This window comes from Neobacillus sp. K501 (genome assembly GCF_053749995.1).
In genome coordinates this window covers 172112-285976 of record NZ_JBSLYA010000002.1, presented here as the reverse complement: position 1 = coordinate 285976, position 113865 = coordinate 172112, and the positions used below count along the sequence as shown (strand labels likewise).

124 protein-coding genes and 1 riboswitch (1 of these 125 running past the window's edge) are annotated in these 113865 nt (G+C 39.3%); of the genes, 100 read left to right on the top strand and 24 right to left on the bottom strand.

Going from position 1 to position 113865, the window contains the following annotated elements; translation table 11 throughout:
* The 16 genes from ACWM35_RS05950 to ACWM35_RS05875 all read left to right on the top strand — a co-directional run.
* Positions 1-617, top strand: the 3' portion of a protein-coding gene (locus tag ACWM35_RS05950) for a PstS family phosphate ABC transporter substrate-binding protein (RefSeq protein WP_454816411.1). It extends 346 nt beyond the left edge of the window; the window shows 617 of its 963 coding nt (coding positions 347-963); its start codon lies off the left edge, out of view; its stop codon occupies positions 615-617.
* A 77-nt stretch (positions 618-694) separates the two neighbouring features.
* Positions 695-1642 carry a phosphate ABC transporter permease subunit PstC gene (pstC, locus tag ACWM35_RS05945; protein ID WP_454816410.1) on the top strand — a complete coding sequence of 316 codons (948 nt, stop codon included), beginning with the start codon at positions 695-697 and terminating at the stop codon, positions 1640-1642.
* Positions 1643-2521, top strand: a complete 879-nt coding sequence (gene pstA / locus ACWM35_RS05940; RefSeq protein WP_454816408.1) for a phosphate ABC transporter permease PstA — start codon at positions 1643-1645, stop codon at positions 2519-2521.
* A gap of 27 nt (positions 2522-2548) precedes the next feature.
* Positions 2549-3349, top strand: a complete 801-nt coding sequence (gene pstB / locus ACWM35_RS05935; RefSeq protein ID WP_454816406.1) for a phosphate ABC transporter ATP-binding protein PstB — start codon at positions 2549-2551, stop codon at positions 3347-3349.
* 13 nt (positions 3350-3362) lie between these two features.
* Positions 3363-4022 carry a phosphate signaling complex protein PhoU gene (phoU, locus tag ACWM35_RS05930; protein WP_454816404.1) on the top strand — a complete coding sequence of 220 codons (660 nt, stop codon included), beginning with the start codon at positions 3363-3365 and terminating at the stop codon, positions 4020-4022.
* Positions 4023-4231: 209 nt separating this feature from the next.
* A complete protein-coding gene (locus tag ACWM35_RS05925; RefSeq protein ID WP_454816402.1) occupies positions 4232-4759 on the top strand; it encodes a DUF4912 domain-containing protein in 528 nt (175 codons plus the stop codon).
* Positions 4752-5987, top strand: coding sequence for a glycosyltransferase family 4 protein (locus ACWM35_RS05920; RefSeq protein ID WP_454816401.1), 1236 nt, complete (start codon positions 4752-4754; stop codon positions 5985-5987). Before ACWM35_RS05925 ends, ACWM35_RS05920 begins: the two co-directional genes overlap by 8 nt.
* A 107-nt stretch (positions 5988-6094) precedes the next feature.
* Positions 6095-6244, top strand: coding sequence for a 50S ribosomal protein L33 (rpmG, locus tag ACWM35_RS05915; RefSeq protein ID WP_015594975.1), 150 nt, complete (start codon positions 6095-6097; stop codon positions 6242-6244).
* A 53-nt stretch (positions 6245-6297) separates the two neighbouring features.
* Entirely contained in the window at positions 6298-6864 is a 567-nt protein-coding gene (locus ACWM35_RS05910; protein ID WP_454816399.1) for a 5-formyltetrahydrofolate cyclo-ligase, read from the top strand.
* Positions 6861-7652: a DUF92 domain-containing protein gene (locus ACWM35_RS05905; protein WP_454816397.1), complete on the top strand. Its 792-nt coding sequence runs from the start codon at positions 6861-6863 to the stop codon at positions 7650-7652. The genes ACWM35_RS05910 and ACWM35_RS05905 overlap by 4 nt, the downstream gene beginning before the upstream one ends.
* Before the next feature lie 163 nt (positions 7653-7815).
* Positions 7816-8766: an L-lactate dehydrogenase gene (locus ACWM35_RS05900; protein WP_454817095.1), complete on the top strand. Its 951-nt coding sequence runs from the start codon at positions 7816-7818 to the stop codon at positions 8764-8766.
* A gap of 101 nt (positions 8767-8867) precedes the next feature.
* Positions 8868-9074 (top strand): hypothetical protein, encoded by a 207-nt coding sequence (locus ACWM35_RS05895; protein ID WP_454816395.1) that lies wholly within the window; start codon positions 8868-8870, stop codon positions 9072-9074.
* A gap of 88 nt (positions 9075-9162) precedes the next feature.
* Positions 9163-10722 carry a rhomboid family intramembrane serine protease gene (locus tag ACWM35_RS05890; RefSeq protein ID WP_454816393.1) on the top strand — a complete coding sequence of 520 codons (1560 nt, stop codon included), beginning with the start codon at positions 9163-9165 and terminating at the stop codon, positions 10720-10722.
* 100 nt (positions 10723-10822) lie between these two features.
* On the top strand, positions 10823-11023 hold the full coding sequence (locus ACWM35_RS05885) for a YqgQ family protein (RefSeq protein ID WP_454816391.1): 201 nt from the start codon (positions 10823-10825) through the stop codon (positions 11021-11023).
* Between the two features lie 17 nt (positions 11024-11040).
* The gene (locus ACWM35_RS05880; RefSeq protein ID WP_454816389.1) at positions 11041-12015 is read left to right on the top strand and encodes an ROK family glucokinase; all 975 of its coding nucleotides are present in this window, start codon (positions 11041-11043) and stop codon (positions 12013-12015) included.
* A 251-nt stretch (positions 12016-12266) separates the two neighbouring features.
* Positions 12267-13403 carry a YqgU-like beta propeller domain-containing protein gene (locus ACWM35_RS05875; protein ID WP_454816387.1) on the top strand — a complete coding sequence of 379 codons (1137 nt, stop codon included), beginning with the start codon at positions 12267-12269 and terminating at the stop codon, positions 13401-13403.
* Positions 13404-13467: 64 nt separating this feature from the next.
* Here ACWM35_RS05875 and ACWM35_RS05870 read toward each other — a convergent pair whose 3' ends face one another.
* Complete coding sequence (locus tag ACWM35_RS05870) at positions 13468-13644, bottom strand: DUF2759 domain-containing protein (protein ID WP_454816385.1); 177 nt, start codon at positions 13642-13644, stop codon at positions 13468-13470.
* A 193-nt stretch (positions 13645-13837) separates the two neighbouring features.
* Here ACWM35_RS05870 and ACWM35_RS05865 point away from each other — a divergent pair, with 193 nt between their 5' ends.
* Both ACWM35_RS05865 and ACWM35_RS05860 read left to right on the top strand, forming a co-directional pair.
* Entirely contained in the window at positions 13838-14473 is a 636-nt protein-coding gene (locus ACWM35_RS05865; RefSeq protein ID WP_454816383.1) for an MBL fold metallo-hydrolase, read from the top strand.
* A 184-nt stretch (positions 14474-14657) separates the two neighbouring features.
* The gene (locus ACWM35_RS05860) at positions 14658-15752 is read left to right on the top strand and encodes a class I SAM-dependent methyltransferase (protein WP_454816381.1); all 1095 of its coding nucleotides are present in this window, start codon (positions 14658-14660) and stop codon (positions 15750-15752) included.
* A gap of 48 nt (positions 15753-15800) precedes the next feature.
* On the opposite strand, the gene ACWM35_RS05855 is transcribed toward ACWM35_RS05860, so the two are convergent.
* Positions 15801-16046 carry a DUF2626 domain-containing protein gene (locus ACWM35_RS05855; protein ID WP_454816379.1) on the bottom strand — a complete coding sequence of 82 codons (246 nt, stop codon included), beginning with the start codon at positions 16044-16046 and terminating at the stop codon, positions 15801-15803.
* Positions 16047-16129: 83 nt separating this feature from the next.
* A complete protein-coding gene (locus ACWM35_RS05850; RefSeq protein ID WP_454816377.1) occupies positions 16130-16825 on the bottom strand; it encodes a helix-turn-helix transcriptional regulator in 696 nt (231 codons plus the stop codon).
* A gap of 227 nt (positions 16826-17052) precedes the next feature.
* Here ACWM35_RS05850 and comGA point away from each other — a divergent pair, with 227 nt between their 5' ends.
* The 8 genes from comGA to ACWM35_RS05810 are packed head-to-tail and all read left to right on the top strand — an operon-like array spanning position 17053 to position 21280.
* Positions 17053-18126 carry a competence type IV pilus ATPase ComGA gene (comGA, locus tag ACWM35_RS05845; protein WP_454816375.1) on the top strand — a complete coding sequence of 358 codons (1074 nt, stop codon included), beginning with the start codon at positions 17053-17055 and terminating at the stop codon, positions 18124-18126.
* Entirely contained in the window at positions 18113-19144 is a 1032-nt protein-coding gene (gene comGB, locus ACWM35_RS05840; protein ID WP_454816374.1) for a competence type IV pilus assembly protein ComGB, read from the top strand. Before comGA ends, comGB begins: the two co-directional genes overlap by 14 nt.
* Before the next feature lie 18 nt (positions 19145-19162).
* On the top strand, positions 19163-19480 hold the full coding sequence (gene comGC / locus ACWM35_RS05835; protein ID WP_454816372.1) for a competence type IV pilus major pilin ComGC: 318 nt from the start codon (positions 19163-19165) through the stop codon (positions 19478-19480).
* Positions 19477-19917 carry a competence type IV pilus minor pilin ComGD gene (comGD, locus tag ACWM35_RS05830; RefSeq protein ID WP_454816370.1) on the top strand — a complete coding sequence of 147 codons (441 nt, stop codon included), beginning with the start codon at positions 19477-19479 and terminating at the stop codon, positions 19915-19917. The genes comGC and comGD overlap by 4 nt, the downstream gene beginning before the upstream one ends.
* The gene (locus ACWM35_RS05825; RefSeq protein ID WP_454816368.1) at positions 19901-20233 is read left to right on the top strand and encodes a hypothetical protein; all 333 of its coding nucleotides are present in this window, start codon (positions 19901-19903) and stop codon (positions 20231-20233) included. Before comGD ends, ACWM35_RS05825 begins: the two co-directional genes overlap by 17 nt.
* Positions 20178-20654, top strand: coding sequence for a competence type IV pilus minor pilin ComGF (comGF, locus tag ACWM35_RS05820; RefSeq protein WP_454816366.1), 477 nt, complete (start codon positions 20178-20180; stop codon positions 20652-20654). Before ACWM35_RS05825 ends, comGF begins: the two co-directional genes overlap by 56 nt.
* Positions 20651-21034, top strand: coding sequence for a competence type IV pilus minor pilin ComGG (gene comGG, locus ACWM35_RS05815; RefSeq protein ID WP_454816364.1), 384 nt, complete (start codon positions 20651-20653; stop codon positions 21032-21034). Before comGF ends, comGG begins: the two co-directional genes overlap by 4 nt.
* A gap of 60 nt (positions 21035-21094) precedes the next feature.
* On the top strand, positions 21095-21280 hold the full coding sequence (locus ACWM35_RS05810) for a YqzE family protein (RefSeq protein ID WP_454816362.1): 186 nt from the start codon (positions 21095-21097) through the stop codon (positions 21278-21280).
* A gap of 189 nt (positions 21281-21469) precedes the next feature.
* Here ACWM35_RS05810 and ACWM35_RS05805 read toward each other — a convergent pair whose 3' ends face one another.
* Both ACWM35_RS05805 and ACWM35_RS05800 read right to left on the bottom strand, forming a co-directional pair.
* Positions 21470-22261 (bottom strand): YqhG family protein, encoded by a 792-nt coding sequence (locus ACWM35_RS05805; protein WP_454816360.1) that lies wholly within the window; start codon positions 22259-22261, stop codon positions 21470-21472.
* Positions 22239-23927, bottom strand: a complete 1689-nt coding sequence (locus ACWM35_RS05800) for a DEAD/DEAH box helicase (RefSeq protein WP_454816358.1) — start codon at positions 23925-23927, stop codon at positions 22239-22241. The genes ACWM35_RS05805 and ACWM35_RS05800 overlap by 23 nt, the downstream gene beginning before the upstream one ends.
* Before the next feature lie 154 nt (positions 23928-24081).
* A riboswitch (glycine riboswitch) is annotated at positions 24082-24169 on the top strand.
* A gap of 153 nt (positions 24170-24322) precedes the next feature.
* Between ACWM35_RS05800 and gcvT the strand changes: the two genes are divergently transcribed.
* Genes gcvT through gcvPB form a run of 3 tightly spaced genes read left to right on the top strand, consistent with a single transcriptional unit; the run spans position 24323 to position 28244 of the window.
* Complete coding sequence (gcvT, locus tag ACWM35_RS05795; RefSeq protein ID WP_454816356.1) at positions 24323-25423, top strand: glycine cleavage system aminomethyltransferase GcvT; 1101 nt, start codon at positions 24323-24325, stop codon at positions 25421-25423.
* A 21-nt stretch (positions 25424-25444) separates the two neighbouring features.
* A complete protein-coding gene (gene gcvPA, locus ACWM35_RS05790) occupies positions 25445-26791 on the top strand; it encodes an aminomethyl-transferring glycine dehydrogenase subunit GcvPA (protein WP_454816354.1) in 1347 nt (448 codons plus the stop codon).
* Positions 26784-28244 carry an aminomethyl-transferring glycine dehydrogenase subunit GcvPB gene (gcvPB, locus tag ACWM35_RS05785; protein WP_454816353.1) on the top strand — a complete coding sequence of 487 codons (1461 nt, stop codon included), beginning with the start codon at positions 26784-26786 and terminating at the stop codon, positions 28242-28244. The genes gcvPA and gcvPB overlap by 8 nt, the downstream gene beginning before the upstream one ends.
* A 108-nt stretch (positions 28245-28352) precedes the next feature.
* Here the strand turns inward: gcvPB and ACWM35_RS05780 are convergent, their stop codons facing one another.
* The gene (locus ACWM35_RS05780; protein ID WP_454816351.1) at positions 28353-28736 is read right to left on the bottom strand and encodes a rhodanese-like domain-containing protein; all 384 of its coding nucleotides are present in this window, start codon (positions 28734-28736) and stop codon (positions 28353-28355) included.
* Positions 28737-28932: 196 nt separating this feature from the next.
* Between ACWM35_RS05780 and ACWM35_RS05775 the strand changes: the two genes are divergently transcribed.
* Positions 28933-29769 carry a lipoate--protein ligase family protein gene (locus ACWM35_RS05775; RefSeq protein ID WP_454816349.1) on the top strand — a complete coding sequence of 279 codons (837 nt, stop codon included), beginning with the start codon at positions 28933-28935 and terminating at the stop codon, positions 29767-29769.
* Positions 29770-29809: 40 nt separating this feature from the next.
* On the opposite strand, the gene ACWM35_RS05770 is transcribed toward ACWM35_RS05775, so the two are convergent.
* Positions 29810-30289 (bottom strand): SRPBCC family protein, encoded by a 480-nt coding sequence (locus tag ACWM35_RS05770; RefSeq protein WP_454816347.1) that lies wholly within the window; start codon positions 30287-30289, stop codon positions 29810-29812.
* A 362-nt stretch (positions 30290-30651) separates the two neighbouring features.
* On the opposite strand from ACWM35_RS05770, the gene ACWM35_RS05765 reads away from it, so the two are divergent.
* From ACWM35_RS05765 to ACWM35_RS05750, 4 genes are all read left to right on the top strand, one after another.
* Positions 30652-33210 (top strand): vitamin B12-dependent ribonucleotide reductase, encoded by a 2559-nt coding sequence (locus ACWM35_RS05765; protein WP_454816345.1) that lies wholly within the window; start codon positions 30652-30654, stop codon positions 33208-33210.
* 656 nt (positions 33211-33866) lie between these two features.
* Positions 33867-35051 (top strand): chromate transporter, encoded by a 1185-nt coding sequence (locus tag ACWM35_RS05760; protein WP_454816343.1) that lies wholly within the window; start codon positions 33867-33869, stop codon positions 35049-35051.
* A 164-nt stretch (positions 35052-35215) separates the two neighbouring features.
* Positions 35216-35422 (top strand): copper chaperone CopZ, encoded by a 207-nt coding sequence (gene copZ / locus ACWM35_RS05755; protein ID WP_454816341.1) that lies wholly within the window; start codon positions 35216-35218, stop codon positions 35420-35422.
* A gap of 130 nt (positions 35423-35552) precedes the next feature.
* A complete protein-coding gene (locus tag ACWM35_RS05750; protein WP_454816339.1) occupies positions 35553-36437 on the top strand; it encodes a patatin-like phospholipase family protein in 885 nt (294 codons plus the stop codon).
* 87 nt (positions 36438-36524) lie between these two features.
* Here ACWM35_RS05750 and ACWM35_RS05745 read toward each other — a convergent pair whose 3' ends face one another.
* Together ACWM35_RS05745 and ACWM35_RS05740 are read right to left on the bottom strand one after the other, a co-directional pair.
* Entirely contained in the window at positions 36525-36914 is a 390-nt protein-coding gene (locus tag ACWM35_RS05745; RefSeq protein ID WP_454816338.1) for an SA1362 family protein, read from the bottom strand.
* 57 nt (positions 36915-36971) lie between these two features.
* On the bottom strand, positions 36972-37916 hold the full coding sequence (locus tag ACWM35_RS05740; RefSeq protein WP_454816336.1) for a DUF1385 domain-containing protein: 945 nt from the start codon (positions 37914-37916) through the stop codon (positions 36972-36974).
* Positions 37917-38139: 223 nt separating this feature from the next.
* On the opposite strand from ACWM35_RS05740, the gene ACWM35_RS05735 reads away from it, so the two are divergent.
* From ACWM35_RS05735 to efp, 3 genes are all read left to right on the top strand, one after another.
* Complete coding sequence (locus ACWM35_RS05735) at positions 38140-38637, top strand: YqhR family membrane protein (protein WP_454816334.1); 498 nt, start codon at positions 38140-38142, stop codon at positions 38635-38637.
* Positions 38638-38745: 108 nt separating this feature from the next.
* A complete protein-coding gene (locus ACWM35_RS05730) occupies positions 38746-39810 on the top strand; it encodes a M24 family metallopeptidase (RefSeq protein WP_454816332.1) in 1065 nt (354 codons plus the stop codon).
* A gap of 17 nt (positions 39811-39827) precedes the next feature.
* Positions 39828-40385 carry an elongation factor P gene (gene efp, locus ACWM35_RS05725; protein WP_454816330.1) on the top strand — a complete coding sequence of 186 codons (558 nt, stop codon included), beginning with the start codon at positions 39828-39830 and terminating at the stop codon, positions 40383-40385.
* Positions 40386-40431: 46 nt separating this feature from the next.
* Here the strand turns inward: efp and ACWM35_RS05720 are convergent, their stop codons facing one another.
* Positions 40432-41088: an SIMPL domain-containing protein gene (locus ACWM35_RS05720; protein ID WP_454816328.1), complete on the bottom strand. Its 657-nt coding sequence runs from the start codon at positions 41086-41088 to the stop codon at positions 40432-40434.
* Positions 41089-41276: 188 nt separating this feature from the next.
* Here ACWM35_RS05720 and spoIIIAA point away from each other — a divergent pair, with 188 nt between their 5' ends.
* The 22 genes from spoIIIAA (at position 41277) to spo0A (ending at position 60610) form a co-directional block, all read left to right on the top strand.
* Positions 41277-42200, top strand: a complete 924-nt coding sequence (gene spoIIIAA, locus ACWM35_RS05715; RefSeq protein ID WP_454816326.1) for a stage III sporulation protein AA — start codon at positions 41277-41279, stop codon at positions 42198-42200.
* Positions 42201-42716 carry a stage III sporulation protein SpoIIIAB gene (spoIIIAB, locus tag ACWM35_RS05710; protein WP_454816324.1) on the top strand — a complete coding sequence of 172 codons (516 nt, stop codon included), beginning with the start codon at positions 42201-42203 and terminating at the stop codon, positions 42714-42716.
* Positions 42717-42727: 11 nt separating this feature from the next.
* Complete coding sequence (gene spoIIIAC / locus ACWM35_RS05705; RefSeq protein ID WP_007084610.1) at positions 42728-42931, top strand: stage III sporulation protein AC; 204 nt, start codon at positions 42728-42730, stop codon at positions 42929-42931.
* A 16-nt stretch (positions 42932-42947) separates the two neighbouring features.
* Entirely contained in the window at positions 42948-43337 is a 390-nt protein-coding gene (spoIIIAD, locus tag ACWM35_RS05700) for a stage III sporulation protein AD (RefSeq protein WP_454817093.1), read from the top strand.
* 11 nt (positions 43338-43348) lie between these two features.
* On the top strand, positions 43349-44548 hold the full coding sequence (spoIIIAE, locus tag ACWM35_RS05695) for a stage III sporulation protein AE (protein ID WP_454816322.1): 1200 nt from the start codon (positions 43349-43351) through the stop codon (positions 44546-44548).
* Positions 44549-44559: 11 nt separating this feature from the next.
* A complete protein-coding gene (spoIIIAF, locus tag ACWM35_RS05690; RefSeq protein WP_454816320.1) occupies positions 44560-45180 on the top strand; it encodes a stage III sporulation protein AF in 621 nt (206 codons plus the stop codon).
* A 1-nt stretch (position 45181) separates the two neighbouring features.
* Positions 45182-45832, top strand: a complete 651-nt coding sequence (gene spoIIIAG, locus ACWM35_RS05685; protein WP_454816318.1) for a stage III sporulation protein AG — start codon at positions 45182-45184, stop codon at positions 45830-45832.
* A 14-nt stretch (positions 45833-45846) separates the two neighbouring features.
* Positions 45847-46401, top strand: coding sequence for a SpoIIIAH-like family protein (locus ACWM35_RS05680; protein ID WP_454816316.1), 555 nt, complete (start codon positions 45847-45849; stop codon positions 46399-46401).
* Between the two features lie 215 nt (positions 46402-46616).
* Entirely contained in the window at positions 46617-47129 is a 513-nt protein-coding gene (gene accB / locus ACWM35_RS05675; RefSeq protein ID WP_454816314.1) for an acetyl-CoA carboxylase biotin carboxyl carrier protein, read from the top strand.
* Positions 47130-47143: 14 nt separating this feature from the next.
* Complete coding sequence (accC, locus tag ACWM35_RS05670; RefSeq protein ID WP_454816312.1) at positions 47144-48499, top strand: acetyl-CoA carboxylase biotin carboxylase subunit; 1356 nt, start codon at positions 47144-47146, stop codon at positions 48497-48499.
* Between the two features lie 19 nt (positions 48500-48518).
* Positions 48519-48926 (top strand): Asp23/Gls24 family envelope stress response protein, encoded by a 408-nt coding sequence (locus tag ACWM35_RS05665; RefSeq protein WP_454816311.1) that lies wholly within the window; start codon positions 48519-48521, stop codon positions 48924-48926.
* Between the two features lie 165 nt (positions 48927-49091).
* Positions 49092-49472, top strand: coding sequence for a transcription antitermination factor NusB (gene nusB / locus ACWM35_RS05660; protein ID WP_454816309.1), 381 nt, complete (start codon positions 49092-49094; stop codon positions 49470-49472).
* 30 nt (positions 49473-49502) lie between these two features.
* Positions 49503-50357, top strand: coding sequence for a bifunctional methylenetetrahydrofolate dehydrogenase/methenyltetrahydrofolate cyclohydrolase FolD (gene folD / locus ACWM35_RS05655; protein WP_454816307.1), 855 nt, complete (start codon positions 49503-49505; stop codon positions 50355-50357).
* Positions 50358-50369: 12 nt separating this feature from the next.
* A complete protein-coding gene (gene xseA / locus ACWM35_RS05650) occupies positions 50370-51722 on the top strand; it encodes an exodeoxyribonuclease VII large subunit (protein ID WP_454816305.1) in 1353 nt (450 codons plus the stop codon).
* Positions 51719-51949 (top strand): exodeoxyribonuclease VII small subunit, encoded by a 231-nt coding sequence (locus ACWM35_RS05645; protein WP_454816303.1) that lies wholly within the window; start codon positions 51719-51721, stop codon positions 51947-51949. Before xseA ends, ACWM35_RS05645 begins: the two co-directional genes overlap by 4 nt.
* Positions 51950-51952: 3 nt before the next feature.
* Positions 51953-52846, top strand: a complete 894-nt coding sequence (locus ACWM35_RS05640) for a polyprenyl synthetase family protein (protein WP_454816301.1) — start codon at positions 51953-51955, stop codon at positions 52844-52846.
* A 168-nt stretch (positions 52847-53014) separates the two neighbouring features.
* Positions 53015-54907: a 1-deoxy-D-xylulose-5-phosphate synthase gene (dxs, locus tag ACWM35_RS05635; RefSeq protein WP_454816299.1), complete on the top strand. Its 1893-nt coding sequence runs from the start codon at positions 53015-53017 to the stop codon at positions 54905-54907.
* 3 nt (positions 54908-54910) lie between these two features.
* Positions 54911-55750, top strand: coding sequence for a TlyA family RNA methyltransferase (locus ACWM35_RS05630; protein ID WP_454816297.1), 840 nt, complete (start codon positions 54911-54913; stop codon positions 55748-55750).
* 178 nt (positions 55751-55928) lie between these two features.
* Positions 55929-56378, top strand: coding sequence for a transcriptional regulator AhrC/ArgR (gene ahrC / locus ACWM35_RS05625; protein ID WP_454816295.1), 450 nt, complete (start codon positions 55929-55931; stop codon positions 56376-56378).
* Positions 56379-56393: 15 nt separating this feature from the next.
* Positions 56394-58094: a DNA repair protein RecN gene (gene recN / locus ACWM35_RS05620; RefSeq protein ID WP_454816293.1), complete on the top strand. Its 1701-nt coding sequence runs from the start codon at positions 56394-56396 to the stop codon at positions 58092-58094.
* A gap of 99 nt (positions 58095-58193) precedes the next feature.
* Positions 58194-59492: a SpoIVB peptidase gene (gene spoIVB / locus ACWM35_RS05615; RefSeq protein ID WP_454816291.1), complete on the top strand. Its 1299-nt coding sequence runs from the start codon at positions 58194-58196 to the stop codon at positions 59490-59492.
* 326 nt (positions 59493-59818) lie between these two features.
* Positions 59819-60610, top strand: a complete 792-nt coding sequence (gene spo0A / locus ACWM35_RS05610; protein WP_454816289.1) for a sporulation transcription factor Spo0A — start codon at positions 59819-59821, stop codon at positions 60608-60610.
* A 54-nt stretch (positions 60611-60664) separates the two neighbouring features.
* Here the strand turns inward: spo0A and ACWM35_RS05605 are convergent, their stop codons facing one another.
* Entirely contained in the window at positions 60665-60802 is a 138-nt protein-coding gene (locus tag ACWM35_RS05605; RefSeq protein ID WP_454816287.1) for a YycC family protein, read from the bottom strand.
* Between the two features lie 39 nt (positions 60803-60841).
* Between ACWM35_RS05605 and ACWM35_RS05600 the strand changes: the two genes are divergently transcribed.
* Positions 60842-61570, top strand: coding sequence for a glycerophosphodiester phosphodiesterase (locus tag ACWM35_RS05600; RefSeq protein ID WP_454816285.1), 729 nt, complete (start codon positions 60842-60844; stop codon positions 61568-61570).
* A gap of 16 nt (positions 61571-61586) precedes the next feature.
* Here ACWM35_RS05600 and ACWM35_RS05595 read toward each other — a convergent pair whose 3' ends face one another.
* Positions 61587-61820: a DUF2627 domain-containing protein gene (locus ACWM35_RS05595; protein ID WP_454816283.1), complete on the bottom strand. Its 234-nt coding sequence runs from the start codon at positions 61818-61820 to the stop codon at positions 61587-61589.
* Between the two features lie 194 nt (positions 61821-62014).
* Here ACWM35_RS05595 and ACWM35_RS05590 point away from each other — a divergent pair, with 194 nt between their 5' ends.
* From ACWM35_RS05590 to ACWM35_RS05515, 16 genes are all read left to right on the top strand, one after another.
* Complete coding sequence (locus ACWM35_RS05590; RefSeq protein WP_454816281.1) at positions 62015-64087, top strand: sigma 54-interacting transcriptional regulator; 2073 nt, start codon at positions 62015-62017, stop codon at positions 64085-64087.
* A gap of 134 nt (positions 64088-64221) precedes the next feature.
* Complete coding sequence (gene yqiS, locus ACWM35_RS05585) at positions 64222-65127, top strand: phosphate butyryltransferase (protein WP_454816279.1); 906 nt, start codon at positions 64222-64224, stop codon at positions 65125-65127.
* A 28-nt stretch (positions 65128-65155) separates the two neighbouring features.
* Positions 65156-66250 carry a branched-chain amino acid dehydrogenase gene (gene bcd / locus ACWM35_RS05580; protein WP_454816277.1) on the top strand — a complete coding sequence of 365 codons (1095 nt, stop codon included), beginning with the start codon at positions 65156-65158 and terminating at the stop codon, positions 66248-66250.
* 77 nt (positions 66251-66327) lie between these two features.
* Positions 66328-67446 carry a butyrate kinase gene (buk, locus tag ACWM35_RS05575; RefSeq protein WP_454816275.1) on the top strand — a complete coding sequence of 373 codons (1119 nt, stop codon included), beginning with the start codon at positions 66328-66330 and terminating at the stop codon, positions 67444-67446.
* Positions 67447-67466: 20 nt separating this feature from the next.
* Positions 67467-68888, top strand: a complete 1422-nt coding sequence (lpdA, locus tag ACWM35_RS05570) for a dihydrolipoyl dehydrogenase (RefSeq protein ID WP_454816273.1) — start codon at positions 67467-67469, stop codon at positions 68886-68888.
* Between the two features lie 163 nt (positions 68889-69051).
* On the top strand, positions 69052-70047 hold the full coding sequence (locus ACWM35_RS05565; protein ID WP_454816272.1) for a thiamine pyrophosphate-dependent dehydrogenase E1 component subunit alpha: 996 nt from the start codon (positions 69052-69054) through the stop codon (positions 70045-70047).
* A 14-nt stretch (positions 70048-70061) separates the two neighbouring features.
* Positions 70062-71045: an alpha-ketoacid dehydrogenase subunit beta gene (locus ACWM35_RS05560; RefSeq protein WP_454816270.1), complete on the top strand. Its 984-nt coding sequence runs from the start codon at positions 70062-70064 to the stop codon at positions 71043-71045.
* A 27-nt stretch (positions 71046-71072) separates the two neighbouring features.
* A complete protein-coding gene (locus ACWM35_RS05555; RefSeq protein ID WP_454816268.1) occupies positions 71073-72368 on the top strand; it encodes a dihydrolipoamide acetyltransferase family protein in 1296 nt (431 codons plus the stop codon).
* A gap of 127 nt (positions 72369-72495) precedes the next feature.
* Positions 72496-74388: a methylmalonyl-CoA mutase subunit beta gene (locus tag ACWM35_RS05550; protein ID WP_454816266.1), complete on the top strand. Its 1893-nt coding sequence runs from the start codon at positions 72496-72498 to the stop codon at positions 74386-74388.
* A 37-nt stretch (positions 74389-74425) separates the two neighbouring features.
* A complete protein-coding gene (gene scpA / locus ACWM35_RS05545) occupies positions 74426-76567 on the top strand; it encodes a methylmalonyl-CoA mutase (protein ID WP_454817092.1) in 2142 nt (713 codons plus the stop codon).
* A complete protein-coding gene (gene meaB, locus ACWM35_RS05540) occupies positions 76568-77686 on the top strand; it encodes a methylmalonyl Co-A mutase-associated GTPase MeaB (protein WP_454816264.1) in 1119 nt (372 codons plus the stop codon).
* A gap of 109 nt (positions 77687-77795) precedes the next feature.
* Positions 77796-78233: a BrxA/BrxB family bacilliredoxin gene (locus ACWM35_RS05535; RefSeq protein WP_454816262.1), complete on the top strand. Its 438-nt coding sequence runs from the start codon at positions 77796-77798 to the stop codon at positions 78231-78233.
* A gap of 840 nt (positions 78234-79073) precedes the next feature.
* On the top strand, positions 79074-79850 hold the full coding sequence (locus tag ACWM35_RS05530) for a transporter substrate-binding domain-containing protein (RefSeq protein ID WP_454816260.1): 777 nt from the start codon (positions 79074-79076) through the stop codon (positions 79848-79850).
* A gap of 79 nt (positions 79851-79929) precedes the next feature.
* Positions 79930-80589: an amino acid ABC transporter permease gene (locus ACWM35_RS05525; protein WP_454816258.1), complete on the top strand. Its 660-nt coding sequence runs from the start codon at positions 79930-79932 to the stop codon at positions 80587-80589.
* Positions 80582-81304 carry an amino acid ABC transporter ATP-binding protein gene (locus ACWM35_RS05520; protein ID WP_454816256.1) on the top strand — a complete coding sequence of 241 codons (723 nt, stop codon included), beginning with the start codon at positions 80582-80584 and terminating at the stop codon, positions 81302-81304. The genes ACWM35_RS05525 and ACWM35_RS05520 overlap by 8 nt, the downstream gene beginning before the upstream one ends.
* Positions 81305-81360: 56 nt before the next feature.
* A complete protein-coding gene (locus tag ACWM35_RS05515) occupies positions 81361-82344 on the top strand; it encodes an aromatic acid exporter family protein (protein WP_454816254.1) in 984 nt (327 codons plus the stop codon).
* Between the two features lie 59 nt (positions 82345-82403).
* Here the strand turns inward: ACWM35_RS05515 and prli42 are convergent, their stop codons facing one another.
* Complete coding sequence (prli42, locus tag ACWM35_RS05510) at positions 82404-82502, bottom strand: stressosome-associated protein Prli42 (RefSeq protein ID WP_454816253.1); 99 nt, start codon at positions 82500-82502, stop codon at positions 82404-82406.
* Positions 82503-82662: 160 nt separating this feature from the next.
* On the opposite strand from prli42, the gene mce reads away from it, so the two are divergent.
* From mce to ACWM35_RS05490, 4 genes are all read left to right on the top strand, one after another.
* Entirely contained in the window at positions 82663-83076 is a 414-nt protein-coding gene (mce, locus tag ACWM35_RS05505) for a methylmalonyl-CoA epimerase (protein ID WP_454816251.1), read from the top strand.
* The gene (locus ACWM35_RS05500; protein ID WP_454816249.1) at positions 83077-84627 is read left to right on the top strand and encodes an acyl-CoA carboxylase subunit beta; all 1551 of its coding nucleotides are present in this window, start codon (positions 83077-83079) and stop codon (positions 84625-84627) included.
* 116 nt (positions 84628-84743) lie between these two features.
* Complete coding sequence (locus ACWM35_RS05495; protein WP_454816248.1) at positions 84744-85865, top strand: tripeptidase T; 1122 nt, start codon at positions 84744-84746, stop codon at positions 85863-85865.
* Positions 85866-85941: 76 nt separating this feature from the next.
* Positions 85942-87216 (top strand): DNA polymerase IV, encoded by a 1275-nt coding sequence (locus ACWM35_RS05490; protein WP_454816246.1) that lies wholly within the window; start codon positions 85942-85944, stop codon positions 87214-87216.
* A gap of 48 nt (positions 87217-87264) precedes the next feature.
* On the opposite strand, the gene zwf is transcribed toward ACWM35_RS05490, so the two are convergent.
* Positions 87265-88734 (bottom strand): glucose-6-phosphate dehydrogenase, encoded by a 1470-nt coding sequence (gene zwf, locus ACWM35_RS05485; RefSeq protein ID WP_454817090.1) that lies wholly within the window; start codon positions 88732-88734, stop codon positions 87265-87267.
* 205 nt (positions 88735-88939) lie between these two features.
* On the opposite strand from zwf, the gene rnz reads away from it, so the two are divergent.
* Positions 88940-89863, top strand: a complete 924-nt coding sequence (gene rnz, locus ACWM35_RS05480; RefSeq protein ID WP_454816244.1) for a ribonuclease Z — start codon at positions 88940-88942, stop codon at positions 89861-89863.
* A 68-nt stretch (positions 89864-89931) separates the two neighbouring features.
* Here the strand turns inward: rnz and namA are convergent, their stop codons facing one another.
* The 3 genes from namA to proC all read right to left on the bottom strand — a co-directional run bounded on the left by namA (position 89932) and on the right by proC (position 93065).
* Positions 89932-90951: an NADPH dehydrogenase NamA gene (namA, locus tag ACWM35_RS05475; protein ID WP_454816242.1), complete on the bottom strand. Its 1020-nt coding sequence runs from the start codon at positions 90949-90951 to the stop codon at positions 89932-89934.
* A gap of 79 nt (positions 90952-91030) precedes the next feature.
* A complete protein-coding gene (locus ACWM35_RS05470) occupies positions 91031-92170 on the bottom strand; it encodes a glycosyltransferase (RefSeq protein WP_454816240.1) in 1140 nt (379 codons plus the stop codon).
* A 49-nt stretch (positions 92171-92219) separates the two neighbouring features.
* Positions 92220-93065, bottom strand: a complete 846-nt coding sequence (gene proC, locus ACWM35_RS05465; protein ID WP_454816238.1) for a pyrroline-5-carboxylate reductase — start codon at positions 93063-93065, stop codon at positions 92220-92222.
* A 465-nt stretch (positions 93066-93530) separates the two neighbouring features.
* On the opposite strand from proC, the gene ACWM35_RS05460 reads away from it, so the two are divergent.
* Both ACWM35_RS05460 and ACWM35_RS05455 read left to right on the top strand, forming a co-directional pair.
* Positions 93531-94490, top strand: coding sequence for an MBL fold metallo-hydrolase (locus ACWM35_RS05460; RefSeq protein ID WP_454816236.1), 960 nt, complete (start codon positions 93531-93533; stop codon positions 94488-94490).
* A 9-nt stretch (positions 94491-94499) separates the two neighbouring features.
* A complete protein-coding gene (locus tag ACWM35_RS05455; RefSeq protein ID WP_454816234.1) occupies positions 94500-95297 on the top strand; it encodes an SDR family NAD(P)-dependent oxidoreductase in 798 nt (265 codons plus the stop codon).
* 63 nt (positions 95298-95360) lie between these two features.
* Here the strand turns inward: ACWM35_RS05455 and ACWM35_RS05450 are convergent, their stop codons facing one another.
* Positions 95361-95555: a YqzH family protein gene (locus ACWM35_RS05450; protein ID WP_454816232.1), complete on the bottom strand. Its 195-nt coding sequence runs from the start codon at positions 95553-95555 to the stop codon at positions 95361-95363.
* A 167-nt stretch (positions 95556-95722) separates the two neighbouring features.
* Between ACWM35_RS05450 and ACWM35_RS05445 the strand changes: the two genes are divergently transcribed.
* A complete protein-coding gene (locus ACWM35_RS05445; protein WP_454816231.1) occupies positions 95723-96982 on the top strand; it encodes a Y-family DNA polymerase in 1260 nt (419 codons plus the stop codon).
* Between the two features lie 79 nt (positions 96983-97061).
* The gene (locus ACWM35_RS05440) at positions 97062-97397 is read left to right on the top strand and encodes a YolD-like family protein (RefSeq protein WP_454816229.1); all 336 of its coding nucleotides are present in this window, start codon (positions 97062-97064) and stop codon (positions 97395-97397) included.
* Positions 97398-97441: 44 nt separating this feature from the next.
* Here ACWM35_RS05440 and ACWM35_RS05435 read toward each other — a convergent pair whose 3' ends face one another.
* The gene (locus ACWM35_RS05435; protein ID WP_454816227.1) at positions 97442-97642 is read right to left on the bottom strand and encodes a CDGSH iron-sulfur domain-containing protein; all 201 of its coding nucleotides are present in this window, start codon (positions 97640-97642) and stop codon (positions 97442-97444) included.
* Positions 97643-97743: 101 nt separating this feature from the next.
* Between ACWM35_RS05435 and ACWM35_RS05430 the strand changes: the two genes are divergently transcribed.
* Positions 97744-98070 (top strand): iron-sulfur cluster biosynthesis family protein, encoded by a 327-nt coding sequence (locus ACWM35_RS05430; protein WP_454816226.1) that lies wholly within the window; start codon positions 97744-97746, stop codon positions 98068-98070.
* A gap of 37 nt (positions 98071-98107) precedes the next feature.
* Here ACWM35_RS05430 and ACWM35_RS05425 read toward each other — a convergent pair whose 3' ends face one another.
* The 3 genes from ACWM35_RS05425 to ACWM35_RS05415 all read right to left on the bottom strand — a co-directional run bounded on the left by ACWM35_RS05425 (position 98108) and on the right by ACWM35_RS05415 (position 100268).
* Complete coding sequence (locus ACWM35_RS05425; protein ID WP_454816224.1) at positions 98108-99019, bottom strand: alpha/beta hydrolase; 912 nt, start codon at positions 99017-99019, stop codon at positions 98108-98110.
* A gap of 138 nt (positions 99020-99157) precedes the next feature.
* Complete coding sequence (locus ACWM35_RS05420; protein WP_192649748.1) at positions 99158-99298, bottom strand: hypothetical protein; 141 nt, start codon at positions 99296-99298, stop codon at positions 99158-99160.
* A 73-nt stretch (positions 99299-99371) separates the two neighbouring features.
* Complete coding sequence (locus tag ACWM35_RS05415; RefSeq protein ID WP_454816222.1) at positions 99372-100268, bottom strand: hydroxymethylglutaryl-CoA lyase; 897 nt, start codon at positions 100266-100268, stop codon at positions 99372-99374.
* Between the two features lie 146 nt (positions 100269-100414).
* Between ACWM35_RS05415 and ACWM35_RS05410 the strand changes: the two genes are divergently transcribed.
* Both ACWM35_RS05410 and ACWM35_RS05405 read left to right on the top strand, forming a co-directional pair.
* A complete protein-coding gene (locus ACWM35_RS05410; protein WP_454816220.1) occupies positions 100415-101602 on the top strand; it encodes an acetyl-CoA C-acetyltransferase in 1188 nt (395 codons plus the stop codon).
* An 83-nt stretch (positions 101603-101685) separates the two neighbouring features.
* Entirely contained in the window at positions 101686-101940 is a 255-nt protein-coding gene (locus ACWM35_RS05405; RefSeq protein WP_454816218.1) for a YqkE family protein, read from the top strand.
* Between the two features lie 22 nt (positions 101941-101962).
* Here ACWM35_RS05405 and ACWM35_RS05400 read toward each other — a convergent pair whose 3' ends face one another.
* Both ACWM35_RS05400 and mciZ read right to left on the bottom strand, forming a co-directional pair.
* Positions 101963-102874 carry an aldo/keto reductase gene (locus tag ACWM35_RS05400; RefSeq protein ID WP_454816216.1) on the bottom strand — a complete coding sequence of 304 codons (912 nt, stop codon included), beginning with the start codon at positions 102872-102874 and terminating at the stop codon, positions 101963-101965.
* A gap of 65 nt (positions 102875-102939) precedes the next feature.
* Positions 102940-103071: a Z-ring formation inhibitor MciZ gene (gene mciZ / locus ACWM35_RS05395; RefSeq protein WP_454816214.1), complete on the bottom strand. Its 132-nt coding sequence runs from the start codon at positions 103069-103071 to the stop codon at positions 102940-102942.
* 87 nt (positions 103072-103158) lie between these two features.
* On the opposite strand from mciZ, the gene ACWM35_RS05390 reads away from it, so the two are divergent.
* The 12 genes from ACWM35_RS05390 to spoIIAB all read left to right on the top strand — a co-directional run bounded on the left by ACWM35_RS05390 (position 103159) and on the right by spoIIAB (position 113865).
* On the top strand, positions 103159-103713 hold the full coding sequence (locus ACWM35_RS05390) for an NUDIX hydrolase (RefSeq protein ID WP_454816212.1): 555 nt from the start codon (positions 103159-103161) through the stop codon (positions 103711-103713).
* Complete coding sequence (locus ACWM35_RS05385) at positions 103710-104873, top strand: endonuclease Q family protein (protein ID WP_454816210.1); 1164 nt, start codon at positions 103710-103712, stop codon at positions 104871-104873. Before ACWM35_RS05390 ends, ACWM35_RS05385 begins: the two co-directional genes overlap by 4 nt.
* A 410-nt stretch (positions 104874-105283) precedes the next feature.
* Positions 105284-105928 carry a stage II sporulation protein M gene (spoIIM, locus tag ACWM35_RS05380; protein ID WP_454816209.1) on the top strand — a complete coding sequence of 215 codons (645 nt, stop codon included), beginning with the start codon at positions 105284-105286 and terminating at the stop codon, positions 105926-105928.
* 111 nt (positions 105929-106039) lie between these two features.
* Positions 106040-106504: a ferric iron uptake transcriptional regulator gene (gene fur / locus ACWM35_RS05375; RefSeq protein ID WP_454816207.1), complete on the top strand. Its 465-nt coding sequence runs from the start codon at positions 106040-106042 to the stop codon at positions 106502-106504.
* 133 nt (positions 106505-106637) lie between these two features.
* Positions 106638-106865 (top strand): YqzK family protein, encoded by a 228-nt coding sequence (locus ACWM35_RS05370; protein WP_454816205.1) that lies wholly within the window; start codon positions 106638-106640, stop codon positions 106863-106865.
* Positions 106866-106872: 7 nt separating this feature from the next.
* Complete coding sequence (gene xerD, locus ACWM35_RS05365) at positions 106873-107766, top strand: site-specific tyrosine recombinase XerD (RefSeq protein WP_454816203.1); 894 nt, start codon at positions 106873-106875, stop codon at positions 107764-107766.
* A gap of 505 nt (positions 107767-108271) precedes the next feature.
* Positions 108272-109456 carry a phosphopentomutase gene (gene deoB, locus ACWM35_RS05360; RefSeq protein ID WP_454816201.1) on the top strand — a complete coding sequence of 395 codons (1185 nt, stop codon included), beginning with the start codon at positions 108272-108274 and terminating at the stop codon, positions 109454-109456.
* A gap of 17 nt (positions 109457-109473) precedes the next feature.
* Positions 109474-110292, top strand: coding sequence for a purine-nucleoside phosphorylase (locus tag ACWM35_RS05355; protein WP_454816199.1), 819 nt, complete (start codon positions 109474-109476; stop codon positions 110290-110292).
* 23 nt (positions 110293-110315) lie between these two features.
* Positions 110316-111620, top strand: a complete 1305-nt coding sequence (locus tag ACWM35_RS05350; protein ID WP_454816197.1) for a pyrimidine-nucleoside phosphorylase — start codon at positions 110316-110318, stop codon at positions 111618-111620.
* A 122-nt stretch (positions 111621-111742) separates the two neighbouring features.
* Positions 111743-112912 carry a D-alanyl-D-alanine carboxypeptidase family protein gene (locus ACWM35_RS05345; RefSeq protein ID WP_454816195.1) on the top strand — a complete coding sequence of 390 codons (1170 nt, stop codon included), beginning with the start codon at positions 111743-111745 and terminating at the stop codon, positions 112910-112912.
* A gap of 159 nt (positions 112913-113071) precedes the next feature.
* Positions 113072-113422 carry an anti-sigma F factor antagonist gene (gene spoIIAA, locus ACWM35_RS05340; RefSeq protein WP_454816193.1) on the top strand — a complete coding sequence of 117 codons (351 nt, stop codon included), beginning with the start codon at positions 113072-113074 and terminating at the stop codon, positions 113420-113422.
* Between the two features lie 2 nt (positions 113423-113424).
* Positions 113425-113865, top strand: coding sequence for an anti-sigma F factor (spoIIAB, locus tag ACWM35_RS05335; RefSeq protein WP_454816191.1), 441 nt, complete (start codon positions 113425-113427; stop codon positions 113863-113865).

Genomic DNA, 113865 nt, shown 5'->3' with positions numbered 1-113865 from the left:
ATTATACTGAAATTCAATTAGCTTATGATGGTCTTTCAGTTGTTGTAAATAAAGATAATGATTGGGTTAAAGAGTTAACGATCGAGCAACTAAAGAAAATCTTTATCGAAGACGGTACAGTGAAAAAATGGTCTGATGTTAATCCGGACTGGCCTGAAGAAGAAATCAAAATCTATTCTCCTGGAACAGATTCCGGAACTTTCGATTATTTTGATGAAGTAATTCTTGAAGAACAACCGATTGTTGAAAAAGCTACACTATCTGAAGATGACAACACATTAGTTCAAGGTGTAAAAGGTGACAAGTATGCAATTGGTTATTTCGGCTATGCTTACTATGCTGAAAATAAAGATTCTTTAAAAGTTGTTGCCATTGATGGGGGAAATGGCCCTGTTGAGCCAAACAATGAAACCATTGAATCTGGTGAATATGCTCCACTTTCTCGTCCATTGTTTACGTATGTGAAAAACGCTGCTGTAAAAGATCAAGAAGAAGTTTATGATTTTGTAAAATTCGTTTTGGAAAATGCTGCAGTATTATCAGAAGATGTTGGTTATGTTAAATTGCCTGAAGAAGAATACACTAAACAACTTGATACACTTGAAACTCTTAAGTAAGTTTTAGAATCAATTCAATATGAGAAGCACAAAAATGTGCTTCTCATATTGTCATGTGGATGAAAGGGGTCATTAATATGGCTACACAAAATACGAATTCCTTCTCCGTACAAAAAATGATAGAGGAGAAGAAAAAAAAGAACAGTGCGGGAGGAATAGTTGAAAAGGTTATGCCCTATATTTTGTTCCTTACAGCAGCTGTATCTGTACTGACAACTATTGGTATCGTTCTTACTCTTATTTTTGAAACCTTCCTATTTTTTGATGCAGTTTCTATTAAGGAATTCTTTACAGCTAAAAAATGGTATCCATTTTCTGAAACGGAGGGTTCTTTTGGTATTCTTCCATTGGTTTCGGGAACGTTAAAGGTAACTCTGATTGCTGCAGTGGTAGCTGTTCCAATCGGATTAACTTCAGCCATATATTTGAGTGAATATGCATCAGATCGATCTCGCAGAATTATTAAACCGATATTAGAAGTGCTTGCAGGTATTCCAACTATTGTATATGGTTTTTTTGCACTAACCTTTGTAACTCCTTTATTACGTGAATTCATCCCATCTCTAGAAATCTTTAATGCATTAAGTCCTGGGATTGTTATTGGAATCATGATTACGCCAATGATTGCCTCACTATCAGAAGATGCGATGTCATCAGTACCGAATTCTATGCGTGAAGGGGCACTTGCACTTGGATCAACAAAATTTGAAGTGGCTCTAAAGGTTGTATTGCCGGCTGCGATTTCCGGAATTATTGCTTCAATCGTTCTAGCGATCTCTCGGGCAATTGGAGAAACAATGATAGTAGCGGTCGCCGGAGGCTCAACTCCAAACCTGGATTGGAATGTGACAAGCTCCATTCAAACAATGACTGCCTATATTGTTCAAGTATCTCAAGGGGATGCAGGTTATGGTACAACCATTTACTATAGCATTTATGCCGTGGGAATGACGCTTTTTGTATTTACACTCGTGATGAACCTTCTTGCACAATACATCACGCGTCGCTTTAGGGAGGAATACTAAATGAAGTTAATTAATCATGATACTGTTATAAAGAGAATGAAATCTAGATTAGTTTCAAATAAGATTTCCAGATCAATCTTTTTTGTAGCAACAATGTTTGGTCTTCTAATATTAGGGGTGCTATTATATCGGATATTCACTCAAGGATTTGGCTATTTAGATTTACAATTTTTACAAAGTCTTCCATCAAGGAAGCCTGAACAAGCAGGGGTCTATGCTGCATTGATTGGGACGATTTGGCTGATGGCGGTCGTTGCCCCGGTTTCATTATTTCTTGGAGTGGGAACCGCCATTTATCTTGAAGAATATGCAAAAGAAAACGGTGTTACTAACTTTATTAAAGTGAATATTTCAAATCTTGCCGGTGTACCATCCATCGTATTCGGTTTGCTTGGTTTAACAGTTTTTGTCCGAGCATTGGCATTAGGTACCAGTGTGCTGGCTGCAGGTCTTACAATGAGCTTGCTAGTTTTGCCAGTTATTATTGTTGCATCACAGGAAGCTATTCGTGCTGTACCAAAACAATTGAGGGAGGCTTCTTTTGGATTAGGTGCAACAAAATGGCAAACAATCGTACGGGTAGTACTGCCAGCAGCAATACCTGGTATCCTAACAGGCGGGATTTTGGCCCTCTCCCGAGCGATTGGGGAGACTGCTCCACTTGTCGTTCTTGGACTACCTTTATTCCTGGCATTTTTGCCAAGGTCGTTATTTGATATGATGACGGTATTACCAATGCAAATATACAACTGGACTGGCCGTCCGCAAGAAGAGTTTCATGCAATAGCAGCAGCAGGTATTATTGTTTTACTTGCAATGTTAGTTATCATGAACTCAATCGCAGTATTAATTAGAAATAAATTCCAGAAGAGATATTAATTTAGTTGAATTTAGGGAGGCAAGAGTATGAGCACAACATCAGCAACTGCAGAAGTAGCCAATCCAAACGGGAAGCAATTGGTTTATCAGACAAGCCAATTAGATTTATGGTACGGAGACAATCATGCCCTTAAAAAAATAAATCTTGATATTATGGAAAACGAAGTAACGGCCATTATCGGTCCTTCAGGCTGTGGGAAATCTACTTATATCAAGACGCTCAATCGAATGATTGAATTAGTTCCAGGAGTAAGAACATCTGGTGAAATATTGTACAGAAATAGAAATATTCTCGATAAGTCTTATCAAGTGGAGGAATTAAGAACGAAAGTAGGGATGGTGTTTCAAAAGCCGAATCCATTCCCAAAATCTATTTATGAAAATGTAGCGTATGGTCCAAAGATTCATGGAATTCGTGACAAAAAAATCTTAGATCAAATTGTTGAGAAAAGCTTAAGAGGGGCTGCGATTTGGGATGAAGTAAAAGACCGACTTAATCAAAATGCTTATGGACTATCCGGTGGGCAACAACAGCGTCTATGCATTGCTCGTTGTCTAGCGATAGAGCCTGATGTTATTTTGATGGATGAACCGACATCTGCTTTAGATCCTATTTCAACCTTAAAAGTAGAAGAGCTTGTGCAAGAATTAAAAAAGAATTTTAGTATTATCATTGTTACTCATAACATGCAGCAGGCTGCACGTATATCGAATAAAACTGCTTTCTTTTTAAATGGGGAAGTGATAGAATTTTCGGAAACAAATAAAATTTTCTCCACACCAAAAGATAAAAGGACAGAAGATTATATTACAGGAAGATTCGGATAACGAGGTGGATTAGATGAGTACAAGATCAAAATTTGATAATAATTTAGCGCAATTAAAAGAAATGCTCCTTGAAATGGAAGCTAAAGCGGAAAAAGCAGTTAGGAACTCACTTAGTGCTCTAATTAATCAGGATCTTGAATTAGCTAATGAGGTAATAAACGGTGACAATGCGATTGATGAATACGAACATGAAATCATTGATAAAGCCTTACTATTAATTGCAAGAGAATCTCCTGTTGCCAAGGATCTTAGGACCATTAATGTAGCGATAAAGGTTGCTTCTGAAGTTGAGCGGATGGCAGATATGGCCGTTAATATTGCTAAAGCTGCCCAGCACATTGGGAAGGAAAAGCATTTTAAAGAAATTGTAGATATCCCAAAAATGATGGAAATAGCTCTTGAAATGGTGTCCATGGCTGTCAAAGCCTATATTAATGAAGATGTTATGCTTGCACAAAAGTGTGCAGAAAAAGATGATGAAGTGGATAAAATGTTTGGCAGATTAGTCAGTGAGCTGATTGATATGGTTCCGAATAACCCTAGTTCGACGAATCAAATCATTCAACTATCATTTGTTTGCCGATTTGTTGAAAGAATTGCAGATCACTCGACAAATATTTCTGAGAATGTTATTTATTTAGTAACAGGAAAACGCTACAATTTAAATGCCTAAAAAAAATATAAAGATGAGACTCCCAATCGTGGGATCTCATCTTTTTGTTTTAGGCGCTTCCGCTTTTCTTTTTTGTCGAAAGACAATCAGAATTTGACAAAATGCGTTTATTGAACAGTTTTTCAGCTGATGATACCATTAAAGGTATCGATTATGAATATTTCAGTTAATTTTGCCTATATTACTTGTTTGTAGATCGGAGGAAAACAATGATTGATGAATTTATTAATCAGAGAGAAGAATTAACACCAGCAACCCCGTTAAAGGGTGAACTTCAAGCAAAGCTAACCTCCCCGGACAGGATTCTTTTATTTTGGGAGGTATCTGAGATTCCTAAGAAATTACTTAAATTGCACTTTAATCTATTGATGGACGAGCTTGTTCAAGTCATTCGTATATATGATGTTACCGATTTGAATTTTACTGGGGAAAATGCGCATCATTTCTATGAAATTGCTGTTCCTTATCATAATGGCTATTGGTTTGTAAAAGGATTAACAGCAAATCGCTGCTATGTTGCGGAAATGGGAGTTAAATGGAAAGGAAATGACTTTTTCCCGATCTATCGTTCCAATGCTGTTCAGACTCCTTCTATATCCATTTTTAATGGTAAAGAGGTGTATCATCATTTAGCTCATTTTAAACAAATTGAAAATCGTTCCCCAAAATGGATTGATCATGTAAGCACTTATAGTTATTACGATGATGCAAAACATTTGGAGCAAAAAAATGGGTAGTAAACTAGAAGGAGTGGTGAATAGCAAATCTAGTCATTGCTCTGGCAGAAGGCTGAAAATTCTTATGCTTTGCTGGGAATACCCGCCCAATGTTGTAGGCGGACTATCAAGACATGTATTTGGTCTCTCTGTTCAATTGGCGGAAATGGGGCACGAAATCCATGTCCTCACTGCTGGTAATGGCAGTATTCCTAGTTTTGAAATAATAAAGGGCGTAAAAGTCCACCGTGTTCTACCATTAAACTATGATGATGATTTTCTAACATGGATTGCCGGCCTAAATTTAGCGTTTGCCTTTAAGGTGGAAAAACTCGCAGAGGAAGTAACATTTGATATCATTCATGCTCACGATTGGCTGGTGGGGTCATCTGCGATTATTTTAAAAGAATTTTTGGGAATACCTTTACTGACAACGATTCATGCTACAGAGCGTGGCAGACATAATGGAATTCATACAGAGATACAGAGGTTTATTGATGACAAAGAAAAGCGGTTAATTGCCGAATCTGATCATTTGATCGTCTGCAGTGATTTTATGAGGGAACAGCTGCTGAGAGTCTTTCAGGTAACGGCTGAAAAAATCGCCGTTATTGCAAACGGTATTGAGCAAATAGACTCTACCGTTGAGCCGGAAGAATTATTTCCCAACCTTAAGAATAAAAAGTACGTATTTTCTGTAGGAAGAATGGTCAAGGAAAAAGGATTTGAAACGCTTATTGAGGCAGCAAAAATAGTGAAAGAAACAGAAATCGACATTTCCTTCATCATTGCTGGTAAAGGGCCAATGCTAGAAAGATATCGAAAGATCGTAACGGACGAGGAGTTAGATCACTACATAGCTTTCATTGGATATGTAACTGAATTAGAACGGAATTCATTATTAGCAAGTTGTGAAATGGCTGTTTTTCCAAGTCTTTACGAGCCATTTGGAATTGTAGCTCTTGAGGCAATGATACTCGGTCGCCCAACGATTGTTTCTAATATAGGGGGATTAAAGGGAATTGTTAATCATTTACAGACAGGTTTATTAATGATTCCAGGGGATGCTAACAGTTTATTAGATAATATTCAATGGCTGCTCCAAAATCCAGAGAACGGGATGGAGCTTGGAAAGAAGGCGCGGCAAATTGTTATCAGCCTGTACGGATGGAAACGAATTGCCTTAGAAACAGTCCATATTATCGAAGATACATTAATAAATAAAAAAGCAATGGCGAATGAAGAATAAAAGGACATTAATGACTTTAAAAAACACACTAGCATTTCCTTTTGAAAAATGATATTATAGAAAAGTCGTATGAACGAACTAGCTTAATCGTTTGGAGGGAAATTGACATGCGTGTAAATATTACGTTAGCTTGCACTGAGTGTGGAGATCGTAACTATATTTCAACAAAAAATAAACGTAACAACCCAGATCGTCTTGAGCTTAAAAAATATTGCCCAAGAGAAAAGCGTACAACAGCACATCGTGAAACAAAATAAGCAGTAGGGCTTCCTGCTGCTTTTTTTGTTGTCTAAAGTTGGAGGAATTCTATATGAATGAAAAAAATATTATTCGACAACGAATGAAGGAAACACTTTCAAAGCTTTCTAAACCTAACTATGAAGATTTTTCCTATAAAATTGCCCTAAGGTTATTTGAAGAAGAAAATTGGAAACAAGCAAACGTTGTCGGGATAACGATTTCGCACCCACCTGAAGTTGATACCTACCAAATTATTCGGAAAGCCTGGGAATTAGGCAAGCAGGTTGTCGTACCAAAATGTGATCCGAAAGAAAAGAAATTAAGCTTTCGATTGTTAACGGAATTCTCTCAATTAGAATCTGTGTATTATGGACTATTAGAACCGATTGAAGAGCAGACGAAGGAAGTGCTGCCAGAGAATATCGATTTGTTAATCGTTCCTGGATTAGCCTTTACCAGCGAAGGATTTCGGCTCGGTTTTGGTGGCGGCTATTATGATCGCTATTTACCTGATTTTCTAGGCGAAACGTTATCCCTTTGCTTTCACAGCCAAGTTATTTCACAATTTCCAATTGAAAAGCATGATATACCAGTTTCAAAAATTATAACAAACAATGAGGTAATAAAAACAAGATGACCGAAACGCTGATCGTTTTCATTATTATCCTTTTAACAGCTATTACCGGCTATTTACTAAAATCACTAAGCATCTCTGGAGCGATTGCAGCATTTTTGACAGGACTGACTGTTTATAGTGGATTTGGTATCAATGGTCTGATATTATTAGGTGTTTTCTTTGCTTCATCCAGCTTATGGTCAAAATATAAAAGTTCAGCCAAAAAAGAATTGGATGAAAAATTAGCAAAAGGAGCTAGAAGAGACTGGCGTCAAGTAGCTGCTAATGGCGGGACAGCAGCAATTTTTAGTATATTTAATGATTTTCATTATGATGTTATTTGGGTAATCGGATTTACAGTAAGCATGGCGAGCTCTAACTCGGATACCTGGGCATCAGAAATTGGTTCCGTTAGCAAGAGAAAACCTATTTACATACGGACGTTCAAAAGAGTAGATAGAGGAACTTCTGGTGCAATCAGTTTATTAGGTACGGCAGCATCACTCTTTGGTTCCTTACTGATTGCACTGGTCAGTGTAATACTTTTTAATTTGAACGCGGCTCATTTATTCATAATTTTTCTATTTGGATTTATGGGGAATGTCATTGATACGTTGTTTGGGGCATACTATCAACAAGCATATATTTGTAAAATATGTGGAATTGAAACGGAGAAGAAGAGCCATTGCCAAGAATCAACAATGAGAATAAAAGGTTTATCATTCGTCGATAATGATATGGTTAATTTTTTATCTGGTTTGATTGCTGCGGTGTTGGCGATGGCGGTTATTTTCTTGTTTCGGATATGATTCTAACAGGGGCATGCTATTATTAGATACTGTAACAAAATAGCTATAAAGACAACGGTTTCACTTGGATATTAATAATGAAATGAGTTTGTGAAATAGTGTACAATCTAAATGTAGAACAATAATTATTAATGGTAATTACCGTAATTCCCAAGGAGGAGATATCATGGTAAAAGTAAATAGAGTTGCATTAGTTGGAACAGGTGCTGTTGGTTCAAGTTACGCATTCGCTTTATTAAATCAAGGAATTACAGAAGAGCTTGTTTTAATAGATCTAAATGAAGCAAAAGCCGAAGGGGATGCAATGGATCTTAATCATGGCCTTCCATTTGCACCTTCAAGAACAAAAATTTGGTATGGTACATATGCAGATTGCGACCAGGCCGATCTTGTCGTCATTACAGCAGGTGCAAATCAAAAACCAGGAGAAACGAGACTTGATCTTGTTGAGAAAAACACGAAGATATTTAAGGGTATCGTCGAACAGATAATGGCAAGTGGCTTTGATGGGATTTTTCTGGTGGCAACTAATCCGGTAGATATTTTAACTTACGCAGTATGGAAATTTTCTGGTCTTCCAAAAGAGAGGGTTATTGGCTCAGGTACTATTTTAGATACCGCACGCTTCCGCTTCTTACTTGGGGAATATTTTGACGTAGATACTCGTAACGTTCACGCTTATATTATCGGTGAGCATGGGGATACTGAGCTCCCGGTTTGGAGCCATGCTGATATCGCTGGGACAAGAATTTCTGAGTGGACTAAAAGACATGAAAGTAATCAAGCAGATCTTGATAAAATCTTTGTTAACGTTCGTGATGCGGCTTATCATATTATTGAAAGAAAAGGTGCCACCTATTATGGTATTGCCATGGGGCTAGTCCGCTTAACGAAATCAATATTACGAAATGAAAATTCAGTACTAACGGTCTCAACCTTACTAGATGGAGAATACGGTCAAAGCGATGTATATATCGGTGTTCCTGCAGTAGTAAATCGCAGTGGCGTTAGGGAGGTTGTTGAATTAGAGTTAAATGAGGAAGAAAAGGAAAAATTCACAAACTCAGTTAATGTATTGAAGAAAACAATGGAACCTGTATTAAAAAAGTATTAATATGATTATCCTGAAAGGACGAAAAGAAGATTGAATTTCGTCCTTTTTGTTTGGATAAAATTCGGCTTTAAACGCACTATAAGAAAAGGAGGGATTAACAAATGTCTCGAATGTTGACTTCAATATTAATGATAGGTTCGATTGGTTATTTTGCATTTCGATATAGATATCGACTGATAAATATTGTGCTTAAGTCTGGCTGGCTCCGTAGATTTGCTGTTGGGTCGATTATGAGTTATCCAGGTGTAAGAAATAAAATGATGCAGACTGTTTTTGGCAGACCTGCGACTGGACCATCTGAATGGTAAACTCAGATGGTTCTTTTACTTTATAGCTTGAGAATATCGTCTATAATAATATAGAGAACTTGATCCCTTGTAGAATGGAGAGGAGAATTTGACCTTTAGAGAGGATTTTATTTTTTGGCGCGTAGCTGAATATTTTATAGCAGACCAAGGTTACCGAATCATACAATTATTTGAAAATCAAAAAGAACTATGGCTTGAAAAGCTTGAGAATAAAAGGGTCCCGATCGTTCGCTTAGTAAGGAAGGATTTAGACTGGAGTAGTTCGATGCAACGAGATATTGAGTTCTCTGCTGCTAATGGGGAACGAATCCGTAAGCAGGTTAACCGAGGTGAATTAAATCTTTATAATGTGTTTGTTAGCCAATTTCCACCAGTTGACGAATATGAATATCGTCTTGCAAAGCCCTTTACCTTTCCGGAAGGAAATAAAACATCAGTCCATTCCATTTTATTGACAAGTGCAGATTATGAGGTGGGATTGAAGCATCTTTCTGAGGTAATAGAAAGTGAAATTCGCTTTCCGATTGAAGAGGAGTATTCAGAACTAGCAGTCCAAGCACAAAAGAAGGCAGCCTTGGAGTATGCGGTAAATAAGGTGAAAACGGAAAAAGCTATTTTCTCAAATGGAAGACCTATTTTTACATATATCTTCATGGTTATTCAGGTAGCGCTTTTTTTGTGGTTAGAGTTAAAAGGCGGCAGCACCGATACAGGTACGTTAATCAAATATGGGGCAAAATATAATTACTATATTTATGAAGGAGAATGGTGGCGTTTCGTAACTCCCATCTTTCTTCACATCGGTTTTTTACATTTAGTCATGAATACTTTGTCATTGTATTATTTAGGAACGGCTGTTGAAAGAATGTACGGTAATTTCCGCTTTGTATTTATTTACTTATTTGCTGGAGTAACAGGGTTCATTGCTAGTTTTCTAACTAGCTCAGTAGTTTCAGCAGGAGCGAGTGGAGCCATTTTTGGCTGCTTTGGTGCCTTGCTGTATTTTGGGGTCATATATCCTAAATTGTTTTCTCGAACGATGGGGGCTAATTTAATTGGTATTCTTGTCATCAATATTATCATCGGTTTTTCAGTCTCTAGTATCGATAATGCTGGGCATTTAGGCGGCTTAGCTGGTGGTTTCCTCGCAGCTGGCAGTGTGCATTTTCCGAAAAGGAAAAAGCTGTTGTTACAATTCCTATTTTCCTTTACGGCAATTGCTGTTATTTGGGGATCTTTAGCCTATGGTTACAGTGATGAGGTCAAGGCAGAAGATGAAAGTATTTATATGCTCGCACAACAGTTACTACAACAAGAAAACTATGAACAAGCCTATGAGATATTAAAGAAATTTGAAGAGAATACAAAAAATCCCACTGCTCCATTTTATTTTTCCTTATCCTTTGTCGAAATTAAATTGGGAGTTCTTACAGATGGAAAGGAGCATTTGCAAAAAGCCATCGAATTGGAGCCGGAATTTCCTGAAGCACATTACAATTTAGCGTTAATCTTCTATGAGGAAGGTGACTTAGAGCAGGCTAGGATTCATGCAGAGAAAGCTTCCAAGTTAAAACCAGAGCAGCAGGAATATTCAAAATTGCTTAAAGAGCTTAATCGCATCATCCCTCCCTATAGTGGAGCAGAATAGGGGAAAGCAGTTTATAAGATTCGCTTGAGAGCACTAATGGCATAGGTTATACTTTTAGTATATAGTTTCTCAAAATGGATGTTAGAGGGTTTAAGTGGATATGAAGACAATTTATGAAATCCAGCAATATTTAAAGCAATTTGGAACGATTATTTATATTGGTGATCGTGTAGCTGATCTGGAGCTAATGGAGTCTGAAGTAAATGAATTATATCGATCTCAGTTAATGGATCCAAAAGATTACGCAACTGCCAAATTGATTTTAAGACATGAAATACAATTTTTAAAAGAAAAACAATAATAGAAATAGGTGATACGATGTCTGAACAATGGATTGTTGGGGTAGACCTTGGTGGGACGACTACTAAAATAGCATTTCTTACTATGGGTGGGGAAATTTTGCATAAGTGGGAAATCCCAACTGATAACTCGGAAAAAGGAAAAAATATCACTACGAATATTGCCAATGCGATAGATGTAAAATTAGCCGAACTTGGTGAAAAAAAAGCTAAACTTATCGGTATTGGGATGGGAGCACCTGGACCTGTGGATTATGAGGCTGGTGTTATCCTAAATGTAGTGAATCTTGGCTGGGAGGATAACTTTCCTTTACAGGATCGACTCCAAGAAGTGACCTCTTTACCTGTGGCGATTGAAAATGATGCCAATAGTGCTGCTTTAGGTGAAATGTGGAAAGGTGCAGGCAAAGGGGCAAAGGATATTGTTTGTGTAACACTTGGAACAGGTGTTGGTGGCGGTGTAATTGTGGCGGAAAAAATTGTCCAAGGTGTTAATGGGGCTAGTGGAGAGATTGGTCATATTACCGTTATTCCTTCTGGTGGTGCACCATGTAATTGTGGAAAAACAGGTTGTCTTGAAACGGTAGCTTCGGCAACTGGGATTGTCCGATTAGCAATGAATGAGCTTACGAAGATGGATGTCGATGGTGAATTAGCAGAGATTTACGCTAAAAATGGTAGTGTAACTGCAAAAGAAGTCTTTGATACGGCACGTAATGGAGATCACTTAGCGAAAAAAGTATTAGCAGAGGTATCCTTCCATTTAGGTTTTGTTCTTGCAAATATTGGGAATACATTAAATCCAGAAAAAATTGTTTTAGGCGGCGGTGTTTCAAGAGCAGGTGATATTTTACTGGATGCGGTGAAAGAAAACTTTTCAAAGTTTGCCTTTTCTGCAGTTCGCGAATCCACTCAGATATCCATAGCAACCCTTGGAAATGACGCAGGAGTAATCGGGGCGGCCCGATTAATTAAAGATAAGCTAAATCAATAACTTATTAGTAGAGAAAGCCTGAACTACAGGTTTTTTTCTTTTGTCGCGTTATTTCAAAAATAGTTCTATCTCCTACTTGTAAATTGAAATGAATCACATTAAAATAAACTATTGTTAGATTCTGTTTTATAGAAAAAAAGTCGTGCTTATGCGGCTTTTTTCTTATTTATTTAAATCTATCTGAAAATATTGAAACATTTTTGTAAAGATATCGTACTAATTAATACAAGATAAAATGGAGGGGGCTGAAAATGCTTCAAAAGGAAAAAAGAAAGCGGTTATTCATTCATTTTCTAGTATTGATATTGCTCATTTCAGCCTCTTTATTAAGTGCCTGTACGAGTCAACAAAATGCTAAACCTAAGGCAAATGAGGTCAATGAAAAACAGAATAACAAGCCATCGCCAACAAAGGATTGGAAACTTCCAATCGCTATACCAGAAGGTGAATTTTATAAAGTTGGCGGCTGGGTATCCGACCATCAACTGCTATATATTACAAATGCTGAGCAAACATCTACTATCTATCTTTATGATTTGCTAACGGGTAAAAGCAAAAAAATCTATAAAAGTGAAGTTCCGATTGTTACAACGCAAGTAAGTCCCCAAGAGAAATATATATTAGTGCATACTTCACCTTCTACTTATGAAGGAAGGGTAACGATTATCTCCTCTGAAGGATCAGAGCTCCTCGAGCATTCTTTCGCGTCCTATGAATTATCATTTGAATGGAATCCCTATAATGAATCAGAGGTTCTAGTCTCTTCGTTTAATAATGATTGGACCTACCAAATGGAATTGATCGATATCGAGAAACGGACAACTACGGAGCTTTCCTTATCTCAGCCATTTATTAAATGGTTAAATGAGGAAGAAATCGCCTATTTGCAGTGGGATGATAATCAACCGGCCTTAACTGCACCGTTATTGGTACAAAATTTGAAAACAAATGAAGTTAAAACACTTTTTCCCGAGGTTCTACAATTTTCAGCTAATCAAGAAAGTTTAATGACCATCACCGTTCCAAACCAAGATCAAGGTGAATTAATCTATTCATTTCTAAATCAAGAGTTAAAACCATTGTTTTCATTTTCAGTCCCTCATTTAACTATGTTTTCTGGATGGCTGGTTCCTTTTTTTGACATGAATGAAAATGGGAAGTTTATCAGCCTTGAACCAGTTAAAAGTGCAGAAGCAGATACTTATTCTGATGGGTTTCAACTAGCTGTTTACGACACCGAAAAGGGAAGTCAGCAAATGATTATGAATGGTTTGATGAATGAGCCGGTTCTATTAGCTCCATCAGGCAATGCAACCCTTTATGGAAATAAATTTGAGAAAATTATCGATTTTAGCTCAAAAAAAATATACGACCTCGTAAAAGAATGACGGTGATTAGTCATTCTTTTTAATTAAAAAAAGACTGCCTTTTGGCAGTCTTTCAATTCTCTTCTTAGTGTGTTCCAGTCGGGAATCCGCTTTCGATTAATGTCATAACTGCAAACCAACCGAATACTGCCAAAGTTGCTACAGCAAAAAATGCACCTAAGAAATTTTTATTTTTTAGGGCAGTGAATGCACCATAAGCAGCAAGTAATGCTACCAAAGCAAAAATAATAACTACTCCCATGAATAAAGCCCCCTTTATTAGATATTAACCTGGCTATAGCCCATTAATTCTTTGATAGTTATGTAAGAATATTATATACATTCGACTCTTATTTTATATTCTTTTCATTCATTTGTCGAGGGCTAAAAAAGTTAGCAATACAGCGCTTATAGTGTAAAATGTAGTTAATGTAAAAAGAATGGAGGAAATAAGGATGAAATGGTCACAAATTCCCCTTGGTGTTTTACAAACCAATTGTTATATTGTTGAAAATCCTGATAAAACCTGTTTAATCTTTGATCCCGGAAGTGAAGGGAAAAAGCTCATAAAATGGTTAACGAAAAGAGAATTAAAGCCGATCGCAATCATGTTAACACATGCACATTTTGACCATATTGGGGCGGTCGATGTGGTTAGAGACCTTTATCAAATTCCGGTTTATATCCACGAGGAAGAAGAGGACTGGCTAGCTGATCCAGGATTGAATGGCTCTAAGTATTTTATGATGCAAGAATTAATTAAAGCAAAAAATGCAGATTATATAATCAAACAAGAGGAGACAATGAAGATAGGCAATTTTGAATTCTCTGTGTTTGAAACTCCGGGACATTCGCCTGGAAGTGTGTCTTATTATTTCGAGCAGGGTGGATTTGTTGTATCGGGTGATGCGCTATTTAAAAGCAGTATCGGACGAACAGATCTTCCTGGTGGTAACCATAAACAACTGATTAAAAGTATTCATGAAAAGCTTTTATTCTTACCAGAAAAAACAGAAGTATTATCTGGTCATGGTCCTATTACTACGATTGGTGAAGAGATGGATGGAAATCCGTTTTTACATGGGTTTTGAACTCAAAAGCGGAAGCCTATTGTTGTAGTCAAAAACAATAGAAAAGCCCTTCTCAATAGAGAAGGGCTTTTCTGGGGGATGTTTTATTCATATAAATGGGAGGGGATATAGTTAAGCTACTAATCTTACAATATAATAAAGTTATTACTATGTCAACAGTGTTAACTTGCATAAAGGAGTCATTATGATTAACTATTTAAAGAGTCTTATTTCCCAATCACCGACTAACTTAATTTCTTATGCTGAATACATAAATGCTGTGCTCTATCATCCTGAACTAGGATATTACATGAAAAGGAAACAGAAAATTGGCAAGCAAGGTGACTTTATTACCACGAGTAATATTTCAGATGTTTATGGGAGAATCATTGCTAAATGGTTCTCTGCTATTTGTCTGAAAAACGATTTGGAACCTGTATTTTGCGAAATAGGAGCCGGTAACGGCCGCTTTGCCCAGGCTTTTTTGCAGGAATGGCATAACTCCATTAATGCTCCTTTAAAATATCTAATTGTTGAAAGCAGCCCCTATCATCAAGAATTACAAAAGGGATTACTAGCAGAGTATTCCTCAGTCGTTGTCCAAGTAGAAAGACTTGATGAGCTCGCATGCTTTGAAGGAATGGTCTTTTCGAATGAATTATTTGACGCTCTTCCCGTTCATGTCATTGAAAAAAATAATGGTCAATTATATGAAGTGATGGTTGGTATCAAAAATGAACAATTATATGAGGATAAGGTTCAATTAACCAATCCAGCCATTCTTTCCTTTTTACAAGAGAATAGCTTTCATTTAAGTGAGGGGCAGCGAATAGAAGTACCCCTTTTGATGGAGAATCTGCTAAGCGCAATGTCCAATGTACTAAAACATGGTTTAGTGGTAACGGCTGACTATGGTTATACAAAGGAAGAGTGGAGGCATCCTTCAAGGAAAATGGGAAGCTTAAGAGGATATTATCAGCATAAAATGATCGAAAATGTACTAGAACATCCTGGGGAAATGGACATTACCACTCACATCCATTTTGATTGGCTGATTCAAAAAGGTGAAGAGATAGGCTTGAAGGATCTTACAAAGCTAAGGCAAGATGAGTTTTTATTAAAAGCTGGAATTTTAAAGGAATTAGAAAATCATTTTGATCCGAACCCATTTTCAGAAGTTAGTAAACGCAATCGGGCTATTCGCAGTTTGATCATGCCATCCGGATTAAGTCCCTATTTTCATATCGTTATTCAACAAAAAGGGCATAATTGGAATGAGACTAATATTTTTGAAACATAAAAAACACCGGAGTTTATTTTCCGGTGTTTTTTATGTTTGGGCAGACGATCAATGTCCGCCGCCGCCAAGCGGCATCATGAAAGTTGTCCAATACGTGAAGCCTGCAAAGAACACAGTTAAATATGCTCCGAAAACATACATATACATACGTTCGGATAGTTTAAGATAACTTAATAAAACAAAGAATCCAGTTTGGGCTAAGAATAGCATTGCTGTCTTATCCATATCACCTAAATAGAACATTACGGTAAAAATACCCGTCCAGAAACCCATAACTCTGAACATGCGATCCATATGTATCCCTCCTTTTACCCCGCGGTACCATCAATACAATATTATAAAGTAAAAGGCGGTGTAATGTAAATAATGGTTTCGCTTTAGTTAGTAATAAGTGCTTGATAAGTGCAAGTTTCGCAGCCTGAGAACATGTTTTCTTTTTCGATAAGCTCTACGGAGTCAAATAGTGCTTCAAACATGCCTTTTAAGAATTCTTGGTGCATACCGCAAACTGTTTCGTGCTCCTCTGCCACTTCTTTAAATGGACAGTTGAAAATACGAAAATAAATTTTTGTTTGATCTCCGCTTGCTTCGAATTCTGGATAAAAGCCTGCAAGAGTTGCAGCACTTTTTAATATATTTAGCTTTTGATCAAATTCTAATACATCACCATAAGATTTTTTGGCCATTTCTTGTTCAATCAATTCCATGCCAAATCGTTTCCCTGTTAAATAAAGAGCCTGTTTCCCAGGTTCTCCTAAACTAAGCATTGTTTGTATCGCAACTTTGGATAAAAGCATATAATCGCGGAATGGGAAATGCAATTGGATGACATCATCGGATAAGCGATAAAGTCTGCTAGGTCTGCCGCCTTTTCCCGTCTTTTTTGTTTCAGAAATTAACATATTAACATCTTCAAGCTTTGATAAGTGCAATCGTGCTACGTTTGGGTGGATATTGAAATTTTCTGCCACTTCTTGTACCGTAACTTCTTGGTGACGCTTCGTAATGTATTGATAGATATAATAACGTGTTGGATCAGACAATACATTTGTTATCTTTAATGTTTGTTCCATCTCTGTTCACCTCGGCCCCCCATAATTTAACCCAATTATAATATAGCCATATAAACATGGGAATGAGGTTAACAATATTAACACTATATGTTTAGAAAATGTTCACAAATAGGAAGTTATTGCTCTTTTTTTGTAGAAAAAAATAAATTTTTATTAAAAATAAAAAAGGAAAAACCAGAAATGTGTCGAAATACAACCAAGACAAAATAAAAAGGTGGTGTTTATTATTGGTAAGTGACATTGAAATATTAGCGAATCGGATTATTACCGATGCTGCCAGGAACCAAGCAACAGATATTCATATCGTTCCTAGAAAGAAAGACACGCTTATCCAAATTCGCTTAACGAACAAACTCATTCCCCGATTATCCCTTCCTAAAGATGAATGTGACAGATTAATATCCCATTTTAAATTTACTGCCAATATGGATATCGGAGAACGACGACGCCCTCAAAGTGGTGCGATTTTTTGTGAAGTTAACGGGCTATTAATGGGCCTAAGACTTTCGACTCTTCCCTCAAACAATCGTGAAAGTCTGGTAATTCGACTTTTGCCGCAACAAGAACAGATTCCTTTTCACCAACTTTCATTATTCCCTGGAATGACAAGAAAACTTTTAGCACTTTTGAAGCACGCTCATGGTTTAATCATATTTACCGGTCCAACTGGATCAGGCAAAACCACTACCTTATACTCCCTGTTGAATGAAACAGCACATCTTTTTCACCGTAACGTCATTACTCTCGAAGACCCCATCGAAAAAAACTACGATTCTGTTTTACAAGTACAAGTGAATGAAAAAGCGGGCGTGACGTATGCTGCTGGCTTAAAGGCCATTCTCCGTCACGATCCAGATATCATTATGGTCGGGGAAATTCGTGATGCCGAAACAGCTAAGATTGCCGTTCGAGCAGCTTTGACAGGTCATTTAGTGCTCTCGACAATGCATACTAGGGACGCGAAGGGTGCGGTATATCGTCTTCATGAATTCGGTGTTAACTGGTTAGAGGTCGAACAAACGTTAATTGCCGTGACAGCACAGAGGTTGGTGGAGCTGACATGCCCTTATTGCCAAGGGGAGTGCTCTCCGTTTTGCTATTCTTATGGGAGATGGAAACGGGCCAGTGTTTTTGAGTTATTATCAGGGAGGAACTTAAACACTGCCATGAAGGCAGCGAAGGGTGAGAAGGTAATTTCTAAATATCGGACAATCAAAGAGGTTATTAACAAGGGAATTGCCCTCGGCTACATTCAAGAGTCTGAGTACGAGCGCTTGGTATATGATCATGAAGCGCCATAAATGGAATGTGAACGAACAAGCGAATTTATTAAAAAGAACAGGTGAATTACTTGATCGAGGTTACCCAATTGCCGGAGCGATTGAATCGATTTCATTACAATTACCTATAAACCAAAAGGAGGAGCTAAAACAATGTTTAATCGATTTAAAAAAGGGTCAAGCCTTTCATGATGTGTTAAGCCATCTTGGGTTTCACCAGGATTTAATTGGTTACGTTTATTTCGCTGAACAACATGGGAGTTTTGCAGAAGCACTGCTAGAGGGGAGTGAACTAATATTAGTAAAAGACAATGACCGGAAGAAGCTGATAAAACTACTTCAGTATCCTATGCTGCTTATCATGATCACGGGCTTTTTATTTGTTTTTGTTCAAAAATCATTACTGCCTAAATTTACAAGTTTGTTTCTTTCCATGAGTCTCGAAGCCAATTTTTTTATGAAACTTCTTTATACCTTGGATAAATATTTTCCCTTAGTTATGGGTCTAATGCTATTTCTCCTGGGTGCTTGCGGATTCTATTATTATTATTATTTTCGAAAGCTCCCAGCCATACAGCAAAGAATCTATCTTGTCCGAATCCCCATCGCAGGAAGAATTTTGAAGTTGCTATTTACCCACTATTTCTCCATTCAGTTGAGTTTCCTGTTATCTGGCGGTATCTCCGTCTTCGAGGCACTGCACATATTTGAGAAAAACAAAAAACAACCTTTTTATTGCCAACTCGGGAAGGAAATCAAGATTAAGCTATTAACAGGTGAGGGGCTTGGGACCATTGTGGCCAGTTTTCCTTTTTTTGAGAGTGAATTTTCAACCATCATTAAGCACGGTCAAGATAATGGGAAATTAGAACAAGAACTTCGGTTCTATGGTCAGCACTGTATTGTGAGGATGGAAGAATTAATTGAAAAATGCTTTAAATTAATCCAACCAATTCTTTATCTAATCATCGGGTTTCTTGTTGTTTCCATGTACTTAGCCATTCTATTACCGATGTTCCATCTCCTCGATGGAATTTAATAACTGGAGGTCTTACTTATGAAAAATGAAAAAGGATTTACCCTAGTAGAAATGATGATCGTCATGCTGGTTATTTCTGTTTTACTAATTGTAACTATTCCAAATGTGGCCAAACATAATGAAAATATTAACGAAAAAGGCTGTCAAGCGTTTGTAAAAATGGTCGAAGCTCAAGTCCAATCCTATGAAATAAAGCATAACAAGGTTCCTACTTTGGCTGAATTAAAGGCGGGTGGATACTTATCTGGTGAAGGCTGCCCAGACGGAAAAACGGTAGTCCAGATCGATGCAAACGGTAACGTAACAACGGCAGCCAAACCATTAACCTCACAATGATCAACAATCAAAAGGGATTTACCTTAATAGAGTCCTTGGTTGTTCTCTCCATTTTTATCATTATTTCCTCGATTACGGTAGTCTCTATTAAACCGCAATATTATATGGCAGACGATGAGACCTTCATTTCTCAGTTAAAAGCAGATTTAAATTACGCACAACAATTTGCCATTTCCCACCAAAAAGAAGTGAAAGTCAATTTTATCCCTAATCGATTTCGGTATATCATCTATGAAAATAATAATTCCCCAAATATCATTGAGAGACAATATTCGCCAAATATTCATGTGAGTCCGGGTTCTATCCCGTTATATTTTAAATATCTTCCCAATGGAAATGTCGATCAATTTGGTTCTCTTTATTTCAAATCAACAGAAAAATCTTATCGATTAACCATTTTGATTGGAAAGGGACGGTTCTATGTTGCTGAAGAATGATGGATTCTTTTTGCTTGAGTTGCTTTTATCATTGTCGGTATGGATTATGATCGGACTGTTTTTTGTTCCGCTATTAATGGATTTAAAAAATCAATCTCAGGAGCTTGAAATATATAAAAAAGCAAATCAGTTATTATACGAAGAACTTCATGCCACATTATCTGATGACCATTTAGAAGCAAGATACTCGGTTATTGAGAAAGGTAGAGAGTATCAAATCGAGTGGCGTGATGGTGGAGGGGAAAAGGAGGTGTGTGTAAGTGTTGTGGAAGTTTCCTCTCAACAAAAAACAGAAATTTGTGCTAATCCAGAATGAACAAGCTTTTACTCTTCTTGAGGTCTTATTTGCCTTTTTGATCTTCACTACCATCATTTTCTTCCTCACTCCTGTCCTTCAAGTGTTATTAAACCATAGCGATTCACAGGAAAGGCTGCAAGAAATGGAGTGGCAGGTATTTTGCAGTCAAATTAAAAAGGAAATCCGAATGAGCTCTAATGTTGAAGTATTATCAGGGAAATTAGTACTAACCAACCAAAATGAAAAGGTTTATTATGAGAAGTATACTCAAAATTTACGAAGAAGAGTGAATTCTACCGGACATGAAATTGCCTTGCAAAATGTATCGAGCGTCAATTTTATTAGGGAAAATCATGCTGTGAAAATTGTTGTAACGGATATTTGGGGAAATGAATACTCAACACGGATCCATTCTTTTATCCAGTGGGCAGCTTTATGAAAAAGAATGAACGTGGCTTTGCTTACCCATTAACATTGGTTGTACTATTATTATTCCTTTTGATTTTCTCCTATCGAGTTGAACAGCTTTTGTCAGAGAGAAAGCTTGCTGATGTAACGAAAACGATATTACAGGAGGAGTATTATTTTCATTCCTCTATTAGGAAAATAGAAAAAATCTACGAAATGGATGAGACGATACCGATAAAAGGAACTTTTTCTTATTCAAACGGAAATATGGAATATCAAGCCGAGGCCCCAATCGGTTCGAGCCAAACGGTTCATTTCACGCTAAAGATGAAAACAGGAGAAACACTGATTTGCCGCGGTTATTTTGATAAGAAAGCAAAGAGGTTAATGAAATGGATAGAATTAAAATAGCTAATATCCTCGTTTGATTTAGTAAAACATGGTTATACTTCTAATGAAGGTGGTGTCTCCATGAAAACAAATGATTATGTGAAATATATGACTCAAACTTTAGTAAAGTATGCCGACCAGCCAAAAGATGAACGAAGAAGGCTTCGCGAAGAAAAAAAGCTTGCAAAGGCCTCATTCTGGTACCGCTGGTTCGGGATTCTCCCATATATTTTTTATATTGAAGTGAAAAAGCGAAGAAAAATGTAAAGAAGCAGACCCGTCTGCTTCTCTTTTTATAGGATAAGAAAGTATAAAATTCGACTAAGAGAATTGTCTAGCTCCAGCGCCTAGGGGCTCGGGTCATAAGCCAATCCGTCAAGAAGGTTAAAGAACAACCTTCTCGCCGGCTCGTCTTATGCCTGTCGCCCCTGGTCAAGGCGCTTCCGCTTTTCTTATTCATATAGCTTTTTCCGTTAAATAAAATAATCCGCCAGTGATAAACGAAATGTTAATTTTAGGTTCATATTGTTCCTTTAATGCTTGTTTTTCTGTTTCATAGCTTTCGTTTTCTTCTTCGACATCTTCATAAAAGTGATCGAGGAGACGTAAGTCCTGTTCCCATCGCTGTTTAGCTTCCTCTGCCCATGTATGATCATCCTCATCAATCACACTCTTAAGATAGTTCTCGATTCTCGCCATCCCGCTTTTTGGCTTTACTAGCGGAGATAATGTAAAGGAATAATCCGGGATTTTTGGAGTTAATGTCATCTGCTGTAACCGTTCATGAAAATCCTCAACCATTTTGCCATTAATTAGTTGTAAACCAATTGATTTATAAATATCCCGTTTCCGGTCGCATTGATAAGAAATTTTCACATTCATACAAAGCCAAGGCATCAAGGGTGTTTGTTGGTTTACATTACGGTGATTCTCATATAAGCGAATGTACTTTGCCAGTTTTTTCGTAGATTCAAAAATTTGGTGCAGACGAGGTGAGCCAAAATAAATCGTTTCACCTTTAAGATTTTCCGGTGCAATCTCAGGATTTGTAATCAGGGTGAGTCTCATTGGGTTCGGAACGCCTCCCGTTTTTTCTAAGTAATGCCAGTAAAATGGGCGGTTCATTAATTCCTTATCGAGCTCAATCGTTAATTGCACAATAATATATCCCTTGGCATTTTCAACAATCTCACATTCATTTGCTTGGAAATAGCGAATAAGAAAATTATGAATTTCCTGCTGCTGCATGTGACTCCTCCTTCTGCATATCCTTTGCCATATCAATCATAGAGGTTAAATTCTCCATTTTAATCCGCATTTCACCCTCTGAGCATGACTGCCCAAAAATATCGATTAAATGGTCTTCAATATTTCCGAAATCCAGCTTTGTTAAAATATCGTCCAATTCACCAATGACTTTTTCAAATAGATCAATTTTTTCATATAACAGTTTTAAAATATGCTCTTCGACGGTATTTTTAATCGCAAAATTATAGATCATAACATCCTTTTCTTGGCCAAGCCGATGAATTCTTCCAATCCTCTGTTCAAGCCGCATTGGATTCCAAGGTAAATCGAAATTGATAATATGATTACAGAATTGCAGGTTGATCCCTTCACCGCCTGCTTCAGTAGCAATTAACACTTGTGCATGCTTCTGAAAGAGCTCTCGCATCCAATCCTTTTTGCCGCGCTTAAAGCCGCCGCGAAAGGGAACAGAAGAAATACCGTGTTGTTTTAAATACCATTGCAGATACATTTGGGTTGCCCGGTATTCGGTGAAAATTATGACTTTATCATTAATTTGTTGGATCAATTCCAGCGCTTTTTCTGCTTTAGAATTTGTTTGGACTGCTTCAACCTTACTAATTAATTTTTGAATTTGGTCTTGGAATGCCTGTGTTGGATTTTCCTTCTTTTGCAGCATGTTTTTGAGTGTATAGAACACAGACTCTCGGCTGCTGCAAGCCTCCCGCTGTAAAGTCATCACGGAAAAAGCACTTGTTTGGACCCAATCACCTTCGCTTTTTAATGAGGTAATTGCTTCGTATAATTCTTTTTCCTGAGGAGTGAATTCGATTGGAATGGTTTCAACTTGTCGTTTTGTCCATTCTATTCCTGTATCAGCACGGCGGTTTCTGATCATGACCTTATTCACTAACTCTTTTAAATGCTCATCATCATTTAATGACCGGGCGTCACGCTTGTATTTTTCATAAAAAGCGGTCTCACTGCCTAAATGCCCCGGCTTTAAAAGGGAAACAAGATTGAATATCTCTTCTACCCGATTCTGAATGGGGGTAGCTGTCAGCAATAAACAAAATTTCTTTTTCAAGTTTTGAACAAATTCATAGTTTTTTGTTTTGTTATTCTTTAATTTATGTGCCTCATCAATAATGATTAAGTCATAGTCCTGTTTATAAATTATATCCCGATGTGGATTCCGTTTCGCAGTATCAATGGATGAGACAACAACATCACATTGTTCCCATACATAGCTTTTTCTTTGCGTAATCGCTGGTATAAAAAACTTGCTATTAAGCTCCATTGCCCACTGAGTGACTAACGAAGCAGGGACAAGAATTAATACCTTTTTTACGAGACCACGAATCATGTATTCTTTTAAAATTAAACCTGCTTCAATCGTTTTTCCGAGCCCAACTTCATCAGCAAGAATTGCTTTGCCGTTCATATTTTCAATTACTTGTTTGGCCGTTTCGAGTTGATGTGGAAGGGGAGTCAGATGTGGCAGGTGATTAGGTGCCTGTAAACCCTCAAATTCAGGGATGATAAGGTGCTTTTCAACCCCAACGGCCAATTTAAACAGTTCCCAATTTCCCCATGGGCCATCATTTTCAATCCGATGCAAAAAATCATCCTGCCAGGAGGAATCAAATTCTATTTGGACTGTCATCATTTCAGCTCCTTTTGTGTAATTATATATTGCTCAATATGATGTTTTAGTGGTAGGATGATAATAGCTTTTGAAAGTTAAAAATATTGTAATAAAATAATTTTTTTAAGATGTATATTTTAGTATGACCCGATTGGAAATTTTTATAATGCGAATGACGACAAGGGGAGAGACTACTTTTGTAGCGCCGAAGGAGCAAGCATCCGTGTGAATCTCTCAGGCAAAAGAACTCTTGTTTGACGCAGCTCTGGAGAGTGCTGGACATATGTCTCCAGCCACCAAAGGGGAAAGCCTAGTTAGGTAAACTTTCAGGTGCAAGGACAGAGACCTTCTTTATTCTTTAAGGGGAGGTTTCTGTCTTTTTTTTGCTTCATACATACTAAAGGGGGATTATCATGACTGAACTTAAACGCACTCCGCTATTTGAAGTTTATAAGGAATATGGCGGGAAAACGATTGATTTTGGGGGCTGGGAATTGCCAGTTCAATTTTCAAGTATTAAGGAAGAGCATGAAGCAGTCCGTACGAAAGCCGGATTATTTGATGTATCTCATATGGGAGAAATTGAAGTAAAAGGCACCGATAGCTTAAACTATTTACAAAAAATGATGACAAATGACATTTCAAAAATCAAAAATGGTGGAGCACAGTATACGGCCATGTGCTATGAAAATGGCGGAACAGTTGATGATCTGCTTGTATACAAAATTGAAGACAACCATTACCTATTAGTGGTAAATGCTTCAAATATTGAAAAAGATTATAAGTGGCTCGAAGATCATGTCGAAGGAGATGTTTCTCTCGATAATCTATCTGAAACAATGGCTCAATTGGCATTACAGGGACCACTGGCAGAAAAAGTATTACAAAAATTAGCAGGGAACGATGACTTAAGTCAAATAGGTTTCTTCAAATTCCAACAAGAAGTGGAATTAATCGGAAAGAAAGCACTCGTATCAAGAACAGGTTATACGGGTGAAGATGGTTTCGAAATTTATTGTGCTTCTGAAGATGTGGTTGACCTATGGAAAGCTATTTTAAATGCAGGCGAAGAAGATGTCATTCCTTGCGGCTTAGGATCAAGGGACACGCTTCGCTTCGAGGCTACATTAGCCCTTTACGGTCAAGAATTATCACCTGAAATTTCTCCACTTGAAGCTGGAATTGGTTTTGCTGTTAAGTTGAATAAAGATGCAGAGTTTATTGGGAAAGAAGTATTAAAGCAGCAAAAAGAAAATGGTGCAGAGCGTAAATTAGTAGGAATAGAAATGATTGACCGAGGAATTCCACGCTACGGTTACCCAGTATTTAGAGGCGAAGAGCTTATTGGTGAGGTGACAACAGGAACACAGTCACCAACTTTGAAAAAGAACATTGGGCTTGTATTGATTAAAGTGGAGCATACAGGACTTGATACAGAAGTCGAAGTTGAAATCCGCGGTAAACGTTTGAAGGCAAAAGTAGTACCAACACCTTTTTATAAACGAAATAAGTAGAAGACGAAGGGAGTCAGGTTCATGAAACATCGTTATTTACCAATGACTGCAGAAGATAAACGAGCTATGCTCGAGACGATTGGTGTTTCCTCCGTTGATGATCTATTCAGCGATATCCCAGAGAAAGTAAGATTTAAGGGTGAATACAACATAAAGCCTGCAAAATCTGAAACGGCACTAATGAAAGAATTATTTAAAATGGCTAGTAAAAATGCTGATTTAAAAACAAATGTCAGCTTTTTAGGCGCAGGGGTATATGACCATTACATGCCTGTCATTGTTGACCATGTTATTTCACGTTCTGAATTCTATACAGCTTATACACCGTATCAGCCAGAGATTTCTCAAGGTGAACTCCAAGCTATTTTTGAATTCCAAACGATGATTTGTGAATTAACGGGTATGGATGTAGCCAACTCTTCCATGTACGACGGAGGAACGGCTCTTGCTGAAGCAGCAATGCTGAGTGCAGGACATACCAAAAGGAAGAAAATTATTGTCTCAAGTGCTGTACACCCAGAGTCTCGTGATGTCCTAAAGACATATGCGAAGGGTCAATACCTTGAAGTTATTGAGGTGCCTGTGAACGAAGGGATTACGGATGTCGAGGCATTAAAAGGCCTCATTAATGATGAAGTTGCCGCCGTTATCGTTCAATATCCAAACTTTTTTGGGCGAATTGAGCCATTAAAAGAGCTTGAAGAAATCATTCACGCCAATAAGTCATTATTTGTTGTGTCTAGTAATCCACTCTCACTTGGGGTTTTAACACCACCTGGAAAATTCGGTGCAGATATTGTGATTGGGGATGCTCAGCCATTTGGAATTGCAACAGCATTTGGCGGACCGCACTGTGGATTTTTTGCGGTAACGACGAAATTAATGCGGAAGGTTCCAGGCCGATTAGTGGGGCAAACCGCTGATGATCAGGGACGTCGTGGTTTTGTATTAACACTTCAAGCGCGTGAGCAGCATATTCGCCGTGATAAAGCGACATCCAATATTTGTTCAAACCAAGCACTTAATGCCCTTGCTGCATCGGTAGCGATGACGGCTCTTGGTAAAAAAGGTGTTAAGGAAATGGCTGCGGCTAATCTTCAAAAGGCGCACTATGCTAAAACAGCATTTAAGCAAGCTGGTTTTGAAATCGTTTATGACGGTCATTCATTCAATGAGTTTGTTGTTAAATTAAATAAACCGGTAAAAGAAATGAATCAATCATTATTGGAAAAAGGAATCATCGGTGGATATGATCTTGGTCGTGATTATTCTGAGCTTTCCAATCACATGTTGATTTGTGTTACTGAACAAAGATCGAAGGACGAAATCGATACATTAGTGAAAGAATTGGGGGATTTACATGCATAATCAAGACCAGGCACTCATTTTTGAACTAAGTACACCAGGTCGAATCGGATACAGCCTCCCAGAAATGGATATTCCTGAAGTAGACCTCAGCAGCCTTCTTCCTGATGAATATGTACGTGTAGAGGAACCCGAGTTGCCGGAGGTTTCTGAGCTTGACATTATGCGTCATTATACGGCCCTTTCTAGGAGAAATCACGGTGTTGATTCTGGTTTTTATCCATTAGGCTCTTGTACGATGAAATACAATCCGAAAATTAATGAAAATGTGGCTCGTTTTAACGGCTTTGCTCATTTGCATCCATTACAGGATGAAAGCTCTGTCCAAGGTGCACTTGAATTGTTGTATGATTTGCAGGAGCATTTAATTGAGATTACTGGTATGGATGAAGTTACCCTGCAGCCAGCAGCTGGTGCTCATGGTGAATGGACAGGTTTGATGATGATTCGTGCCTACCATGAAGCAAATGGTGATATAAAGCGTACGAAGGTTATTGTTCCTGATAGTGCACACGGAACAAATCCAGCTTCTGCTACGGTTGCTGGTCTGGAAACGATTACGGTTAAGTCTAACGAAAATGGTCTTGTCGACCTTGAGGATTTAAGAAGAGTTGTTGGTGAGGATACAGCGGCTTTAATGTTGACCAATCCTAATACACTTGGATTGTTTGAAGAAAATATTGTCGAAATGGCTGAAATTGTTCACGGTGCTGGCGGAAAGCTTTATTATGATGGAGCAAACTTAAACGCAGTTCTTTCTAAGGCAAGACCAGGCGACATGGGATTTGATGTCGTTCACTTAAACCTTCATAAGACCTTTACAGGTCCACACGGAGGCGGAGGTCCTGGTTCAGGTCCTGTTGGAGTGAAGGCGGACTTAATTCCGTTTTTACCAAAACCGGTAATTGCTAAGCGCGGTGAAGAATACATGCTTGATTATGACCGTCCGCAATCGATCGGTCGTGTGAAGCCTTATTATGGAAACTTCGGTATCAATGTTCGCGCCTATACTTACATCCGAACCATGGGTCCAGATGGCTTGAAAGCCGTAACAGAGTACGCGGTATTGAATGCGAATTATATGATGAGAAGGCTGGCAGAATACTATGACCTGCCGTTTGATAGACACTGTAAACATGAGTTTGTGCTTAGCGGTAGACGCCAGAAAAAGCTAGGTGTTCGTACATTAGATATTGCTAAACGCCTGCTCGATTTTGGTTACCATCCACCAACCATCTACTTCCCGTTAAATGTGGAAGAGTGTATCATGATTGAGCCAACGGAAACTGAATCGAAAGAAACTTTGGATTCTTTTATTGACATCATGATTCAAATTGCTAAAGAAGCAGAAGAGAATCCAGAAATCGTTCAAGAAGCACCGCATACCACGGTTGTCGGTCGTATGGACGAAGCAACGGCAGCACGTAAACCAATTTTAAAATATCAAAAAGCATAATAATAAAAGGCCAGGTTCAGCTTATTTTGTTGAATCTGGCCTTTGTCATTTGTCAGATTTTTTATTTTAATAAAAGAGACCTCTATCTTAGATAGAAGTCTCACTAGATTATTTTTTTGTTTTGACTTTTCCAGACCACTTTTTGAACCCGCCTTGTAACTGGGTAAGGTCTCTAAATCCTCTACGGTGTAAAAATTGAGCTGCACGGCCGCTGCGCATTCCATTTTGATCATATAAATAAACAGGAAGGTCTGAGCGGAGTTCCTTCAGTCTCATTTTGATCTGAGACAACGGAATATTCCGTGCTCCTAAAATATGACCACCTTCAAATTCGTTTGGTTCACGAACATCAATGAGTTGGGCCTTTCGATACCCTGCACGAAATTCCTCTTCGGTTACCGTTTTAACTATTCTTTTCTGATAGAAATAAGTGGTAAGGGAATAAATTACTACTGCTCCGATAATGGTTAAAAGTGTTATTAGAGAACTCAACTTCTGTTTGCTCCTTTCAAGCTTTGATGCACTAGTATATATTATATAAGCCAATCCTTTAAAGATAAAGAATAAAGATAAAAATATATTTCTTTTTGCCTATTAAGATTATAGCAAAGATTTCTCGTTTTGAATTCCTATCAGATTTTGGTAGACTTGAAAATGTACATAAACAACATAAAAATGAGGTTTTAAAATGGAAAAGGAAATTTGGCGTTTTATTGACTCTGGAAATTGTTCTCCAGCTTTTAATATGGCATTAGATGAAGCTCTTCTGGATTGGCATAGTGAAGGTAAAATTCCTCCGGTTATTCGTTTTTATGGCTGGAATCCCGCGACCTTATCCATCGGTTATTTTCAAAAAGTCGAGAAGGAAATTGATTTAGAGGCAGTTAAGGCTCATGGACTTGGATTTGTGAGACGGCCTACAGGTGGGCGAGGGGTACTTCATGAACATGAGCTAACCTATAGTGTCATTGTTTCAGAAGATCATCCAGAAATGCCGAAAACCGTAACTGAGGCTTACCGCGTCATATCGGAAGGAATTTTAAAAGGATTTCATCAGTTAGGATTGGAAGCCTATTTTGCCGTTCCAAGAACGGATGAAGAAAAAAGTGCTCTTAAGAATCCTCGTTCTGCTGTTTGTTTTGATGCACCTAGCTGGTACGAGCTTGTTGTCGAAGGGCGTAAGGTGGCTGGAAGTGCCCAAACAAGGCAAAAAGGGGTTATTTTGCAGCATGGGTCGATTCTATTAGATTTGGATGAGGATAAACTTTTCAGTTTGTTCAAATATCCTAATGATCGGGTAAAAGAACGGATGAAGTCAGCCTTTAAAAACAAAGCTGTTGCGATTAATGAGATCAGTCCACGAAAAATTACGTTAGAGGAAGCGAAGGAAGCATTTTATAAAGGCTTCGCAGAAGGGCTTAATATTGTTCTTGAACCATACCATTTGAATGAAGAAGAACTTGCTTATGTGAATAAAATAGCGAAAGAACGCTATGAAAGTGATGAATGGAATTATAAAAGATAAAAAGAAGGGCGAACTGTGTAATTAATGTTCGCCCTTTTACTTATTGATTTTTTATCGAATTAATAGCTTTGACATATTTTTCGTACCATTTTTTCCATTCTTCCTTACGCTCAATTGTATTTTGATTAAGCAATGAATCAATGACATCCAAACAAACATGCCAGCCTGCTAAATCCCTAGGGGTATGATCTGTTATAGTATTTATTTTTTCAATTAAGACTAATAAACAGCCGTCATTCTCTTGAGATAACTCAAAACGCACAATATCTTCGCCCCAGGTATATTCCAAGACGGAATGCATTTTCAATTCGAGGATTCTCATTTCCTCAAAGGTTCCATTTCCCATGTCGAATTGAATGACCCCGCCTTCACGAAGTTCGTCCACGCGAAGCTCTGAAAACCATTGTGGAAGTTTGTCATTATCTGTTAAATAGGACCAAACATCTTCAACAGAATGCTTCAAGTGCCGTTCATAACGTGCCGTGTAGCCATTATCAACTTTAATAATTTGTGCTAACAATTTATTTCCTCCTCCTTAATTCTTCTTTTTTTAAGTATACCTTTTTAATAATTCTTGATAATCAAAAATCTACCTTTTTTAAAAATCGCAACCTGCGAAATTTGTTAAAATTTCTTGTTTTATGCCGAAAAACATAAGAAATCTTATGATATCTCTTAATTCTATCTTATTTTAAGTTTGACAAAGATTAAGTTTTTTGCACTTAACACAATATATAGTGGTGTCGAAAATATTTTCGGTACTATATATTGATTTATTCTGAGCATCTATGATAACTTATGTATATCAAGTCAACAAGATATAGCATAACAATACTAGAATCTTACACAAGATATAGAATTTATATTTGAGGGAGTGTTTTCATGTCTGTTGTTTTTAGACAAAAAATGAATATTGATTTTGAAAGGTTAAATGAGGACATCGGATTGTTCCCCCAGGTGCACCCTGTAACCCCAGATATGAAGATAACCCACAAAGGTGTATCAAGATTGGTCATGTTAGACCGCTACACCTTTAAAGACACTGCAAAAATTACCCTTACAAATGGTGACTTTGTTGTACTCACGATTAAAGAGGATCCAAAATTCCCAGCACGTGGGCTTGGATACATCATGGATATAGATTGGGAGAGTAAAAAAGCAAAGGTTTTAGTGGAAGAGGAATTTAGAGGTGTCCTTGATGACCCAGAGGAATCAGAAACAGGAGTTATCTTGCGGTCACTTGATGTTATCGAGAAACCGTTAGAGCTATTCTACGAGCAGATTGCCAAGCGAAATGCAACCGGCCTTGCATCTGTGGAGGAAACGGAAGAGAAGCGAAGAGAGTGGACTGATAAGTTTTATCAAGAATTGGTTAATCTGAACTTCATTCCTGCTGGCCGTGTTTTATATGGCGCAGGTGCTCAAACTGACGTAACTTACTTTAATTGTTACGTGATGCCTTTTGTTCCGGACTCAAGGGAAGGAATTTCTGATCATCGTAAGCAGGTTATGGAGATCATGAGCCGCGGCGGCGGTGTTGGTACCAATGGCTCAACATTACGTCCTCGTAACACCTTAGCAAGAGGTGTAAACGGAAAATCATCTGGTTCTGTTTCGTGGTTGGATGACATTGCGAAATTAACGCATTTAGTGGAACAAGGCGGCTCGCGCAGGGGTGCTCAGATGATCATGCTTGCTGACTGGCATCCGGACATTATTGAGTTTATTATCTCAAAAATGCAGAACCCTAGAATTTTGCGATTCTTAATTGAAAACACAAACGATGAAACGATTAAAAAGCATGCAACTGATAAGCTTAAATTCACTCCTTTTACAGCTCGTGAAAATGCCATGTATCAAGGTATAGTGAATTATAAAAACTTCCCTGGATTAGGCGGTTTCAGTGAAGATATTATTGCAGATGCTGAAGAAAAACTATTAACAGGTGGTAACTATACAGTCCATAATCCAGAATTCCTCACAGGAGCTAACATCTCCATTTGTTTAACAAAGGAATTTATGGAAGCAGTAGAAACAGATGGCGATTATGAACTTCGTTTCCCATATGTTGAAATCTATAACGAAGAAGAAATGAAGGCATACAACCAAGAATGGCATAAAGTCGGTGATGTTCGCGAGTGGGAAAAGCAGGGTCACAAGGTTCGAGTATATAAGAAAATAAAAGCAAAAGAACTATGGAACCTTATTAACATCTGTGCAACCTACTCAGCAGAGCCAGGAATATTCTTTATTGATAATGCCAACGACATGACAAATGCAAAAGCATACGGTCAACAAGTTGTTGCAACAAACCCATGTGGTGAGCAACCTCTCGCACCATATTCAGTTTGTAACCTTGCCGCGGTTAATCTTGCTGAGATGGCTGATAAGGAAACAAAAAAAGTCGATATCGAAAAGTTAAAACAAACGGTCGCTGTAGGCGTTCGAATGCAGGACAATGTTATTAATGCTACTCCATACTTCCTAGAAGAAAACAAAAAGCAGGCGCTTGGTGAACGCCGCGTAGGCTTGGGAGTAATGGGATTACATGACCTGTTAATCTACTGTGAAACAGAGTACGGCTCAGAAAAAGGTAATCAGCTTGTTGATCAAGTATTCGAAACAATCGCTACAACAGCTTATAAAACTTCAGTTGAGTTAGCGAAGGAAAAAGGAAGCTTTCCATTCCTAAACGGGGAAACAACCGAAGAAACCAATCGTTTACGAAATGCTTTCATCAATACAGGTTTCATGAAAAAAATGCCTGAAGACATTCGAGAATCAATCTTAGAAAATGGAATAAGGAATTCACATTTGCTAACTGTTGCTCCAACGGGATCCACTGGAACAATGGTTGGTGTATCAACTGGATTAGAGCCTTATTTCTCATTCTCTTATTTCCGTAGCGGACGTCTTGGTAAATTTATTGAAGTAAAAGCAGATATCGTTCAAGAGTATTTAGATCAGCATCCAGAAGCTGATTCAGACAATCTACCAAATTGGTTTGTTTCAGCAATGGAACTTGCACCAGAAGCACACGCAGATGTTCAATGTGTTATTCAGCGTTGGATTGACAGCTCAATTAGTAAGACTGTTAATGCACCAAAAGGTTACAGCGTTGAACAGGTTGAAAAGGTATATGAGCGTTTGTACCGTGGTGGCGCAAAAGGCGGTACTGTATACGTCGATGGATCACGTGATTCTCAGGTCCTTACACTCAAAGCAGAAGAAAACACAATGGAACAATTATCAATGTTTGAAGAAAAGCCAAGTCAGCATGTTGTTCTTGTAGATACAATCAGTGATCTTCGTTCAACAGATGTGACGATAGGCTCAGAAGTGGGTAACACCTGTCCAATATGCCGCAAAGGAAAAGTGAAAGAAATTGGCGGCTGTAATACATGTACTAACTGTGGTACCCAATTAAAATGTGGATTATAATTACAAAAAACAATGCAATTCATCCGAATTGCATTGTTTTTTTATATGGCTTTGTTAAATTAAATTGTTGTTTTTGAAAAACTTAAACTAATTGATGATTAGATTTTTAATAACGATAACTCTCCCCAATTTACGCAGAAACTTTATACGTTAAGGGTTTTCTCTGTTTCAAACCGTTTTTAGGCACGTAGAACCTCTTTACGTTACCGAGACCTCTGCCTTCAACCCGTTTTCGGGCACGTAGAACCTCTTTACGTTACCGAGACCTTTGCTTCAACCCGTTTTCGGGCACGTAGAACTTCTTTACGTTACCAAGTTCTCTGCCTCAACCCGTTTTCGGGCACGTAGAACTTCTTTACGTTACCGAGACCACTGCTTCAACCCGTTTTCGGGCACGTAGAACCTCTTTACGTTACCAAGTTCTCTGCCTCAACCCGTTTTCAGGCACGTAGACCTTTAACAAAAGGGTTTTTCTCTATTCCACCCGCATTTTTTTATTCTTATCAACAATATTCTTTAACATAACTTTTTATATAAACTTTTTATAATTGAAGTATATTAAGAAAATGTAAATTCTTTCGGGAAACACCAAAAAGCAAATTCTACGGTGTTATACTGCCAATATGAAGGTATAAGATCAATAAAAGGAGCGTTCAATGAAACCAACTACTACCATCAAATCTCTATTCGAACTCCTCATCGTTTCAACGAAACTCGGCCTTACCTCCTTTGGAGGACCTATTGCCCATCTTGGCTACTTTCATGAGGAATATGTGCGAAGAAGAAAATGGCTGGACGAAAAAAGCTATGCCGATCTAGTTGCCCTATGCCAGTTTTTGCCTGGCCCTGCCAGCAGTCAAGTAGGAATTGGCATTGGAGTGATACGTGCTGGGATCCTTGGAGGTATTATCTCCTTTATTGGATTCACCCTCCCATCCGTTATCGTGCTTGTTCTATTTGCATTCTTTCTCCAAAATTTTAATATTGGTGAGGCAGGCTGGATCCATGGATTAAAAATTGTCGCAGTTGTCGTTGTCGCTCACGCAATATTAGGTATGGCACAAAAACTTACTCCTGATTTAAAAAGAAAAACCATTGCTCTTCTTGCATTAGTGGCTACAATCCTCTATCAAACAGCCATTACCCAGGTGGGTGTCATCGTAATTTCAGCACTCATTGGCTTCTTTCTGTTTAAACAAAATACTGAACAGGATAAATCCCAGACTCAATTTCCAATTCCACGAGGTATAGGGGCTTTATGCTTAGCATTATTTTTTGCTTTGCTTATCCTATTACCTTTATTAAGAGAAATTAACTCATCAAGCTGGATAGCCATTTTTGACAGTTTTTATCGATCAGGTTCTTTGGTTTTTGGCGGTGGTCATGTTGTTTTGCCATTATTAGAGCGTGAATTTGTTCCTACCGGATGGTTGAGTAAAGAAGAATTCTTAGCTGGATATGGGGCAGCTCAAGCAGTTCCCGGCCCGTTATTTACCTTTGCTGCCTATCTGGGAACAGTTATGAATGGATGGCAAGGAGGAATAATGGCTACAATAGCAATTTTTCTGCCTGCCTTTTTACTCATTTATGGAACCTTGCCCTTTTGGAATTCCCTTCGCCAAAACCCTAAGATCAATGGTGCCTTAATGGGAGTAAACGCTGCTGTTGTTGGGATTTTAATTGCTGCATTTTATCAGCCTATTTGGATAAGTTCAATCTTCTCAGCTCAAGATTTTACATTAGCTGCGATATTATTTTACATGCTTGTTTATTGGAAGCTCTCTCCGTGGATTATTGTCGTCACAGGGGCAATCGGTGGTTTGATTTTACCGATTATTTAAAGCCTGCAGCAGTACATCGGAAAGCCGCTTTTGGGATAATAGTATTAGGAGTTTTCGATTTCGTCACATATTGGAGTATTTCTAAAAATATATCTCATTACACTTTACATAGGGTAGGGGGGTATAGTAAAATAGAAATATCAAATCAGAAAGGGTGAATCTAAATGGAAAAAGTAACGTTAGCAGTCGAAGGAATGTCTTGTGATCATTGTGTAAGAGCGGTAGAGGGAAGTGTAGGGGAGCTTGACGGTGTAAATTCCGTAAAAGTTAATTTAAAAGCTGGTACCGTTGATGTAGAGTTTAACCAACAAGAGGTTAGCTTAGACAAAATTAAAGAAACCATTGACGATCAAGGTTATGATATAAAATAAATAGTGAAAGGCTGACACCATTGTCAGCCTTTTTCTTTATATAAAAAATTTTTTTGCTCGTACACTGTACTATTTTAAGAATTTGCTGCTTAAAGATGTAACAATGAGTTCACCTTTAGGAGTGGCTGCCATGAAAATAGACGGTGTTTTTTCTGGAGGAGGAATCAAAGGCTTTGCCCTTGTTGGCGCCTATCAAGAAATTGAAAAAAGAGGTTTTCAATTTGAAAGAGTCGCTGGGACGAGTGCTGGCTCCATAATTGCTGCTTTAATAGCAGCTGGCTATAAGAGCCATGAAATGGATCGATTGCTTGTTGAATTGGATTTAACTAAATTCCTCGATGCTCGGAAGACGATTATTCCTTTTCCATTTGCTAAGTGGTTGTTCGTATATTGGAAGTTAGGATTATACAAAGGTAATGAGCTGGAGAATTGGATTGAGGAAAAACTAGCCGCTAAAGGATTAAGGACATTTTCAGATTTACCACCGCAAACACTTCGGTTTATCGCGTCCGATCTTTCGAATGGAAGACTGGTTGTTCTTCCTGATGATTTAGTGAAGTATGGAATAGCACCAGAATCCTTTTCTATTGCGAAGGCTGTACGAATGAGCTGCAGCATACCTTACTTTTTTGAACCAGTTAAATTAAAATCAATTGATGGTATGAATGTATTGGTTGATGGCGGGGTGTTAAGCAATTTTCCAATGTGGCTGTTTGACCGTGAAAATGTTCAAAAATTACGGCCAGTACTTGGGATAAAACTAAGCCCAAATGAATATGAACATGAAAAACATACGATTAAAAATGCAATCCAATTGTTTGCAGCCCTATTTGAAACCATGAAAGATGCCCATGATTCCCGCTACATTTCTAGAAGACATGCAAAAAATATCATATTTATCCCCACGGAAGGAGTATTGGCAACGGAGTTTCAATTAACAGATGATAAAAAGAAGGAGCTATTAGATTTAGGAAAAGAAGCAGCGGAAAAATTCTTTAAATCTTGGTGTTATTAACAGAAAAACGCGGAAGCCTCTTAGTGTTTTAACTGTACCATTCTCAAAGTCGAAAATTCTTTCTGATTTTATAAAAAAATCGAACGCCTATAAGGACGCTCGATTTTTCTTTTTGCCTTTTTTTCCATCGATGACAGTCAGGTGAACCGGTGATTTCTTCTTTGCCTTCTTTTTCTTTAAAGAAGTTAATGAACCAAAAGAAGCACTTTTTGTCTGCGGGTCGCTACCCTTATGCTGCAATCGTTTTTTAGATTTTTTTGCTGCTCTTAGAAAAGCTTGCTGCTCTTTGTTCTTAGAATTTGATTTAGTAAGCTGTCGAAAAATAAAGTAAATAGCTAAGGCGACTAAAGCAAAGACAGCAATACTCTTAAGAAACCCCATAGGGTTACTAGTAAATGCTCCGATAATGCCAATGACCCCTAAAACAATAACACTACCAACCAAAGGAACGGAAATTCCATTTTTCAAGAAAGCCACCTCCCTAAGAGCATCTTAAGCATTTTTTTTATCTTTTAAACACTTATTTGGAAATATTTAGACGATTTCTTCCTCTTTCGAAAGATCTTCTGCTTCTTTCTCCATTTTTAATAACTCATTAAAGGAAAGAATTGCAACTTCTACTTGGTCATCTGATGGTTCCTTGGTCGTTAATAATTGAAGCCAAAGTCCCGGAAGTCCTAAATATTTTAAAACCGGAACGTCTCTAAGTTTATTTGTAAACTGTAAAACTTCAAATGCAATCCCTAGTACCACCGGAATTAGTAAGATTCGATCGACAATACGTAACCAAAGTGGAGAGGTTGGTACAAGCAGATAAACAAATAAACCTACGATAACCGTAAATAAAATAAAGCTACTGCCACAGCGGTAATGAAGACGGGAATGTGACTGAACATTTTCTACCGTTAATTCCACTCCGGCTTCGAAAGTATTGATCACTTTATGCTCGGCACCATGATATTGAAATACTCTTTTTATTAATGGTGTTAAGGAAACAAAATATATATAAGAAAGAAGCAGCAAAAGCTTAATAAGGCTTTCAATTAAAACTTGTGCAAAATCAGACTGGAAAACAGGTCTGGTTAACTCAGCCAGCAAGGCAGGAATTAATGTGAAAGCAAATTTTCCAAACAAAAATGAAATGATCCCAATCGCTGCTACACCAAGGTACATCGTTAATTTGGAAACTTCTTGTTCTTTTATTTTTTCATCGTCCTTTGGATCAACATCAAATCGCTCTGTCGAGAAATTCAAATGCTTCGAACCATTTGCACTAGCTTCAATGATTGCGATGATTCCGCGGAGAAAAGGAATTTTTTTTAGTTTTGTTAATAAGGGATTCGCTTTACGGGGTAAATGGAAGTATTCCACAGAACGGTCCTTCCTGCGAATCGCGGTAACATAATTATGTTTTCCGCCAAACATTACACCTTCTACCACCGCTTGACCGCCATAAACTGGTTTTTCTGAATTCGACATGTATGCTAACACCAACCTAATACTAAAGTTGCACATAAACAGAAATAAAAACTTTATGTACTTAATTTTATTCTACTTCAAATAAGAAAAAACCTCTAGGAAGACATAATATTTCCAACTAAAAAGTTTTTTAGATGAAAGGGAATGGAAATCTAAGGGCATAATATTGTCCAATGGAATCATTTAAGAATTACTACAATGAAACAGCAGGGAGGACAATGGAATGACAAATGAACCAAAGAAATCAAAATATCCTGAACCGATGTCATTTACGGCTATTGTTTTTTGGACAGGTTTATTTGGAGGTATTTTCTGGACCACAATCGGTTTTTTTGCCTATTATTTTAATTTTACTGAGATAAGACCCAATATTATACTCGAACCATGGGCCCTTGGAAAATGGAAAAATGAATGGCTGGGCACTGTGATTTCGATACTTCTCATTGGATTTTTATCAGTGGGTGCAGCTTTTATCTATTATGCCGCATTAAAGAAAGTAAAAGGAATTTGGATGGGACTATTATACGGTATTGTTCTGTTCCTGTTAGTGTTTTTTGTCCTAAATCCACTATTTCCAAGTATGAAGCCATTATTAAAGCTAAGCAGGGACACGATCATAACCACAATTTGCTTATATTTAGTTTATGGACTATTTGTTGGTTACTCCATTAACTATGAATATCAAAATACAAAAGTCGAAGGAAATGAGGAAGCCTCTTAATTCCAGCATGGAATTAGTAGGCTGCGCTGTGTTAAAATGTTTGTGTTGTTATAGTATAGAGTAGCATGTATGCCACATATGGGGTACCAAAGGAGAGTGGGAGAGTAAATGGAGAAGTTAGAAAAATTAAGATCAAGTTTTTCAGCCAATGGAATAGATGGAATGTTAATCACCAGTCCATATAATCGCCGCTATATGACAAACTTTACTGGTTCTGCGGGGGTTGTTCTAATAAGTGCTGATAAAGCGCAGTTTATTACAGATTTTCGCTATGTAGAACAAGCTTCGAAGCAGTGTCTAGGCTTTGAAATTGTTAAACATACAGGAACCATTCCTGAAGAAGTGGCTATTCAAGCAAAAAAACTAGGAATTCAAAAACTAGGATTCGAGGCAGACGATCTAACTTTTTCTACTTATAGGGAATATGAAAATGAATTAGAGAGTGAACTGATTCCAGTTTCGGGATTAATTGAAAAGTTACGCTTGATAAAGACAGATGCAGAGATTAAGATATTAAAGGTAGCAGCGGATATTGCAGATGCTGCGTACAAGCATATTTTAGATTTCATTCGTCCAGGAAAAACGGAGCTTGAAGTCTCAAATGAATTAGAGTTCTTTATGAGAAAAGCTGGAGCGACTTCTTCTTCTTTTGATATTATTGTAGCATCTGGACATCGTTCCGCTCTTCCACATGGTGTTGCAAGTGACAAAGTAATTGAAACTGGTGATTTTGTTACCCTTGATTATGGTGCCTACTACAATGGCTATGTATCAGATATCACTCGGACAGTTGCAGTTGGAGAACCTGATGCAAAGCTTAAGGAAATATATGAAATTGTTCTTGAAGCACAGCTTAAGGGCATGGCTGGAATTAAGCCTGGAATGACGGGTAAAGAAGCAGATGCTCTGACAAGAGATTACATATCTGAAAAAGGTTATGGGGATTATTTTGGTCATTCAACTGGACATGGTATTGGGCTTGAAGTCCATGAAGGACCGTCCCTATCAGTTCGCTCCGATACCATTCTAGAACCTGGGATGATTGTCACTGTTGAGCCAGGAATTTATATTCCAGGACTTGGTGGTGTCCGGATTGAGGATGATACGGTTATAACGAAAGATCATAATGAAGCTCTCACTCATTCAACAAAAGAACTTATTATTTTGAAGTGAATATAGGAGGATAAAAAATGATTTCTGTTAACGATTTCCGTACAGGATTAACAATTGAAGTGGACGGCGGCCTATGGCGTGTCCTTGATTTTCAACACGTGAAACCAGGTAAGGGTGCGGCTTTTGTTCGTTCAAAACTTCGTAATCTTCGAAACGGTGCGATTCAAGAAAAAACTTTCCGTGCTGGTGAGAAAGTAGAAAAGGCACAAATTGATAATCGCAAAATGCAATATTTATATGCAAGCGGAGACCAGCATGTTTTTATGGATATGGATTCCTATGAGCAAGTTGAACTTCCTGCAAACAACATTGAATATGAATTAAAGTTTCTAAAAGAAAACATGGAAGTTCATATTATGATGTTCAACCACGAAACCTTGGGTGTTGAATTGCCTAATACAGTAGAACTTGAAGTGACAGAAACGGAACCAGGAATTAAAGGGGACACTGCTTCTGGTGGTACAAAACCTGCAACACTTGAAACAGGTCTGATTGTTCAAGTTCCATTCTTTGTTAATCAAGGAGATAGATTGATCATTAACACAACAGAAGCTTCATACGTATCACGTGCATAATAACAACAAAAGCCTTAATCCGAAATTTTGGATTGAGGCTTTTTTGTTAAGCGTAAATGTATTCAGCGGTAATGGTTGCTTTGATTATTAGCTGCCCAGGTTGGAGTTGTGTCGATGGCATACTTGCTGCAAATTGTTTACTTTCAAACGGCTGATTGAAGCTGCTGCCTTCGGTAATGAGAATGGGGGTAGGGTTTAATGTTACTTTAATTGAATTAGCGATTGTTATTGCTTTGTCACTAGCATTCGTAACGGCAAAAGTAAGGGCCTGATGATAATAGGTATCCTTGTGTTTTGTTGTGAATTGGACATTTGCAACATAGTTTGCTCCGTTTTGTACCGCAGTATCCACCACTTTACCTACTAAAGCTAAATCCTCGATTGTAACTTCTAAAATATGTGTGATTTTATATCCGCGAAATATTTGTTTCCCTTGATCGAAATCATAGTTTGCTTCAATTCGATAATCAAATGTTCGGATCAGATTTTTATCAATGCCTAATTCTAATAAAGAATCGATGATCTTTGTACTTGTAATGGAATTTTCCTGCTGTGCAGGTATTAAATCCTTGGCCTCTGTTATGACACCTAAATGAACGGAGGCCGTGTCTGGCTGAACCGCGATTTCTCCCTCGCCAGTTACTTTAATTAGATTACTCCTTTTATTCTGTGGACTACGACTCGGATAATAATGGGTATACATCATTTTTCCCCTCTCAATAAACTTCTTATAATAAAATACGTTTCTCCTTATAAACTATGCGTTCTAGTAAATTTTTCAGAAAAATAGATTTAAAGATGATTTTGAAAGAATTACCCCTATGAAAGTCATATTGCGTTCTGAAAGGCATACATTTTAATTAATGAGACAAGCAACAAGGAGGATGCATTGTGGAAACGATCCTAAAATTTTTGCCAAAAAACATTGCCGACCTAATCAGTAAAATCCCTCCACATCAACAGGTTGAATTAGAGGAAATTCGGATTCGCATCAATCGTCCGATTGAACTGACGATGAAGGGTGAACCGTTGTTTCTATCGTATAAGATTCAGCCAGAGGATGCTTTCCATTTATTAAATAAAATTAGTCAATTTTCGATTTACACACTGGAGGAAGAATTAAAACGCGGATATATAACCGTGTCAGGTGGTCATCGAGTCGGGCTTGCAGGAAAGGTTATCCTTGAAGACGGTAAAGTGAAAGCAATCAGGGATATCGCCTCGTTCAATATTCGGATTGCGAAAGAAAAAATTGGTATTGCTGAAGGGCTTATTCCCTTCATATTTAGCGATGATTGGCTGCACACGATGATTGTCGGGCCGCCGCAAACGGGAAAAACTACACTGCTGCGGGATATCGCACGAATCATTTCATCCGGCAGCAAATTTAAAGGAATACAAGCCGATAAAGTGGGAATCGTTGATGAACGATCAGAAATAGCAGGCTGTGTGAATGGGATTCCGCAAATGACATTTGGACACCGGATTGATGTTCTGGATGCATGCCCAAAAGCGGAAGGGATGATGATGATGATTCGTTCCATGAGTCCAGATGTATTAGTCGTAGATGAAATTGGCCGAAAAGAAGATGCCGAGGCCATTCAAGAGGCAGTCCATGCAGGAATTAAACTAATCATGACAACCCATGGAGAGAATATGGCGGAACTAAAGAAGAGGCCTTCCTTAAATGCCATCATGGATCAAAGAATATTTCAAAGATTTATTGTCCTAAGCAGGACAGGTGGGCCAGGGACGATTACCCATATTTTAGATGAAAATGGAAAAGAAATGAAACATAAAGTGAGAGTGACGTAAATGGTTAAGATCATTGGAGCCATTATTATTATTCTCGCAACCACATGGACAGGATTTGAAGCTGCGAAACGCTTTAGCGATCGGCCAAGACAGCTCAGACAATTAAAATCTGCTCTCCAATCGCTAGAAGCAGAGATTATGTATGGGCATACTCCACTTCATGAAGCAGCTAGAAGATTAGCGGCACAGCTACCCAAACCATTGTCCGCGTTTTTTGAGAGTTTTGCCAAGAAGCTGACCGATACTGAAACGACTGTGAAAGAAGCGTGGGAAGCAAGCTTAAAGGAGATCTGGAAACTAACCGCCTTTAGACAAGGGGAATATGAAATCATGAAGCAATTCGGTGAGACTTTAGGACGTCACGATCGCTTTTCCCAGCAAAAACACATCATGCTGACTCTTTCTCATTTAGAAAGAGAAGAAGCGGATGCCATCGATAAACAATCCAAATACGAAAAAATGGTTAAGAGTTTAGGCTTTTTATCAGGTTTATTACTAATCATTTTATTAATTTAGGGGGAAAAGCAATGGGTTTAGAAGTGGATATTATTTTTAAAATTGCCGGGGTAGGGATCGTTGTTGCATTTTTGCATACCGTTCTAGATCAAGTTGGTAAAAAAGAATACGCCCAGTGGGTAACCCTATTTGGGTTCATCTATATTTTATTCCAGGTTGCCTCCATTGTAGATGACCTATTCCAGAAAATAAAATCGGTCTTTTTGTTTCAATAGAAAGGAGGGCTAAGCGATTGAAATTATTAAAATAGTCGGTGTCGCTCTTGTTGCTACCTTTCTTGCATTAATTATAAAAGAGCAAAAACCCAATTTCGCCTTCCTCTTAATTGTCTTTGTCGGCTGTACGATTTTCTTATTTTTAGTGGATAAAATCTATGAAATTATTCATATGCTTGAAAAATTAGCGATAAATGCCAACGTAAACATAGTATATGTAGAAACAATTCTTAAGATCATTGGAATTGCTTATATTGCTGAATTTGCTGCCCAAATTACGAAGGATGCAGGTCAGGGTGCGATTGCTTCAAAAATTGAACTTGCCGGAAAAATACTGATTCTGGCGATGGCCATTCCAATTCTTACGGTCATGATTGAAACAATAATCAAGCTCATTCCAAGCTAGAGGTGAAAAAAATGAAGCAGCGGCTGCAGTTTATTCCTATAATAATGATCCTCTTATTTTTATTTTCCTCTTCAAGTGTACAAGCCAACGAAGAAGATAAGGAAGCCGGGGTACCTAATACGCCACAGGAATTAGTCGATGCCCAGTTAAAGACATTGGATTTAACTGAATTAAAGCAGTATTGGGAGGACATTCAGAATAAATACGGTGGATTTCTTCCGGAGAGTCAAAAAGGAAGTTTGTACGATTTCATTAATGGTGAAAAAAACTTTTCTTTTAAAGAATGGGGAACAGCGATATTAAAATTCCTATTCCATGAATTTGTAGCAAATGGTAAGTTACTCGGATCACTAATATTGCTGACGATCTTTAGCATGTTTCTCCAATCGATGCAAAATGCCTTTGAAAGCAGCACGATCAGTAAGGTTGCCTATTCTATTGTCTATATGGTGCTAGTCATCCTAGCTCTTAATAGCTTTCATATTGTGATCAAATATACGAATGAAGCCATCGGAAGTATGATTTCCTTCGTCCTGGCACTTATTCCTCTCCTGTTGGCATTAATTGCCTCATCCGGGGGAATCATCTCTGCAGCTTTCTTTCACCCTGTAATCTTGTTTCTAATGAATATCAGTGGAGTATTTATGCAGTATGTGATATTACCACTTCTGTTTTTAGCGACATTGTTAAGTATTGTTAGCACGATGTCGGATCATTATAAAGTGACACAGCTTGCTCAGCTGCTAAGAAATTGGAGCATCGGGCTAATGGGGCTATTCCTAACCGTTTTTCTAGGAGTCATTTCCGTTCAGGGAGCTTCAGCAGCAATTACAGACGGTGTTGCCATGAGGACAGCGAAATTTGTAACTGGAAATTTCATCCCTGTAATTGGCAGGATTTTTACAGATGCAGCAGATACCGTCGTTAGTGCTTCCGGATTGTTAAAAAATACTGTAGGTATTGCAGGCGTGGCTATCCTCCTCATCATCGTTGCGTTTCCAGCATTCAAAATATTAATGATTTCCTTTATTTATAAATTTGCTGCGGCGATCCTGCAGCCATTAGGAGGAGGACCCGTTATTAAGTGCTTAGACATCATTAGCAAGAGTGTTATCTATGTTTTTGCCGCATTAGGAATTGTCTCTCTGATGTTCTTTTTGAGTATTACCGTCATCGTTGCAGCAGGCAATCTGACGATGATGATGAGATAGGAGAGAATCGAATGGATTTTTTAAAAGAATGGGTTACCAATATTATCTTATTTATCCTGCTGGCCACGGTTATTGATATGCTACTTCCGAATTCGAACATGCAAAAATATACCAAAATGGTAACTGGTTTACTTTTGATTGCGATCATTTTAACGCCAATTTTTAAATTAATCTCCAGTGATTTTGAAACAGCAATGGCTTCGATTCCATCATTTAACGGTTCAGGAGAAAAAAATATGGAAAATTTAATAGATTCGCAGAAAAAAGAAATACAAGCCTCCACTGATGCATATATTTTAGAAACAATGGCTGTCCAGCTGAAACAGGGAGTAAAAGAGGAGTTGATGGAACAATTTGGATTGGAAATTGCTGAATTAGAAGTAACTACCAAGAAAGAAAGTGAACAATCATTCCCTGAAAACCTCCAAATGGTAAAGGTTCTTCTAACACAACCAGAAAATCATATTGAGACAGTCGAAGTTATACAACCAGTAGATATTAATACAGGTGCACCTCTTCCATCTAAAGAACCAGCAGAGGAAACAGAAAAAATCACAGAATTTCTTTCGCAAAAATGGGAAGTAACCGAAAAAACAATTGAAGTAACGGTTGAAGGGGGGATCAATAAGTAGAATGGAAAATCAAAAAGGTCCGTTTTCCTGGCTGAAAAAACTAACATCGAAGGAAGAGGGCTCTGAAAAAAAAGCGGGAAAATACCAGTATATGATTTTGGTATTATGTATCGGAGCTGCCTTCATGATTGTGGGAAATGTCTTATTCACTGATAAATCGACACCAAATGATAGTCCTGCTGTTAAAAATGTCAATGAGGGAACAGAGGACGTTGCCGCCTTTAGTTTAAAAAAGAACTCTAGTAATCAAGCAATCTCCGATTATGAAGAGACATATGAGAAACAGCTGAAAAAGGCGCTTGAAGAAATGCTTGGGGTTAATGATGTCTTGGTAGTGGTAAATATTGATTCCACAGATAAAAAAGTGCTTGAGAAAAATAAATCGACTAAATCCCAAACTACGGAAGAAAAAGATAACGAAGGCGGAGAACGAAAAGTACAGGATGTTCAAACGGATGAACAGCTGGTAATCGTCCGTGAAGGGGAGAAAGAGGTTCCTATCGTATTAGAAACGAAAAAGCCAGCCATTCGCGGCGTTCTAGTAGTAGCAAAAGGCACTGAAAATATACAAGTGAAAAAATGGATTGTCGAAGCCGTAACCAAAGCCCTAGGCGTTCCAAGCCACCGTGTAGCGGTAATGCCTAAAAATTAAAGGAGGATTTAATCATGTTATTGAAAAAACAAACTGTTTGGTTATTAACAATGTTGAGTTTAGTAGTAGTCCTATCTGTTTATTACATCACCTCTCCGGAACAAAAAGCTAATGACCTTGCCGCGGTAAAACAAGAAGAAAAGGCTGATAAAAACCAAGCGAAAACCGAAACAGAGACAAAAGATGGAGATACGATTGTTTCACAGGTTGCAGGTGATGAAGAGTTTGAGACACTTCGCTTAAAGCAAGATGAACTAAGAAGTGAATTGAAGGAAGAATTAAACGCAGTAGTCGCCTCTACAGATTTACCGGCTGATGAAAGAAGCAAAGCAATCGATCAAATGCAAAAATTAACGGAAACAGCTAAAAAGGAAGAAATGCTTGAAACATTAATTCGAGCACAAGGCTATGAGGATGCTCTAGTTCGAGCAGATGGCACCCAGGTGAAAATCACGGTTAAATCCAGTAAAAAGCATACAAAAGCAGCAGCCAACAGCATTATCAAAATGGTGAAAAAAGAAATCGGTGAAACCAACTACGTAGCCGTTGAATTCGCACCAACAAAATAATAAATACTAGAAAAGGGGAGCAGATAGCTTTCCTTTTTTAATTGTACAGCGAATAGTTATCTAAATTTTATAAATTATTTGATATACATTAAAATTAAGGATATGATGAAAGGTAAAAATGAAATATGTCAAAAAGGTAGATTATTGAACTTTTACAAGGTATTATCGTATAGTATTAGTAGCTAGTCATAATATTGATTTAAGGGGTGTTTAGTTTGTTAAAGGTACAAGAAATTCGAGAATTAATAAAATTAGTCGATCAATCAAGTCTTGATGAATTTGTTTATGAAAATGATGGATCAAAAATTAAAATGAAGAAAAATGTCGGCTCAACAGTCGCAACGGTTACATCCGTACCACAAGCCGTTGTTCAGGCAGTTCCTGAAGTGAAAGCTCCTCCAGTAGCTGCTGTAGCTGTACCAGCACCAGCTCCACTGCAGGAAGAGAAACAGGAAGCTGCGACAAGCAACCAGTCAGATACTGCAAATTTACACAAAATCACTTCACCAATGGTAGGTACATTCTATGCTTCACCAACTCCAGATGCAGACGTATATGTGAAAGCTGGCTCAGTTGTTTCGAAGGATTCCATCGTATGTATTGTCGAAGCGATGAAGCTTTTCAATGAAATTGAAGCTGAAGTTAATGGTGAAATCGTCGAAGTACTTGTAAAAAATGGTCAACTAGTAGAATATGGTCAGCCATTATTTTTAGTGAAGGCTGAATAAGGAGCGGTAACAGGATGATAAAAAAACTGTTAATTGCAAACAGAGGTGAAATTGCGGTCAGAATTATTCGTGCCTGCCGCGAAATGGGGATAGAGTCCGTTGCGGTATATTCCGAAGCAGACCGAGAAGCTCTGCATGTCCAGCTGGCCGATGAAGCATACTGCATTGGGCCGACTTTGTCTAAGGATAGTTATTTAAATGTAACGAATCTCATCAGTGTAGCCAAACTTACAGCCTGTGACGCCATCCACCCGGGCTACGGCTTTCTTGCTGAAAATGCAGATTTCGCTGAACTTTGCAGGGAGTGCAATATTACATTTGTTGGTCCAAGCCCTGAAGCGATAACGAAAATGGGTACGAAGGATATTGCTAGGGAAACCATGCGTGAAGCAGGTGTACCAATCGTGCCTGGATCAACAGGGATTATTAATGAAATAGAAGAAGCCCTTGAGTTGGTAAAAAAAATTCAATATCCTGTGATTATTAAAGCAACAGCTGGAGGCGGTGGAAAAGGCATCCGTGTTGCAAAAAATGAACAGGAGCTTATTAAAGGAATAAATATTACCCAGCAGGAAGCGTTAACGGCTTTCGGTAATCCAGGTGTATACATAGAAAAGTATATTGAGGATTTCCGTCATGTTGAAATTCAGGTCCTTGCTGATAATTACGGAAACACTGTCCATTTAGGTGAGAGAGACTGTTCGATTCAGCGGAGACTTCAAAAATTGTTAGAAGAGACACCTTCACCTGCCTTAGATGGCGAAATTCGTACAGAAATGGGAAATGCGGCAGTAAAAGCTGCAAAGGCAGTTGATTATTCAGGTGCAGGCACGGTAGAATTTATTTATGACTACCGCAATCGTAAGTTCTATTTTATGGAAATGAATACAAGGATACAGGTGGAGCATCCTGTAACAGAAATGGTTACGGGGATTGATTTAATTAAAGAGCAAATTCTTGTGGCTTCCGGAGAAAAGCTGACGATAAATCAACAGGATGTTACCTTCACGGGCTGGGCAATTGAGTGCCGAATCAATGCAGAAAATCCAGAAAAGAATTTTATGCCTTCAGCGGGAAAAATCAATATGTACCTACCTCCAGGTGGATTAGGTGTCCGTATTGATTCAGCTGCCTACCCTGGGTATACAATACCACCTTATTACGATTCCATGATTGCAAAAGTTATCACATACGGTAGTAGCAGAGAAGAAGCAATTTCTAGAATGAAACGGGCATTAAGTGAATTTGTCATTGAAGGCATTCATACAACAATCCCTTTCCATTTGAAGCTGCTAGAGCACGAGAAGTTCGTAGAGGGTCAATTCAATACGAAATTTCTCGAATTACATGATGTGATGAAGACTGTATAAAATCGGGAGGTGAACTAAGATGAGCGAGTATAATGTATTAGAAATGGACCAAGGTAACAATGGGCACGGAAAGGTGGAAATTGCACCTGAAGTAATTGAAGTTATTGCTGGAATTGCTGCATCTGAGGTTGAAGGTGTAGCTGGAATGCGTGGTAATTTCGCAACAGGGGTTGTCGAACGGCTAGGGAAGAAAAACCATGGTAAAGGTGTGAAAGTGGAACTATCCGAAACCGGAATCAAGGTTGATGTTTATTGCTTGATGAAATTCGGAGTATCCATTCCCACTGTAGCTGGGAAAATCCAAGATAACATCCGCCAAGCTTTACTTAATATGACTGCATTGGATGCTGAGACAGTAAACATTCACGTCGTTGGAATCCAATTTGAAAACCAAAAACACGAACCTGAAATTGAACAAGAGGTATAATAAGAAAACCAAAGGGCTAAATCCTTTGGTTTTTTCTTTGTTAAATTACCATATCATTTTAAGTTATGCTATTATCTTTTTATGTGCAAAACTGATTAATGTAAGTAAAGGTTGTATGAAATCCGACAAGAATTTATTAATATCTCTAAAGGAGTTAACGATATAATGAAAAGAAGAACAGCAAGGGAAAAGGCACTACAGGCATTATTTCAAATTGATGTAAGCAACACGGATCCTTCTTCTGCAATCGAACATGTTTTGGAAGGAGAGGCAGGTGACGAATATTTAACTCGTCTCGTGTTAGGCGTTGTCGAACAAAAAGAAAATATCGATCAATTAATAAAAGAAAATCTTGAAAAATGGTCAATCGATCGCTTAGCAACCGTTGATAGGAACCTATTAAGGATTGCTGTTTTCGAATTGAAATTCTCTGGCAGTGAAGTACCGGAAAGTGTAATTTTAGATGAAGCGATTGAAATTGCAAAAATCTATGGAGATGACCAATCTAGTCGATTTATTAATGGAGTACTTTCAAAGGTTAAATAAAGGGTCTTTCAATGAACAGGGGGAAATGAAATGACTGCAACAATTATTGACGGGAAAGAAATTGCTTCCAAGAAGAAAGACGAAATTGCTCAAGAGGTCCTTAAACTGAAGGAACTAGGTGTTACACCAGGACTAGCTGTGATTCTTGTTGGTAATAATCATGCTTCAAGAACCTATGTAACAAATAAAGAAAAAACATGTCGAGACTTAGGCATGTATTCGGTGTTGATTGAATTACCTGAATCTGTATCTCAAGATGAGTTATTAACGAAAATTGAGGAATTGAATGCAGATACTAAAATCCATGGTATTCTAGTTCAACTCCCTCTTCCAAAGCATATTGATGAAACAAGAGTGATTGAATCGATTTCTCCATTAAAGGATGTTGACGGTTTTCACCCAATTAATATCGGCAGAATGATGACAGGTCAAGATGCATTCCTGCCTTGTACACCCTATGGAATAATGGTGCTTCTAGAAGAGACAGGAATATCGATCTCGGGCAAACATGTAGTAGTAGTCGGGAGAAGTAATATTGTTGGAAAGCCGGTAGGACAGTTGTTTCTTAATCAGCATGCAACGGTAACCTATTGTCATTCAAGGACTAAGGATTTACCGTTTCACACAACACAAGCAGATATCCTAATAGCAGCCGTAGGCATCGCCAATTTTATTAAGGCTGATCATGTCAAAGAAGGCGCAGTTGTCATTGATGTAGGGATCAACCGCAATGAGGAAGGAAAACTTTGTGGGGATGTGGCATTTGCTGATGTGAGTGAAAAAGCTGGGTTTATCACACCTGTTCCAAAGGGAGTAGGTCCGATGACAATCACCATGCTCATGTATAACACTCTAAAATCAGCTAAAAATATGCTGCGCTCTTAAAGGGAGTTCGTTATGCAGGAAAAAAACTATTTGTCTGTCAGTGCTTTAACGAAGTACATAAAACGAAAATTTGATGCAGACCCCCATTTACGAGATGTTCATGTACGTGGGGAAATATCCAACTTTAAGCAACATTCAAGCGGACATATGTATTTTACCCTTAAGGACGATAAAGCCCGGATTCTTGCAGTTATGTTCTCTAGCCATTCACGTTTCATGAAGTTTACCCCTGAAAACGGGATGAAGGTAATTGTCAAAGGAGACATCTCTGTTTACGAACCAAGTGGTCAATATCAAATCTATATTACTGAGATGCAGCCGGATGGTATCGGTGAATTATTTTTAGCTTATGAACAGTTACGGAAACGTTTAGAAGGGGAAGGTTTATTTTCCCAAAATAAAAAAAAGCCCCTCCCGCTCTATCCTAAAACGATTGGTGTGATAACTTCACCGACAGGAGCTGCGATAAGAGATGTAATCACTACGATTAAAAGGCGTTATCCTATTGTTAATATACTTGTCATTCCGGCCCTTGTGCAAGGTGACAATGCAGCACCATCGATCGTAAAAGCAATCGAAAAAGCGAATAGTATGAATGAAATCGATGTGCTGATTGTCGGACGAGGCGGCGGCTCAATAGAGGAATTATGGGCTTTTAATGAAGAAACCGTCGCAAGGGCTATTTCTGAGTCGAATATCCCGATTATTTCAGCTGTCGGCCATGAAACCGACTTTACGATCGCTGATTTTGTTGCCGATATGCGGGCGCCAACACCAACGGGTGCAGCAGAATTAGCCGTTCCTCATATTGAAGAATTAATGGAAAGGTTACTGCAACGAAAAACCCGTCTTCTACAAGCAATGACTGGCAGAGTTCGCTTTGAAAAACAACGGTTAGATCGTGTGCAAAAATCCTATGCCTTTCGATATCCACAGCGTTTATATGAACAAAAGTTAGAACAAGTCGATAAATTAACTGAATCTCTCATTCGTGCTGCTTCCAGATTAACAGAACGAAAAAAATTGCAATATGAAAGCAGTCATAAACGATTAATCCGTAATCATCCGAGTGAGGCTTTACGGTTTGCTGAAACTAAATTTGACCGTTCGCAAAAAGATCTTCAACGGGCAATGATGCAAATTCTTTTAAAAAAACAAAAAGAATTTGATCGAGTAATTTCAACATTGCAAGCATTAAGTCCACTAAAAATAATGGATCGTGGCTATAGTCTTGTCTATACGGATGATAATCGTTTAGTAAAAAGTATACGTCAAGTCAATGAGAATGAGTCACTCCAAATCCAATTATCAGACGGCAGCATTTTATGTAATGTACAGGAAATAAAGGAGAGCGAAAAACCGTGACAAATGAACAAAAACTATCCTTTGAAGAAGCAATGAATAAGCTAGAACAAATTGTAGATAAGCTTGAAGAAGGAGATGTCCCATTAGAAGCGGCAATCGGTTTCTATAAAGAAGGGATGGAGCTTTCTAAGCTTTGCCATGATAAATTAAAAAGTGTCGAAGAACAATTAACGCAGATCATTACGGAGGATGGACGTAAGAGTTTTTCAATTGAAGAGGAGGAGTAAGCTTTGAAAACTAGAGTTTTAGATGCCTTTGCTCAAGAATATAAACAACTGCTCGAATTAGAGCTACGGACATTGGTAGAAAAGCTAAATGCGCCTCCAATCATTAAAGACGCGATGCATTACTCTTTAGAAGCAGGTGGGAAGAGAATACGTCCATTATTGTTATTCGCAACCATAGATGCTTTTGGAATGGACCCCAAAAAAGGGCTCCTAGCAGCCGCAGCTATTGAAATGATACATACGTATTCATTAATCCATGACGATTTACCAAGCATGGATAATGATGATCTCCGCAGAGGCAAGCCAACAAACCATAAAGTTTTTGGTGAAGCCATTGCCATTCTTGCTGGTGATGCTTTATTAACCTACAGTTTTGAGGTAATAGGGAATATTTCTAGTGAATTTGCTTCAAGTGAGACGAAGTTACAACTGGTTATTGAGATGGCAAAAGCTGCTGGAACCGAAGGAATGGTAGGCGGGCAAGTAGCGGATATGGAAGGGGAAGGCAAAGCTCTTGGTTTAAAAGAACTGGAATATATCCATATCCATAAAACAGGCAAGCTGTTAAAGTATTCCGTGGTTGCGGGTGCCTTGATAAGTGGTGCCAATCAAGATCAGGTAGAAAAATTATCGAAATTTGCTCATCACTTAGGCCTCGCCTTTCAAATTCAGGATGATATTCTTGATTTAGAGGGTAATCAAGAATTATTAGGCAAACCTGTTGGGAGCGATACTTCAAACCAAAAAAGCACTTATCCTCAGCTGCTATCGATTGAGGGTGCGAAAACAGAATTACGAAAGCAGCTAGACTTATCAAAAGATTATTTAGAAAAGACAGGACTTAATTCCAACCTGCTTGTCGAGATTGCAGATCTTATAGCATCAAGAGATCACTAAATAACGAGTATTTGAACAATAACGTAATTGTGTTATAATCGGGTATAATGAAGAAATCGTTATCAGTGCCGTTATCACTTTTGTGTTAGCGGCTATTTTTTCATCGAAGCAACTTTCATTGAAAAAACTGATAATGAAAGAAATAGAATGAAAGTGAGTGGTCCAAACATGGATCTGTTATCAATAAAAGACCCATCCTTTTTAAAAGGGCTGTCAAATCAAGAATTGGAGGCTCTAAGTCAAGAAATACGCCAATTCTTGATTGAAAAGCTGTCTGTAACGGGGGGACATATTGGACCGAATTTAGGTGTAGTCGAGTTAACTGTTGCATTACATAAATGTTTTGATAGCCCAAAGGATAAAATTATTTGGGATGTAGGACATCAGTCTTATGTTCATAAAATTTTGACTGGAAGGGCTCAAGAATTTGATACATTAAGACAATATAAAGGGCTTTGCGGATTTCCGAAAAGAGTGGAAAGCGAACATGATGTTTGGGAGACCGGCCATAGCTCCACCTCTTTATCGGCTGCAATGGGAATGGTCATTGCGCGAGATATTAAGAAAGAAAATTCTTTTGTCCTGCCAGTAATTGGTGATGGTGCTTTAACAGGAGGAATGGCGTTAGAAGCGTTAAATCATATTGGCCATGAAAAGAAGAATATGATCGTTATTTTGAATGATAATGAAATGTCGATTGCTCCAAATGTAGGTGCGCTTCATAATGTTCTTGGGCAGTTACGTACGGCTGGAAAATATCAATGGGTGAAAGATGAATTAGAGGTATTGTTGAAAAAAGTTCCTGCTGTTGGCGGGAAACTGGCCGCTACGGCTGAGCGAATTAAAGACAGCCTCAAATATTTATTTGTCTCGGGAATGTTCTTTGAGGAAATGGGCTTTACTTATCTTGGTCCCGTTGACGGTCATAATTACGAGGACCTATTTGAAAATTTAGCTTATGCGAAAAAAACGGAAGGTCCCGTGCTACTCCATGTGATAACGAAAAAAGGCAAAGGATATTCCCCAGCCGAAAGCGATACAAAGGGGACTTGGCATGGAACAGGTCCTTATAAAATGGACACAGGGGATTTTGTGAAGCCTGACAAAGCCCCTCCAGCGTGGAGCAGCCTAGTTAGTGAAACAGTCCGCAAGCTTGCTCGTGAGGACGAGCGAATTGTTGCAATCACTCCTGCTATGCCAGTAGGGTCAAAACTTGAGGGCTTTGCAAGCGAGTTTCCAGACCGTATGTTTGATGTGGGAATTGCAGAACAACATGCCGCTACGGTTGCTGCAGGTTTGGCTACACAAAATATGAAGCCGTTTTTAGCCATTTATTCTACGTTTCTCCAACGAGCCTATGACCAAGTTGTTCATGATATTTGTCGTCAAAACTTAAATGTTTTTATCGGCATTGACCGTGCAGGATTAGTTGGTGCAGATGGGGAAACTCACCAAGGTGTATTTGATATCGCCTTTTTAAGACATGTACCTAATCTGGTATTAATGATGCCAAAGGATGAGAATGAAGGGCAGCATATGGTCTATACAGCTATCAATTATGATGATGGGCCAATTGCGATGAGATTTCCTCGCGGTAATGGACTTGGGGTTCCGATGGATGCAAGTCTTAAGAATATCCCAATTGGAACGTGGGAGGTTCTAAAGGAAGGTGAGGATGCTGTCATCTTAACCTTTGGAACCACCATTCCGATGGCATTGGAAGCGGCTGTGAGTTTAGAAAAGCAAGGAATTACTGTAAAAGTAGTAAATGCAAGATTTATTAAGCCAATGGATAAAAAAATGCTGAATGATTTATTTTCTCAAAATATTCCAATCCTTACGATTGAAGAGGCTGTCCTTCAAGGCGGTTTTGGTAGTGCCGTATTAGAGTATGCTCAGGAAAATGGTTATTATCAACAAGTAATTGATCGCATGGGGATTCCAGATCAGTTTATTGAACATGGTGATGTCAATTCTCTACTTGATGAGATTGGGATGACAGCTACAGAGGTTGTAAACAGAATAAAAATTCTTGCACGGAAAAAACAACAAAGGGCATAAAAAATGAAAAATAAAGAACGTTTAGATGTTTTACTCGTAGAGCGCGGTTTATCAGAAACTCGAGAAAAGGCAAAAAGAGCCATCATGGCAGGAATCGTCTATTCCAATGAAGAGCGTTTAGATAAACCTGGTGAAAAAGTGAAAACGGATATTCCGCTTACTATCAAGGGAAATGTGCTTCCCTATGTCAGCAGGGGCGGTCTAAAACTTGAAAAAGCTTTAAAGGTATTTGACGTCACTGTTACTGATAAAGTCTTATTAGATATTGGTGCGTCAACTGGCGGCTTTACAGATTGTGCTCTTCAGAACGGAGCTAAAATGTCTTATGCGCTCGATGTAGGATATAATCAACTGGCATGGAAGCTCCGCCAGGATGAACGTGTAGTTGTCATGGAGAGAACCAACTTTCGCTATGTAACACCTGCAGATTTAGAACGTGAAATGCCAAATTTTGCATCAATAGATGTTTCATTTATTTCCCTAAAACTTATTTTGCCTGTACTAAAAACACTTCTTATACCCGGGAGTGATATTGTTGCTCTTGTAAAACCTCAGTTTGAGGCAGGACGGGAACAAGTTGGGAAAAAGGGAATTGTTCGTGAGGAAAAAGTGCATAAACAGGTTCTGGACATGATTATCGATTTTGCTATTAATCAGGGATTCGATGCGGTTAATTTATCCTTTTCTCCAATAACAGGCGGAGACGGAAACATAGAGTTTCTGCTTCACTTGAATTGGGAAGGTGGAAAAGAAAAAGGTGATAACCTGTTACCAGCCAATCCTGAGCAGATTGTAAAAGAAGCTCACCATGAATTTAAATCAAAACAAAACCCAGAAGGATAGGCAAACGCTTATCCTTTTATTTTTTGTTAAAATAAGCGAAGTGCCATCAGCTCGTTTAACAAAACAATGTCAAAAAATATTAAATGTACATCTTCCTCAAAATCGGCTAACATATGGGTAGATACGACATTTTGGTACAAAATACATAGCAAGTATCGAACGTAAATGAGGTGAGAAAATGAATAAGGGTCAGCGTCATATCAAAATAAGAGATATCATTGCCAACAACGATATTGAGACCCAAGACGAGCTTGTAGATGAATTGAAAAATGCAGGCTTCAATGTAACACAAGCAACAGTTTCTCGAGATATTAAAGAACTACATCTCGTAAAAGTACCATTATTAGATGGGAGATACAAATACAGCCTTCCGGCAGATCAGCGGTTTAATCCGTTACAAAAGTTAAAAAGAGCGCTAATGGATGCCTTCGTCCGCATTGATTCTGCAGGTCACTTACTCGTTATGAAGTGTTTACCTGGAAATGCAATGGCCATTGGAGCACTCCTTGACAATCTAGATTGGGAAGAAATATTAGGAACAATTTGTGGTGATGATACAATTTTGATTATTTGCCGAACACCAGAAGATACGGAAACCATCACAAATCGTTTCCTAGACATGCTTTAAATGGGGGAATAAATCTTGTTAGCGGAATTATCGATTAAAAATTTTGCCATTATTGAATCGCTTTCGATTTCTTTTGAAAAGGGATTAACGGTATTAACGGGTGAAACTGGTGCTGGTAAATCAATTATCATCGACGCAATTCATTTACTTGTAGGGGGAAGAGGTTCTGCTGAATTTGTTCGTCATGGTGAGGAAAAGGCAGTAATTGAAGGACTTTTTCAAATAGAAGAGGAACATCCGATTTTTTCAAAAGCATACGAATTTGGAATTGAAATAGAAGAAGGAATGGTTGTTTTACGGAGAGATATATCGAGGTCAGGAAAAAGTGTCTGCAGGGTTAACGGGAAACTCGTTACTATTTCCATCCTTCGAGAGATTGGCTCCACTTTGGTGGATATCCATGGGCAGCATGAGCACCAGGACTTAATGGATGAAACTAGGCATTTAAACCTGCTCGATCAATTTGGCTTTGATGAAATTTCTTATTCGCTTTCGGAATATAAAGAGGTCTTTCGTCGGTATGAACAAACTCTTCAAAGATTAAAGTCTTTAAGTGAAAACGAACAGCAAACCGCACATCGACTGGACTTAATCCAATTCCAATTTGATGAAATCCAAAAAGCGAATCTGAAGCTTAGAGAAGATGAGGCGCTTTTTGAAGAAAAACAGAAACTTGGAAATTTTGAACGGGTTTTTGCTTCGATGCAAGCGAGTTATAATGCTCTTAATGGAGACCAACGAGGACTTGATTGGATTGGAATGGTCATGGGTCATCTAGAAGACGCAGCTGCTCTCGATCCTACCTATAAAGATTTATATGAATCGGTAATGAACAGTTTTTATCAATTAGAGGATACTGCTCGTACTTTAAGAAATGAATTGGATGTACTGGAATATGACCCGAAACGCTTAAATGAAATCGAAGAACGCTTAAATGAAATCAATCAGTTAAAGCGAAAATATGGTAAAACGATTGAGGAAATCGTTGAGTATGCAGCCAAGATTGAAGAAGAGATTGAAACATTACAAAATAAAGAAACGCATATTGGGCAATTAGAAAAAGAAATTACTTCTATCAAAAAAGACTTAAATCTTGAAGCGAAAGAGCTAACAGATGTTCGTAAACGATGGGCTGAAAAGCTAACAGAGTTAATACATAATGAGTTAAAAGAATTGTACATGGCAAAAACAGTGTTTGAAATCCGCTTTGAATCCATCTTACCGCATTTTGCAAAAAATGGGGTCGACCATGTTGAGTTTTACATCTCGACGAATCCAGGGGAACCATTGAAGCCATTATCAAAAATTGCTTCAGGTGGAGAGCTTTCTCGGATCATGCTAGCTTTAAAAAGTATTTTCTCTAAACATCAAGGTGTCACCTCGATTATTTTTGATGAGGTCGATACAGGGGTGAGCGGTAGGGTTGCCCAGTCGATTGCTGAAAAAATCTATAAAGTGGCTGTCGATTCTCAGGTACTCTGTATATCACATCTACCTCAAGTGGCAGCCATGGCAGATACACATTTGTTTATTTCGAAAGAAACTCAAGGTGGTCGTACGAAAACGGGAGTACACCCGCTAACTGCAGAGGAGAAAATCAAAGAAATTGGCAGAATGATTTCCGGTGTAGAAATTACGGACTTGACAAAAAAACATGCAGAAGAATTATTATTTCTCGCTGCGAATAATAAAAAAATTGAAAAGCTATCCAATTAGGGTAGCTTTTTTATGTTAACCCAGGTTATAAATGCTTGCTAACGAGGCAAAATTAAAGATGTAGCCATTTCGACATAGTGTGAAATAGAAGCGAGGAGAGTGAAGATTTTGAAGTTAGAAATAATTAGAAAGATCATTGGTGGAATTCTCCTTGTTTCATTAATCAGCGTTCTATTTTTTCAGCCGCTTCAGCAGTACCTTGATATTCCGAAATCCATTACGGTCTTTGAAGGCCAAGACTATACATTTCAAAAAGCTGCCCCGGTTTCAGCTGCATTAACGTCTTACAAATCTAATATTACTCTTGAGCAAGACGAAAATACGGTTTCCTTAAATGCGAAAGAAAATGGTCAAAATGAAATGCTATTGGAATTTGCAGGAATTCCTGTGAAAAAGGTCGATGTTCATGTTTTAAAGGATTTTCGCGTACTTCCAGGGGGGCAATCAATTGGTGTAAAATTAAATACCATAGGAGTATTGGTTGTTGGCCACCATTTAGTGGATACAGAGGAAGGAAAAAAATCCCCAGGTGAAATTGCAGGAATCAAAATAGGTGATATTATTACCGAAATCAATGGAAATAAAATTGAAAAAATGACAGATGTAGCCCCGTTTGTTCAGGATTCTGGACAAAACGGTAATCCTCTAGATATGACGATTAGTCGCGAAAGCGGTAAGTTTAAGACAAAGCTCACACCATTAAAGGATAAAGGAGAAAACTCCTATAAGCTGGGACTATATATTAGAGATTCTGCAGCAGGGATTGGTACGATGACATTTATCCATCCCCAATCTAAAAAATATGGTGCATTAGGACATGTTATTTCGGATATGGATACAAAGAAACCAATTGTGGTTGAAGATGGTCAAATTGTCCGTTCAACCGTTACTTCGATTGAAAAAGGAGCAAACGGAGATCCTGGAGAAAAACTTGCTCGTTTTTCATCGGATCGAGAAATAGTCGGTAATATCCAAAAAAATAGTCCATTTGGCATATTTGGTGTTTTAAATAAGGAATTAAAAAATGGAATTTCCGATAAACCATTGCCGATTGCTTTATCGCATCAGGTAAAGGAAGGTCCGGCCAAGATCTTAACAGTGGTAAATGATGACAGAGTGGAAGAGTTTGATATTGAAATCGTCAGTACGATCCCGCAGAAATTTCCAGCAACTAAAGGCATGGTAATCAAAGTTGTCGATCAGAGACTTCTTGAAAAGACAGGTGGAATTGTTCAAGGGATGAGTGGAAGTCCGATTATTCAGGATGGAAAACTGATCGGTGCTGTAACCCATGTCTTTGTCAATGACCCAACCTCAGGGTATGGGGTACACATTGAATGGATGTTAAATGAAGCAGGAATTAATATATATGAAGAACCAAATGAAAAAGCAAGTTAATATCGAGCAGTAAACAAAATAGGCGGCAGGACGCCTATTTTGTTTTTTATTTAAGGAAGCTTCTTGGGCGCAAAATAGGACAAAATTACACAGATAAAGAAAATTCGACAAAAATGGAAAAAGTAATCAGTAAAAGAGCGAATTAAGTCGAAAAATAAAGAAAATCAAAGAAAAGATGAGATTTTCTCACTATTTTAAGAAATATTAAAAATATGAGAGGAATTTTTGTTGCATTGTCGAATTTCTAATTTAGAATAGAATTAAGAGAATGAAAATTAGCGTCGAATAGAGATTAGATAATATATGGATTTGAGGAGGATACGAAGTTGAGAAAAATTAAAGTTTGTGTCGTAGACGACAACCGTGAACTAGTTGGATTATTAGAGGACTATATTTCGTCCCAAGATGATATGGAAATAGCAGGGATTGCTCATAATGGTCAGGATTGCTTAGATATGCTCAGTTCAATCGATCCTGATGTACTGGTACTAGATATTATCATGCCACATCTTGATGGCTTGGCTGTACTTGAGAGGCTCAGAGAGCTGAAAAAAGGAGCACTTCCAAATGTCATTATGCTTACTGCTTTTGGCCAAGAAGATGTTACGAAAAAAGCGGTTGAGCTTGGCGCGTCTTATTTTATCTTAAAGCCTTTCGATATGGAGAATTTAGGAAACCATATCCGTCAAGTCAGCGGTAAAAGCAGTCAAGTGAGCCGTAAAGCTCCTACTTCTAATTATCGTCCTCAATCTGAACAAAAACCAAAAAATCTGGATGCAAGTATAACCAGTATTATTCATGAAATTGGTGTACCAGCACATATCAAAGGGTACTTATATTTACGTGAAGCGATTTCAATGGTTTTTAATGATATTGAATTGTTAGGTTCGATTACAAAAGTGTTATATCCTGATATTGCAAAGAAATACAATACGACTGCCAGTCGTGTTGAGAGGGCCATCCGTCATGCGATTGAAGTGGCCTGGAGCCGTGGAAACATCGATTCGATTTCCTCCTTATTTGGTTATACAGTCAGCATGTCAAAAGCAAAACCAACTAACTCGGAATTTATCGCAATGGTTGCCGATAAATTGCGACTTGAGCATAAAGCTTCTTGAGAGGACTAGAATAAAACTGAAGCCTTCATATCAAAATGAAGGCTTTTTTCATGGTTATTTATTCTCTTTCTCTATTTCCATCAACTTTTGAATAAGTATATGTTGAGGCATATGCATTAGCTGTTCGATTGGGACGTTTAATTTTTCTGCTAATTTTATTGCTGTTTCAGGAGATAATTGTAAGGGTTTCATCGTTAGATTCCTCCAATTTTTTTATTAGGATGTGAAAGTATGACACAAATTTTTGCTCATCGCGGTTATTCAGCAGCTTTTGCTGAAAATACAATGAGTGCATTCGTTGAAGCAGCTAAGGCTTGCGCAGATGGACTAGAGTTAGATGTTCAACTTACTCGAGATGGAGAAGTTGTTGTCATCCATGATGAAAAAGTCAATCGAACCACAAGTGGCAGCGGCTATGTTAAAGATTATTCTTTCAAAGATATCCGGAAGTTGAATGCCAATAAAAAGGGTGGAAAAAAAGAACCGTTACCATCCTTAATAGAGGTTTTAGAATGGATGCAATCGAATAACTTGGTTTGCAATATTGAATTGAAAAATGGACTGATACCTTATGAAGGATTGGAAGAAAAGGTTATTCAACTAGTTCGTAAATATGAATTATCCAATCGAATCATTATCTCTTCTTTTAATCACTATAGCATTGTCTATAGTTATCGACTAGCACCAGAAATCGAAACGGCCCCGCTTTTTTATGATGGTATCTATATGCCTTGGGTCTATTCACAATCTATTCGAGCAAAGGGAATACATCCAAAATACTCGATGATTCCTGATGACATTATCAAAAGCACTATTGAGAATGGAATTGCTGTAAGACCATATACTGTGAATAAAGATGCTGATATGAAGCGGCTTTTGGAACTCAACTGCACTGCTTTTATTACAGATGATCCAGTAAAAGCGTTTAAAATAAGAAAACAATTTGAAAAGAGACCCTAAACGGTCTCTTTTCGTGTTATTTTTTAAATCTTGTCTGTACTTTATTTCTTTTTCGGTCACGGTGTAAGATGAATCCAGCGACAAAGCCTAAGCCTCCAACGAATAAAAGCAAACCCAGAATAAATTGCAGCCAAAGATTAGGAATTGGTGGCTGAAGTATCCCAAAGGTCATATCCCGCATTAATTTGATCCCATATCCAGCTAAGAAACCAGGAATTAAAAGTATGATTAGAGCAAAAATCCGATTCATTATGAAATCCTTCCAATGGTTAGTATAGGAAATAATAAATATCTTCAACAAAAATATTAGTACATAGATAATATTTGTCAAGATAAGAGAAAAAATATAGAATAGATTATGAAAAAAATTGCATATTTTCGGTGAAATGAGCATGAAAAAGCTTTCTATATTTGAAAAGGATCATCGATAAAAGGGGCAAAATAATGCAAAATGTAATGATTGTGGGCGCTGGCAAAGGTGGTACCGCGATCCTGAAATTATTAAATGAAACAGAGGTACTAAATGTATTAGCTGTTATTGACCGAAATCTGGATGCACCTGGAATTTTAATGGCTCAAAGAGACGGAATTAAAACGGGGACCGATTGGATTCCTTTACTCAAGGAAAATATTGATATTATTATAGAATTAACCGGGGATGAGCAAGTATTTCAAGAACTGAGAAATGCGAAAGGGAAGAAGACTGTTTTAATCCCAGGTAGTGTTGCCTTTTTGCTTGCACAACTTTTAGAAGAAAAAGAAGAATTGATACATAAACATCAACATCAATCCTACCAACAGGAATTGATTTTTAATGCGACCAGTGACGGTATGTTAGTGATTGATGCGAAAGGGTTTATTATTCTTTTTAATCGTCGTGCGGAAGAAATGATAGGAGTTAAAAAAGAGCAAGCTTTAGGGAAAGATGTTGTCAGTGTGATCCCGGAAAGCCGGCTTCCTCTTATTCTTCAGACAAAGCGAACTGAGACCAATCAGGAAATGGTTCTAGGGAACGGCCGGAAAATTATTACGACAAGGATTCCGATCATCGAAGAAAATGGCAGGTTAATTGGTGCGTTTGCTATTTTCAAGGACATTACCGAAGTTGTAAATCTTGCGGAGGAAATTACCGATTTAAAAGAAATTCAGACGATGCTTCAAGCTATTATTCACTCAAGTGATGATGCTATTTCGGTTGTGGATGAACATGGAAGGGGTATCCTTATTAACCCTGCTTACACAAGACTTACAGGACTAACACAGGAACAGGTAATTGGGCATCCGGCTACAGCTGATATTTCAGAAGGTGAAAGTATGCACATGAAGGTCCTTCAAACAAGGAGGCCTGTCCGTGGCGTTCCAATGAGGGTTGGCGCCAACAAAAGAGAGGTCATCGTTAATGTTGCACCAATTATTGTGAAAGGTAAGCTTAAAGGCAGTGTGGGTGTAATCCATGATATGTCGGAAATTAAATCGCTTAACAGGGAATTAAATCGGGCGCGGCAAATCATTCGTACGCTTGAGGCGAAGTATACTTTTGAGGATATTATCGTTCAGTCAGAGGAAATGATGTTAGCTGTTGAACAGGCAAAGCTTGGGGCAAAAACACCAGCTACCGTCCTCTTGCGCGGTGAATCAGGAACAGGGAAGGAATTATTTGCACATGCAATACATAATGCAAGTGATCGAAAATACAACAAATTTATTCGCGTGAATTGTGCAGCAATTTCGGAAACACTGCTTGAAAGTGAATTATTTGGTTATGAGGAAGGGGCATTCTCTGGGGCGAGAAGAGGTGGAAAACGAGGCCTCTTTGAAGAGGCAAATAACGGCAGTATTTTTCTAGATGAGATTGGCGAGCTTTCGGCTAACACCCAAGCAAAACTTTTACGAGTACTTCAAGAAAATGAAATTACTCGTGTTGGCGGAACAAAGCCTATTCCGATAAATGTTCGTGTGATTGCTGCCACCAATGTGAATCTTGAAAAAGGAATTGCAAAAGGTTCATTTAGGGAAGACTTATATTATCGTTTAAATCGGATGCCAATCCATATCCCGCCATTACGAAAGCGTAAAGAAGAAATTCCGCTTTTAAGTGAGCGGCTAATACATAAAATTAACCGAGATTATGGCAGGAATGTTGAAGGGGTTGCTCAAACGGCATTACATAAGTTAATGCAGTATGATTGGCCGGGAAATGTAAGAGAGTTGGAAAATATCCTCGGCAGGGCGATGATTTTTATGAATTATTATGAAACCCATATTAATGTCCAACACTTGCCTGAGCTTCTGCCTAAAAAAACGGTAAATGAACCATCACAATCTGAAAAAAGTCCTGTCACATCAGACCGCTCATTAACTGAAATGGTGGAAGAATACGAAGCAGAAATCATCCAACAAACACTTCGAAGACTGAATGGTAACAAAACACTAACAGCGAAAACCTTAGGACTCTCTGTACGAAATCTTTATTATAAGCTTGATAAATACAAACTTGAAAATAATAGCATGCAATAATTTTCATAGTGTGCATTTTTTTGCAGGGAAATGATATAGAGAAATAAAGCGTTTTCACAAAAGTGATGTTGGCACGAATCTTGCATTTTATTTAATTGGAATTTCAGTTGGAATATGAAAGGGATGATAACAACTTGTTACTGGAATCATTGATAAATAAATCTTCCCAACTGACGAATAATACCGTAGCTGTGGCAGCTGCCGAGGATCATGAAGTGATTGAAGCTGTAATGGATGCACTAGAGAGAAATCTCGCCAATTTTATTTTATTCGGTAATCAGGATAAAATTAATTCGATTATTCAAGTCAGTCAACGCAGAAACGAAGGAAATAAACAATTAACTGTGGTTCATGCTGAATCCAATGCCATTGCTGCTGAATTAGCGGTAAAAGCAGTGTCCAATCAGGAAGCCACGGTACTAATGAAGGGAAATCTCCCTACTAATGTCATTTTGCAGGCGGTCTTAAACAAAGACTTTGGACTGAGAACCGGTAATGTTTTATCACATGTTGCTGTTTTTGAGGTCCCTGATTATGACCGGTTTATGATCATTACAGATGCTGCGATGAATATAGCGCCTAATCTTGAACAAAAGTCACAAATCATTAACAATGCTGCGGCACTCGCAAGGGCAATTGGAATAGAAAACCCGAAAGTAGCACCAATTGCCGCAGTTGAAGTGGTCAATCCTGCGATGCAGGCGACTATTGATGCTGCTGCTTTAACGGTTATGAATCAGCGTGGGCAAATACATGGCTGCATTGTTGACGGACCACTTGGTTTAGATAATGCTGTTTCAATGCTAGCTGCCGAACATAAAGGGATTCATAGTGATGTAGCGGGCAGAGCGGATATATTGATGGTCCCCTCTATTGAGGTGGGCAACGCATTATATAAATCTTTAATATATTTTGCAAAAGCAAAGGTTGGAGGAGTAATTGCAGGAGCAAAAGCCCCAATTGTGTTAACGTCCAGAGCTGATACGGCAGAAAGTAAGCTATACTCACTAGCACTTGCCATTTGCTCTGTTACTAAATAGATTTATAATTTTGAGGAGGAATATTAACATGGAAATCTTCAAGTACTTAGAACAATATGATTATGAACAAGTGGTATTCTGTCAAGATAAACAATCTGGATTAAAAGCAATTATTGCTATTCACGATACAACATTAGGGCCAGCATTAGGCGGCACACGGATGTGGACTTATGAATCAGAAGAGGCAGCCATTGAAGATGCTTTAAGATTAGCAAAAGGAATGACTTATAAAAATGCTGCTGCAGGATTGAACCTTGGTGGAGGAAAAACCGTTATCATCGGAGACCCTCGTAAAGACAAGAATGAAGAAATGTTCCGTGCCTTTGGCCGTTATATCCAAGGATTAAATGGAAGATATATTACAGCTGAAGATGTTGGTACAACAGTTGCAGATATGGACCTAATTCATGAAGAAACGGATTATGTTACGGGGATATCACCGGCTTTTGGTTCATCTGGTAACCCATCTCCAGTGACAGCTTATGGCGTATATCGAGGAATGAAGGCTGCAGCAAAAGCGGCTTTTGGATCTGACTCTTTAGAGGGTAAAGTAATTGCCGTTCAAGGTGTCGGAAACGTTGCGTACAACTTATGCCGTCACTTGCATGAAGAAGGTGCACAGCTAATTGTAACAGATATTAATAAAGACGCTGTTCAACGTGCTGTCGAAGAGTTCGGTGCTCGTGCTGTTGAACCTAATGAAATTTATGGAGTAGAATGTGATATTTACGCCCCGTGTGCTTTAGGTGCAATTATCAATGATGATACGATTCCGCAAATTAAAGCAAAGGTCATTGCTGGTGCGGCAAATAATCAATTAAAGGATCCACGTCATGGTGACATTATCCATGAAATGGGTATTGTTTACGCTCCAGACTACGTTATTAATGCAGGCGGCGTTATCAATGTAGCAGATGAACTTTACGGTTATAACCATGATCGTGCTATGAAAAAAGTAGAAACCATCTATTCAAATATTGAAAAGGTCATTGAAATTTCAAAGCGTGATGGTATTCCAACCTATGTTGCTGCTGATCGAATGGCGGAGGAAAGAATCGAAAAAATGCGTAATTCCCGCAGTCAGTTCCTGCAAAATGGCCATCACATTTTAAGCCGCCGTTAAGTTATTAAATTAATAGCAAGGCATATGCGCTGGATGAGAAGTTCAGCGTCTTTGCCTTTCATAAAGATTTGGAAAAAATGGAGGTTAATACCTTGCCAGATAAAGAATATCGAATGCTCATCATCAATCCAGGCTCTACTTCTACCAAGATTGGGGTCTTCGATAACGATATCTCTATTTTAGAGAAAACAATCCGACATGAAGCAGAAATGATCAATTCATTTCCTAATATTATTGATCAATATGAATTTAGAAAAAATACCATTTTGGAAACGCTGGACAATGAAGGAATTAATATTTCTAAGTTAAGTGCTGTTTGTGGACGCGGCGGTTTGCTTCGACCGATTGAAGGCGGGACTTATGCTGTAAATGAGACCATGATACAAGATCTACGGATAGGGTATTCTGGCCAGCATGCTTCCAATCTTGGGGGTATCATTGCTTTTGAAATTGCTTCAGGCCTTAATATCCCTTCTTATATTGTCGACCCTGTAGTGGTTGATGAATTGGACGCAATAGCCCGTATCTCTGGATTTTCCTTGATTGAAAGAAAGAGTATATTTCATGCATTGAATCAAAAAGCTGTGGCGAGAAGGGTTGCCAAGGAATTAGGAAAAAAATATGAAGAATTAAATCTCATTGTTACCCATATGGGTGGTGGGATTACTGTTGGGGTTCATAGTCAAGGAAGGGTCGTCGATGTTAATAATGGACTCCATGGAGATGGTCCTTTTAGTCCTGAGCGGGCAGGTACGGTGCCAGCAGGTGATTTGGTTGCCATTTGTTTTTCAGGACAGTACTATCGTGAAGAGATAATGAAAAAGCTCGTTGGGCAGGGGGGACTTGTCGGCTATCTTGGAACAAACGATGCAGTCCAAGTGGAACAGAAAATTGAAGCTGGAGATGAAAATGCAAAACTTGTTTATGAAGCCATGGCCTACCAAGTAGCAAAGGAAATTGCAGGAGCAAGTGCTGTATTATCAGGAAAAGTGGATGCGATTATTTTAACCGGCGGTCTTGCATACGGTAAGGAATTTGTAAAATCAATTACCGATCGTGTCAATTGGATCGCGGATATTATCGTCCATCCTGGTGAAAATGAGCTTCAAGCCCTCGCGGAAGGTGCACTCAGAGTTTTAAGAGGTGAAGAAGAAGTAAAAGAATATCCGGGGACATTTAAAACAGCAAAAATCTAAGGATTTAGGGAGGGAACAAAATGGCAAAGGAATATGATCTAGTCATTCTTGGCGGTGGTACTGGCGGCTATGTGGCTGCGATTCGAGCTTCCCAGCTTGGCTTGAAAACAGCAATTGTTGAAAAAGGAAAACTTGGTGGAACATGTTTACATAAAGGGTGTATTCCTAGTAAAGCTTTACTTAGAAGTGCTGAGGTTTATGCGACAGCAATCAAGAGCGAAGATTTCGGCGTTATCACGAGTGAAGTATCTTTGAATTTTGCAAAGGTGCAGGAAAGAAAAAATAAGATTATCGATACGCTGCATAAAGGCGTTCAGCATCTTATGAAGCAAGGAAAAATAGATGTTTATGAAGGACTTGGTAGAATTCTAGGTCCATCTATTTTCTCACCAATGCCAGGAACTATCTCTGTTGAAATGAATAATGGCGAAGAAAATGAAATGCTAATCCCTAAGAATGTTGTTGTCGCTACTGGTTCACGGCCAAGAACTCTTCCAGGGCTTGAGATAGATGGCGAATTTGTTATTACCTCTGATGAAGCGTTAGTGCTTGAATCCTTACCGTCCTCTATCATCATTGTGGGTGGAGGTGTAATCGGTATTGAATGGGCATCGATGTTATCTGATTTTGGTGTTGACGTAACGGTCATTGAGTATGCTGACCGCATCATTCCAACAGAGGATAAGGAAATTTCAAGAGAAATGCAGCGTCTCATGAAGAAGAAAGGAATCAAGCTTGTCACAAGTGCAAAAGTACTTCCAGAAACGTTAGTAAAAGGTGAAGGTGTAGTCATTTCTGCTGAAGTGAAGGCAGGCATAAAGGAGTTTAAAGCAGAAAAACTCCTAGTTTCCGTAGGACGACAAGCGAATGTAGAAGGCATTGGATTGGAGAACACCGAAATACAAATTGAAAAAGGCTTCATTGATACAAATGAATTTTTTCAAACGAAAGAATCACATATCTATGCAATTGGTGATGTAATTGGCGGCTTGCAGCTTGCACATGTTGCCTCACATGAAGGGATTGTAGCCGTGGAGCATATTGCTGGGAAGGATCCTTCACCTTTCGACTATAACCTTGTTTCCCGTTGCATTTACAGTAATCCAGAGGTATCGAGTGTTGGTATTACTGAAGATCAGGCAATAGAGAAGGGCCATAAAGTAAAAGTGGGCAAATTCTCATTCAAGGCAATTGGAAAAGCACTCGTTTTCGGTGAATCCGATGGCTTTGTCAAAATTATTGCTGATGAAGAGACGAATGATATTCTTGGGGTGCATATGATTGGTCCGCACGTTACAGATATGATTTCCGAAGCAGGGCTGGCAATGGTACTGGATGCGACACCATGGGAAATTGGTCATACCATTCATCCGCATCCGACTTTATCTGAGGCGATTGGTGAAGCCGCACTTGCTGTTGATGGAAAAGCGATTCATTTTTAAGGAAAAAAGTAAGAGGGGTAGTGTCTAGCTACAGCGCCTAGGGGCTCGGGTCATAAGCCAATCCGTCAAGAAGGTTAAAGAGCAACCTTCTCGCCGGCTCGTCTTATGCCTGTCTCCCCTGGGCAAGGCGCTTCCGCTTTTCTAAATTGGAGGTATAAAATAAATGGCTGAGAATCGTCACCTTGAATTAGGTTTAAGTGATGAAAAAGTGTTAGAAATGTATGAAATGATGCTGTTAGCCCGCCGTATTGATGAGCGGATGTGGTTATTAAATCGCGCCGGTAAAATCCCATTTGTCATTTCATGTCAAGGTCAGGAAGCTGCTCAAGTCGGAGCTGCATTCGCGCTTGATAAAGAAAAGGATTATGTTCTGCCATATTATCGTGATATGGGTGTGGTGCTAACTTTTGGGATGACGGCAAAGGAACTAATGCTTTCAGGCTTTGCCAAAGCAGAAGATCCAAACTCCGGTGGTCGGCAAATGCCTGGACACTTTGGGCAAAAGAAGAACCGTATCGTAACCGGTTCATCTCCTGTAACGACGCAGGTACCGCATGCGGTAGGAATTGCCTTGGCTGGGAAAATGGAAAGAAAGGATCTTGTAACCTTTGTAACCTTTGGTGAGGGTTCTTCAAACCAAGGGGATTTCCATGAAGGTGCCAATTTTGCTGGTGTTCATAAATTACCAGTAATCTTCATGTGTGAAAACAATAAATATGCGATTTCTGTGCCAATTGAAAAACAATTGGGCTGTGAAAAGGTTTCTGATCGTGCGATTGGTTACGGAATGCCTGGTTTTACTGTGGATGGAAACGATCCTTTAGAGGTTTACAAGGTAGTGAAGGATGCAGCAGACCGTGGACGACGCGGAGAAGGTCCTTCACTGATAGAAACGGTTTCCTATCGCCTAACACCACATTCTTCTGATGACGATGATCGTTCTTATCGTGCCCCTGATGAAGTGGCAAAAGCAAAAACAAAAGATCCAATCATCACTTTTGGTGCTTATTTAAAAGAAACCGCTGTAATGAACGATGAGTTGGAAAAAGAAATCAATGACCGTGTGATGAAATTAGTGAACGAAGCCACTGATTATGCTGAAAACGCTCCGTATGCAGCACCGGAAGAAGCACTGAAATACGTCTATGCGGACAAGTAAGAGGGGGATGTAAGATGGCAGTTATTTCTTATATAGATGCGGTAACAATGGCGATCCGTGAAGAAATGGAAAGAGACCCTAAGGTTTTTGTTCTTGGCGAGGACGTTGGGGTAAAAGGCGGGGTATTTAAGGCAACTCAAGGATTATATGAACAATTTGGCGAAGAGCGAGTGATTGATACACCGCTGGCTGAATCAGCCATTGCGGGAGTAGGGATTGGAGCAGCGATGTATGGGATGCGTCCGATCGCTGAAATGCAGTTTGCGGATTTTATTATGCCGGCAGTTAACCAAATTATTTCTGAAGCGGCTAGAATTCGCTACCGCTCTAATAACGATTGGAGTTGTCCAATGGTCATTCGTGCACCATACGGCGGCGGAGTTCATGGTGCGCTTTATCATTCACAATCTGTTGAAGCAGTCTTTGCTAATCAACCAGGATTGAAAATTGTAATGCCGTCAACTCCTTATGATGTGAAGGGGTTACTAAAAGCGGCAATTCGTGATAATGATCCGGTTCTGTTCTTTGAACATAAGCGTGCTTACCGTTTAATTAAAGGAGAAGTCCCAACAGAAGATTATACATTGCCAATTGGTAAGGCAGATGTTAAGCGTGAAGGTGAAGACATTACCGTTATTACTTATGGACTATGTGTACATTTTGCCCTTCAAGCTGCTGAAAAGTTAGCTAAGGATGGCATTTCTGCGCATATTCTTGATCTTCGAACCATTTATCCATTGGACAAAGAAGCCATCATTGAAGCTGCTTCTAAAACGGGTAAGGTTTTACTAGTTACCGAGGATAATAAAGAAGGCAGCATCATCGGTGAAGTGGCTGCAATCATTGCTGAAAATTGCTTGTTTGAATTAGATGCTCCAATCAAGCGTTTAGCCGGACCAGATGTTCCAGCAATGCCATATGCACCAACAATGGAAAAATACTTTATGGTCAATCCTGACAAAGTAGAAAAAGCAATGCGTGAACTAGCTGAGTACTAATACAAGGAATATATGGAGGTAAGACCATTGGCGATTGAACAAATTAAAATGCCTCAGTTAGGGGAAAGTGTAACCGAAGGAACGATTAGCAAGTGGCTCGTTTCTGTTGGTGATAAAGTAAATAAATACGATCCATTAGCTGAAGTAATGACAGATAAAGTAAATGCAGAAGTTCCTTCATCCTTTACCGGGATTATTAAAGAGCTAATTGCTGGAGAAGGAGAAACTCTCGCAGTCGGAGAAATCATTTGTACCATTGAAGTCGAAGGAGGAAGTGTAGAGTCAGCGCCCGCCCCTGAACAAATAGCATCAGCAGCAGAGCCAGCTGCTGAGGATCATAGTGACCAAAGTAACCGGGCCCGTTATTCACCAGCAGTGTTAAAGCTTTCTCAAGAACATGGTATTGATTTAACACTGGTAAAAGGTACCGGTGCCGGCGGCAGAATTACAAGAAAAGATTTACAGAAACTGATTGAATCAGGTTCCATTCCAGTTGCGGGTGAAACAGCAGCTGCACCGAAACAGCCAGAAGTTCAGCAGTCTGCAGTTCAAGAAACAGTCGCTCAACAGGTTTCAGCACCAAAACCGGCGGCTACCCCAGTAAATATCCCTGTTGAAACAGGTGATATCGAAATTCCTGTTACGGGAATCCGTAAAGCGATTGCGACAAACATGCTGCGCAGCAAACATGAAGCGCCACATGCATGGACCATGATGGAAGTGGATGCAACCAATCTTGTTGACTATCGTAATTCCTTAAAGGATGAGTTTAAGAAAAAAGAGGGCTTTAACTTAACATTCTTTGCTTTCTTTGTAAAAGCTGTTGCCCAAGCATTAAAGGAATTTCCTCAGATCAATTCTATGTGGGCAGGCGATAAAATTATTCAAAAGAAGGACATCAATATCTCAATTGCTGTTGCAACCGATGATGCATTATACGTCCCGGTGATAAAAAACGCTGACGAAAAGACAATTAAGGGAATTGCCAGAGAGATTTCTGAGTTAGCTGTTAAGGTGAGAACTGGAAAACTCCGCTCAGAGGATATGCAGGGCGGCACATTTACGGTTAACAATACTGGCTCGTTTGGCTCTGTTCAATCGATGGGCATCATCAATTACCCGCAGGCAGCGATTCTCCAAGTAGAGTCTATTGTTAAGCGTCCAGTTGTCATGAATAATGGGATGATTGCTGTTCGTGATATGGTTAATTTATGTATGTCGCTGGATCACAGAGTACTAGATGGGCTTATTTGCGGACGCTTCCTCCAGCGAGTAAAAGAAATCCTAGAAAATACATCGAAAACGACTACTTCTATTTATTAGCCGTTGAAAACCGCTCCATGTTTGGTGCGGTTTTTTTATTGCTTGTTAGCCCAATGTATCCTAAAATAGAGAGTAATAAATTTATTTGAATATTATGTTTTTTGGATAATGAACAAGGGGGGAGCTTATGAGTTTAGATGAGTTAAAAAGCCAGTCTTTTGCATCCGTAACGACTAAGGATTGGGTTGAAAAAGCGGAAGCAACTCTAAAAGGGAAAACGATTGAATCATTAAAAAGTTATACATATGAAAACATTATTTTGAAACCGCTTTATTCGAGGGCAGACGAGCAAAAGCCAGCTGATTTTCCAGCTGGAGGAGATTTTAGAAGAGGAATATATCCATTAGGATATATTACGAATAATTGGAAAATCGCTCAGCAAGTTTCTTTTCAGACGCCGTTAGAACTTAAGGATAAGCTGTTCGAAGTGATAGAAAAAGGACAAACGGCTTTATCCTTTGACATTACATCTGAACTTATAGAAGCAAATGATACCTTGCGAGAGCTAATCAAAGGTTTATCAGAGAGGTATCCTTTTGCGGTGAATGCAAAGGGGTTACTTCCTAATTTGTTGACGGAAGTCAGGAATATAGCAGAAAAAACCGGAAAAAGCGATAAAATTACAGGTTATATTAGCAGTGATCCGATTTCATTGTTTGCAGAAGAAGGAGTAATCGTAAATGATGCACTCTCTGATTGGGCAAATACAATTAAAACGGCTCATCAAAGTCTGCCCAATGTGAGGACTGTTTTAATTAATGCATCTTCCTATCATCAAGGGGGAGCAAATGCTGTTCAGGAGCTTGCGATTGCAGCAGCAACGGGAGTCTATTATCTCCAACATTTGTCGGAGTTGGGAATGCCGCTCAAGGATGTTTTAGCAAAAATGATTTTTAAATTCTCGATTGGCAGTAATTTCTTTATGGAAGTGGCAAAACTTCGGGCAGCACGAATTCTTTGGAATAAAATTACTAAGTCTTACGGGGCAAGCGTGGAATTCAGAGGAATGCATATTGCAGCGGAAACTTCCTCCTATACAAAAACCGTTTACGATCCTCACGTAAATATTTTAAGAGCAGGTAATGAAGCATTCGCGGCTGTCATCGGAGGGATTCAATACCTTCATGTGTCACCATTTAATGAAATTACCGGCAGCACCCAGCTTGGGGAAAGAATTGCTCGGAATACACAAAGTATCCTCCAAGAGGAAGTTCATTTACAAAAAATAGTCGATCCTGCTGGGGGTTCATGGTATATTGAATCACTAACCTCAGAGCTTGCTGAAAAGGCTTGGAAGTTTTTTCAGCAAATAGAAGCAAACGGTGGAATCATGGAAGCTTTGGCATCCAATTGGCTCCAAAATGAAATTGGTGCTATTTCTGAAAAGCGAGCTGAGGATATAGCTACAAGGAAACAGAGTATTGTTGGAACAAATGTATACGCCAATCTAGATGAAGTAGTTACGTGTGGTAATGAAATAGAATCGAATAATTATTTAAACTATGATGAATCTGATGTTAAGATTAAGGCGATTCTGAAATCTAGATTATCCGAACCTTATGAAAGCTTGCGAAAACAAAGTGAAATGATTGAAAGTAAATCAGGCTTTAAGCCTCAAGTAGGACTCGTTTGTCTTGGGGAATTAAAACAATATAAACCAAGACTTGATTTTATGAGAGGTTTTTTCTCAGCCGGGGGACTTCAAGTGGCTGACAGTGATTCCATTGTCTCTTATGAAGACGCAAAACAATTTGTTTCAAACCTAGATTCAAAGTATTTTTGTTTTTGCGGGACCAATGAACAATATGAAATGATCGGACATGCCATTCTCGGATCCCTTCAAGCTGAATTTGAAGATCGATTTTTCTATCTAGCCGGTTTGCCAGAGAAAGAACTGCAGCCAGCTTGGAAGAACGAGGGGATTAAGCAGTTTATTCATGTTAAAAGTAATTGTTATGAGACCCTTTCTTCAATTCTTACGGAAATGGAGGTGACAGTGAATGAAGTTACAAAAGCCTGATTTTCAAAAGATAGATTTATTCGATGATGAGGATTTAATGACAAAAGATCAATGGCAGGAACAGGCTGAAAAAGAAATTAGCACCTCAATTGATGAGTTGCTATTCGAAACCAATGAACAAATTCACTTAAAATCGCTATATACGAAAGAAGATCGGGAAGCGATAGAGCATGTAGATGACTTACCTGGATTGCCGCCTTTTACTCGCGGGCCGTATCCAACAATGTACGTGAATCGCCCCTGGACAGTAAGACAATATGCTGGATTTTCGACGGCGGAAGAAAGTAATGCCTTTTATCGCCGTAACTTAGCGATGGGGCAAAAAGGTTTGTCTGTAGCCTTTGATTTAGCGACACACAGAGGTTACGATTCGGATCACCCACGCGTAGTCGGAGATGTCGGTAAAGCGGGTGTAGCGATTGACTCTATACTCGATATGAAGACACTCTTTGATGGTATTCCATTAGATCAAATGTCGGTTTCCATGACAATGAACGGGGCGGTCCTTCCGATTCTTGCTTTTTTCATTGTAACAGCAGAAGAACAGGGCGTTAGCCAGGAAAAACTGGCTGGTACGATTCAAAATGATATTTTAAAAGAATATATGGTTCGGAATACCTATATTTATCCACCAGAAATGTCTATGAAAATTATTGCTGATATTTTTGAGTATACCTCCAAATACATGCCGAAGTTTAATAGTATTAGTATTTCCGGCTATCATATGCAAGAAGCGGGTGCACCTGCTGACCTTGAATTGGCCTATACGCTTGCGGATGGACTAGAATACGTCCGTACTGGACTCAAGGCAGGCATTGACATTGATAAATTTGCGCCAAGGCTGTCATTCTTTTGGGCAATTGGCATGAATTATTTTATGGAAGTGGCCAAAATGAGGGCAGGGCGTCTTATCTGGGCGAAAATGATGAAATCATTCGAACCAAAAAGTGAAAAGTCCATGGCCCTCCGTACCCATTCCCAAACTTCAGGCTGGAGTTTGACGGAACAGGATCCATTTAATAATGTTATTCGAACATTATTCGAAGCACATGCTGCCGCAATGGGGCATACGCAATCACTGCATACAAACGCTTTGGATGAAGCCATCGCACTGCCAACAGACTTCTCAGCTCGAATTGCCCGGAATACGCAATTATTTTTACAGGAAGAAACGAGCATCACGAAAGTCATTGATCCATGGGCAGGGTCATACTATGTTGAGAAGTTGACCGATGAATTGGTGAATAGAGCTTGGACTCATATTGAGGAAATCGAAAATCTTGGTGGTATGGCAAAAGCGATTGAAACCGGTCTTCCAAAAATGAGAATTGAAGAGGCAGCAGCTAGAAGGCAGGCCCAAATTGATTCTGGTAAAGAAACGATTATCGGGGTTAACCGCTACCGTCTTGAAAAAGAGGAAGCCATTGATATTTTAGACATTGATAATACGGCTGTTCGTCTAAAGCAAATTGAAAAACTAAATGCTTTAAAAGCTTCACGAGATGAGGAAAAGGTTGAAGCAGCCATAGCAGCCTTAACAAAAGCGGCTGAAACAGGAGAATATAATTTGTTAGAGCTTGCTGTACAGGCGGCAAGGGTTAGGGCGACGCTTGGAGAAATTTCTGAAGCCATTGAAAAGGTTGCGAGCAGACATAAAGCCGTGATCCGTTCGATAAGTGGGGTGTACAGCACAGCATTTTCGAATGAAGAGGAAATTGTGGAAGTGAAACGGATGACGGACGAATTCCTTGAGAACGAAGGGCGAAGACCAAGGATTCTCATTGCAAAAATGGGCCAGGACGGTCATGACCGCGGTGCTAAAGTCATTGCCACAGCCTTTGCTGATCTTGGTTTTGATGTTGATATTGGTCCATTATTCCAGACGCCAGAAGAAACAGCGATGCAGGCAGTTGAAAATGATGTCCATGTTATTGGTTTTAGTTCACTAGCTGCAGGTCATAAGACATTATTACCACAGCTTGTTGCTGAATTGAAAAAGCTTGGCCGTGAAGATATTTTAGTGGTCGCTGGCGGGGTTATTCCAGCCCAAGATTATCAATTTTTATTTGATAACGGTGCCTCCGCTATTTTCGGCCCTGGCACGATTATCCCTGTTGCCGCTCAAAAAGTGATCAGGGAAATTTATAAGCAGCTTGGCTATGAGGAAGTGGCACAGTAAATGGTTACGGATATGAAACCGGAGTGGGTAGATCCGAATGATCCAGAAAAATTTTCGAGTGTAATTAGAAAAGGTCAAGAATTAGATGGGCAGCCTGCTTCCATTCAAAAAAATATTCGGTTTCAAAAACGTAAGTCCGAGGATCCTACAGTGGAAGAATTATTTAATGGGGTATTATCTGGGAATAGAGGCCAATTAGCACGAGCGATCACTTTAGTAGAAAGTAACGCAGAACAGCATTTCCATAAAGCGCAGGAGCTCCTGCAGAAGCTCCTGCCTCATAGTGGGAAATCAATCCGAATTGGGATTACCGGTGTCCCTGGGGCAGGTAAAAGTACGTTCATTGAAGCGTTTGGCACATACCTTTGTGAGCTTGGACACAGCGTCGCAGTTCTGGCGATTGATCCTAGTTCAAGTCTTAGCGGCGGGAGCATCCTTGGCGATAAAACACGGATGGAGCAGCTATCAAGAAATCCACGAGCCTTTATCCGTCCATCACCAACGGCTGGCAAGCTTGGCGGCGTCCATCGAAAAACGAGGGAAGCAATGCTGATTTGTGAGGCTGCTGGTTTTGATATTATCCTGATTGAAACAGTCGGGGTTGGACAAAGTGAAGTCATTATTCGTGATATGGTCGACTTTTTTATGCTTCTTGTCCTAACTGGAGCAGGTGATGAGCTGCAAGGAATGAAGAAAGGGATCATGGAACTTGCCGATGCCATTATTGTTCATAAAGCGGATGGTGCGAATAAACCAAAGGCAGAACAAACAAGAAAAGAATACAACCGCATTCTTCATTTTCTACAGCCAGCTACGAGAGGGTGGCAATCAAAGGCGTATAGTTGTTCATCATTAACTAATGACGGAATTAAAGATATTTGGTCTGTCATTAACGATTTTGAGAATAAAGGAAAAGCCACTGGTGTTTTTGAAGAAAGACGCAAAGGACAGCAGCGGGATTGGATCTATTCGTTGATAACGGACCAACTGCATTATAGTTTCTTTCATCACCCAGCCGTAAAAGAACTGCTGCCGCAATTTGAAAATGAAGTAATGGCAGGTGACAAAACCGCCGCATCGGCAGTAGAAAAATTATTTCAGGCATTCTTATCAAGTTAAAAATAGCAGCTGCTGAAATTGGCAGCTGCTTTCTAGCATCATTTATTTGAATTAAACTCATTTATACTGTTATCATATAGCTATATAGACAGAAAGTAGGAGTGATTTTATGAGTATGGATTTTAACTTTTTCATGAATGATGTGGTTCAACAAGCACGTCAAGAAATCGTGGCTGCTGGATATCAAGAGCTTAAATCACCAGAAGAGGTGGAACAAGCACTCGAACAAAAAGGAACCACTTTAGTAATGATTAACTCTGTTTGTGGTTGTGCAGGCGGCATTGCTCGTCCAGCAGCAGCACATGCCCTGCATTATGATAAACGCCCTGACCATCTTGTAACTGTATTTGCTGGTCAAGATAAAGAAGCGACTGATAAGGCAAGAAGCTATTTCACTGGCTTTCCGCCATCATCTCCGTCTTTTGCATTATTAAAGGATGGAAAGATTATTACCATGGTAGAACGACACCAAATTGAAGGACACGATCCGGCAACTGTTGTCGCTAGATTGCAAAATGAATTTGAAGCACATTGTGAAGAAGTATAATACAAAGTTAAAAAGGCTAATCTCCTTACATTGGAGAGTAGCCTTTTATTTTTACCTGTTTTTTAATATTTCACAGCGTTATTTTATTAGTACATTATTAGTATTTGCTTTTTCAACATGTCTGTTGATTGGCGCTCCAGGCACTACGCTTTCCGCGGGCGTGCCGGGGAGCCTCCTCGTCGCTTCGCTCCTGCGGGGTCTCCCCAGTCCCGTACTCCCGCAGGAGTCTTCGTGCCTTCCGCGCCAATCAACAGAGTGTTTTAATAAGACCTTCCAACTCAACTAATAAATAATAAAAATAAGTGGTGAAATCAATGTTTAAGTCAAAATAGACTTGCAAAAGTGAATATGAATTTGTAACTATTGATGAATTGGTACTCGCTGGTAATCTTCTTCGCTAAAATAAAGTAATGGTTGTAACACTACATGTTTTCTCCCTGTTGATTGTAGCGCAGGGCACTCGACTCCTGCGGGATAGAGAGGTCACTGGAGACCCCACAGGCGCCAAAGCGCCGAGGAGGCTCCAGGACCTCCCCGCGGAAAGCGAGTGCCCGGAGCGGAAAGAAACAGGACAATTAGCAGATGTAAATAATTCTTAAAAAACGGCAGTTTAGACTCAAAAAATAAAAATATCCTTCTCGACAATCTTAAAAAGGCTAATACCCATACAATGGAGATTGGCCTTTTTTTCTGAAAATTTCTATTTTAATAAAACGTTAATGAATTTTTAAAAATATATTTGCATAATTATTAATATGTGTTAAAATTCATTTCAATGAATAAATATTAATCTATGAAACAACTAAGAATACTTTCAGAATATTATTAGGGGGAAGAAAAATGAAGAAGATAGTTATTTTTGCGTTTACAATGATTTTGTTAACAGGAGTACTTTCTGCTTGTGGTAAAAGTGAAAATGCCAAAGCTGACAATAAAAAAACACTAGTAATGGCAACATCCGCTGACTATCCGCCGTTTGAATACGTAGAAACAGGAAAAAGTGATGAAATTATTGGCTTTGACGTCGATTTAGCAAAAGCTATCGCAGGTAAGCTAGGATATGAGCTTGAAGTAAAGGATACCGATTTTGGAGGATTAATCCAATCTCTTAAATCGGGACAGGCTGATTTCGTGTTAGCTGGTATGACACCAACAGAAGAGCGTAAGAAAAACGTTGATTTCAGTGATATTTACTATACAGCCTCACACATGATTGTTTCAAAGAAGGATAGCGGGATTGAGACACTTGAAGACTTAAAAGGAAAAACGGTAGGAGTTCAATTAGGCTCCATTCAAGAAGGAAAAGCAGATGAAATTAAAGAGACCGTTGCGATTACCGTCGAAAACCGCAACCGTATTCCTGAATTAATTCAAGAAATAAAAGCAGGACGTTTTGATGCTGCGATCATTGAAGACACCGTCGCAAAAGGATTTTTTGAAAATGATAAAGAATTAGTTGGTTTTACAATTAGTGATGATCCTGAAGAAGCAGGGTCAGCGATTGCGTTTCCGAAAAATAGTGAATTAACAGAGAAGTTCAACAAAGAATTGCAAAAAATGAAAGAAAACGGCGAACTGCAAGAATTAGTGGTTAAGTGGTTCGGTGGAGAGGAATAAGTTTTTACTTAAGGACGTTCAGGAGAGAGTAATCTCCCCGAACGTCCTTACAATTTAATAGAGAAAGGAAGGCAGACAAATGAATCTCGATTTCGCACAGTTCATTCCTTCAATGCCCTATATTTTGGAAGGAATTGTCGTCACACTAAAGATTGTCCTATTAGCAGGTATATTAGGATTTATCCTTGGAATTATTCTATCATTATTTAAAATTAGTTCGGTTAAATTTCTCGGCTGGTTCGCCGATGCATATACATCAATATTCCGTGGTACACCTCTGGTATTGCAGTTGATGTTGATTTATTATGGTTCCCCTCAGTTAATTGGATATCAGATTGAACCCTATACAGCAGCAATCCTAGCTTTTGCGCTTAACTCCGCTGCCTATATTTCAGAAATTATTAGAGCGGGTATTCTTGCGGTTGATAAAGGACAGCAGGAAGCGGCATTGGCTCTTGGAGTTCCATATGGAAAGATGATGTGGGATATTATCCTGCCGCAAGCCCTTAAAAACATTCTGCCGGCTTTAATGAATGAATTTATCACATTAACGAAAGAGTCTGCGATTGTCACGACAATTGGAGTAATGGATATTATGCGCCGCTCTTATCAGGTAGGTGCTGAAAAGTATTCATTTTTCGAGCCATTATTAATTGCCGGCCTGATTTATTATTTGATGGTCATTACCTTAACTTTCCTTGGAAAAGCAGTTGAAAGGAGAATGAGACGCAGTGATTAAGGTAGAAAATTTGCATAAAAACTATGGGAAGCTCGAAGTATTAAAAGGAATTTCGACAACGATTCAAGCGGGAGAGGTTGTTGCAATAATCGGTCCTTCAGGATCCGGTAAGTCTACTTTTTTACGGTGTATGAACCTGCTTGAGCAGCCTACTAGTGGAAGAATCTTAGTAGGAGATCAAGATGTTACCGATAAAAAAACGAACATTATGAAGGTACGGCAAAACGTAGGAATGGTGTTTCAACATTTTCATCTCTTCCCTCATAAAACTGTTTTGCAAAATCTTACCTATGCACCGATAAAGGTTAAAGGATTATCAAAGACGGAAGCGGAAAAGATTGCTTATGAATTATTAGATAAAGTTGGATTAGCAGAGAAAGCAAATGAATATCCAACGAGATTGTCGGGTGGGCAAAAACAGCGGGTTGCGATCGCTAGAGCGTTGGCGATGCAGCCGGAGGTTATGCTCTTTGATGAACCAACATCCGCCCTTGATCCGGAAATGGTAAAGGAAGTACTTGAGGTTATGAAATCACTTGCACATACAGGAATGACGATGGCGATTGTGACCCATGAAATGGGCTTTGCTAGAGAGGTTGCCGACCGTGTCCTTTTCCTTGATGGCGGTATGTTAGTGGAGGATGCCAATCCACAAGAATTCTTTACCAATCCCAAGAGTCAACGTGCGCAGGAATTCTTGCAAAAAATGCTATAAAAAGGATAAGCTAAAGATGGTCATTTATGATCATCTTTTTTTGTAAGGAGAAACAAATGAAATTTAAAATTGGATATCGGACAATGAAAACAGCTTTAGGGACTGCCATTTCTATTTTAATGGCGCAAAGATTAGGGTTAGATAATTTTGCTTCAGCAGGGATATTAACGATTTTATGCATTCAGGTGACGAAACGAAGGTCATTACGAACGGCCTGGGATAGGTTTTTAGCCTGTGTTCTGGTGATGCCTTTTTCTGCGATTTTTTTCGAAGTGATTGCTTACCATCCGCTAGTGATTGGACTTATGCTCTTATTCTTTATCCCGACGGTGGTCATGCTGCACGCAAAAGATGGCGTCGTTACCAGCAGTGTAATTATTTTACATATTTATATGGCGAAGGATGTTTCACGCGAGCTCTTTATCAATGAACTTGGTGTCATTACGATTGGAATCGGCGTTGCCCTGCTCATCAATCTCTATATGCCAAGCGTGGAGAAACAATTAAAAGAATACCAAAATAAAATTGAATCTAACTTTAAAGTGATTTTTTGCGAAATGATAAAGTATTTACGTTCAGGTGATAGTGATTGGTCAGGAATTGAGATTACAGAAACAGCACGGCTTCTCGAAGAAGCGAAATCACTCGCATATCTTGATATCCAGAATCATTTTTTAAGAGATGAGGATATCTATTTTCGCTATTTTAAAATGCGGGAAAAACAGTTTGAAATAATTGAACGTGTCCTTCCAATCGTCACTTCAATTACGAAAACTGTCACTCAAGGTAAAATGATTGCTGATTTCCTTGAAGAGCTGTCTGAGAATATTCATTTTGAAAATACGGCTCACATTTATCTTGATAAACTTAAAGAAATGAAAAGGGAATTCGAGGAAATGGAGCTTCCTAAGTCAAGAGTGGAATTCGAAGTCCGAGCAGCGCTGCTGCAATTGGTGAAGGAAATGAATAGTTACCTTATTATCAAAAGTTCTTTTAAAACACCAAAAATGAATGAACGGAAGAGATCCGTAGCAAATTAAAAAATTGGAGCAATTAAGTAAAAGGGACTGTTCACGTGTGAACAGTCCCTTCAAATTTTTTAAGAAATAAATTGTGCAAGTCCCATCAGGAGTGTGGAAGCTAGCATCGCGAACAGCATCAAATAGACCACGATTTTTCTTTTATTCTTTTTTTTCACTAGGATTCACCCCTTTATATTAGGTGTCTATCTGTATTTTACTAGGAAAAGTCAAAATGAACAACGGAACAACCTTTCATTTTAGGAAGGATTTATGAATTATTTAGCGAATATGGTAATTGTCGAATTTATTTAAATTTTGGAAAACAGAGGGGTATAGATGATAAAAAAAGTCGACCATATTGGCATTGCCGTTCGCTCACTTGAGAATACACTTCCATTTTATACGGAAGTATTACAGCTTCCTTTAATAGGAATTGAAGTAGTTGAGAGCCAAAAGGTTAAGGTTGCTTTTCTGAAGGCTGGTGAAACGAAACTCGAACTCCTAGAGCCGACAGCGGCAGAAAGCACCATTGCCAGCTTTATCGAAAAACGCGGTGAAGGGATTCACCATGTCGCTCTTGGTGTTGAATCTATTGAAGCGAGAATCAGTGAAATGAAAGAAAAAGGGATTAGGATGATTGATGAACAGCCGCGGCCAGGGGCGGGGGGAGCAGATATTGCCTTCCTGCATCCAAAGTCTACTGCTGGGGTATTAGTTGAACTTTGTGAAAAGAAAGGAATGAAGGGGTAAATGATCGACATCTATGAGAAAATAAACGAATTATACGATAAACGCCGTGAGGTTGAGCTTGGCGGTGGCGATGAAAGAATTGATAAACAGCATGAAAAAGGGAAACTTACGGCTAGAGAAAGAATCGAACTTTTAGTCGATCAAGGTACTTTTGTCGAACTAAGCCCTTTCATTGAACATAGGACGAATGATTTTGGACTTGATGAGCAAAAAGGACCAGGTGATGGAGTTGTAACAGGCTATGGTAAAGTAAATGGACGTCCCATTTATTTATTTTCACAGGACTTTACGGTTTTTGGCGGTGCATTAGGGGAAATGCATGCGAAAAAAATTGCGAATGTGATGGATTTAGCCGCAAAAAATGGTACACCTTTTGTCGGTTTAAACGATTCTGGCGGTGCCCGGATTCAAGAGGGGGTTGTCTCGCTTGATGGTTACGGACATATTTTTTATCGAAATGCTATTTATTCTGGTGTGATTCCACAAATTTCCGTCATTATGGGACCGTGTGCTGGTGGTGCGGTTTATTCACCAGCGATTACAGATTTTGTTTTCATGGTTGAAAAAACAAGTCAAATGTTTATTACGGGTCCAAAAGTAATTGAAACGGTTACGGGGGAGAAGATATCTTCAGAGGACCTTGGTGGTGCCAATGTCCATAATTCGATTAGTGGAAATGCTCATTTCCAGGCGGAATCAGAACAAGAGGTTTTAGAAAATGTTCGCAGGCTGTTAAGCTACCTCCCGCAAAATAACGAAGAAAAACCACTAAGATTAGAGGGAGACAATGAAAATGATTACCGCCCGGATTTAACGGATGTGATTCCTTTTGATGCCGTTCGTCCTTACGATGTTCGCAAAGTGATTGAACAAGTCGTTGATGCCGATTCCTTTATGGAAATTCAAAAGGACTTCGCGAGAAATATTGTGGTTGGTTTTGCTCGGATTAAAGGCGAAGCAGTGGGACTTGTCTGCAACCAGCCAAAGGTAATGGCGGGTGGACTGGATATTGATTCCTCTGACAAGGCTGCCCGATTCATTCGGACCTGCGATTCATTTAATATTCCAATCATTACTTTCGAGGATGTTACAGGCTTCTTCCCAGGTATAAAACAAGAGCATGGCGGGATCATTCGTCATGGGGCAAAGATTTTATATGCCTATTCTGAGGCAACTGTGCCAAAGCTAACAGTTATATTAAGGAAAGCTTACGGCGGTGCTTATGTTGCGTTGAATAGTAAATCGATTGGTGCTGATTTAGTGTTTGCTTGGCCAAATGCAGAAATCGCTGTGATGGGGCCGCAAGGGGCTGCCAATATTATTTTTGCAAAGGAAATTCAAAGTAGTGAAAATCCAGAGCAGGTTCGTCAGCAAAAAATTGAAGAATATCGTGAGAAGTTTGCCAATCCATATGTGGCAGCAAGCAGAGGAATGGTAGATGATGTTATTGACCCTCGTGAAACAAGAATTAAAATCATTCAGGCATTAGAAATGCTTCGAAATAAGAAAGAGTCAAGACCATACAAAAAACACGGGAACATCCCACTTTAATGTACTTAGTCCTTTCATTTGATGGAAGGTATCATAAGGAGTATACTGATAAAGAAAAGCTCCAGCACCTTGGTGCTGGAGCTACTGTGAGTACATATTTATTGGAGGTTTAACCGATGATTAATCAGGAACGTCTTTTGAATGAATTTCTAGAGTTAGTGCAAATTGATTCGGAAACAAAGTATGAAGCAGAAATTGCAAAAGTTTTAAAACAAAAGTTTACCAACCTAGGACTAGATGTTTTTGAAGATGATACAACAGCAGTAACTGGTCACGGAGCAGGAAATCTAGTATGTACCTTGGCTTCAACGAAGGATGGTGTCGATCCAATTTACTTCACCTCCCATATGGACACGGTAGTACCAGCTAAAGGGGTTAAGCCATCCATTAAAGATGGATATGTTGTGACTGACGGGACAACAATTTTAGGTGCTGACGATAAAGCAGGATTAGCCGTCATGCTTGAAACTATCCGCGTCTTAAAAGAGCAAAATATTCCTCATGGGATGATCCAATTTGTCATTACGGTTGGTGAAGAATCTGGACTTGTTGGTGCCAAAGCACTTGATTCCTCATTAATGAAAGCGAAATACGGTTATGCACTGGACAGCGATGGTCTTGTAGGTAATGTCGTGGTTGCTGCACCGACACAAGCAAAAGTAAAAGCTGTGATTTATGGAAAAACCGCTCACGCTGGGGTTGCACCTGAAAAGGGAGTTTCTGCGATTACGATTGCGGCTAAAGCGGTCGCGAGAATGCCATTAGGCCGTATTGATTCAGAAACCACCGCTAATATCGGTCGTTTTGAAGGAGGTTCGGCAACGAATATTGTGGCTGACCGTGTGGATATTTTAGCGGAAGCTCGTTCACTTATCGGTGAAAAAATGCAGGCTCAAGCAGGGAAAATGAAAGAAGCTTTTGAAACCGTAGCGGCTGAAATGGGTGGCAGAGCAGAAGTGGAAATTGAGGTTATGTACCCAGGCTTCAAGTTTGGCGAAGGTGACTTAGTGGTAGAAATTGCTCGCAGGGCAGCGGCAAAAATTGGCCGTAGCTGTGAGCTTCAGCATAGTGGCGGCGGCAGTGACGCAAACGTGATTGCTGGCTTCGGAATCCCGACCGTTAACCTTGCTGTCGGTTATGAAGAAATCCACACCACCAATGAGCGTATGCCCATCGAAGAACTAAACAAGCTCGGGGAAATGGTGTTAGCAGTAATCGAAGAAGTTTCAAATCAATAACGTTATTCAAGGAGAGCCATTGGTTCTCCTTTTTGCTAAACTAGTAACACAAAGGTATTGAAGGAAGTGCCCTGATATGAAAGAAATGTATCCGAAAAAGGGAAGGGTCATTTTACATGTGGATATGAACAGTTTTTACGCCTCTGTTGAAATGGCTTATGACCCGGCGCTAAAAGGTAAGCCGCTTGCTATCGCTGGAAACGTAGAAGAGAGACGAGGAATCATTGTCACCTGCAGCTATGAAGCGAGGAAGTTTGGTGTGAAAACAACGATGCCGCTTTGGGAAGCGAAAAAGCTTTGCCCGCAATTAATTGTGAAAAAGCCCAATTTCGAGCGTTATCGTGCAGCCTCCATCGGCATGTTTGAAATTCTCAAGAATTACACCGATTTGGTTGAGCCTGTTTCAATTGACGAAGGGTATATGGATATTACCGAATCCTTCGAGCTTGGCAGTCCACTTGAAATTGCCCAAAGTATCCAAAAAAGAATCCTTGAACAGCTGGATCTGCCTTGCAGCATTGGCATTGCCCCGAATAAATTTTTAGCCAAGACCGCTTCTGATATGAAAAAACCGCTTGGGATCACGATACTGCGGAAAAGGGATATACAAACGGTCCTTTGGCCGTTAAACACGAATGAAATGCATGGGGTTGGGAAAAAGACAGCGGAAAAGCTGACGACCATCGGCATTCATACGATTGGAGATTTAGCGAAGGGGAATGAGATTCAGTTGAAATCACTGCTTGGAATCAATGGCCTGCGAATTAAGGAACGGGCAAACGGGATTGATAACCGGCATGTAGACCCTGAATCCGTTTCTGAATTTAAAAGTATCGGTAATTCGACAACCCTTCCCCGCGATGAGAGTAATCAACAAGAGCTTTTTCGTGTGTTAGCCTCATTGGCAGAAACGGTTTCTGTCAGGCTCAAACGAAAAAATGTCCTTGCCTCAACATTAGGGATCACGATTCGTTACAAAGATCGGAAGACCATCACGCGCAGCAAAAAGCTGTCTAATCCAATAAATCAAAAAGAGGATATTATCCCACTTGCGAAACAGTTGTTTTTAAAGCACTGGAATGGGAATCCAATCCGCTTATTAGGAATTACTGGCTATGAATTGGTGGAGCAAGACCTTGCCTATAAGCAGCTTGATTTATTTTCCTTTGAAAAGGATGCCCAAAAAGAGCCCTTGCTGAAAACCGTTGAGATTCTTCGGGAAAAGTATGGGAAGAAGATTATTGAAAATGCAGGATCACATAAGGTTGACTCAGCCCATAATGTTGGAACTGGAACGAGTTTTAATAAAGATTTCCTTCGTTCCTTCCCTGATAAAAAGAAAGAAGATTAAATAACTCCATGAAAGAATCCAGAGTTATTTAATCTTCTTCTATTTTGTTTATTTACAAATATCTACATCTAAATGATCTACAGGCCACCAGAAGAAACCATCTTTTTTCAAGAGTTCGTCTGCAGCATCTGGTCCCATCGTTCCAGATGAATAGTTTGGAAAGTTAGTTGCCTTCGTTTTTTCCCAGACCTCAGAAATTTTATCAACAAAGGCCCATGAGTAGGCGACTTCGTCCCAGTGAGTGAAATTCGTCGCATCGCCCCGCATGCAATCGTAAAGCAGCTTTTCATAGCCTTCAGGTGTATTCATCGCATTGATTCCCGTATTGGCAAAGCTTAACTTGACCTCCTGGGCATCAAGATGTCCGCCTGCTTTTTTCGCGTTGAGATGGAGGGTAATCCCTTCTTCAGGCTGAATATGGATGACAAGCAGGTTTGGATTTAACATTTTTTCCGGTTGATAGTATAGATTCATCGGTATGTCTTTGAATTGGACAACGATTTTTGTAGATTTTGTTGCCATTCTTTTTCCGGTACGAATATAAAAAGGAACACCTGCCCAGCGGAAGTTATCAATCATGACCTTCCCAGCAACAAAGGTTTCGGTATTGGATTCCTTGTCTACCATTATTTCAGCACGGTATTCTGGAACCTGTTCATCTTCCACCATTCCTGCGCCGTATTGACCGCGGACAAAGTAGTCATTAACCTCATCACCTTCGATGGTTCGTAACGAGCGAAATACACGTACTTTTTCTGAGCGAACTTCGTCTGTTGTTAGGCGAATCGGCGGCTCCATCGCCAGCAGTGCGACCATTTGCATCATATGATTTTGAACCATGTCCCGTAAAGCTCCACTTGTTTCATAATAACGCCCGCGCTCTTCAACTCCAAGAACTTCACTTGAGGTAACTTGAATGTTAGAGATATAACGATTATTCCATAATGGTTCAAAAATGGCGTTTGCAAAACGAATAACTTCAATGTTTCGAACCATTTCTTTTCCTAAATAATGATCAATTCGATAGACTTCTTTTTCTGAAAATGCTGTTCGAATTTGTTTGTTTAATTCCTTTGCTGATGGCAAATCATGTCCAAATGGTTTTTCTATCACAAGTCGCTTGTACCCTTTTACATTTGTCAGACCATCAGATTTTAAGTGTAAGGCAATTGGTCCGAAAAATTCAGGCGCCATTGCCAGATAAAATATCCGATTGCCCTCTAATTCATATTTCTCATCAATTTGGTTGGCTAAGTCTTTCAATAAAGCGTAAGAGCCGGAATCTGCAACATCATGTGGTTGATAGTAGAAATGTGAAATGAATTCATCGATGTTCTCTTTTTTCCCTAAAGCAGTTATAACAGAATCTTTAACGGATTGTTGGAATTCATCGTTAGAAATTTGTCGTCTCGCTACACCAATAACTGCAAATTTATACAATTTCCCCCTTTGAAATAATCTGTAAAGGGATGGAAACAGCTTCCTCACAGCTAAATCTCCAGTTGCACCAAATATCATAATTAATGACGTCATATTTCCAGATTGTTTCACGTTCAATACCTCTCCTTATATGTATTCAATTTAGATTTAGCAAAAACGGGATAAAGCATGTATGAAAAAACATTCTTAATCGATGATAGACAACCAGTGAGCAATCTTGCAAGTGATATGCTATATTATTTGTATCTTTTTATTTGGAACGGGTTTGGGAAGGAGTTTTATAATGGACATTTTTTTCTTAGGTACCGGTGCTGGAATCCCAGCAAAGCTGCGTAATGTTACCTCGATTGCCCTGAAATTGCTGGAAGAACGCGGTTCAATTTGGTTGTTCGATGCCGGTGAAGCAACCCAGCATCAAATTTTACATACATCGATAAAGCCACGGAGAATTGAGAAAATCTTTATTACCCATTTGCATGGTGATCATATTTATGGCCTGCCTGGTCTTTTGGCGAGCCGCTCTTTCCAAGGTGGAGAGTCAGAGGTGACGGTTTATGGTCCTAAAGGGATCAAGGAGTATATTGAAATCAGTCTGTCTGTCAGTCAAACCTATCTTAAATATCCATTGAAAATGGTGGAAGTCTCGGAAGGTGTTATTTTTGAGGATGAACAATTTAGTGTAGAGGCAAGACTTTTAGAGCACGGTATACCTTCCTTCGGATATCGAATTGTTGAGAAGGACAGGCCTGGGACGTTATTAGCTGATAAGCTCATCGAAGCGGGGGTTCAACCAGGTCCGATTTTTCGAAAAATAAAAAATGGGGAAAGAGTTACGCTTGCAGATGGGAGAGTTATTGATCCAAAGGATTTTCTTGGTCCTGTACAAAGGGGGAGAGTCATTACTGTTCTTGGGGATACAAGGTATTGCGAAAATGCCATTGCTTTAGCGGTTGATGCAGACCTCTTAATCCACGAAGCGACCTTTTCAAAAGGGGAAGAAAAGCTTGCCTTTGATTATTTTCACTCCACGACTCACCAGGCTGCGGAGGTGGCCAATCGGGCTAGCTGTAAGCAATTGTGTTTAACCCATATTAGTTCCCGTTATGATCGAAGTGCCTGGCGGGAATTAGTATCAGAAGCACAGGAGATTTTTCCGAATACGGACATTGCCGAAGATTTTAAAGAAATCAATATTCCTATGAAGTAAAAAGACGGCCCTTAAAGCCGTCTTTTGTCTTAATCTAGCTCCAGCGCCTAGGGCTGGAGCTTTTGGTTTTAAATCCATCCGCGTTCGTATTGCTTTGGTGTTTCGACCTCTACACCAAGCTCTTTTGCAGCCGTACGCGGCCAGTAAGGGTCTCTTAATAATGCACGAGCTAAAAACACTAAATCAGCGCGTTCATTTTGGAGGATTTCTTCCGCTTGAATTCCAGTTGTAATTAATCCAACCGCCCCAGTAGCCATGTCTGCACCATTTTTAATCGTTTCAGAATATTTTACTTGATAGCCAGGATAAACGTTAATTTTAGCTGGAACAACGGCTCCAGAGCTGACATCGATTAAGTCAACACCTTGGGCTTTCATCCACTGACTGAATGTTAGATAATCTTCCGGCGTTAAACCTTGTTCATGATAATCATGAGCAGAAACTCTAACAAAAAGGGGACCGTCCCAAACGGATTTAACAGCTGTAATGACTTCGCTTAGGAAGCGGTAACGGTTTTCTGAGGAGCCTCCATATTCATCCGATCTTTTATTTGAAAGGGGTGATAGGAACTCATTAATTAAATAGCCGTGTGCCCCATGAATCTCAATGATGTCAAAGCCAGCTTTGGCTGCTCGTTCTGCCCCCTTCTTGAATGCCTCAACGGTTTCAGAAATATCAGCTTTGGTCATTTCTTTAGGTGTTTTCATTTTTTCATTAAAGGCTAAAGCTGACGGGGCGATGATGTCGCCTTCTAGTACGGCTTTTCTGCCAGCGTGGGCAAGCTGAATACCTGTTTTGGCACCATGTTCCTTCATCAGGCCGACAAGCTCTTGTAACCCGTTAATATGGTCATCGCTCCATATGCCTAAATCCTGAGGCGATATCCTCCCTTGTGGAGCTACTGCGGTTGCTTCGACAATGATCAATCCCACTTGACCAACGGCTCTGCTTGTATAATGGGTGCGATGCCAATTTTGGATATGACCATCTTCATTATGACTCGAATACATGCACATCGGTGCCATAACAATTCGATTTTTTAACGTAACATTTTTTATTGTAAAGGGCATAAACAATTTTGCGTTCATGATTTATGTCGCTCCTATTCAATGAATTTTCCTAACATTTAGTATAACAAATGGATAATTATTAGGAAAAAGTATGTGCTCAGTCTTTTTCTCTTAGTTCACTCAATTTGTAGGTTGTACCTCTCCATACGATTCCACCGCGTTTAAAGGTGAGGAAGCTTGCTCGGATAATCGAGTAGATAAAGAGTAAGGCGGTAATTGGTAACACAAGGAACATGGCAGGGGAGAATAAAGTCATTTTTTTAATCACTAGAATGTAATGGATGCCGCTTAGGAAAATATTCCCTAAGCTTAACAAGACGACTGTTTTGTTCTCTGAAAAAACAGCCATAAACGGAAGGACGTTTGTAATAAATACACCCAAAATCGCAAAAATAACCATACTTATACGGTAATGCAGGCCAGCAAATGTATTTTTCTCTAAGCCGACAAAGGCTTCCTTTAAACTACCATACCACTCGACCTCGATGAGTCTTAGTGCAGTGACAATTCGCTGATGATAACCAGCTCTTTTCATTTTCATTCCCAGCTGAAGATCGTCATCTGGCCTCATTTTTACTTTTTCATGAGTACCAAACGCTTCGTAAGCTTGTTTCGAAACGAGGTTAAACGCCCCAATTCCCGTCCCGATTTTCGAGTTTGGATTATTTGCTGCCCAGGGGCGCTTAAAATAAGAAAATCCAAAAAGGAAAAAGGCGACAAATGTTTTTAGCCAAAACTTCTGAGCACTCAAATTTGGTGCCGCCGTTAAATGATCAAGCCGATGTCTTTCAAAATACTGCAATGCTTTTGCGAATGCTTCTTTTTCAAAATGAACATCGGCATCGGTAAATAATAGCCATTTACCTGACGCTTGCTGTGAACCCGAATACAAGGCATAGTTTTTTCCAAGCCAGCCGTCAGGCAGTGCTTCGATATGAAGGACGGATATCCGCGAATCTTGCTGCATCAGTTCATCCATGATCTTCCCTGTAGCATCTGTTGAGCGGTCATTTACAAGGATCCACTCCACATTTTGATAACTTTGTCTAAGCTGGCTTAAAATACTAACCATTATTTGTTTTTCCTCATTTCGTGCAGCGACAATGACTGATAGCCGTGGACCATTCTCCATGCTAGATTCTTCTTCTAAAGAGTCTATTTTTCTCAGGCCGATTAATCCATCCAAAAGGAAAACGGTCCAGACCAAAATGCCGATGCCAAATAAAACCGTTAGCATGTTTACACTTCCCAGCTCTTTTCTTTAGTTTAAATCAAGACTTTTAAAATCATGCGGTCGGTTCGGTGACTTCAAGCTGTAAACGTAAGGAAGTTCCCATTTTTTTCGATTGAGCCGTTGCTGCTTTTATACAGGAAATAAAGGCTTGTTGGACTTTGTGTTCTTCAAGGACCTTGACCCCAGCCTCTGTTGTCCCCCCAGGGCTCGTCACATCACGGCGGAGCTGCTCAGAGGTTTTAGAAGAGTTTTTCACCATTTCAGCTGCCCCGATTAATGTTTGAACGATCAATTCGCTGGCCATTTCTTTATCAAGTCCAACCTCGACAGCACTTTTTTCCATTGCTTCAATTAGATAATAAATATAGGCGGGTCCGCTTCCAGATAGACCTGTTACCGCATCAAGCTGCTCTTCTTCAACAAAAGTAGTCAAGCCAACCGTTCCAAAAAGCCGTTTCATGATGTCGATTTGTTGAGGAGAGACCCGTTCATTCACGGCAACAGCTGTTGCGGATTTGCCTACTGCTGCTGAGGTATTTGGCATGGCACGAACAATTGGGAGTGGTAAACGGGCTAGTGTTTCGATCGTACTCATAGAGACACCTGCCATAACGGACACGACTAACATTTGCTCGATTAAATGCTTGTGAATGGCTTGGATCCCCGTCGCGGCATCCTTAGGCTTCATCGCTAAGATGACAATGTCAGCCCCGTTAAATAGTTCGGTTTGATTATAGGTCGTCTGGACCCCATAATTTCTTCCGAGATTTAGTAGTCTTTCTTGATTAGAGTTATTTGTAACCCAAATGTTTTGTTTATCGATTAAACCATTTTCTAATATTCCGGAAATAAGTGCTTCAGCCATTGATCCAGCGCCGACAATCGCAACCTTTTTCATCAATTAACCTCCTTTTAATAAAAAAAGACCTTTCATCCTGTAAAGGACGAAAGGTCTCGCTTCCGTGGTACCACCTTCATTTACCCCATGAAAAATACTGAGGTTCACTCTGCTCCGATAACGCCGGATTTACGTTAGGTTTTCCTAAGTGCTCATAAGGTAGGTTCAATGATTAAGAGGGCTGTGAAGGCTTTCAGCCGGTGGTCTTCACTCTCTTTTGCCATTTTTCATTTACTGGCCTCAGTCATCGCGTTTTTCTTCGAATCAAATTTTAATAGTGATTATGCAAGATAAACTGCTTGTCTGTCAAGTAAATTATTTACTGAATTTTAAATTTATTCAAAATAAGTTATGTAAAAATAATGACATTCACCAAAAAAATCGCTACACTGTATTCTATATAGAATTGTCGGAAAATGTTCACATCCTATTTTTTATTTAAAAATAATGTTGGGAGTTTTTTAAATGGCAGAGTGGAAAAATGGAATAGCGAAAATAACGTTGCCAACTCCTTTTCCGGTTGGAGATGTTAATGTTTATTTAATTAAAGGTGAACGACTAACGCTTGTCGATGCAGGGGTAAAAACGGAAGAGTCTTGGAATTTGCTGACTGAGCAATTGGCTGATTTAAATTTAAGTCCAAATGATATCGAGCAGGTGATTCTTACCCATCATCATCCCGATCATGTCGGCATGATCGACTTCTTTTCTGAGTCAGTTGAGATCTATGGTCATCCGCTGAACGAGCGCTGGCTCAAGCTATCGGATGAATTCTTTCAAGATCAGGTTGATTTTTTCCACGAGCTTTTTCTTGAGTTTGGTTTACCGAAAGAATTCATTCCGCAAATTTCGAAGTTTAGAAAACCACTGAAGCATTCCTATAAACGATCTTTGACTGGTCATCTTGTTGAAGGAATGAATCCCCTGGGTCTAAGTGAATGGCAGGTGATTGAGACCCCTGGTCATGCTCAGAGCCAAATTGCTCTATTTCGTGAAAAAGATGGGATTCTGATTGGCGGAGATGTAATTCTTGCCCATATTTCACCTAATCCATTGCTCGAGCCCCCAGCACCAGGAGAAAAAGAAAGACCGAAACCACAGCTGCAGCATAACGCATCAATGAAGAAATTGCTTACTTACCCGATTCAGATGGTGTATACGGGGCATGGGGATGAAGTATTTGAACTAAAAGAGTTGGTTGAAAAAAGATTGGTACACCAGCACGAACGGGCAATGAAGGTCAATAATTGGCTTAAAGAAGAGGAGATGACGGTTTTTGAAATTTGTAAACGGCTTTTTCCAACCGTTTATCAGCGCGAACTAATGCTAACGATTTCAGAGACGGTTGGTCAGCTTGACTATTTGGCCTCTATCGGCGAGATTATAAGTAAGGATCAGCAGCCTGTCCTTTATCAAGCCAGATGAGGTGTAAATATGGTTAGGGAACAATTAAAGGGAAAAAATATCGTCATTACCGGCGCATCCGGAGGAATTGGCGCGGAAATTGCTAAGCTTTGCGCTGCAAGCGGGGCCAACCTGGTCCTGCTTGCCCGCAGTGTCGATAAGCTCGAACAGCTGCAAACAGAGCTTCAGCAAAAACATCAAGTAAAAGTGGACGTATTTCAGCTTGATGTATCGGATACGGAAAAAGTAAAAGCTGTGTTTACTGATATTTTTGCTAAGATCGGTGATGTTGATATTCTTGTTAATAATGCGGGCTTTGGGGTTTTTCGGGAAGCCCATCAAGCAAGTTTCGATGAAATAAAAGGGATGTTCGAGGTCAATGTCGTTGGCCTTATGGCATGTACGAGTATGGTGTTGCCGAAAATGCGCGAACGGCGTTTTGGACATATTATTAATATTGCTTCCCAAGCAGGGAAAATTGCCACGCCTAAATCGAGTGTTTATTCTGCGACCAAGCATGCTGTGCTAGGCTACACGAATGCTTTAAGGATGGAAGTTTCGGATTATAGTGTGCTGGTTACCTCTGTAAATCCTGGTCCGATTGCAACAAACTTTTTTACCATCGCTGATGAAAAGGGTACATATGTAAAAAATGTCCAGAGATTTATGCTTCAGCCAGAATATGTTGCCCAGAAGGTTGTCGACAGCATGCTGACAAAAACACGGGAAATCAATCTGCCGCGTTGGATGAACATGGGCAGTATTGTCTATGTCCTGTTTCCCCGATTATTCGAACGAATCGGCAAAAAAGCCTTTAATAAAAAGTAAAAAACCGCGACCTGCGGCTTTTTTTCTGCCCGAAAAGGCGATTGATTTCTCCTACCTAAAGTTTTATCCTGTTAAAAACTCGTACACTGTATCATTAATAACCTCATACAAATCAGCAGCCGGCTGTTCCGCTTTAAGTGTGATAATCCGGTCTGCAAGTTCCTCTAAGTCTTCACTGCTCATTGGTAATGATTCTACTTCAGAATAATACTGTTTAAAGCAGTTTTTCACCATTTTAATAATCAATTTTTTCTCCATTCAACTTGCACCTCATCACCCATTATACGCTTTTTTCCTTTCCTAAAAAAACGAGAACCGTGAACAATGTCAAAAATTTTCCATTGAATGCGAACGCATATTCGCTTAAGATATGAATATACTGATAAAGAACGTGTGTTCGATAACTTTGATATGGAGGAAAGAGCATGGTTGATTACAGCACGTTACCTCATAATCAAATTTTATGTGTAGATATGAAGAGCTTTTATGCAAGCTGTTCGGCGGTTATGGAGGGCCTTGATCCCTTAACCTGCTACCTGGCAGTCGCTGGTAATAAAGAGCGAAGCGGCAGCGTTGTTCTCGCTGCTTCGCCGCTGTTGAAGAAAGAATTTGGCATCAAAACCGGTTCACGTTTGTTTGAGATTCCTGATGATTCACGGATTAGAGTGGTGGAGCCGAAAATGGCTACCTATTTACGTATTTCCACAGAAATTAGCCGTGTGTTTAATCGTTATGTGCCAAAAGAAGCGATTCACACGTATAGTGTCGATGAAAGTTTTATTAAAGTCGATGGGGCCGTCCATTTATGGGGAGATGCCAAAACAATTGCTCAAAAAATCAAGGATGATATCGAGCGCGAATTTCAGCTCCCCTGTGCCGTTGGAATTGGACCCAACATGCTTATGTCAAAGCTTTGTCTGGACCTTGATGCTAAGAAGGATGGAATTGCCGAATGGACATATGAGGATGTGCCGACAAAACTTTGGAATGTCTCACCACTTCGAGAAATGTGGGGGATCGGCAGGCGTGTGGAAAAAACGCTAAATGGAATGGGGATTTTCACTGTTGGCCAGCTGGCTCGCTATGATTTAGAAAAGCTGGAAAAGAAGTTTGGAATCATGGGGAACCAACTCTATCATCACGCCTGGGGAGTTGATCTCTCAGATTTAGGAGCGCCAATTGTGGCTGGGCAGATCAGTTTTGGAAAAAGCCAGATTCTTTTAAGAGATTATAAAGATGAAGAAGAAATTAAGCATGTAATTTTAGAAATGTGTGAGGAGGTTGCCCGTCGAGCAAGATCACGTCGGAAGGCAGGCAGGACGATTAGTCTTGGAATTGGCTATAGCCAGGATGAACTCGGCGGCGGCTTTCTCCGTTCAAGGACGATTATGCAGCCAACCAATGTGACGATGGAATTGTACCGGGTTTGTCTTGAATTATTTCATGAGCATTATACCGGAAAGACGGTAAGGCAAATTGAGATTAGAATCGGAAATATTGTTGATGACTACGAGATGCAGCTTGACCTGTTTGACACGGGTGCTTATAAGCGGCGGGAGCTGGGCTATGTGGTCGATTCGATCCGGCGGCGCTTTGGATCAGGTTCCCTATTACGGGCTGTCTCCTATACGGCAGCAGGAACGGCCAAACATCGGGCAACATTAGTCGGCGGGCATAAAAGATAATAAGAAAAGCGGAAGCGCCTTGTCCAGGGGCTTATGACCCCTAGGCGCTGGAGCTGGACAAGAAAAGGGGGCAGAGCGCATGATTCGCGATCGTGGCAGAATCAAATGGACATCAATGATGCTTCCTGAGCATGTTAAAATGCTTAGAGATTGGGTAAAGGAAGATCAATACGAACAGAAAAAAGAAATGGATGAACAGCAATTAGAAATGATGAATGAGACCTTATCAGAAGCAATCGAATTTGATCAGTTCGTGACGATTACCCATTATCGACATCAACATTATGAAATTGTGATTGGTAAAATCCATTACTGGAATGAACTCGGACAAAAGCTTCATGTCATAGACCGTTTCGAAGAAGTTCATCGTATCCCGATAATTGATATTATCGATATCCGGCTGACGGATGCATGAAAAGAGCGGCACCATACCGGAAAGCCGCTCTTAAACATCTAATCTTATTTAGAAACGCGAACCTGGGATTCAAATTTCCCTTTATGGGAGCCATCACAGAATGGTTTGTTGTTTGACAATCCGCAGCGGCAAAGAGAAAAGCTTGGCTTCGTTTGATAAACATTACCTTCGCCATCAAGTAATTCAACATCACCAGAAATTCTTAATGATCCATTATCGTTTACTTTTATTTGAACTTTAGACATAAAACTGTCCCCCTTTTTTTAATAATGCAGTGAGCTAAAAACTAGCATCAATCATGTCATATGATACAATACATGATATGCCAAAAAAGGGGGTTATAAACATGGAGATTAAGATGACACCAGCGGCAGCAGAGAAAATTAATGAGAGAACCGAGGGGAAAAAAGGTTTCTTAAAACTAAAATATGACACAGAAGGCTGCGGATGTGCAGTAAGCGGAGTAATTGCCTTGTGGTTTGTACCAGACGTGGATGAGGACGATGTGAGAATTGAGACAAATAGTCAGCCGGTTTATATTGAAAAAGCAAAAACGGTTTTCTTTGATGACCAAATGACGATTGATTTTTCCCGTGAGGCTAATTCCTTTCAATTAAAAAGTCCAGGACAAATTTTGAATGGGCGCATGAGCATGATTATAAAAACAGACTGATCCAAATGGACAGTCTGTTTTCTTATGAAAAATGCTTCTAGCTGCGCTCTACATAAGTTAATAAAAACTTATCAATCATTCTTTCATACTCTTCTGGATTTTCATTATAGGATTGGGCGTGCCTGCCTTTAGCCGCTAGATACAACATCTTCGGACCTTGTTTTTGCTCATAAAGTTCCTGTGTCATGGCTGGTAAGATAAAATCATCATGTTCACTATGAATAAACAGAATCGGATGATGAATATTTTTAATTACTGAAATAGGTGAAACATGGCGGATCGAATATTTGTCGCGAAAACGCAGAATTAAATCTGCTATCGGAATTAACAGGGAAGGGATTACCTTGAAATCTTTCTTTAATTGATAGGAAACTTGTTCCTTTAAATCAGAAAACGGGCAGTCGGCAATATAAAAATCTGCTCCATCTTCAAGCATTCCTGCATACAGAAGCATGGTTGCAGCCCCCATTGATTCCCCATGGATTCCAAGTAACAGACTGGACCCTTTCTCTTTTTTCAGCCAAGCTATGACTGCCTTTAAATCAAACTTTTCATAGTGACCGAAGCTTGTCGTTTTTCCGCCAGACTCACCGTGGCGCCGGTGGTCATAAATAATCGCGTTGAAACCTCGCTTTAAGAAAAGGTTCATATATTTAATCGAATTGATTTTCGTTTCTGTTACACCGTGAGAAATGATGATATAGCGGTTGGACTGATGTGGCTCCACCAGTAAGGCTTTAATGGGGTAGCCGAATGGAGATTGGATGGTAACCTCCCGCTTTGGAAGTAATTTGAATTGTTCAGGATCGAATCTGCCTGCTTCTTTTTCCCGCTTAAGAATAAAGAGTTCATCCTTCTTTTTCATATACATAAGTCGATTGGTAAAATAAATACCTAACGAAAATGTAAATAAAAAGGAAAGAAACAGTACCCGCAAAGCTCTTCTCATCCATTCACCTCCCGAGGTATCTATTGTATAGAATATGTCAGATTCTATTTTCGTCGACTACCATTCACAAGGTTGTCGTTATTCCTAATTTTACCATGAAAAAGCCGCTAACTCCAATTAGCGGCTCTCGTGTCATTCTTATTGTTCGGCATTCTGACGTTTGGTCGGATGCAAAGCTTTTTCAAGTTCTTCAGCAGCGATCATCCGTTTTCCTGTTCCGGCGGATTCTGCATAATCCTTCCCTTTTTGGCTGTATCCTTTATCCCTTTTTTGGCTCATGAGCATTCAAACTCCCTTCAAGGTGGTTTCTTTAATAAGATGCTTATCAAGGAGTTTGATTATTCATCATGGTTTAAGCATGAAGCTTGTAATAGCCGCTTTCAATGGATCTCGATAAATGGGGACGGACAATTTCGATTGCATCCACAAGCTTGCTAAGGTCAACACCAGTAGAAATCCCCATTCTTTCAAGCATATAAACGACATCTTCCGTCGCAGCATTCCCGGAAGCACCCGGAGCAAACGGACAGCCGCCTAGACCGCCGGCAGAGGTATCAAAGCGGTCAACCCCAGCCTGTAGTGAAGCTAAAATATTGGCTAGAGCGAGCTTGCGGGTATCATGAAAATGAGCCGTTATTAGTATCTTAGGAAATTCCAACTTCAACTTTGAAAACAAAGAGTAGGCTTCATTTGGTGCTGCCATCCCAATCGTGTCGGCAACACTTAACTCATCAACACCAGCTTCAACAAATTCTCGGCACAACTGTATCGTGTCCTTCTCATTTATTTTTCCTTCGTAAGGACAATAGAACGCAGTCGAAATGCAAGCGCGAACAAAATAGTGCTTTTCCTTTAATTCCGTAATAATCGGTTTCAGTTCCTTCATACTATCCGCAGTCGTTTTATTAATATTTTTCTGATTAAAGGTATTACTGACACCGACAAAAACAGCGACCGCTTTACAATTGGTGGAATAAACCCGGTCCACGCCTTTACGGTTTGGTGCAAGGACAATGTCCTGGGCATCTGGCTTAAGACAATCGAGAACAATTTCAGCCGCATCCGCCATTTGCGGCACCCATTTTGGTGAGACAAAAGAAGTTAGTTCCATTTCCTTTAGTCCGGCATTTCTTAATCCTGTAATAAACGCCTTTTTAATCTCAGTCGGTACAAATTGCTTTTCATTTTGCAGCCCATCACGCGGACCCACTTCAACAATCGTTACATCTTTAGGTAAATTAAGCATCATCTTCCCCCTTGTGCCTTCATACTTTCATTGTAGAGGTGTCGATTTCGAAAAAGCAAGAATAGATTAAATTTTGACAAAATAAGAGGAATTTTGATGTCTGTGAGAGAAATAGTAGAAGTGAAAAAGCTTGAAAGGGAGAGAACATAATGAACCGAGCTGAAGTCGTAATCGTTAGTGCAGTTAGAACGGCACTTGGAAATTTTAATGGAAGTTTAAAAAATACATCGGCACCAGAATTAGGGGCGACTGTTATCAAAGGGGCACTCGAACAAGCAGGAGTAAAGCCTGAACAAGTTGACGAGGTTATTTTAGGGAATGTTTTACAGGCTGGTCTTGGGCAAAATCCTGCAAGACAAGCAGCGATAAAAGCGGGACTTCCTGAAAGCGTTTCCTCAATGACGATAAATAAATTATGTGGATCTGGACTTAAAGCTGTTCACCTCGCCACGCAAGCAATTATTGCTGGAGATGCGGAAATTGTCGTCGCCGGGGGAATGGAGAATATGAGTCAGGCACCGTTTCTTTTGAAAAATGCCCGCGATGGTTTTAAAATGGGTGACCAGAAATTAATCGACAGCTTATTGGAGGATGGCCTCCATTGTGCATTCAATAACTATCATATGGGAATGACAGCTGAAAATCTTTGTGAGAAATATGGGCTAACTCGAGAAGAACAAGATACATTTGCAGCTTGGAGCCAAGAGAAAGCCGTTCAAGCCATTGAAGCAGGAAAATTTAAGGATGAAATCGTACCTGTCATCATTCCGCAGCGAAAAGGAGACCCCCTTGTATTCGATACGGATGAATATCCAAAGAAAGGAACAACGGCTGAAAAACTTTCTGGATTACGACCGGCATTCAAGAAGGATGGTAGTGTAACAGCAGGTAATTCATCCGGTATTAACGATGGGGCAGCTGCTGTTGTAGTAATGAGCAAAAAGAAAGCAGATGAACTTGGGTTAAAACCATTGGTCACGATCAAGGCCAATGCCAGTGCCGGAGTAGATCCAAGCATTATGGGAATCGGACCTGTACCGGCGGTAAAAAAAGTTCTTGAAAAAGCAGCTGTTTCTTTGGAAGAGATTGAATTAATTGAAGCAAATGAGGCCTTTGCCGCTCAATCGCTAGCAGTAGATAGAGAACTTCATTTTAATAAAGAAATTTTGAATGTGAATGGTGGTGCTATCGCTCTTGGGCATCCGATTGGGGCAAGTGGAGCAAGAGTTTTAGTCACGCTCATCCACGAAATGAAGCGAAGAAAGGCAAAAACTGGCCTGGCTACACTCTGTATTGGCGGTGGCCAAGGAGTCGCAACAGTAGTGGAATTGGCATAATGAAAAAGCGGGCTAAGTAGAACTAGCCTGCTTTTTCATTATGATATAATACAAATTGAAAACTTGATTTAGAGGTGTCCCAAATGAAAAAGAAATCGAAACAAAACTATCAATCTAAACCCAAAAAGGACGATTCAGCGTTAACGCTTAAGGATATGATTAATCCGGATTTAATGAAGCAATTAAAGGAACAGCAAGAACAGCTTAAGGCAGAAGCAGACCGCCGGAAAGAAGCGGAAGAGCAAAGAAAGAGGGAAGAGCGCCGCTTAAAAGAGAAAAACAAATCATTCGAAGAGTTATTAAACGAGAGCGGGATGAATTGGAAGGAATTTAAATAGGGGAGCCGAATGGGCTCTCCTATTATCGATGATCTTGATAAATGTTTGCTTTTGATAGTTTCTGTATAACAGAAATTTCTTTTGCTGTCAGTCTGTTACTTTTAACAGCACGGGCATTATTTCGGATTTGTTCTGGACTGCTCGCACCAGCAACAACAGAGGCAACAGCCGGATTTGCTAGATTATACTGAAGAGCGACTTCCATAAATGACCGATCGGATGCTAGTTTCTCCTGTAGCATAGGTAAAACATCAAGTAATTCCTGCCGGCTATAGTCTTGATACCCCTTTTCAGCAATCTTCTCTAGCATTTTGTCACTTAAAAGCCCTTTTGCAAGAGGGCCACGGGTGACAACGCCGATTCCGTGTTCCTGAAGCAGCGGTATTGCCTCTTCTTCCGGCCGACGATCTAAAATACTATATTGCATCATCACTGACACAATACTAGACTTCTTTACATACTCACGAATGACATTAGGACGAATCGACGAGATACCATAATAGCGGATAATTCCTTCTGCTTTCAATTCCTCAAAAGCTTCAATTGTTTCCTCAATCGGATCATCAATCGTACCACCATGAAGTTGATAAAGATCGATGTAATCGGTGCCGAGCCGATTAAGACTTTGTTTAACAGCTTCCTTTATGTATGCTTTCGAAGGATCCCAAGACCAGCCGCTTTGCTCTGAGTTCCAGCGATTACCGACCTTTGTGGCAATTACCACCTTTTGACGCACTTCTTTTAGGGCTCGCCCAACTAGTTTTTCATTTTTACCAAAATCGTATAAATCCGCTGTGTCAAAATAATTAATCCCTTCATCCAATGCCGTTTCAATGAGCACTCTAGCGGATTTCTCCTCTGTTCCAATTGACATACAGCCTAACCCTAGTTCGGTTACGAATAAATCTGAGCTTCCGAGTTTTCTTTTTTTCAAATAAATCACCCCATTCTTTCTATCATTTTAAAAGAAGAACGGGGAAAACTACAAACGGTTGGCCTTTATTTTTTAGCGACATTTTTTACCCAATCCGAAACGGTTTCATATTCTTTATTGTATTCCTTAAGTTTTTGTAGAATCTCCCAGCCTTTTCCAGTAAGGATAATTCCTTTCTCATGGACGTACACCTTCATACATACCCCTCCATACATACCCCTCCATTTTAAGTATGGTAAAATGTATGAGGATCACATATCGGGTTAGAACAAGGAGTGAAACAAATGAGCAATCTTGAAGAAAAAACGATACATAGTGAAGAACTTTTTTCAGGGAAAGTGATTAGTCTCCATTTACAAGATGTTGAACTGCCAAATGGAAAGCAGTCGAAACGAGAAATAATAAAGCATCCTGGTGCCGTAGCCGTATTGGCCATCACCGATGACAATAAAATCGTCATGGTTGAGCAATATCGTAAAGCACTGGAACGAACCATTGTTGAAATACCAGCTGGCAAGCTTGAGAAGGGTGAAGAACCGGCTCTTTGTGCGCGTCGGGAATTAGAGGAAGAGACTGGGTATGAATGTGAAAGCCTTGAATTGTTACTTTCTTTTTATACTTCCCCGGGCTTTGCTGATGAAATCGTTCATCTGTATGTCGCCAAAGGTTTAACAAAAAAGGAAAATGCAGCAGCACTTGATGAAGATGAGTTTGTAAACCTTGAAGAATTAACATTGGCTGAAGCCATTCAATATGTGAAGGAACAAAAAATTTATGATGCCAAAACGGCCTACGCAGTTCAATATTTACAATTACAAGAGGCGTTAGGGAAAAAATGAAACGCTTCTATGTAGATTTACATATTCATATCGGCAGAACGTGGACGGGAAAACCGGTAAAAATCACTGGTGCAAAATCCTTAACGTTTACAAATATTATTGAGCATGCGCGGCATGAAAAAGGGCTGAACATGGTCGGGATCATTGATAGTCATTCACCAGAAGTCATTCTTGAAATGGAGAGTCTCGTGTCGAGCGGAGAAATTTCCGAGCATCCAGATGGAGGATTGACTTTTGGTGATTTGACGGTTATTCCAGGATCAGAATTAGAGATTTACGATGAACAATGTGGCGGGCCAATTCATGTGCTCTGCTATTTTCCTACGATTCCAATTATGAGAGAATTCTCTTATTGGCTGTCCGGTAATTTAAAAAATGTTCAATTAAGTTCACAGCGGATCTATGCATCCGGGCTGGCATTGCAGGCAAAGGTGAAGGAGTTAGGTGGAATCTTTATTCCTGCTCATGTGTTCACCCCTTTTAAAAGTCTATATGGTAAAGGTGTGAAAGCTTCGTTAACAGAAGTCTTTGACCCAGCAATGATTGATGGTATCGAGCTGGGATTGAGCTCAAATACGATGATGGCGGATCAGATAAAAGAATTACATGATTATACTTTTGTGACAAATTCAGACGCCCATTCTTTAGCAAAAATTGCCCGTGAATATCAAGTTGTTGCAATGGAAGAGCCAACATTTAAAGAATTAGGTAAAGCATTAAGACAGGAGGATGGCAGGCATATTATCGCCAACTATGGACTTGATCCATTATTGGGCAAATATCATAAAACGGTTTGCGCAGAATGTTTGCATCCTTCAGCGGATGTGGAGCAAATTTGTCTTCAATGTGGTAATAAAAAAATCATTAAAGGTGTAGCTGACCGCATTCTTGAACTGAAAACAGCGGAGGAGAGTCCAGAGGGACGCCCGCCTTATGTTCATCAAGTGCCGCTTGAATTCATCCCAGGTTTAGGGCCGAAGCTGCTTGAAAAGCTAGTAAATCATTTTGGCTCAGAAATGGCGATTTTACATGAAGTGCCTGATGAAGCATTAAAGGAGGTTGTTCCAGCAAAAATTGCTGATCTCATCATGAAAGCAAGGATGGGAAAAGTCAATCTAGCCGCTGGTGGCGGTGGAAAATACGGGAAAATCGCAGAGTAACTTCAAAAACCTGGCATCAGATTGGCTGCCAGGTTTTTTCTTTGTAAGATAAAGAAAGCAAAATTTCGACTTTGAGAATTGTCCAGCTCCAGCGCCTAGGGGCTCGGGTCATAAGCTTGTCTAGTTCCGGCTCCTTGGGACTCGAGTCGTAAGCCGCCCACTGAATGAAGGCAAAAAGCGCCTTCTTTCAGTGGGCGTCTTACGCCTGCGTCCCAGGGCAGTCGCCTCCACTTTTCGGTCAATCCGTCAAGAAGGTTAAAAAGCAACCTTCTCGCCGGCTCGTCTTATGCCTGTCGCCCCTGAACAAGGCGCTTGCGCTTTTCTGATAATCTACTAATTTATGGTCATAGAAATACTAGACAAGCATAGAATGTATTAACTTGACCAGATAGAAGTAGGAGGATTCGCAAATGAAGAAACGATTGTACCCTAACGATGCCGCCAGTTATTTACGTGAACATTCCTCGATTTTTTTATTTATTGTTATTCTATTTTTGATGGGTGTCATCTTTGGCGCCATTGTCGTTAATAGTATGAGCATTACTCAGAAGCAAGATTTATTCTATTATTTGTCACAATTCTTTGGGCAAATTTTAAATGAGAAAACAGCAGGTAGCAGTGACCTATTTTTGCAGAGTTTTCTTCATAACAGTAAATTCATTGGGTTGATTTGGATTCTCGGAATTTCTATCATTGGCCTTCCAGTCATCCTCATTGTCCTATTTATTAAAGGAATGGTCGTTGGCTTTACGGTTGGATTTCTTGTAAGTCAAATGGGCTGGAAAGGGTTTTTGCTGGCCATTGTCTCAATTTTACCGCAAAATTTGATTATCATTCCCATTTTCATCTTAATGGCAGCCATTTCCGTTATATTCTCATTAAGAATGATTAAAATTCAGTTTTTTAAAAAATACGGTCAGCCAATTTTGCCATTGTTTAAGGGTTACATTTTTACCTTTATTGCAGCCGTCATCTTTATTTCTGCTGCATCAGGGATTGAGGCATATGTTTCACCTTGGCTGATGAAAACGATGATGGGATCGCTTAATCTATAATAATTATTATATGAAAATAAATATCAAATCTTGTTTATAATAATTTTATTTTTAATCTCTTTTGTCATCTGTTATAATGAAAATTAGCAGTGGCGAGGGAGGGATTTCGGGATGGAAACGAGAATCGAGAGAATAAAGAAACAGTTGCATTCATCAAGCTACAAGCTGACGCCTCAACGGGAAGCTACCGTTAGGGTATTGTTAGAACATGAAGAGGATCATTTAAGCGCAGAAGATGTATACCTCCTCGTTAAAGAGAAATCGCCGGAGATTGGTTTAGCAACTGTATATCGAACTCTGGAATTGCTAACTGAATTAAAAATTGTTGATAAAATTAATTTTGGTGATGGTGTTTCACGCTATGACCTTCGTCAAGAAGGGGCAGCACATTTTCATCATCATCTTGTTTGTATTGAATGCGGGGCAGTCGATGAAATTCAAGAGGATTTACTTGAAGATGTTGAAGCTGTGGTAGAACGAAGATGGAACTTTAAAATAAAAGACCATCGGTTAACCTTCCACGGAATCTGCTATCGCTGTCATGATAAGGAAGATACAGAAGAACAAGCTGAATAATAGATAAAGTCCTTTTACACAAAAAAAGGGCTTTTTTCTTTTGGAAAAACTCCGACTATACAGATGTTTCAGGTATAAAACTTGGACAAATTGGCATATCTTTTACTATTAACATCTGTTTGGGGGAAGTAGTATGCTTTCTTTTATCAAAATTGTCATGCAAACCTTAAAGGTTTTTATCATATTCACTGGATGCACGATTCTCTTTTACTATGGTATTATGTGGGTAAATGAAGAGTATCAAAATTATCATCGCTATGATGCACCGGAAGGAACTGCCTTGAAGGTATCGACTTCCTCAAAAGAAGAGAACCCGCTCTGGCTGGATCGGCTGATATTGTTTTACTTAAATGGGGAGTAATTAACCAATGGAAGATTATTTGAAAAATTTTATGGATTTTATGCTCGTTGAAAAAGGATTAGCCCAAAATACCGTGTTGTCGTATGAACGCGATTTAAAAAGCTATATCCACTATTTGCGAAACGTGGAAACAATCGAAACATTCAATGACGTTCAACGATTTCAGATCGTTCATTTTCTAAGTTTTTTAAAAGAGCAAGGAAAATCAGCAAAAACACTCGCACGACATGTGGCATCTGTTCGTGCCTTTCATCAATTCTTATTAAGGGAAAAGGCTGTGGAACAAGATCCAACCGTCCTTATTGAAACACCCAAATCAGAAAGATCAATTCCAAAAGTTTTAAGTATGCAGGAAGTTGAGAAGCTATTAGACGCTCCTAACCAGGAAGGTCATTTCGGGCTAAGAGATAAGGCGATGCTGGAGCTCCTTTATGCAACAGGTATTCGTGTCAGCGAACTTATTAATATTGATGTCGATCATGTCCATTTAACAATGGGCTTTGTTCGAGTCATCGGAAAAGGAAATAAAGAGCGAATTATCCCTGTGGGAAGAACAGCATCAGAAGCAATAAAAAACTATATTGACCATGGAAGAGCAGATTTTATTACAAAAAAAAATAGGGATGATGCATTATTCCTGAACCATCAGGGGAAAAGATTAACTCGACAGGGATTTTGGAAAATTTTAAAGAAGTTGACTGCAGAGGCAGGAATTGCTGTTGAACTCACGCCGCATACGCTTCGCCACTCTTTTGCCGCACATCTTGTAGAAAACGGGGCTGACCTAAAAGCTGTCCAGGAAATGTTAGGTCATGCGGATATCTCGACAACACAAATCTATACACAAGTAACCAAAACGAGGTTAAAGGATGTTTATAGTAAATTTCATCCTCGAGCTTAATAGAATTATAGTTTAGTGTAATATAAAAAAAGGAATCTTAACTTAGAAAACTGTATAGTTCCAGCGCCTAGGGGCTCGGGTCATAAGCTTGTCTAGTTTCGGCTCCTTGGGACTCGAGTCGTAAGTCACCCCATGAAAAAGGCAAAAAGCGCCTTTTTGCACGGTGCGTCTTACGCCTTCGTCCCATAACAGTCGCCTCCACATTTCGTACAATCCGTCAAGAAGGTCAAAGAACGACCTTTTCGCCGGCTCGTCTTATGCCTGTCTCCCCTGGACAAGGCGCTTCCGCTTTAAAATTCAAAAAGCTGTCATATATATGACAGTTTTTTTCTTGTATTTCTTCAAACATATAGTAAAATAAGGAGGTCAGACTTCTGACATTAACGAAATATTTCATATCATATTCTCCATTCATACAGGGAAACATATCCAATGTGGAATGTTTCGAAGATTTGCAAACGTTATCAACCTATTTTGATTTTTTTAGATAAAGGAGGAAGACTCGATGGCGGATAATACATATAGCCGTATTTTTCTGATCGTAATGGACTCGGTTGGAATTGGAGAAGCACCTGATGCAGAGAGATTTGGAGATAAAGGTGCCGATACTCTCGGTCATATTGCTGAAAGAATGAACGGTCTTAAGATGCCAAACATGGGGAAACTTGGTTTAAGCAATATCAACGAAATTAAGGGAATTGAAAAGGCAGAAAAGCCATTAGCGTTCTATACAAAGATGATGGAAGCTTCTAATGGAAAGGATACAATGACAGGACACTGGGAAATTATGGGTCTAAATATCCAAACGCCTTTCCAAGTCTTTCCTGATGGGTTCCCTGATGAACTTGTTTCTGAGTTAGAAAAACGTACAGGAAGAAAAATAATTGGAAATAAGCCAGCAAGTGGAACGGAAATCCTTGATGAACTTGGTGAAGAGCATATGAAAACAGGGGCGTTAATTGTATATACCTCTGCTGATTCCGTGCTTCAAATTGCTGCGCATGAAGAGATTATTCCGATTGAAGAGCAATATAAAATTTGTAAAATTGCTCGTGAACTTACATTGGATGAAAAATACATGGTTGGCCGTGTCATAGCCCGCCCATTCTTAGGAGAACCAGGAAACTTTAAACGAACTCCAAATCGTCATGATTATGCGTTAAAACCATTTGATCGTACCGTTATGAGCGAGATGAAGGATGCAGGTTTAGATGTCATTGCAATCGGAAAAATCTCTGATATTTATGATGGTGAAGGTGTAACACAATCACTTCGGACCATTTCGAATATGGATGGAATGGACAAATTAGTAGAAACCTTAGATATGGACTTTACTGGTATCAGTTTCTTAAATTTAGTTGATTTTGATGCCTTATATGGACATCGTCGTGATCCAGAGGGCTATGGAAAAGCATTAGAAGAATATGATGCAAGGTTACCAGAAGTATTTTCGAAAATGAAAGAAACGGATTTACTTATCATTACAGCCGATCATGGTAATGATCCTGTTGCACCAGGTACTGATCATACTCGTGAATATGTTCCATTACTTGTTTATTCGAAACAAATGGCAGAAGGAAAAGAGCTTCCTTTACGAGAAACATTTGCAGACATTGGAGCAACGGTTGCTGAAAACTTTAAAGTGAAAATGCCGAACTACGGGAAAAGCTTCTTAAACGAATTGAAATAAGCGGGAGGATTAAGACGATGATAGCGAAAATTCAAAATGCAGTAAGCTTTTTAAAAGAGAAATATTCATCCACACCAAAAGTTGGATTAATTTTAGGATCAGGACTAGGTGTATTGGCAGATGAAATTGAAAATCCAGTTAAGATTCCTTATAACGAGATTCCAGACTTCCCTGTCTCAACCGTAGAAGGACATGCAGGACAGCTTGTCTTTGGTCTATTGAATGGTGTTGAAGTGGTTGCGATGCAAGGTCGTTTTCACTTTTATGAGGGTTATAGTATGGAGAAAGTTACCTTTCCTGTACGTGTAATGAAAGAACTTGGCGTTAGTATGCTGATCGTGACAAATGCAGCGGGCGGAGTAAATGAAAGCTTTGAAGCCGGAGATTTGATGATCATTACGGATCACATTAATTTTATGGGTACGAACCCGTTAATTGGCCCGAATGATTCTAAGCTAGGTGCTCGTTTCCCAGATATGTCAGAAGCATATTCAAAAGAATTAAGCGCACAGGCAAAAGAAATTGCTGGACGATTGAACATGAACATAAAAGAAGGTGTATATTTCGGAAATCCTGGTCCGGTATATGAAACACCTGCAGAAGTTCGCATGGTTAGAACACTTGGAGGCGATGCTGTTGGGATGTCAACAGTGCCTGAGGTAATTGTTGCTCGTCATAGCGGAATGAAAGTACTTGGTATTTCTTGTATTTCAAATATGGCGGCAGGAATTCTTGACCAGCCACTAACTCATGATGAAGTGATTGAAACAACGGAAAGAGTCAAAGCAAACTTCTTATTATATATCAAAGAAATTGTTAGCAGCATTGCGAAATAATATTAGTAAAGTGGTGAAGAAGCATGAGAATGGTCGACTTAATAGAGAAAAAGAGAGATGGATTAGAACTAACAACTGAAGAAATTAAATATATTGTCAATGGATACACAGATGGTTCTATTCCTGACTATCAAGTAAGTGCTTTTACAATGGCCGTCTTTTTTAAAGGAATGACAGAAAAAGAAAGAGCAGATTTAACATTAGCGATGGTTGAATCTGGTGACCAAATTGATTTATCACAAATTGAAGGAATTAAAGTAGACAAGCATTCTACAGGTGGTGTAGGTGATACGACTACACTAGTCCTTGGTCCTCTTGTGGCAGCACTTGGAGTGCCTGTAGCGAAAATGTCTGGCCGCGGTCTTGGTCATACTGGTGGTACGATTGATAAATTAGAAGCAGTGAAAGGCTTCCACGTGGAAATCGAAAATGATGAATTTATTGATCTTGTTAATAAAAACAAGATTGCTGTCATTGGCCAGAGTGGCAATTTAACCCCTGCAGACAAAAAGCTTTATGCCTTAAGAGATGTTACAGCGACTGTTGATAGCATTCCGTTAATTGCAAGTTCGATTATGAGTAAAAAAATTGCTGCTGGTGCGGATGCGATTGTTCTCGATGTAAAAACCGGTGCTGGTGCATTTATGAAAACATTGGATGACTCAAAGGCATTAGCTAAAGCGATGGTTGGAATCGGTAATAATGTTGGCCGAAGAACAATGGCCGTTATTTCTGACATGAGTCAGCCGCTTGGTTTTGCAATCGGAAATGCCCTTGAAGTCAAGGAAGCAATCGATACATTAAAAGGTGAAGGACCAGAGGACTTAACAGAGCTATGCTTAACACTTGGAAGTCATATGGTTTACTTAGCTGAAAAAGCTGGTTCACTAGCAGATGCAAGAACAATGCTGGAAAATGTAATCAAAGACGGTTCTGCACTTGAAAAATTAAAGGTATTCCTAAGTTCTCAAGGCGGAGATGCTTCCATTGTGGATGATCCTTCTAAAATGCCGCAGGCGAAATATACTTTTGAGCTTGAAGCGATGGAAGATGGCTATGTATCCGAGATTGTAGCCGATGAAGTGGGTACCGCAGCAATGATCTTGGGTGCAGGCAGAGCGACAAAGGAATCTGTAATTGATTTAGCTGTTGGACTTGTTTTAAGAAAGAAAATCGGCGACCAAGTGAAAAAAGGTGAATCATTAGTAACGTTATATAGTAACTTTGAAGATGTTAGTGAAGTGAAAGAAAAGCTATATGAAAATATTAAGGTATCTGCTGCGAAAGTGGAGGCACCAATTTTAATCCACGGAGAAATAACTGAATAACCTATTCAAAATCCAGGGAAATTTCCCTGGATTTTTTTATTTGAAAGATAGTGGTAATTATTGTATAAAGTTGGTTGATTTGGAAAAAATGGAATCTATATAAAGAATGGAGGGTTATGTGAATGAAACGCTATATATCTTTACTAGTAATAACCTTGCTTTTATCAAGTATATGGATTCCATCGGTATCTGCTGAAGAAAATCCCAGCGCTGATATTACTGAAAATGTCAGATCAGCCATATTAATTGAGCGTGATACAGGTCAAGTTTTATATGAAAAGAACAGTAAAGAAAAGCTCCCGCCAGCAAGTATGACCAAAATAATGACGATGCTTCTAATTATGGAAGCAATTGATCAGGGCAAGCTTACTTGGGATGAAAAAGTCCGTACAAGTGAGTATGCTGCTTCCATGGGTGGATCACAAATATTCCTTGAGCCCGGAGAAGAAATGACAACAAAACAAATGCTGCAAGGAATTGCAATTGGTTCAGGAAATGATGCTTCAGTGGCAATGGCAGAAAAAATTGCTGGTTCAGAAGAAGCGTTTGTTGACATGATGAATGCAAAAGTCAAAGAGTTAGGGCTAAAGGATACGGTTTTTAAAAATACAACAGGTCTTCCAGCAGGCGAGCATTTTAGTTCTGCCTATGACATGGCCATTATGGCAAAAGAATTATTGAAATATGAAGATATTACTAAATTTACAGGTACGTATGAAGCCTATCTTCGGGAAAATACCGATAATAAGTTCTGGCTGGTTAATACGAATAAATTAGTTCGGTTTTATCCTGGTGTGGATGGACTGAAAACAGGGTTCACTGCAGAAGCCAAATATTGTTTAACGGCAACCGCCCAAAAAGATGGGATGCGAGTGATTGCTGTAGTTTTTGGTGCTCCTACTTCGAAAGAAAGAAATGCCCAAGTGACAAAGATGTTAAATTTCGCTTTTGCCCAGTATCAAACACATCCGATGTTTAAGCGGAATGAGACGATTGGCCAAGCCAAGGTAAGTAAGGGAGAAAACAAAAATGTAGAGGCAGTAACGAGTGAACCGCTTTCCCTACTTACAAAAAAAGGTGAGAAAACAGATGGAGTCAAACAAAAAATTACCCTAAATAAGGACCTTGATGCTCCAATCAAAAAGGGTGATGAGATTGGTTCCATTCATTTCATGAAAGATGGAAAAGTTGTCCTAGAAAGTCCACTTGTAGCAAAAAATGATGTTAAAGAAGCAGGCTGGTGGACGCTTTATAAGCGCTCATTTGGAATGTTTACAAAAGCAGGAAAGTAATTTTCTCGATCTTTAGTACCTTGATCAAGCTACTTCCGCTTTTCGTTGTCGAAACGATACTTTTTTTAGCAAATCACAACTAGTTTTGTCTAGATAGAAGGAGATATTTACTTCTTTAACGAATTGACTCACTATACCAGATGAAGGAGGCTATGGATAGTGAGTCTTAACATTGAAATGGAAATAAAACATGATGTTTTATGCATACGTTTAAGTGGTGAATTAGATCATCATACCGCGGATGACCTTCGTGAACAAGCAGCTACGGCAATTGAAAGAAATGAAATCCGTCATATAGTTTTAAATTTGGAACAACTTTCGTTTATGGATAGTTCAGGACTAGGCGTTATTTTAGGCAGATACAAGCAAATAAAACAGGTACATGGCGAGATGGTTGTATGTGCGATTTCCCCTGCAATACAAAGATTATTCGATATGTCGGGATTATTTAAAATTATCAAGCTAGAACCGACAGAAGAGTTTGCATTGCAAAGATTGGGGGTGGCCTAATTATGAAGAATCAAATGAGTCTTCAATTTAGTGCTTTAAGTCAAAATGAATCATTTGCCCGTGTTACCGTTGCAGCCTTTATTGCTCAACTAGATCCCACGATGGATGAACTGACAGAAATTAAAACAGTTGTTTCTGAAGCAGTAACGAATTCGATCATTCATGGATATGAAAATAATCCAAATGGGATTGTTTATATTCAAGTTACGATTGAGGATAGTTTAGTAGATATTTCGATTAAGGATGAAGGACTAGGCATTCTAGATGTTGAGGAAGCCCGCCAGCCTTTATTTACAACGAAGCCAGATTTAGAAAGGTCTGGTATGGGATTCACCATCATGGAGAATTTCATGGATGAGGTAGAGGTTCTTGCGCAGCCAGGTAAAGGAACAGAAGTAAGATTAAGAAAGAATTTACAATCCCGCAAAATGCTGTGCAATTAA

What these genes read in the sequence shown, in the direction of transcription:
- pstC (WP_454816410.1), top strand. Translation starts at nt 695, where the DNA reads ATGGCTACACAAAATACGAATTCCTTCTCCGTACAAAAAATGATAGAG.
- pstA (WP_454816408.1), top strand. Translation starts at nt 1,643, where the DNA reads ATGAAGTTAATTAATCATGATACTGTTATAAAGAGAATGAAATCTAGA.
- pstB (WP_454816406.1), top strand. Translation starts at nt 2,549, where the DNA reads ATGAGCACAACATCAGCAACTGCAGAAGTAGCCAATCCAAACGGGAAG.
- phoU (WP_454816404.1), top strand. Translation starts at nt 3,363, where the DNA reads ATGAGTACAAGATCAAAATTTGATAATAATTTAGCGCAATTAAAAGAA.
- ACWM35_RS05925 (WP_454816402.1), top strand. Translation starts at nt 4,232, where the DNA reads ATGATTGATGAATTTATTAATCAGAGAGAAGAATTAACACCAGCAACC.
- ACWM35_RS05920 (WP_454816401.1), top strand. Translation starts at nt 4,752, where the DNA reads ATGGGTAGTAAACTAGAAGGAGTGGTGAATAGCAAATCTAGTCATTGC.
- rpmG (WP_015594975.1), top strand. Translation starts at nt 6,095, where the DNA reads ATGCGTGTAAATATTACGTTAGCTTGCACTGAGTGTGGAGATCGTAAC.
- ACWM35_RS05910 (WP_454816399.1), top strand. Translation starts at nt 6,298, where the DNA reads ATGAATGAAAAAAATATTATTCGACAACGAATGAAGGAAACACTTTCA.
- ACWM35_RS05905 (WP_454816397.1), top strand. Translation starts at nt 6,861, where the DNA reads ATGACCGAAACGCTGATCGTTTTCATTATTATCCTTTTAACAGCTATT.
- ACWM35_RS05895 (WP_454816395.1), top strand. Translation starts at nt 8,868, where the DNA reads ATGTCTCGAATGTTGACTTCAATATTAATGATAGGTTCGATTGGTTAT.
- ACWM35_RS05885 (WP_454816391.1), top strand. Translation starts at nt 10,823, where the DNA reads ATGAAGACAATTTATGAAATCCAGCAATATTTAAAGCAATTTGGAACG.
- ACWM35_RS05880 (WP_454816389.1), top strand. Translation starts at nt 11,041, where the DNA reads ATGTCTGAACAATGGATTGTTGGGGTAGACCTTGGTGGGACGACTACT.
- ACWM35_RS05875 (WP_454816387.1), top strand. Translation starts at nt 12,267, where the DNA reads ATGCTTCAAAAGGAAAAAAGAAAGCGGTTATTCATTCATTTTCTAGTA.
- ACWM35_RS05870 (WP_454816385.1), bottom strand. Translation starts at nt 13,644, where the DNA reads ATGGGAGTAGTTATTATTTTTGCTTTGGTAGCATTACTTGCTGCTTAT.
- ACWM35_RS05865 (WP_454816383.1), top strand. Translation starts at nt 13,838, where the DNA reads ATGAAATGGTCACAAATTCCCCTTGGTGTTTTACAAACCAATTGTTAT.
- ACWM35_RS05860 (WP_454816381.1), top strand. Translation starts at nt 14,658, where the DNA reads ATGATTAACTATTTAAAGAGTCTTATTTCCCAATCACCGACTAACTTA.
- ACWM35_RS05855 (WP_454816379.1), bottom strand. Translation starts at nt 16,046, where the DNA reads ATGGATCGCATGTTCAGAGTTATGGGTTTCTGGACGGGTATTTTTACC.
- ACWM35_RS05850 (WP_454816377.1), bottom strand. Translation starts at nt 16,825, where the DNA reads ATGGAACAAACATTAAAGATAACAAATGTATTGTCTGATCCAACACGT.
- comGB (WP_454816374.1), top strand. Translation starts at nt 18,113, where the DNA reads ATGAAGCGCCATAAATGGAATGTGAACGAACAAGCGAATTTATTAAAA.
- comGC (WP_454816372.1), top strand. Translation starts at nt 19,163, where the DNA reads ATGAAAAATGAAAAAGGATTTACCCTAGTAGAAATGATGATCGTCATG.
- comGD (WP_454816370.1), top strand. Translation starts at nt 19,477, where the DNA reads ATGATCAACAATCAAAAGGGATTTACCTTAATAGAGTCCTTGGTTGTT.
- ACWM35_RS05825 (WP_454816368.1), top strand. Translation starts at nt 19,901, where the DNA reads ATGTTGCTGAAGAATGATGGATTCTTTTTGCTTGAGTTGCTTTTATCA.
- comGG (WP_454816364.1), top strand. Translation starts at nt 20,651, where the DNA reads ATGAAAAAGAATGAACGTGGCTTTGCTTACCCATTAACATTGGTTGTA.
- ACWM35_RS05810 (WP_454816362.1), top strand. Translation starts at nt 21,095, where the DNA reads ATGAAAACAAATGATTATGTGAAATATATGACTCAAACTTTAGTAAAG.
- ACWM35_RS05805 (WP_454816360.1), bottom strand. Translation starts at nt 22,261, where the DNA reads ATGCAGCAGCAGGAAATTCATAATTTTCTTATTCGCTATTTCCAAGCA.
- ACWM35_RS05800 (WP_454816358.1), bottom strand. Translation starts at nt 23,927, where the DNA reads ATGACAGTCCAAATAGAATTTGATTCCTCCTGGCAGGATGATTTTTTG.
- gcvT (WP_454816356.1), top strand. Translation starts at nt 24,323, where the DNA reads ATGACTGAACTTAAACGCACTCCGCTATTTGAAGTTTATAAGGAATAT.
- gcvPA (WP_454816354.1), top strand. Translation starts at nt 25,445, where the DNA reads ATGAAACATCGTTATTTACCAATGACTGCAGAAGATAAACGAGCTATG.
- gcvPB (WP_454816353.1), top strand. Translation starts at nt 26,784, where the DNA reads ATGCATAATCAAGACCAGGCACTCATTTTTGAACTAAGTACACCAGGT.
- ACWM35_RS05775 (WP_454816349.1), top strand. Translation starts at nt 28,933, where the DNA reads ATGGAAAAGGAAATTTGGCGTTTTATTGACTCTGGAAATTGTTCTCCA.
- ACWM35_RS05765 (WP_454816345.1), top strand. Translation starts at nt 30,652, where the DNA reads ATGTCTGTTGTTTTTAGACAAAAAATGAATATTGATTTTGAAAGGTTA.
- ACWM35_RS05760 (WP_454816343.1), top strand. Translation starts at nt 33,867, where the DNA reads ATGAAACCAACTACTACCATCAAATCTCTATTCGAACTCCTCATCGTT.
- copZ (WP_454816341.1), top strand. Translation starts at nt 35,216, where the DNA reads ATGGAAAAAGTAACGTTAGCAGTCGAAGGAATGTCTTGTGATCATTGT.
- ACWM35_RS05750 (WP_454816339.1), top strand. Translation starts at nt 35,553, where the DNA reads ATGAAAATAGACGGTGTTTTTTCTGGAGGAGGAATCAAAGGCTTTGCC.
- ACWM35_RS05740 (WP_454816336.1), bottom strand. Translation starts at nt 37,916, where the DNA reads ATGTCGAATTCAGAAAAACCAGTTTATGGCGGTCAAGCGGTGGTAGAA.
- ACWM35_RS05735 (WP_454816334.1), top strand. Translation starts at nt 38,140, where the DNA reads ATGACAAATGAACCAAAGAAATCAAAATATCCTGAACCGATGTCATTT.
- ACWM35_RS05730 (WP_454816332.1), top strand. Translation starts at nt 38,746, where the DNA reads ATGGAGAAGTTAGAAAAATTAAGATCAAGTTTTTCAGCCAATGGAATA.
- efp (WP_454816330.1), top strand. Translation starts at nt 39,828, where the DNA reads ATGATTTCTGTTAACGATTTCCGTACAGGATTAACAATTGAAGTGGAC.
- ACWM35_RS05720 (WP_454816328.1), bottom strand. Translation starts at nt 41,088, where the DNA reads ATGTATACCCATTATTATCCGAGTCGTAGTCCACAGAATAAAAGGAGT.
- spoIIIAB (WP_454816324.1), top strand. Translation starts at nt 42,201, where the DNA reads ATGGTTAAGATCATTGGAGCCATTATTATTATTCTCGCAACCACATGG.
- spoIIIAC (WP_007084610.1), top strand. Translation starts at nt 42,728, where the DNA reads ATGGGTTTAGAAGTGGATATTATTTTTAAAATTGCCGGGGTAGGGATC.
- spoIIIAE (WP_454816322.1), top strand. Translation starts at nt 43,349, where the DNA reads ATGAAGCAGCGGCTGCAGTTTATTCCTATAATAATGATCCTCTTATTT.
- spoIIIAF (WP_454816320.1), top strand. Translation starts at nt 44,560, where the DNA reads ATGGATTTTTTAAAAGAATGGGTTACCAATATTATCTTATTTATCCTG.
- spoIIIAG (WP_454816318.1), top strand. Translation starts at nt 45,182, where the DNA reads ATGGAAAATCAAAAAGGTCCGTTTTCCTGGCTGAAAAAACTAACATCG.
- ACWM35_RS05680 (WP_454816316.1), top strand. Translation starts at nt 45,847, where the DNA reads ATGTTATTGAAAAAACAAACTGTTTGGTTATTAACAATGTTGAGTTTA.
- accC (WP_454816312.1), top strand. Translation starts at nt 47,144, where the DNA reads ATGATAAAAAAACTGTTAATTGCAAACAGAGGTGAAATTGCGGTCAGA.
- ACWM35_RS05665 (WP_454816311.1), top strand. Translation starts at nt 48,519, where the DNA reads ATGAGCGAGTATAATGTATTAGAAATGGACCAAGGTAACAATGGGCAC.
- nusB (WP_454816309.1), top strand. Translation starts at nt 49,092, where the DNA reads ATGAAAAGAAGAACAGCAAGGGAAAAGGCACTACAGGCATTATTTCAA.
- folD (WP_454816307.1), top strand. Translation starts at nt 49,503, where the DNA reads ATGACTGCAACAATTATTGACGGGAAAGAAATTGCTTCCAAGAAGAAA.
- xseA (WP_454816305.1), top strand. Translation starts at nt 50,370, where the DNA reads ATGCAGGAAAAAAACTATTTGTCTGTCAGTGCTTTAACGAAGTACATA.
- dxs (WP_454816299.1), top strand. Translation starts at nt 53,015, where the DNA reads ATGGATCTGTTATCAATAAAAGACCCATCCTTTTTAAAAGGGCTGTCA.
- ACWM35_RS05630 (WP_454816297.1), top strand. Translation starts at nt 54,911, where the DNA reads ATGAAAAATAAAGAACGTTTAGATGTTTTACTCGTAGAGCGCGGTTTA.
- ahrC (WP_454816295.1), top strand. Translation starts at nt 55,929, where the DNA reads ATGAATAAGGGTCAGCGTCATATCAAAATAAGAGATATCATTGCCAAC.
- ACWM35_RS05605 (WP_454816287.1), bottom strand. Translation starts at nt 60,802, where the DNA reads ATGAAACCCTTACAATTATCTCCTGAAACAGCAATAAAATTAGCAGAA.
- ACWM35_RS05600 (WP_454816285.1), top strand. Translation starts at nt 60,842, where the DNA reads ATGACACAAATTTTTGCTCATCGCGGTTATTCAGCAGCTTTTGCTGAA.
- ACWM35_RS05595 (WP_454816283.1), bottom strand. Translation starts at nt 61,820, where the DNA reads ATGAATCGGATTTTTGCTCTAATCATACTTTTAATTCCTGGTTTCTTA.
- ACWM35_RS05590 (WP_454816281.1), top strand. Translation starts at nt 62,015, where the DNA reads ATGCAAAATGTAATGATTGTGGGCGCTGGCAAAGGTGGTACCGCGATC.
- bcd (WP_454816277.1), top strand. Translation starts at nt 65,156, where the DNA reads ATGGAAATCTTCAAGTACTTAGAACAATATGATTATGAACAAGTGGTA.
- buk (WP_454816275.1), top strand. Translation starts at nt 66,328, where the DNA reads ATGGAGGTTAATACCTTGCCAGATAAAGAATATCGAATGCTCATCATC.
- lpdA (WP_454816273.1), top strand. Translation starts at nt 67,467, where the DNA reads ATGGCAAAGGAATATGATCTAGTCATTCTTGGCGGTGGTACTGGCGGC.
- ACWM35_RS05565 (WP_454816272.1), top strand. Translation starts at nt 69,052, where the DNA reads ATGGCTGAGAATCGTCACCTTGAATTAGGTTTAAGTGATGAAAAAGTG.
- ACWM35_RS05560 (WP_454816270.1), top strand. Translation starts at nt 70,062, where the DNA reads ATGGCAGTTATTTCTTATATAGATGCGGTAACAATGGCGATCCGTGAA.
- ACWM35_RS05550 (WP_454816266.1), top strand. Translation starts at nt 72,496, where the DNA reads ATGAGTTTAGATGAGTTAAAAAGCCAGTCTTTTGCATCCGTAACGACT.
- scpA (WP_454817092.1), top strand. Translation starts at nt 74,426, where the DNA reads ATGACAAAAGATCAATGGCAGGAACAGGCTGAAAAAGAAATTAGCACC.
- meaB (WP_454816264.1), top strand. Translation starts at nt 76,568, where the DNA reads ATGGTTACGGATATGAAACCGGAGTGGGTAGATCCGAATGATCCAGAA.
- ACWM35_RS05535 (WP_454816262.1), top strand. Translation starts at nt 77,796, where the DNA reads ATGAGTATGGATTTTAACTTTTTCATGAATGATGTGGTTCAACAAGCA.
- ACWM35_RS05530 (WP_454816260.1), top strand. Translation starts at nt 79,074, where the DNA reads ATGAAGAAGATAGTTATTTTTGCGTTTACAATGATTTTGTTAACAGGA.
- ACWM35_RS05525 (WP_454816258.1), top strand. Translation starts at nt 79,930, where the DNA reads ATGAATCTCGATTTCGCACAGTTCATTCCTTCAATGCCCTATATTTTG.
- ACWM35_RS05515 (WP_454816254.1), top strand. Translation starts at nt 81,361, where the DNA reads ATGAAATTTAAAATTGGATATCGGACAATGAAAACAGCTTTAGGGACT.
- mce (WP_454816251.1), top strand. Translation starts at nt 82,663, where the DNA reads ATGATAAAAAAAGTCGACCATATTGGCATTGCCGTTCGCTCACTTGAG.
- ACWM35_RS05500 (WP_454816249.1), top strand. Translation starts at nt 83,077, where the DNA reads ATGATCGACATCTATGAGAAAATAAACGAATTATACGATAAACGCCGT.
- ACWM35_RS05495 (WP_454816248.1), top strand. Translation starts at nt 84,744, where the DNA reads ATGATTAATCAGGAACGTCTTTTGAATGAATTTCTAGAGTTAGTGCAA.
- ACWM35_RS05490 (WP_454816246.1), top strand. Translation starts at nt 85,942, where the DNA reads ATGAAAGAAATGTATCCGAAAAAGGGAAGGGTCATTTTACATGTGGAT.
- zwf (WP_454817090.1), bottom strand. Translation starts at nt 88,734, where the DNA reads ATGATATTTGGTGCAACTGGAGATTTAGCTGTGAGGAAGCTGTTTCCA.
- rnz (WP_454816244.1), top strand. Translation starts at nt 88,940, where the DNA reads ATGGACATTTTTTTCTTAGGTACCGGTGCTGGAATCCCAGCAAAGCTG.
- namA (WP_454816242.1), bottom strand. Translation starts at nt 90,951, where the DNA reads ATGAACGCAAAATTGTTTATGCCCTTTACAATAAAAAATGTTACGTTA.
- ACWM35_RS05470 (WP_454816240.1), bottom strand. Translation starts at nt 92,170, where the DNA reads ATGCTAACGGTTTTATTTGGCATCGGCATTTTGGTCTGGACCGTTTTC.
- proC (WP_454816238.1), bottom strand. Translation starts at nt 93,065, where the DNA reads ATGAAAAAGGTTGCGATTGTCGGCGCTGGATCAATGGCTGAAGCACTT.
- ACWM35_RS05460 (WP_454816236.1), top strand. Translation starts at nt 93,531, where the DNA reads ATGGCAGAGTGGAAAAATGGAATAGCGAAAATAACGTTGCCAACTCCT.
- ACWM35_RS05455 (WP_454816234.1), top strand. Translation starts at nt 94,500, where the DNA reads ATGGTTAGGGAACAATTAAAGGGAAAAAATATCGTCATTACCGGCGCA.
- ACWM35_RS05450 (WP_454816232.1), bottom strand. Translation starts at nt 95,555, where the DNA reads ATGGAGAAAAAATTGATTATTAAAATGGTGAAAAACTGCTTTAAACAG.
- ACWM35_RS05445 (WP_454816231.1), top strand. Translation starts at nt 95,723, where the DNA reads ATGGTTGATTACAGCACGTTACCTCATAATCAAATTTTATGTGTAGAT.
- ACWM35_RS05440 (WP_454816229.1), top strand. Translation starts at nt 97,062, where the DNA reads ATGATTCGCGATCGTGGCAGAATCAAATGGACATCAATGATGCTTCCT.
- ACWM35_RS05435 (WP_454816227.1), bottom strand. Translation starts at nt 97,642, where the DNA reads ATGTCTAAAGTTCAAATAAAAGTAAACGATAATGGATCATTAAGAATT.
- ACWM35_RS05430 (WP_454816226.1), top strand. Translation starts at nt 97,744, where the DNA reads ATGGAGATTAAGATGACACCAGCGGCAGCAGAGAAAATTAATGAGAGA.
- ACWM35_RS05425 (WP_454816224.1), bottom strand. Translation starts at nt 99,019, where the DNA reads ATGAGAAGAGCTTTGCGGGTACTGTTTCTTTCCTTTTTATTTACATTT.
- ACWM35_RS05420 (WP_192649748.1), bottom strand. Translation starts at nt 99,298, where the DNA reads ATGAGCCAAAAAAGGGATAAAGGATACAGCCAAAAAGGGAAGGATTAT.
- ACWM35_RS05415 (WP_454816222.1), bottom strand. Translation starts at nt 100,268, where the DNA reads ATGATGCTTAATTTACCTAAAGATGTAACGATTGTTGAAGTGGGTCCG.
- ACWM35_RS05410 (WP_454816220.1), top strand. Translation starts at nt 100,415, where the DNA reads ATGAACCGAGCTGAAGTCGTAATCGTTAGTGCAGTTAGAACGGCACTT.
- ACWM35_RS05405 (WP_454816218.1), top strand. Translation starts at nt 101,686, where the DNA reads ATGAAAAAGAAATCGAAACAAAACTATCAATCTAAACCCAAAAAGGAC.
- mciZ (WP_454816214.1), bottom strand. Translation starts at nt 103,071, where the DNA reads ATGAAGGTGTACGTCCATGAGAAAGGAATTATCCTTACTGGAAAAGGC.
- ACWM35_RS05390 (WP_454816212.1), top strand. Translation starts at nt 103,159, where the DNA reads ATGAGCAATCTTGAAGAAAAAACGATACATAGTGAAGAACTTTTTTCA.
- ACWM35_RS05385 (WP_454816210.1), top strand. Translation starts at nt 103,710, where the DNA reads ATGAAACGCTTCTATGTAGATTTACATATTCATATCGGCAGAACGTGG.
- spoIIM (WP_454816209.1), top strand. Translation starts at nt 105,284, where the DNA reads ATGAAGAAACGATTGTACCCTAACGATGCCGCCAGTTATTTACGTGAA.
- fur (WP_454816207.1), top strand. Translation starts at nt 106,040, where the DNA reads ATGGAAACGAGAATCGAGAGAATAAAGAAACAGTTGCATTCATCAAGC.
- ACWM35_RS05370 (WP_454816205.1), top strand. Translation starts at nt 106,638, where the DNA reads ATGCTTTCTTTTATCAAAATTGTCATGCAAACCTTAAAGGTTTTTATC.
- xerD (WP_454816203.1), top strand. Translation starts at nt 106,873, where the DNA reads ATGGAAGATTATTTGAAAAATTTTATGGATTTTATGCTCGTTGAAAAA.
- deoB (WP_454816201.1), top strand. Translation starts at nt 108,272, where the DNA reads ATGGCGGATAATACATATAGCCGTATTTTTCTGATCGTAATGGACTCG.
- ACWM35_RS05355 (WP_454816199.1), top strand. Translation starts at nt 109,474, where the DNA reads ATGATAGCGAAAATTCAAAATGCAGTAAGCTTTTTAAAAGAGAAATAT.
- ACWM35_RS05350 (WP_454816197.1), top strand. Translation starts at nt 110,316, where the DNA reads ATGAGAATGGTCGACTTAATAGAGAAAAAGAGAGATGGATTAGAACTA.
- ACWM35_RS05345 (WP_454816195.1), top strand. Translation starts at nt 111,743, where the DNA reads ATGAAACGCTATATATCTTTACTAGTAATAACCTTGCTTTTATCAAGT.
- spoIIAB (WP_454816191.1), top strand. Translation starts at nt 113,425, where the DNA reads ATGAAGAATCAAATGAGTCTTCAATTTAGTGCTTTAAGTCAAAATGAA.